General features: G+C 73.2%; 106 protein-coding genes and 1 tRNA gene (2 of these 107 only partly in view). 70 read left to right on the top strand and 37 right to left on the bottom strand.

The features are described 5' to 3' along the window. Positions 1 to 20: the 3' portion of a glycosyltransferase gene (locus WBQ80_RS05095; RefSeq protein ID WP_336572885.1), read on the top strand. The gene continues 3,154 nt to the left of window position 1, outside the view; 20 of the gene's 3,174 nt are visible here — the last part of the coding sequence; the start codon falls outside the window, past its left edge; it ends in the stop codon at positions 18 to 20. After that, positions 4 to 1,446 (top strand): DUF5719 family protein, encoded by a 1,443-nt coding sequence (locus WBQ80_RS05090; RefSeq protein ID WP_336572886.1) that lies wholly within the window; start codon positions 4 to 6, stop codon positions 1,444 to 1,446. Before WBQ80_RS05095 ends, WBQ80_RS05090 begins: the two co-directional genes overlap by 17 nt. 16 nt (positions 1,447 to 1,462) lie before the next feature. Here the strand turns inward: WBQ80_RS05090 and WBQ80_RS05085 are convergent, their stop codons facing one another. After that, a complete protein-coding gene (locus tag WBQ80_RS05085; RefSeq protein ID WP_336572887.1) occupies positions 1,463 to 1,903 on the bottom strand; it encodes a hypothetical protein in 441 nt (146 codons plus the stop codon). Positions 1,904 to 1,948: 45 nt separating this feature from the next. Here WBQ80_RS05085 and WBQ80_RS05080 point away from each other — a divergent pair, with 45 nt between their 5' ends. The 3 genes from WBQ80_RS05080 to ahcY all read left to right on the top strand — a co-directional run bounded on the left by WBQ80_RS05080 (position 1,949) and on the right by ahcY (position 5,148). After that, positions 1,949 to 2,164: a DUF3499 family protein gene (locus WBQ80_RS05080; RefSeq protein WP_067946745.1), complete on the top strand. Its 216-nt coding sequence runs from the start codon at positions 1,949 to 1,951 to the stop codon at positions 2,162 to 2,164. Further along, positions 2,161 to 3,597, top strand: a complete 1,437-nt coding sequence (locus WBQ80_RS05075; protein ID WP_337282476.1) for a phosphomannomutase/phosphoglucomutase — start codon at positions 2,161 to 2,163, stop codon at positions 3,595 to 3,597. The genes WBQ80_RS05080 and WBQ80_RS05075 overlap by 4 nt, the downstream gene beginning before the upstream one ends. Before the next feature lie 63 nt (positions 3,598 to 3,660). Next, entirely contained in the window at positions 3,661 to 5,148 is a 1,488-nt protein-coding gene (gene ahcY, locus WBQ80_RS05070) for an adenosylhomocysteinase (RefSeq protein ID WP_336572889.1), read from the top strand. Positions 5,149 to 5,238: 90 nt separating this feature from the next. Here the strand turns inward: ahcY and WBQ80_RS05065 are convergent, their stop codons facing one another. Continuing rightward, a complete protein-coding gene (locus WBQ80_RS05065; protein ID WP_336572890.1) occupies positions 5,239 to 6,081 on the bottom strand; it encodes an RDD family protein in 843 nt (280 codons plus the stop codon). A 17-nt stretch (positions 6,082 to 6,098) separates the two neighbouring features. Here WBQ80_RS05065 and WBQ80_RS05060 point away from each other — a divergent pair, with 17 nt between their 5' ends. Beyond that, complete coding sequence (locus tag WBQ80_RS05060; protein WP_336572891.1) at positions 6,099 to 7,094, top strand: stage II sporulation protein M; 996 nt, start codon at positions 6,099 to 6,101, stop codon at positions 7,092 to 7,094. Positions 7,095 to 7,109: 15 nt separating this feature from the next. On the opposite strand, the gene WBQ80_RS05055 is transcribed toward WBQ80_RS05060, so the two are convergent. From WBQ80_RS05055 to WBQ80_RS05035, 5 genes are read right to left on the bottom strand one after another with little or no spacing between them, the layout of a single operon-like run. Further along, the gene (locus WBQ80_RS05055; RefSeq protein ID WP_336572892.1) at positions 7,110 to 8,444 is read right to left on the bottom strand and encodes a DUF58 domain-containing protein; all 1,335 of its coding nucleotides are present in this window, start codon (positions 8,442 to 8,444) and stop codon (positions 7,110 to 7,112) included. 2 nt (positions 8,445 to 8,446) lie between these two features. Continuing rightward, positions 8,447 to 9,418, bottom strand: a complete 972-nt coding sequence (locus WBQ80_RS05050; RefSeq protein WP_336572893.1) for an AAA family ATPase — start codon at positions 9,416 to 9,418, stop codon at positions 8,447 to 8,449. Next, positions 9,415 to 10,671, bottom strand: coding sequence for a DUF4350 domain-containing protein (locus tag WBQ80_RS05045; protein WP_336572894.1), 1,257 nt, complete (start codon positions 10,669 to 10,671; stop codon positions 9,415 to 9,417). Before WBQ80_RS05045 ends, WBQ80_RS05050 begins: the two co-directional genes overlap by 4 nt. Beyond that, positions 10,668 to 11,348, bottom strand: a complete 681-nt coding sequence (locus WBQ80_RS05040; protein WP_336572895.1) for a DUF4129 domain-containing protein — start codon at positions 11,346 to 11,348, stop codon at positions 10,668 to 10,670. The genes WBQ80_RS05045 and WBQ80_RS05040 overlap by 4 nt, the downstream gene beginning before the upstream one ends. Further along, on the bottom strand, positions 11,339 to 12,685 hold the full coding sequence (locus WBQ80_RS05035) for a hypothetical protein (protein ID WP_336572896.1): 1,347 nt from the start codon (positions 12,683 to 12,685) through the stop codon (positions 11,339 to 11,341). Before WBQ80_RS05035 ends, WBQ80_RS05040 begins: the two co-directional genes overlap by 10 nt. Positions 12,686 to 12,819: 134 nt before the next feature. Between WBQ80_RS05035 and mtrA the strand changes: the two genes are divergently transcribed. The 6 genes from mtrA (at position 12,820) to secA (ending at position 21,447) form a co-directional block, all read left to right on the top strand. Further along, positions 12,820 to 13,500: an MtrAB system response regulator MtrA gene (gene mtrA, locus WBQ80_RS05030; protein ID WP_336572897.1), complete on the top strand. Its 681-nt coding sequence runs from the start codon at positions 12,820 to 12,822 to the stop codon at positions 13,498 to 13,500. A 10-nt stretch (positions 13,501 to 13,510) separates the two neighbouring features. After that, the gene (gene mtrB / locus WBQ80_RS05025) at positions 13,511 to 15,178 is read left to right on the top strand and encodes an MtrAB system histidine kinase MtrB (protein ID WP_336572898.1); all 1,668 of its coding nucleotides are present in this window, start codon (positions 13,511 to 13,513) and stop codon (positions 15,176 to 15,178) included. Next, positions 15,171 to 16,859: an LpqB family beta-propeller domain-containing protein gene (locus WBQ80_RS05020; protein WP_336572899.1), complete on the top strand. Its 1,689-nt coding sequence runs from the start codon at positions 15,171 to 15,173 to the stop codon at positions 16,857 to 16,859. The genes mtrB and WBQ80_RS05020 overlap by 8 nt, the downstream gene beginning before the upstream one ends. Positions 16,860 to 16,957: 98 nt before the next feature. Next, positions 16,958 to 17,827 carry a ComF family protein gene (locus WBQ80_RS05015; RefSeq protein WP_336572900.1) on the top strand — a complete coding sequence of 290 codons (870 nt, stop codon included), beginning with the start codon at positions 16,958 to 16,960 and terminating at the stop codon, positions 17,825 to 17,827. Beyond that, positions 17,763 to 18,473 carry a ribosome hibernation-promoting factor, HPF/YfiA family gene (hpf, locus tag WBQ80_RS05010; RefSeq protein ID WP_336572901.1) on the top strand — a complete coding sequence of 237 codons (711 nt, stop codon included), beginning with the start codon at positions 17,763 to 17,765 and terminating at the stop codon, positions 18,471 to 18,473. Before WBQ80_RS05015 ends, hpf begins: the two co-directional genes overlap by 65 nt. A gap of 175 nt (positions 18,474 to 18,648) precedes the next feature. Continuing rightward, positions 18,649 to 21,447 (top strand): preprotein translocase subunit SecA, encoded by a 2,799-nt coding sequence (secA, locus tag WBQ80_RS05005; RefSeq protein WP_336572902.1) that lies wholly within the window; start codon positions 18,649 to 18,651, stop codon positions 21,445 to 21,447. 115 nt (positions 21,448 to 21,562) lie between these two features. Here the strand turns inward: secA and WBQ80_RS05000 are convergent, their stop codons facing one another. Continuing rightward, positions 21,563 to 22,015 carry an Rv3235 family protein gene (locus tag WBQ80_RS05000; RefSeq protein ID WP_336572903.1) on the bottom strand — a complete coding sequence of 151 codons (453 nt, stop codon included), beginning with the start codon at positions 22,013 to 22,015 and terminating at the stop codon, positions 21,563 to 21,565. A gap of 177 nt (positions 22,016 to 22,192) precedes the next feature. On the opposite strand from WBQ80_RS05000, the gene WBQ80_RS04995 reads away from it, so the two are divergent. Next, a complete protein-coding gene (locus WBQ80_RS04995; protein WP_336572904.1) occupies positions 22,193 to 22,801 on the top strand; it encodes a hypothetical protein in 609 nt (202 codons plus the stop codon). Positions 22,802 to 22,808: 7 nt separating this feature from the next. Here WBQ80_RS04995 and WBQ80_RS04990 read toward each other — a convergent pair whose 3' ends face one another. After that, on the bottom strand, positions 22,809 to 23,102 hold the full coding sequence (locus WBQ80_RS04990; RefSeq protein ID WP_336572905.1) for a helix-turn-helix domain-containing protein: 294 nt from the start codon (positions 23,100 to 23,102) through the stop codon (positions 22,809 to 22,811). Positions 23,103 to 23,210: 108 nt separating this feature from the next. On the opposite strand from WBQ80_RS04990, the gene WBQ80_RS04985 reads away from it, so the two are divergent. From WBQ80_RS04985 to WBQ80_RS04975, 3 genes are read left to right on the top strand one after another with little or no spacing between them, the layout of a single operon-like run. After that, complete coding sequence (locus WBQ80_RS04985) at positions 23,211 to 23,846, top strand: hypothetical protein (RefSeq protein ID WP_336572906.1); 636 nt, start codon at positions 23,211 to 23,213, stop codon at positions 23,844 to 23,846. Next, positions 23,846 to 25,102: a nucleotide-binding protein gene (locus tag WBQ80_RS04980; RefSeq protein ID WP_337282475.1), complete on the top strand. Its 1,257-nt coding sequence runs from the start codon at positions 23,846 to 23,848 to the stop codon at positions 25,100 to 25,102. The genes WBQ80_RS04985 and WBQ80_RS04980 overlap by 1 nt, the downstream gene beginning before the upstream one ends. 32 nt (positions 25,103 to 25,134) lie before the next feature. Then, positions 25,135 to 26,628 carry a sensor histidine kinase gene (locus WBQ80_RS04975; RefSeq protein ID WP_336573489.1) on the top strand — a complete coding sequence of 498 codons (1,494 nt, stop codon included), beginning with the start codon at positions 25,135 to 25,137 and terminating at the stop codon, positions 26,626 to 26,628. 156 nt (positions 26,629 to 26,784) lie between these two features. On the opposite strand, the gene WBQ80_RS04970 is transcribed toward WBQ80_RS04975, so the two are convergent. Beyond that, a complete protein-coding gene (locus WBQ80_RS04970) occupies positions 26,785 to 27,033 on the bottom strand; it encodes a WhiB family transcriptional regulator (protein WP_055859573.1) in 249 nt (82 codons plus the stop codon). Positions 27,034 to 27,233: 200 nt separating this feature from the next. Here WBQ80_RS04970 and WBQ80_RS04965 point away from each other — a divergent pair, with 200 nt between their 5' ends. Continuing rightward, a complete protein-coding gene (locus WBQ80_RS04965; protein ID WP_336573490.1) occupies positions 27,234 to 27,704 on the top strand; it encodes a hypothetical protein in 471 nt (156 codons plus the stop codon). Between the two features lie 61 nt (positions 27,705 to 27,765). Here the strand turns inward: WBQ80_RS04965 and bcp are convergent, their stop codons facing one another. The 3 genes from bcp to aroA form a co-directional block, all read right to left on the bottom strand. Further along, complete coding sequence (bcp, locus tag WBQ80_RS04960; protein WP_336573491.1) at positions 27,766 to 28,242, bottom strand: thioredoxin-dependent thiol peroxidase; 477 nt, start codon at positions 28,240 to 28,242, stop codon at positions 27,766 to 27,768. A 62-nt stretch (positions 28,243 to 28,304) separates the two neighbouring features. Beyond that, a complete protein-coding gene (rsgA, locus tag WBQ80_RS04955; RefSeq protein ID WP_336573492.1) occupies positions 28,305 to 29,348 on the bottom strand; it encodes a ribosome small subunit-dependent GTPase A in 1,044 nt (347 codons plus the stop codon). Continuing rightward, positions 29,345 to 30,715, bottom strand: a complete 1,371-nt coding sequence (gene aroA, locus WBQ80_RS04950; RefSeq protein ID WP_336573493.1) for a 3-phosphoshikimate 1-carboxyvinyltransferase — start codon at positions 30,713 to 30,715, stop codon at positions 29,345 to 29,347. The genes rsgA and aroA overlap by 4 nt, the downstream gene beginning before the upstream one ends. A 110-nt stretch (positions 30,716 to 30,825) precedes the next feature. Here aroA and WBQ80_RS04945 point away from each other — a divergent pair, with 110 nt between their 5' ends. From WBQ80_RS04945 to WBQ80_RS04935, 3 genes are all read left to right on the top strand, one after another. Beyond that, on the top strand, positions 30,826 to 31,473 hold the full coding sequence (locus tag WBQ80_RS04945; protein ID WP_336573494.1) for a sigma-70 family RNA polymerase sigma factor: 648 nt from the start codon (positions 30,826 to 30,828) through the stop codon (positions 31,471 to 31,473). Continuing rightward, the gene (locus tag WBQ80_RS04940; RefSeq protein WP_336573495.1) at positions 31,470 to 31,727 is read left to right on the top strand and encodes a zf-HC2 domain-containing protein; all 258 of its coding nucleotides are present in this window, start codon (positions 31,470 to 31,472) and stop codon (positions 31,725 to 31,727) included. Before WBQ80_RS04945 ends, WBQ80_RS04940 begins: the two co-directional genes overlap by 4 nt. An 85-nt stretch (positions 31,728 to 31,812) precedes the next feature. Further along, complete coding sequence (locus tag WBQ80_RS04935) at positions 31,813 to 34,212, top strand: MMPL family transporter (RefSeq protein ID WP_336573496.1); 2,400 nt, start codon at positions 31,813 to 31,815, stop codon at positions 34,210 to 34,212. A gap of 127 nt (positions 34,213 to 34,339) precedes the next feature. Here the strand turns inward: WBQ80_RS04935 and WBQ80_RS04930 are convergent, their stop codons facing one another. After that, positions 34,340 to 38,263, bottom strand: a complete 3,924-nt coding sequence (locus tag WBQ80_RS04930; RefSeq protein ID WP_442893183.1) for a multifunctional oxoglutarate decarboxylase/oxoglutarate dehydrogenase thiamine pyrophosphate-binding subunit/dihydrolipoyllysine-residue succinyltransferase subunit — start codon at positions 38,261 to 38,263, stop codon at positions 34,340 to 34,342. A 173-nt stretch (positions 38,264 to 38,436) separates the two neighbouring features. Here WBQ80_RS04930 and WBQ80_RS04925 point away from each other — a divergent pair, with 173 nt between their 5' ends. The 4 genes from WBQ80_RS04925 (at position 38,437) to WBQ80_RS04910 (ending at position 42,916) form a co-directional block, all read left to right on the top strand. Beyond that, on the top strand, positions 38,437 to 39,876 hold the full coding sequence (locus tag WBQ80_RS04925; RefSeq protein WP_336573511.1) for a GuaB1 family IMP dehydrogenase-related protein: 1,440 nt from the start codon (positions 38,437 to 38,439) through the stop codon (positions 39,874 to 39,876). A 162-nt stretch (positions 39,877 to 40,038) separates the two neighbouring features. After that, positions 40,039 to 41,370 carry a hemolysin family protein gene (locus tag WBQ80_RS04920; RefSeq protein WP_336573512.1) on the top strand — a complete coding sequence of 444 codons (1,332 nt, stop codon included), beginning with the start codon at positions 40,039 to 40,041 and terminating at the stop codon, positions 41,368 to 41,370. Further along, positions 41,367 to 42,404 (top strand): hemolysin family protein, encoded by a 1,038-nt coding sequence (locus WBQ80_RS04915; protein WP_336573513.1) that lies wholly within the window; start codon positions 41,367 to 41,369, stop codon positions 42,402 to 42,404. The genes WBQ80_RS04920 and WBQ80_RS04915 overlap by 4 nt, the downstream gene beginning before the upstream one ends. Positions 42,405 to 42,493: 89 nt before the next feature. After that, positions 42,494 to 42,916, top strand: coding sequence for a VOC family protein (locus WBQ80_RS04910; protein ID WP_336573514.1), 423 nt, complete (start codon positions 42,494 to 42,496; stop codon positions 42,914 to 42,916). 12 nt (positions 42,917 to 42,928) lie between these two features. Here WBQ80_RS04910 and WBQ80_RS04905 read toward each other — a convergent pair whose 3' ends face one another. Next, positions 42,929 to 44,083: an NADH:flavin oxidoreductase/NADH oxidase gene (locus WBQ80_RS04905; protein WP_336573515.1), complete on the bottom strand. Its 1,155-nt coding sequence runs from the start codon at positions 44,081 to 44,083 to the stop codon at positions 42,929 to 42,931. A 24-nt stretch (positions 44,084 to 44,107) separates the two neighbouring features. Here WBQ80_RS04905 and WBQ80_RS04900 point away from each other — a divergent pair, with 24 nt between their 5' ends. The 4 genes from WBQ80_RS04900 (at position 44,108) to WBQ80_RS04885 (ending at position 47,973) form a co-directional block, all read left to right on the top strand. Further along, positions 44,108 to 44,959, top strand: a complete 852-nt coding sequence (locus WBQ80_RS04900; protein WP_336573516.1) for an ADP-dependent NAD(P)H-hydrate dehydratase — start codon at positions 44,108 to 44,110, stop codon at positions 44,957 to 44,959. 16 nt (positions 44,960 to 44,975) lie between these two features. Beyond that, complete coding sequence (locus WBQ80_RS04895) at positions 44,976 to 46,253, top strand: hypothetical protein (protein ID WP_336573517.1); 1,278 nt, start codon at positions 44,976 to 44,978, stop codon at positions 46,251 to 46,253. Between the two features lie 31 nt (positions 46,254 to 46,284). Next, positions 46,285 to 46,593, top strand: a complete 309-nt coding sequence (locus tag WBQ80_RS04890; protein WP_336573522.1) for a thiamine-binding protein — start codon at positions 46,285 to 46,287, stop codon at positions 46,591 to 46,593. 177 nt (positions 46,594 to 46,770) lie between these two features. Next, positions 46,771 to 47,973, top strand: coding sequence for an MFS transporter (locus tag WBQ80_RS04885; protein WP_336573523.1), 1,203 nt, complete (start codon positions 46,771 to 46,773; stop codon positions 47,971 to 47,973). A 7-nt stretch (positions 47,974 to 47,980) separates the two neighbouring features. Here the strand turns inward: WBQ80_RS04885 and WBQ80_RS04880 are convergent, their stop codons facing one another. The 6 genes from WBQ80_RS04880 to WBQ80_RS04855 form a co-directional block, all read right to left on the bottom strand. Beyond that, positions 47,981 to 48,634: a response regulator transcription factor gene (locus WBQ80_RS04880; RefSeq protein ID WP_336573518.1), complete on the bottom strand. Its 654-nt coding sequence runs from the start codon at positions 48,632 to 48,634 to the stop codon at positions 47,981 to 47,983. Positions 48,635 to 48,651: 17 nt separating this feature from the next. Then, positions 48,652 to 49,941 (bottom strand): hypothetical protein, encoded by a 1,290-nt coding sequence (locus WBQ80_RS04875; RefSeq protein ID WP_336573519.1) that lies wholly within the window; start codon positions 49,939 to 49,941, stop codon positions 48,652 to 48,654. Further along, positions 49,938 to 51,095 carry a sensor histidine kinase gene (locus WBQ80_RS04870; protein WP_337282474.1) on the bottom strand — a complete coding sequence of 386 codons (1,158 nt, stop codon included), beginning with the start codon at positions 51,093 to 51,095 and terminating at the stop codon, positions 49,938 to 49,940. Before WBQ80_RS04870 ends, WBQ80_RS04875 begins: the two co-directional genes overlap by 4 nt. A gap of 119 nt (positions 51,096 to 51,214) precedes the next feature. Beyond that, the gene (gene metX / locus WBQ80_RS04865) at positions 51,215 to 52,423 is read right to left on the bottom strand and encodes a homoserine O-acetyltransferase MetX (RefSeq protein ID WP_336570578.1); all 1,209 of its coding nucleotides are present in this window, start codon (positions 52,421 to 52,423) and stop codon (positions 51,215 to 51,217) included. Between the two features lie 130 nt (positions 52,424 to 52,553). Continuing rightward, positions 52,554 to 53,915 carry a bifunctional o-acetylhomoserine/o-acetylserine sulfhydrylase gene (locus tag WBQ80_RS04860; protein ID WP_336570579.1) on the bottom strand — a complete coding sequence of 454 codons (1,362 nt, stop codon included), beginning with the start codon at positions 53,913 to 53,915 and terminating at the stop codon, positions 52,554 to 52,556. 57 nt (positions 53,916 to 53,972) lie between these two features. Then, positions 53,973 to 55,178, bottom strand: a complete 1,206-nt coding sequence (locus WBQ80_RS04855) for an acyltransferase family protein (protein WP_336570580.1) — start codon at positions 55,176 to 55,178, stop codon at positions 53,973 to 53,975. Positions 55,179 to 55,247: 69 nt separating this feature from the next. Here WBQ80_RS04855 and WBQ80_RS04850 point away from each other — a divergent pair, with 69 nt between their 5' ends. The 11 genes from WBQ80_RS04850 to WBQ80_RS04800 all read left to right on the top strand — a co-directional run bounded on the left by WBQ80_RS04850 (position 55,248) and on the right by WBQ80_RS04800 (position 65,475). Then, positions 55,248 to 56,033, top strand: coding sequence for an SDR family oxidoreductase (locus WBQ80_RS04850; protein ID WP_336570581.1), 786 nt, complete (start codon positions 55,248 to 55,250; stop codon positions 56,031 to 56,033). Beyond that, on the top strand, positions 56,030 to 56,797 hold the full coding sequence (locus tag WBQ80_RS04845) for a potassium channel family protein (RefSeq protein ID WP_336570582.1): 768 nt from the start codon (positions 56,030 to 56,032) through the stop codon (positions 56,795 to 56,797). Before WBQ80_RS04850 ends, WBQ80_RS04845 begins: the two co-directional genes overlap by 4 nt. A gap of 38 nt (positions 56,798 to 56,835) precedes the next feature. Continuing rightward, complete coding sequence (locus WBQ80_RS04840; RefSeq protein ID WP_336570583.1) at positions 56,836 to 57,570, top strand: peptidase S51; 735 nt, start codon at positions 56,836 to 56,838, stop codon at positions 57,568 to 57,570. Further along, complete coding sequence (locus WBQ80_RS04835) at positions 57,570 to 58,262, top strand: uracil-DNA glycosylase (protein WP_336570584.1); 693 nt, start codon at positions 57,570 to 57,572, stop codon at positions 58,260 to 58,262. Before WBQ80_RS04840 ends, WBQ80_RS04835 begins: the two co-directional genes overlap by 1 nt. A gap of 55 nt (positions 58,263 to 58,317) precedes the next feature. Further along, a complete protein-coding gene (locus tag WBQ80_RS04830; protein ID WP_336570585.1) occupies positions 58,318 to 58,896 on the top strand; it encodes a GNAT family N-acetyltransferase in 579 nt (192 codons plus the stop codon). Between the two features lie 44 nt (positions 58,897 to 58,940). Beyond that, on the top strand, positions 58,941 to 60,365 hold the full coding sequence (locus tag WBQ80_RS04825) for an amidase (protein WP_336570706.1): 1,425 nt from the start codon (positions 58,941 to 58,943) through the stop codon (positions 60,363 to 60,365). A gap of 44 nt (positions 60,366 to 60,409) precedes the next feature. Beyond that, positions 60,410 to 61,387, top strand: coding sequence for a siderophore-interacting protein (locus tag WBQ80_RS04820; RefSeq protein WP_336570586.1), 978 nt, complete (start codon positions 60,410 to 60,412; stop codon positions 61,385 to 61,387). A gap of 7 nt (positions 61,388 to 61,394) precedes the next feature. Then, entirely contained in the window at positions 61,395 to 62,471 is a 1,077-nt protein-coding gene (locus WBQ80_RS04815; protein ID WP_336570587.1) for a FecCD family ABC transporter permease, read from the top strand. Next, positions 62,465 to 63,553 carry a FecCD family ABC transporter permease gene (locus WBQ80_RS04810; protein WP_336570588.1) on the top strand — a complete coding sequence of 363 codons (1,089 nt, stop codon included), beginning with the start codon at positions 62,465 to 62,467 and terminating at the stop codon, positions 63,551 to 63,553. The genes WBQ80_RS04815 and WBQ80_RS04810 overlap by 7 nt, the downstream gene beginning before the upstream one ends. After that, positions 63,550 to 64,362: an ABC transporter ATP-binding protein gene (locus WBQ80_RS04805; protein ID WP_336570589.1), complete on the top strand. Its 813-nt coding sequence runs from the start codon at positions 63,550 to 63,552 to the stop codon at positions 64,360 to 64,362. The genes WBQ80_RS04810 and WBQ80_RS04805 overlap by 4 nt, the downstream gene beginning before the upstream one ends. A gap of 84 nt (positions 64,363 to 64,446) precedes the next feature. Next, entirely contained in the window at positions 64,447 to 65,475 is a 1,029-nt protein-coding gene (locus tag WBQ80_RS04800; RefSeq protein ID WP_336570590.1) for an ABC transporter substrate-binding protein, read from the top strand. A gap of 10 nt (positions 65,476 to 65,485) precedes the next feature. Here WBQ80_RS04800 and WBQ80_RS04795 read toward each other — a convergent pair whose 3' ends face one another. The 8 genes from WBQ80_RS04795 to WBQ80_RS04760 form a co-directional block, all read right to left on the bottom strand. Continuing rightward, a complete protein-coding gene (locus WBQ80_RS04795) occupies positions 65,486 to 65,956 on the bottom strand; it encodes a hypothetical protein (protein ID WP_336570591.1) in 471 nt (156 codons plus the stop codon). Continuing rightward, positions 65,953 to 67,407, bottom strand: a complete 1,455-nt coding sequence (locus WBQ80_RS04790) for a dihydrolipoyl dehydrogenase family protein (RefSeq protein ID WP_336570592.1) — start codon at positions 67,405 to 67,407, stop codon at positions 65,953 to 65,955. Before WBQ80_RS04790 ends, WBQ80_RS04795 begins: the two co-directional genes overlap by 4 nt. Before the next feature lie 93 nt (positions 67,408 to 67,500). Beyond that, complete coding sequence (locus WBQ80_RS04785) at positions 67,501 to 68,355, bottom strand: arginase family protein (protein ID WP_336570707.1); 855 nt, start codon at positions 68,353 to 68,355, stop codon at positions 67,501 to 67,503. A gap of 62 nt (positions 68,356 to 68,417) precedes the next feature. Further along, positions 68,418 to 69,029: a J domain-containing protein gene (locus tag WBQ80_RS04780; RefSeq protein ID WP_336570593.1), complete on the bottom strand. Its 612-nt coding sequence runs from the start codon at positions 69,027 to 69,029 to the stop codon at positions 68,418 to 68,420. Between the two features lie 88 nt (positions 69,030 to 69,117). Continuing rightward, positions 69,118 to 69,864, bottom strand: coding sequence for a PspA/IM30 family protein (locus tag WBQ80_RS04775; protein WP_336570594.1), 747 nt, complete (start codon positions 69,862 to 69,864; stop codon positions 69,118 to 69,120). 52 nt (positions 69,865 to 69,916) lie between these two features. Further along, positions 69,917 to 71,941, bottom strand: coding sequence for a TPM domain-containing protein (locus WBQ80_RS04770; protein WP_336570595.1), 2,025 nt, complete (start codon positions 71,939 to 71,941; stop codon positions 69,917 to 69,919). A gap of 193 nt (positions 71,942 to 72,134) precedes the next feature. After that, positions 72,135 to 72,207: transfer RNA gene (locus WBQ80_RS04765), tRNA-Arg, on the bottom strand. 68 nt (positions 72,208 to 72,275) lie between these two features. Further along, a complete protein-coding gene (locus tag WBQ80_RS04760) occupies positions 72,276 to 72,881 on the bottom strand; it encodes an iron ABC transporter ATP-binding protein (RefSeq protein WP_336570596.1) in 606 nt (201 codons plus the stop codon). 39 nt (positions 72,882 to 72,920) lie between these two features. On the opposite strand from WBQ80_RS04760, the gene WBQ80_RS04755 reads away from it, so the two are divergent. The 9 genes from WBQ80_RS04755 to WBQ80_RS04715 all read left to right on the top strand — a co-directional run bounded on the left by WBQ80_RS04755 (position 72,921) and on the right by WBQ80_RS04715 (position 84,364). Further along, positions 72,921 to 74,594: an arginine--tRNA ligase gene (locus tag WBQ80_RS04755; RefSeq protein WP_336570597.1), complete on the top strand. Its 1,674-nt coding sequence runs from the start codon at positions 72,921 to 72,923 to the stop codon at positions 74,592 to 74,594. 11 nt (positions 74,595 to 74,605) lie between these two features. Then, entirely contained in the window at positions 74,606 to 75,412 is an 807-nt protein-coding gene (locus WBQ80_RS04750) for an LmeA family phospholipid-binding protein (RefSeq protein ID WP_336570598.1), read from the top strand. 191 nt (positions 75,413 to 75,603) lie between these two features. Beyond that, positions 75,604 to 77,019, top strand: a complete 1,416-nt coding sequence (gene lysA, locus WBQ80_RS04745; protein ID WP_336570599.1) for a diaminopimelate decarboxylase — start codon at positions 75,604 to 75,606, stop codon at positions 77,017 to 77,019. Beyond that, entirely contained in the window at positions 77,016 to 78,326 is a 1,311-nt protein-coding gene (locus WBQ80_RS04740) for a homoserine dehydrogenase (RefSeq protein WP_336570600.1), read from the top strand. Before lysA ends, WBQ80_RS04740 begins: the two co-directional genes overlap by 4 nt. Continuing rightward, positions 78,323 to 79,417 carry a threonine synthase gene (gene thrC / locus WBQ80_RS04735; protein ID WP_336570601.1) on the top strand — a complete coding sequence of 365 codons (1,095 nt, stop codon included), beginning with the start codon at positions 78,323 to 78,325 and terminating at the stop codon, positions 79,415 to 79,417. The genes WBQ80_RS04740 and thrC overlap by 4 nt, the downstream gene beginning before the upstream one ends. Further along, positions 79,414 to 80,379, top strand: coding sequence for a homoserine kinase (gene thrB, locus WBQ80_RS04730; protein ID WP_336570602.1), 966 nt, complete (start codon positions 79,414 to 79,416; stop codon positions 80,377 to 80,379). Before thrC ends, thrB begins: the two co-directional genes overlap by 4 nt. A gap of 306 nt (positions 80,380 to 80,685) precedes the next feature. Continuing rightward, positions 80,686 to 82,794 (top strand): transcription termination factor Rho, encoded by a 2,109-nt coding sequence (gene rho, locus WBQ80_RS04725; protein WP_442892662.1) that lies wholly within the window; start codon positions 80,686 to 80,688, stop codon positions 82,792 to 82,794. A 2-nt stretch (positions 82,795 to 82,796) separates the two neighbouring features. Beyond that, positions 82,797 to 83,873 carry a peptide chain release factor 1 gene (gene prfA / locus WBQ80_RS04720; RefSeq protein WP_336570604.1) on the top strand — a complete coding sequence of 359 codons (1,077 nt, stop codon included), beginning with the start codon at positions 82,797 to 82,799 and terminating at the stop codon, positions 83,871 to 83,873. Continuing rightward, on the top strand, positions 83,870 to 84,364 hold the full coding sequence (locus tag WBQ80_RS04715; protein ID WP_336570605.1) for a GNAT family N-acetyltransferase: 495 nt from the start codon (positions 83,870 to 83,872) through the stop codon (positions 84,362 to 84,364). The genes prfA and WBQ80_RS04715 overlap by 4 nt, the downstream gene beginning before the upstream one ends. 25 nt (positions 84,365 to 84,389) lie before the next feature. Here the strand turns inward: WBQ80_RS04715 and epsC are convergent, their stop codons facing one another. Together epsC and cysK are read right to left on the bottom strand one after the other, a co-directional pair. Then, complete coding sequence (gene epsC / locus WBQ80_RS04710; RefSeq protein ID WP_336570606.1) at positions 84,390 to 84,983, bottom strand: serine O-acetyltransferase EpsC; 594 nt, start codon at positions 84,981 to 84,983, stop codon at positions 84,390 to 84,392. A 30-nt stretch (positions 84,984 to 85,013) separates the two neighbouring features. Then, positions 85,014 to 85,949 carry a cysteine synthase A gene (gene cysK / locus WBQ80_RS04705; RefSeq protein WP_336570607.1) on the bottom strand — a complete coding sequence of 312 codons (936 nt, stop codon included), beginning with the start codon at positions 85,947 to 85,949 and terminating at the stop codon, positions 85,014 to 85,016. 87 nt (positions 85,950 to 86,036) lie between these two features. Here cysK and prmC point away from each other — a divergent pair, with 87 nt between their 5' ends. Continuing rightward, positions 86,037 to 86,921 (top strand): peptide chain release factor N(5)-glutamine methyltransferase, encoded by an 885-nt coding sequence (gene prmC / locus WBQ80_RS04700; protein ID WP_336570608.1) that lies wholly within the window; start codon positions 86,037 to 86,039, stop codon positions 86,919 to 86,921. Between the two features lie 24 nt (positions 86,922 to 86,945). Here the strand turns inward: prmC and WBQ80_RS04695 are convergent, their stop codons facing one another. Continuing rightward, positions 86,946 to 87,878: a TetR/AcrR family transcriptional regulator gene (locus WBQ80_RS04695; RefSeq protein WP_336570609.1), complete on the bottom strand. Its 933-nt coding sequence runs from the start codon at positions 87,876 to 87,878 to the stop codon at positions 86,946 to 86,948. Between the two features lie 107 nt (positions 87,879 to 87,985). Between WBQ80_RS04695 and WBQ80_RS04690 the strand changes: the two genes are divergently transcribed. From WBQ80_RS04690 to WBQ80_RS04620, 15 genes are all read left to right on the top strand, one after another. Continuing rightward, positions 87,986 to 88,900, top strand: a complete 915-nt coding sequence (locus WBQ80_RS04690; RefSeq protein WP_336570610.1) for an ATP-binding cassette domain-containing protein — start codon at positions 87,986 to 87,988, stop codon at positions 88,898 to 88,900. A 5-nt stretch (positions 88,901 to 88,905) separates the two neighbouring features. Then, entirely contained in the window at positions 88,906 to 89,724 is an 819-nt protein-coding gene (locus WBQ80_RS04685; protein ID WP_336570611.1) for an ABC transporter permease, read from the top strand. Between the two features lie 100 nt (positions 89,725 to 89,824). Then, on the top strand, positions 89,825 to 90,694 hold the full coding sequence (locus WBQ80_RS04680; protein WP_442892660.1) for an L-threonylcarbamoyladenylate synthase: 870 nt from the start codon (positions 89,825 to 89,827) through the stop codon (positions 90,692 to 90,694). Beyond that, on the top strand, positions 90,691 to 92,019 hold the full coding sequence (locus WBQ80_RS04675; RefSeq protein WP_336570613.1) for an MraY family glycosyltransferase: 1,329 nt from the start codon (positions 90,691 to 90,693) through the stop codon (positions 92,017 to 92,019). The genes WBQ80_RS04680 and WBQ80_RS04675 overlap by 4 nt, the downstream gene beginning before the upstream one ends. Beyond that, complete coding sequence (locus tag WBQ80_RS04670; RefSeq protein WP_336570614.1) at positions 92,016 to 92,495, top strand: hypothetical protein; 480 nt, start codon at positions 92,016 to 92,018, stop codon at positions 92,493 to 92,495. Before WBQ80_RS04675 ends, WBQ80_RS04670 begins: the two co-directional genes overlap by 4 nt. 234 nt (positions 92,496 to 92,729) lie before the next feature. Continuing rightward, a complete protein-coding gene (gene atpB / locus WBQ80_RS04665) occupies positions 92,730 to 93,527 on the top strand; it encodes a F0F1 ATP synthase subunit A (RefSeq protein WP_336570615.1) in 798 nt (265 codons plus the stop codon). A gap of 43 nt (positions 93,528 to 93,570) precedes the next feature. After that, positions 93,571 to 93,807, top strand: a complete 237-nt coding sequence (gene atpE / locus WBQ80_RS04660; RefSeq protein ID WP_336570616.1) for an ATP synthase F0 subunit C — start codon at positions 93,571 to 93,573, stop codon at positions 93,805 to 93,807. 28 nt (positions 93,808 to 93,835) lie between these two features. Further along, positions 93,836 to 94,399, top strand: a complete 564-nt coding sequence (locus WBQ80_RS04655; protein WP_336570617.1) for a F0F1 ATP synthase subunit B — start codon at positions 93,836 to 93,838, stop codon at positions 94,397 to 94,399. A gap of 3 nt (positions 94,400 to 94,402) precedes the next feature. Continuing rightward, entirely contained in the window at positions 94,403 to 95,194 is a 792-nt protein-coding gene (locus WBQ80_RS04650; protein WP_336570618.1) for a F0F1 ATP synthase subunit delta, read from the top strand. A 97-nt stretch (positions 95,195 to 95,291) separates the two neighbouring features. Next, positions 95,292 to 96,929 (top strand): F0F1 ATP synthase subunit alpha, encoded by a 1,638-nt coding sequence (atpA, locus tag WBQ80_RS04645; RefSeq protein ID WP_336570619.1) that lies wholly within the window; start codon positions 95,292 to 95,294, stop codon positions 96,927 to 96,929. Between the two features lie 79 nt (positions 96,930 to 97,008). After that, positions 97,009 to 97,917 carry a F0F1 ATP synthase subunit gamma gene (locus WBQ80_RS04640; RefSeq protein ID WP_337282473.1) on the top strand — a complete coding sequence of 303 codons (909 nt, stop codon included), beginning with the start codon at positions 97,009 to 97,011 and terminating at the stop codon, positions 97,915 to 97,917. 27 nt (positions 97,918 to 97,944) lie between these two features. After that, positions 97,945 to 99,402, top strand: a complete 1,458-nt coding sequence (gene atpD / locus WBQ80_RS04635) for a F0F1 ATP synthase subunit beta (protein ID WP_336570621.1) — start codon at positions 97,945 to 97,947, stop codon at positions 99,400 to 99,402. A gap of 2 nt (positions 99,403 to 99,404) precedes the next feature. Then, the gene (locus WBQ80_RS04630) at positions 99,405 to 99,665 is read left to right on the top strand and encodes a F0F1 ATP synthase subunit epsilon (protein ID WP_336570622.1); all 261 of its coding nucleotides are present in this window, start codon (positions 99,405 to 99,407) and stop codon (positions 99,663 to 99,665) included. 10 nt (positions 99,666 to 99,675) lie between these two features. Next, positions 99,676 to 100,248, top strand: coding sequence for an AAA family ATPase (locus WBQ80_RS04625; protein WP_336570623.1), 573 nt, complete (start codon positions 99,676 to 99,678; stop codon positions 100,246 to 100,248). Further along, positions 100,248 to 101,006: a YaaA family protein gene (locus tag WBQ80_RS04620; RefSeq protein WP_336570624.1), complete on the top strand. Its 759-nt coding sequence runs from the start codon at positions 100,248 to 100,250 to the stop codon at positions 101,004 to 101,006. Before WBQ80_RS04625 ends, WBQ80_RS04620 begins: the two co-directional genes overlap by 1 nt. A gap of 32 nt (positions 101,007 to 101,038) precedes the next feature. On the opposite strand, the gene WBQ80_RS04615 is transcribed toward WBQ80_RS04620, so the two are convergent. Next, complete coding sequence (locus WBQ80_RS04615) at positions 101,039 to 101,638, bottom strand: DNA-3-methyladenine glycosylase I (RefSeq protein WP_336570625.1); 600 nt, start codon at positions 101,636 to 101,638, stop codon at positions 101,039 to 101,041. Further along, positions 101,635 to 102,126: a methylated-DNA--[protein]-cysteine S-methyltransferase gene (locus tag WBQ80_RS04610; RefSeq protein WP_336570626.1), complete on the bottom strand. Its 492-nt coding sequence runs from the start codon at positions 102,124 to 102,126 to the stop codon at positions 101,635 to 101,637. Before WBQ80_RS04610 ends, WBQ80_RS04615 begins: the two co-directional genes overlap by 4 nt. Before the next feature lie 198 nt (positions 102,127 to 102,324). Here WBQ80_RS04610 and WBQ80_RS04605 point away from each other — a divergent pair, with 198 nt between their 5' ends. Then, positions 102,325 to 103,548, top strand: a complete 1,224-nt coding sequence (locus WBQ80_RS04605) for a DUF4192 family protein (RefSeq protein WP_336570627.1) — start codon at positions 102,325 to 102,327, stop codon at positions 103,546 to 103,548. On the opposite strand, the gene WBQ80_RS04600 is transcribed toward WBQ80_RS04605, so the two are convergent. Genes WBQ80_RS04600 through WBQ80_RS04590 form a run of 3 tightly spaced genes read right to left on the bottom strand, consistent with a single transcriptional unit; the run spans position 103,535 to position 106,968 of the window. Next, on the bottom strand, positions 103,535 to 104,986 hold the full coding sequence (locus WBQ80_RS04600) for an NAD(P)/FAD-dependent oxidoreductase (protein WP_336570628.1): 1,452 nt from the start codon (positions 104,984 to 104,986) through the stop codon (positions 103,535 to 103,537). The genes WBQ80_RS04605 and WBQ80_RS04600 overlap by 14 nt on opposite strands. After that, positions 104,986 to 106,458, bottom strand: coding sequence for an aspartate aminotransferase family protein (locus tag WBQ80_RS04595; RefSeq protein WP_336570629.1), 1,473 nt, complete (start codon positions 106,456 to 106,458; stop codon positions 104,986 to 104,988). The genes WBQ80_RS04600 and WBQ80_RS04595 overlap by 1 nt, the downstream gene beginning before the upstream one ends. 27 nt (positions 106,459 to 106,485) lie before the next feature. Next, on the bottom strand, positions 106,486 to 106,968 hold the full coding sequence (locus tag WBQ80_RS04590) for an Lrp/AsnC family transcriptional regulator (protein WP_336570630.1): 483 nt from the start codon (positions 106,966 to 106,968) through the stop codon (positions 106,486 to 106,488). 195 nt (positions 106,969 to 107,163) lie between these two features. On the opposite strand from WBQ80_RS04590, the gene WBQ80_RS04585 reads away from it, so the two are divergent. From WBQ80_RS04585 to WBQ80_RS04565, 5 genes are all read left to right on the top strand, one after another. Continuing rightward, positions 107,164 to 108,594: a gamma-aminobutyraldehyde dehydrogenase gene (locus WBQ80_RS04585; protein WP_442892663.1), complete on the top strand. Its 1,431-nt coding sequence runs from the start codon at positions 107,164 to 107,166 to the stop codon at positions 108,592 to 108,594. A gap of 33 nt (positions 108,595 to 108,627) precedes the next feature. Next, positions 108,628 to 109,743, top strand: coding sequence for an FHA domain-containing protein (locus WBQ80_RS04580; RefSeq protein ID WP_336570631.1), 1,116 nt, complete (start codon positions 108,628 to 108,630; stop codon positions 109,741 to 109,743). A gap of 25 nt (positions 109,744 to 109,768) precedes the next feature. Next, on the top strand, positions 109,769 to 110,578 hold the full coding sequence (locus tag WBQ80_RS04575; protein ID WP_336570632.1) for a PP2C family protein-serine/threonine phosphatase: 810 nt from the start codon (positions 109,769 to 109,771) through the stop codon (positions 110,576 to 110,578). A gap of 102 nt (positions 110,579 to 110,680) precedes the next feature. Continuing rightward, positions 110,681 to 112,102 carry a serine/threonine-protein kinase gene (locus WBQ80_RS04570; RefSeq protein ID WP_336570633.1) on the top strand — a complete coding sequence of 474 codons (1,422 nt, stop codon included), beginning with the start codon at positions 110,681 to 110,683 and terminating at the stop codon, positions 112,100 to 112,102. Further along, on the top strand, positions 112,099 to 112,984 hold the 5' end (the start) of the coding sequence (locus WBQ80_RS04565; RefSeq protein WP_336570634.1) for an Ig-like domain-containing protein. 4,997 nt of this gene lie beyond the right edge of the window; 886 of the gene's 5,883 nt are visible here — the first part of the coding sequence; it begins with the start codon at positions 112,099 to 112,101; its stop codon lies off the right edge, out of view. The genes WBQ80_RS04570 and WBQ80_RS04565 overlap by 4 nt, the downstream gene beginning before the upstream one ends.

Genomic DNA, 112,984 nt, shown 5'->3' with positions numbered 1-112,984 from the left:
CCGATGCGCGTGAATCGTAAGGCGCTCCTGCGGGGGACCGGCCGCGCGGCCGCCGTCCTCGCCGTCGCCGGCGCGGCCGCCGCGGCCGTGTTCGGCGCCACGCAGCTGGCCCTGCCGACGCTCGCGGTCGAGCCTCCCTCCGCGCTCGTGCAGCCGGCCGAGAGCAGCCAGCTGCGGGTGTGCCCGGGTCCGCTGCTCGAGCTCGCCGGCGATGCGTCGGATGCCACGGCCGCGTCGTCCTTCGGCACGGCGGCCGTCGCGATCGCCGCCGACCCCGCCGACGCCGTGGTCGAGCAGGCGCCCATCGAGGCGCCGGACAACGCGGGAGCGGGCGCCGACGGCGGTCCGCTGGCCATCTCCGCGGAGCCCGGCAGCGTCGAGGGGGGCATGCTGGCCGGCGCGCAGGCGCAGCAGGCCGCGGCGGAGTCGGTGTCCGGCCTCGCCGCCGCCGCGTGCGCGGAACCCGCCGCCGAGTCCTGGCTCGTGGCGGGTGCGACCGACGTGGGCCGGTCCGGGCTCGTGCTGCTCGCGAACCCGGGCCTCGTCGCCTCGAACGTCGACGTGCGGGTGTTCGGCGAGACGGGGCCGATCGACGCACCCGGGGCGCTCGGCATCGTCGTCCCGCCGGGCACGCAGCGCGTCGTGTCGCTCGCGGGCCTGGCGCCGAACGTGCGCTCGACCGTGGTCCACGTCACGAGCACGGGCGCGCCCGTCGCCGCGGCGCTCCAGCACTCGGTCGTCCTCGGCCTCGATGCCGCGGGCGTCGAGCTGTCGACCCCGACCGCCCTCCCGGCCGACCGTCAGGTCATCCCGGGGTTCACGGTCGCCGACGGTCGCGGCGTCGACCCGCAGGAGGACCATGCCGAGGGCGACGACCACCCGGCGGTCCGGCTCTACGCGCCCGGCGGCGGCGAGGTCGCCGCGGTCGTGCGAGTGCTCGGCGAGGACGGGTCGGAGACGGGGCGCGTGGACGTGACCCTGGTCGACGGCCAGGTCAGCGACGTGCCGCTCGGCGCCCTGACCGCGGGCCGCCACACCCTCGTCGTCGAGGCGGACGCGCCCGTCGTCGCCGCGGCACGCGCGACGGTGCTCGGGACCGGCGACGAGGCGACCCAGGCCGACCTCGCGTGGCATCCCGCGACCGGGCCGCTGCTCGAGCGAGCGGCCGTCGCGGTCCCGCAGGCGCCCGGGCCGGTGCTGCACCTCGCGAATCCCGGAGAGGAGGCGACGACGGCGACGGTCGTCGCCGGGACCGACGAGCGCGAGCTGACGCTCGAGGGCGGCGCCGCGGCATCCGTCGACCTGCAGCCGGGGGAGCGAGTCGTGCTCGAGGACGTGCAGGGGCTGCACGCCGGCCTGACCTTCGGCGAGCCGCAGGCCATCGCCGCCATGCCCGTCGCCCCGCCCGGCCCGCTCGACGCGCCCGTCCGCGTCTACCCCGGATGAGCGGCGCGCGCCCCGTTCAGAGGTGCCGGTAGCGCCCGGGCGCGAGCTCCCACGGGTCGCGGCCGAGGAAGTCGGCGACGGCGCGGAAGACGCAGCTCTCGACGAGGAGCTTCTCGTCCTTCTCCTCGCCCTCCTGGATGCGGAGGAACCGGACGATCGGCAGCCGGAAGAAGACGATGCGGCGCTCGTCGTGGTGGACGCGCCACCGATCGACGTGGTCGTCGTGGATCGCCTCGGCGGGGGCGTCGGCGACCTGGAAGACGACGCCCTCGAGGTCGGGCCAGAGCCCGCGCAGGTAGGCCGCGGTCGAGGCGACCGTGACGTCGAACTCCTCGATGCGCGTGCGCAGCGGCTCGAGGTGGGGCCCGGTGACCGCCGAGCGCATGCCGCGGCCGTGCCGATCGCGTGAGAGCCGGCGCGCCGAGGCGGCCGAGGCGACACGGCGGGAACGGGGCATGGGATCCACTGTAGCGGCGCCGCCGGTCGCTACGCTGGGGTGGCCATGAGACGTTGTTCGCGCACCGCATGCGCCGCCGAGGCGGTCGCGACGCTCACCTACGACTACGCCGACTCGATGGCCGTGCTCGGCCCGCTCGCCTTCACGCGCGAGCCCCACTCGTACGACCTCTGCGCGCGCCACGCCGAGCGCACGTCGGCGCCCAGGGGCTGGCAGATCATTCGGCACGTGACCCTCGGTGAGGTAGGGTTCACCGCATGAATCCCCCCGTATCCTCGGGCGCTCGAGCGCGCCTGAACGCGAGCGTGAAGGCCTACGACGTGCGCGGGATCGTCGGCGATTCGATGACCGACGACGTGGTCGAGGCGCTCGGCGCGGCCTTCGTCGACGAGGTCGGCGCCGACGGCGGGCGCATCGTCGTCGGGCACGACATGCGCGACTCGTCGCCGTCGTTCGCGGCGGCCTTCGCGCGCGGCGCGACCGCGCGCGGGGCCGACGTCGTCGCGATCGGGCTCTGCTCGACGGACGAGACCTACTTCGCGTCCGGATCGCTCGACGCGCCGGCCGCGATGTTCACGGCGAGCCACAACCCGGCCGCGTACAACGGTGTCAAGTTCTCGCGTGCGGGGGCGCAGGGCATCTCGCTCGAGACCGGCCTCGCCGCCATCCGCGACCGCGCCGGCGACTACCTCGACGCCGGCGCCGTCCCCCCGGTGGCGCGACCCGGGACCGTCCGCGAGGCCGACGTGCTCGCCGACTACGCCGCGCACCTGCGCTCGCTCGTCGACCTCTCCGGCGTCCGGCCGCTCAAGGTCGTCGTCGATGCCGGCAACGGCATGGGCGGGCTCACGGTCCCGGCCGTCCTGGGCGGGGCCGCGGGACTGCCGCCGCTGCCGCTCGACGTCGTGCCGCTCTACTTCGAGCTCGACGGCACCTTCCCGAACCACGAGGCGAACCCGCTCGATCCGGCCAACCTCGTCGACCTGCAGCGCGCGGTCGTCGAGCACGGCGCCGACCTCGGACTCGCGTTCGACGGCGACGCCGACCGCTGCTTCGTCGTCGACGAGCGCGGCGAGGCCGTCGACCCCTCGGCCGTCGCGGCGATCGTCGCGCTCCGCGAGATCGCGCGCGTGCGGGCGCTCGGCGAGGAGCAGCCCACCGTGATCCACAACCTCATCACCTCGCGGTTCGTGCCCGAGGCGATCGAGGCGGCCGGGGGCATCGCCGTCCGCACGCGCGTCGGGCACTCGCTCATCAAGGACCGCATGGCCGACACCGGCGCGGTCTTCGGCGGCGAGCACTCGGCGCACTACTACTTCCGCGACTTCTGGGGCGCCGACAACGGCATGCTCGCCGCGATGCACCTGCTCGCCGAGTACGGCGGGCACTCCGGCCCGCTGTCCGCGTTCGCCGCGCGCTTCACGCCGTACGCGCTCTCGGGCGAGGTCAACTCGACCGTCGATGACGTCCCCGCGGCGTACGCGCGCATCGTCGAGGCGTTCACGGGGCGCGCCGACTTCGACGAGCTCGACGGCCTCACGGTCACGGGCGTCACCGCCGAGGACGAGCCGTTCTGGTGGTTCAACGTCCGGCCCTCGAACACCGAGCCGCTCCTGCGGCTCAACGTCGAGGGCGAGGACGCGGCGACGATGTCGGCCGTCCGCGACGAGGTGCTCTCGCTCATCCGCGCCTGACCTTCGTCCGGCGGACCCGGGCGGGCGGATGCCGCCCCGCGGGCGTGCTGCGAGAATGGACGCATGACGCTCGCCACCTCCACCGCGACATCCGCCCTGCCGTTCAAGGTCGCCGACCTCTCGCTCGCCGAGTCGGGCCGCCACCAGCTGCGCCTCGCCGAGAACGAGATGCCCGGGCTCATGGCGCTGCGCGAGGAGTTCGGGCCGTCGCAGCCGCTCGCGGGCGCGCGCATCGCCGGGAGCCTGCACATGACCGTGCAGACCGCCGTGCTCATCGAGACGCTCACGGCCCTCGGCGCGCAGGTGCGCTGGGCGAGCTGCAACATCTTCTCGACGCAGGACGAGGCGGCCGCCGCGATCGTCGTCGGCCCCGACGGCACCGCCGACGACCCGAAGGGCGTGCCCGTCTTCGCCTGGAAGGGCGAGTCGCTCGAGGAGTACTGGTGGTGCACCGACCGCATCTTCGACTGGTCGGCCGAGGCCGGGGTCGCGGGCGCCGACTGGATCGGCCCCAACATGATCCTCGACGACGGCGGCGACGCCACGCTGCTCGTGCACCGCGGACGCGAGTTCGAGGCGGCCGGCTCGGTGCCTGCGGCGGCGGATGACGCGAGCGCCGAGTACCGCGTCGTGCTCGACACGCTGCGCCGCTCGCTCGAGGCGACCCCCGACCGCTGGACGCGCATCGCCGCCGAGCTCCGCGGCGTCACCGAGGAGACGACCACGGGCGTCCACCGCCTCTACGAGCTCCACGCCGCGGGTGAGCTGCTCTTCCCGGCGATCAACGTCAACGACTCGGTCACGAAGTCCAAGTTCGACAACAAGTACGGCATCCGGCACTCGCTGCCCGACGGGCTCAACCGCGCGACCGACGCGCTCATCGGGGGCAAGGTCGCGTTCGTCGCCGGCTACGGCGACGTGGGCAAGGGCGCCGCCGAGGCGCTGCGCGGGCAGGGCGCGCGCGTCGTCGTCTCGGAGATCGACCCGATCAACGCCCTGCAGGCGGCGATGGACGGCTACCAGGTGGCGCGGCTCGAGACGGTGATCGACCAGGTCGACATCCTCGTCACCGGCACGGGCAACAAGGACGTCGTGCGCCTCGAGCACCTCCTCGCGCTCAAGCACCTCGCGATCGTCGCGAACGTCGGCCACTTCGACAACGAGATCGACATGGCCGCGCTCGAGTCGCTCGAGGGCGCGGAGAAGGTCGAGATCAAGCCGCAGGTGCACGAATGGCGGCTGCCGAACGGCCGGAGCGTGCTCGTGCTCTCCGAGGGACGGCTCATGAACCTCGGCAACGCGACCGGGCACCCGTCGTTCGTGATGTCGAACTCGTTCGCCAACCAGGTGCTGGCCCAGATCGAGCTCTGGACCCGGCCCGACGACTACCCGGTCGGCGTGTACGTGCTGCCCAAGCACCTCGACGAGAAGGTGGCGCGGCTGCACCTCGACGCGCTCGGCGTCGAGCTCACGGTCCTCACGCCCGAGCAGGCCGCGTACATCGGGGTGCCCGTCGAGGGCCCGTACAAGGTCGACCACTACCGCTACTGAGCGAGCGCACCGGATGCCGCGGGCGCCCGCCGCGCGACGCGGCATCCGTGCACCGGCGCGGCCCCGACGATCGGGGCGGCGGCGCTCCGGCTAGCGCTCGGGGAAGCCGACCGGGCGCGACTCGAGCAGGGGGCCGAGCGCGTCGATGCGCCGTTGCGCGAGCGCGAGCGCAGTGAGGTCGCGCTCGCGACGGAGCGCGGCCACGCCCGCGAGGAAGAGCTCGGGCTCGACCGCGGGCACGGGGGAGACGTGGGGCGCGACCTCGGCGGCCAGCGCGTGCGCCACGCGCCCACGGCTCGCCGGCGCCAGGTGCGGCGCGTTCCGGAGGAACGCGGCGACCCGTCGCGCCACCGGATCGGGAAGCCGGCCGACGTCGGCCGTCGCGGCCCATCCGGCGAGGGGAGCGGGCACGCCGAACACGAGGGGCTCGTAGCGCGGCACCCGCTCGACCTGTCCGTGCGTGCCCGCGAGGATGTCGCCGAGCCGCTTCGAATCGGGATTGAGGAACCCGACGAGCACCGCGAGGCCGCCGAAGGTGAGCCAGATCTCGAGGACGCCCACGAGCGCGCGGATGAGGGCATGACGGAAGCCGATCGCGCCGCCGTCGTCGCGCACGACGCGGATGCCCAGCGCGAGCTTGCCGAGCGAGCGCCCGCGCGAGGCGGTCTCGACGGCCGTCGGCAGCACCACCAGCAGCGTCACGATGACGCCCACGCCCACCGCACGCGCCGCGGCCTCGTCGAGCTCGAGGTTCACGATCGCGAGCAGCGCGCCGAGGCCGAAGGCGACCGTGACGAGCACGTCGATGGCCGCGCCGCCCGCGCGCATCACGGCGCTCGCCGGGCGCACGTCGAGCGCGACGGCCTCGCCGGTGAGGACCGATCCGTCGGCGATGCGGACCGCCGGCCGGGCGGGGGCGGCGGGCTCGGGCATGGCTAGTATTCAAGCAGATGGACCTCGACGCGCTCGCCTCAGCCCGCCACGACGACTGGCAGCGGCTCGATGCGCTCACCCGTGCCGGCCGGCTCGACGGCGAGGCCGCCGACGAGCTCATCGAGCGCTACCAGGCCGCGGCATCCGACCTGTCGCTCGTGCAGGCGACCGCCGGGTCTACCGCACTCGGCGACCGGCTGTCGATCTCGCTGGCGCGCGCGCGGCTGCGGTTCACCGGCGCGCCCGAGAACCCGCTGCGGCAGCTGTCGCGGTTCGCGTTCGTGCACCTGCCCGCCGCGCTGTACCGGGTCCGCTGGCTCACGCTCGCCGTCGCCGTCGCCACGGCGGCGGTGGCGGCGCTCTACGCGGCCTGGGCGCTGTCCGATCCGCGTGCGCTCGCGACGCTCGGCACCGACGAGGAGCTGCGGCAGATCGCCGAGGAGGGCTTCGTCGCCTACTACTCCGAGAACCCGGCCGCGTCGTTCGCCGGCGCGGTCTGGACCAACAACGCCTGGATCGCCGCGCAGTGCGTCGCCTTCGGCATCACGGGCGTGTGGGTGCCCTGGGTGATGCTGCAGAACGCGCAGAACCTCGGCGTCACGGCCGCCGTCATGTTCGCGTACGACGAGGCCGACACGTTCTTCCTCTACATCGCGCCGCACGGCCTGCTCGAACTCACGTGCGTGTTCGTCGCCGCGGCCGCGGGCCTCCGGATCTTCTGGTCCTGGGTCGCCCCCGGGGCGCGGACCCGCGGGCAAGCGCTCGCCGAGGACGCGCGAGCGCTGTTCACGATCGCGGTGGGGCTCGTGTTCTTCCTGTTCGTCGCCGGGCTGGTCGAGGGCTTCGTGACGCCCGCGCCCTGGCCGTGGCCCGTCAAGATCGGCATCGGGGCGCTCGCGCTGGCGTGGCTGCTCGCCTGGATGCTCGTGCTCGGCCGGCGCGCGGCACGCGCGGGCGAGACCGGCGACCTGTCGGCGTTCGACGCGGGCGCCCGCCGCGCCGTCGCCGGCTGAGCGACGGGACCGCGCTCAGAGCTGCCCGGCGGCCTTGAGGGCGAGGTAGTGGTCGGCGAGTGCGGGCGGCAGCTCGTGCGGCGACGCGCTCACGCTCGAGGCGCCGAGACGCGAGATCGCGGCGGAGACCCGGCTCGCGTCGAGCCGTGTCCGCTCCGCCGCTGCCGCCCCGTACACGTCGGCGAGCTCGTCGCGGCGACCGACCGCGGCCGCGAGTCCGGGATCGACGACGGATGCCACCACGACCCGGTGGCGTGCGGTGAGCTGCGGCAGCGTGGCGAGCAGGTCCCGCGAGCTCCCCGGCGAGTCGGCCGCGGTGAGGAGCACCACGAGCGCGCGCCGGCTCGTGACGCGTCGCACCTGGGCGGGCAGGCCGGCCCAGTCGGCCTCGATCAGCTCCGCGTCGATGCCCGCCATGGCGTCCACCAGGCGTGCGAGGAGCTCCGGTCCGCTCGCGCCGTGCACGCGACCGCGCAGTCGCCGGTCCCAGGCGAGGAAGTCCACGCGGTCGCCCGCGTGCGTCGCGAGCGCCGCGAGCAGCAGCGAGGCCTCGAACGCGGTGTCGAGCCGCGGCTCGTCCGCGATCCGGGCCGCGGCGGTCCGCGACGTGTCGGCGACGATCACGATCCGGCGGTCGCGCTCGGGGCGCCACGTGCGCACCATGAGCCGCATCGACCCGGGCTGCTCGGGATCGGAGCGTCGCGCCGTCGCACGCCAGTCGATGGAGCGCACGTCGTCGCCGCGGACGTACTCGCGCAGCGAGTCGAACTCGGTCCCCTGGCCGCGGATGAGCAGCGGCGTGCGCCCCTCGAGCTCGCGCAGCCGGGTGAGCCGCGACGGCAGGTGCGCGCGCGAGTGGAACGGCGGGAGCACGCGCAGGCGGCCCGGAGCCGCGAGCGTGACCTGCCGAGCCCAGAGCCGCATCGGGCCGTGCGAGCGGATCGTGACGGCCTCGGTGCGTCGGTCGCCGCGCCGCGTCGGGGTCAGCTGCTGCACGACGCGGCGGCCCTCGCCCGGCGGCACGTCCACGCCCGCCCGATTGCGGCCCCGCACGCCGGCCGACGGGGGCCAGCCGTCGCGCACGGTGGCGCGCAGCATCCGCCGGCCGAGGTTGCGCACGACGACCACGGACTCGGCCGTCTCGCCGAGCCGCAGCCGGTCGGGAAGGTCGCGGGCGATCGCGACGCGTCGCGGCGACGCGGCGAGCGACAGGTCGACGACGCCCAGCCCGACGGCGAGGACGAGCCATCCCGCCAGCGTCGCCCACGCCGCGCCCGTCTCGGCGCCGAGCAGCACGACGGGCACGACGCCGAGGGCGACGAGGAACGTGAAGCGGCCGGTGACGGTCATCGCTACAGCGGCACCTGCACCTGCTGCACGATGCCGCGGAGCACCTGGTCCACGGCGACGCCCTCGAGCTCCGCCTCGGGCCGGAGCTGCACGCGGTGGCGCCACACGGGCAGCAGCATCGCCTGCACGTGGTCGGGCGTCACCTTCTCGAAGCCCGTGAGCCACGCCCAGGCCTTCGCCGCGGCGAGCAGCCCGGTGGCCGCGCGCGGGCTCACGCCGAGGCGCATCGACGGGCTGCGCCGGGTCGCCCGGGCGAGGTCGACGACGTACGCGAGCACGTCGTCGCCGACGCCCACGCGACCGGCCGCCGCACGCGCCGCGGTGAGCTCGGCCGGCCCGAGCACCGCGTCGACGCCGGCGGCGGCGAGGTCGTGCGGGTCGAACCCGTCGGCGTGACGGCGGAGCACGGACACCTCGGCGTCGCGCTCGGGCACGTCGAGGACGAGCTTCATCAGGAACCGGTCGAGCTGGGCCTCGGGCAGGGCGTACGTGCCCTCGTACTCGATGGGATTCTGCGTCGCCGCGACGAGGAACGGCACCGGCAGCGGCCGGGTGACGCCGTCGACCGAGACCTGACGCTCCTCCATCGCCTCGAGCAGCGCCGACTGCGTCTTCGGCGGCGTCCGGTTGATCTCGTCGGCGAGCAGCAGGTTGGTGAACACCGGGCCCTCCCGGAACGCGAACTCGCCGGAGCGCGGGTCGTACGCGAGCGACCCCGTGATGTCGCCGGGCATGAGGTCGGGGGTGAACTGCACGCGACGCGTCTCGAGGTGGAGCGTCCGGCTCAGGGTGCGCACGAGCAGCGTCTTCGCGACGCCGGGCACGCCCTCGAGCAGCACGTGCCCGTCGGCGAGCAGGGCGATGATGAGGCCGGTCACGGCGCCGTCCTGGCCGACGACGGCCTTGCCCACCTCGGTGCGCACGCGGTCGAGGGCCGCGCGCAGGTGCGCGTCGTCGTGGAGCGGGTCGGTCATGGTCGCCTTCCTGTCGGTTCGGGAGCGTCGGTGGGGTCGGGGCGGAGCGCGCCGCGGACGTGGCGCTCGAGGTCGTCGAGCTCGCGCGCGAGGGCGACCAGCGCGCGGTCGCCGTCGGGCGCCTCGTCGACGAGCACCCGGCGGACGGATGCCGCGTCGCGGCCGGCCGCGTCGGCGGCGCCCGTCACCACGAGGTCGACGTGCGCCGAACGCGGGAGCCGCAGCAGGTCCTGCAGGCGGCGGATCGTGCCGATGCGGAGCTGGTCGAGGGCGCGGACGCGTGCGGACGAGCGCGCGTAGAGGCGCGCCCGCCCCTCGCCGGTCTCGCCCGCGGGGACCTGCACCGGGAGGTCCTCGACGACGAGGGGGCCGAACCGGCGGCCCCGCTGCACGCCCGCCGCGACGACGACGAGCAGCGCGAGCACGAGCACCGGGCTGACCCAGCCGGGCATCAGCTCGCCGAGGGTGGGCGCGGCCGCGGCATCCGAGTCGGCGGGCCCCGGGAGGTACCAGGCGACCTCGTCGGATGCGCCGAGGAGCCCGATCGCGAGCGCCGCGTTGCCCGACTCGTCGATGCGCTCGTTGACGAAGGGCGCGGTCGAGCCGACGAGCGCGACCTCGGCGCCGTCGGGCGAGGTGCCCGTCACGACGGCGAACGCCTCGCCGTCGGCGAAGCAGCCGGTGAACCCGGATGCCGCGGCGCCGTCGTCGACGGTCAGGAGTCCCTGCCCGTCGGACAGCTCGCCGGCGCGTCCGGCGGCGGGGAGGTCGCACGCGACGTCGTCGACCGCACCGTCGGCCGCGCCCGCCAGGCGGACGCCCGGGGCGAGGACCTCGAGTGCGGCGAAGTCCGGGCGCGCGACGACCATCCGGTCCGCGGCGACGGCGAGCTCGGCGAGGCGCTCGCGGTCGAGCAGGCCGAGGTCGTCGTGGAGGAGCACGGTCGCGCCGCCGCGGGCGGCCTCCACGGCACCGTCGAGCGTGCGCACCTCGACGACCTCGACGCCCCGGGCGGCGAGGACCTGCGCGAGCGCGCGCGCCCCGCCTGGAGCGGCGTTGTCGGCGCCCATCGGCGTGCCGGCCGGTCGCGCGACGCCCTGGACGTACGCGAGCACGAGCGCGCCGAGCAGGAGCGCCGCGGCGATCGCGATCCAGGGCCGGCGCCGGCGCGCCAGCTCCCGCAGCCCGGGCGTGAGGGCGCGATCGGCGGTGTCCGGTGCGACGGCCGAGCCCGCCGCGGCGGGGGCGGTCACGCGTCGCCCCCGACCAGCGGTGCGACGAGCTCGTCGCCCCGGCCGGCGGGCCGCGACGCCGTGAGCTCGGCCTCGAGCGAGGTCACGCGGCGGTACTGGGCCTCGGTCCCCGGACGGCCGAGGTAGCGGACCGCGTCGAAGTCCGCGGCGGCGGCCTCGAGCTCGGCGGCACGCTCCGGGAAGGGCCGCGACGCGGCATCCGCCATGCCGTGCGCCGTGGTGCCGGGATGCACGCGCACGAGCTCGCGCTCGACGAGCGAGCGCACGATGGCGCGGAAGCGCTCCTCGACGGCGAGGGTCCAGTCGCCGGCGGACGCGGCGGCCTGGGCCGCGCGGCGCAGGGCGGCCGCGTCGCGCAGGTCGCCGTCGTCGAACAGCGGCACGGACGCGCCCGCGCGGCGCCGGAGGCGGGGGAGTCCGGACACCAGGAGCGCGACCGCGACGAGGACGGCGACGACGAGCACCGCGATGAGGGCCAGCGCGGGGGTCGGCAGGCCGGTCGCGCCTTCGAAGAGGCTCGCGATCCAGTCGCGCACCGCCTGGGCGAAGAGGTCGAACGCCGTGGGCTCGGCCGCGCGGTACTCGGGCTTCGCGAGCTCGTCGAGCACCCACCGGCGCGCCTCCGGCGCGTCGGGGTCCAGCGGCGGCTCCGACCGCAGCAGCGCGGTCAGGACCACGTCGGGGAGGCGCCCGTCGACGTGCCGGCGGGGGTCGCGGGCACGGTGGCGTAGGGGTCGCCGACGGCGTGTCCGGCGTCGCGGGCCTCGACATGGCGCTCGAGCTCGAGGTCGAGCCCCTCGGTGCGCATCCGCAGGTCGATGTAGATCACGGCGATGAGCGCCGCCTGCACGACCGAGGTGATGGCGCCGATCAGGATCGACAGCACGAGCGTGGCGATCGTGGTGCCGACGGTGATCGCCAGGTAGGTCTCGCCCGCGGCCGGGTCGAGCACCATGGCGAGGACGGTGCCGAGGAGCGAGACCGGCTGCACGACCACCTGCGCGGCGACCGAGAGGATGAGGCCGACGAGGAGGATCACGCCGAACGTGCGCCAGAAGGCCCCGTTCGTGAGCGCCCACGAGCGGCGGATCGACGCCGCGATCCCCGCCCGTTCAAGCACGATGACGCTCGGCACGAGCGCGAGCTTGGTGCCGAGCCACGCCCCCAGCACGATGAGCCCGAGCACGGCCACGAAGGCGAGGACCGCCGCCGTGATCGCGGCCTCGGGCGAGATGAACGCCGCGGCCACGACGCCGCCGAACACGACGACGAGCACCACCAGGACGACCGCGCCCACGAGGAGGGTCCAGCCGATGAGCGGTCCGATGCGCCGCGCCGCACGGCGCCACAGCTGCCCGAACGAGAGCTTCTCGCCGAGGGTGCCGCTCGCGACCTCGATGACCATCACGCCCTGCAGGAACGCCGATGCCACCACCGACACCGCGATGGGCACGAGCGAGAGCAGGATCACCCAGCCGACCGCGCCGGACAGGATCGCGTCCAGGTCGGCCGTGCTCGCCGTCTCGACGCGCGAGAAGATCCAGAAGAAGAGGGGGACGAACACGACCGCCGTCGCGACGGCCGACACGAGCTGCACGACGAGGCCCGTGCCGAAGACGGGCGCGGGGTTGCGCCGCAGGGTCCGGAACGGCGCCCACAGCAGGGTGCCGAACGACATCGGCCGCAGGGGGAGCAGGCCGGGCTTCGGCGGCGGCGTCCACCCCGCCGGGCCGGGCTGCCAGCCGGACGCGGCGCCGGAGCCGGGCACCGGGGCGCCGTATCCCGTCGGGGGTCCGTACGGCGCGGGCACCTCTGGGACGGGGGCGGCGCCGTACGCCGGGGGCAGCGGCGGCGCGACCGGGGGCACGGGCGGCGGCCCGGACGGCGCCCCGGACGGCGCGACCGGCGTCGAGGGTCCCGGTTGCGCCGACTCGTGCCGGCCGTGCGGGGCGGCCGCGGCATCCGTCGCGTCGTCGGCGCCGCCCGCGGGCGGCTTCCAGTCGTGGTCGGGCACGTGCGGCGCTCCTTCTCCGGGGATGCCCCAATGCTGCCACAGGCACCCGCCCGGCCGGTCCCGCGCGGCGAGCGACTACGCTGGATCCCACTGGTTCCCTGCCGGCGTGCGCCGGCAACGACGGAGATCAACGGATGACGCCACGCGTACTCGTCGTCGACGACGACACGGCCCTCGCCGAGATGATCGGCATCGTGCTGCGCACCGAGGGGTTCGACCCGTCGTTCTGCGCCGACGGGGCGGGCGCGGTCGCCGCGTTCCGCGAGACGAAGCCCGACCTGGTCCTGCTCGACCTCATGCTTCCCGGCATCGACGGCATCGAGGTGTGCGGGCGCATCCGCGCGGAGTCCGGGACCCCGATCATCATGCTCACGGCCAAGAGCGACACCGCCGACGTCGTGAAGGGCCTCGAGTCCGGCGCCGACGACTACATGGTCAAGCCCTTCAACCCGAAGGAGCTCGTGGCCCGCATCCGCACGCGCCTCCGCCCGGCGCCCGAGTCGACCGTCGAGACGATCTCGATCGGCGACCTCGTCATCGACGCGGCCGGTCACGAGGTGCGTCGCGGCGACGAGCGCATCAACCTCACGCCGCTCGAGTTCGACCTGCTCCTGACCCTCGCGTCGAAGCCGCAGCAGGTCTTCACGCGCGAGATGCTGCTCGAGCAGGTCTGGGGCTACCACTACAAGGCCGACACGCGGCTCGTCAACGTGCACGTGCAGCGGCTGCGCGCCAAGGTCGAGCACGATCCCGACAACCCGCGCATCGTCATGACCGTGCGCGGCGTGGGCTACCGCGCCGGCGCGACGACCTGAGACGGGCGCGATGACCGCGACGGCGAACCCGGCGGCGCGCAGCCTCGGCTGGGTCCGCGCGCAGTCGCATCGCATCGGCACGCTGTGGCGGCGCTCGCTGCAGTTCCGGACCGTGCTCATCACGCTCGGCCTGTCGACCCTGGCGATCTTCGTGATCGGGTTCACGATCTCGTTCACGGTCGCCTCGAACCTCTTCCAGGACCAGGTGGAACGCGTGCTCGACTCGACGGCGACCGCGACCGCGGCCGCGCAGCGCTACCTCGAGTCGTCGGACGCTGCGGACCGCGCGTCGGTCCAGGCGGTCACGAACTCCGCGCTCCAGACCGTGACGGGCGTCTCGGGGAGCGACGCCATCGCGCTCTTCCGCGCGCCCGGCACGTCCCCCGCGCCGATCGCGCCGCCCGACTTCCTCAGCCCCGACCTCGGCGGGCGCATCACGCCCGAACTGCAGGAGCGCGTGCAGGAGAACCCGACCGGGCAGTACTGGCAGTCGATCGAGCTCGTCAACGGCCGGGGCGAACCGGTGCCCGGCATCATGGTCGGCTCGCAGCTCGAGATCCCCGGTGCCGGCTTCTACGAGCTCTACATCGGCTACGACCTCGCGGATGCCGCGCAGACGCTGTCGTTCATGCAGGCCACGGGCGCCGTCGGCGCGGTGGCCCTCATCGCGCTGCTGTCGGCGATCACGCTCGTGGTCGTGCGCTGGGTGATCGAGCCGATCCAGGCGGTCGCCGCGACGAGCCGGCGGCTCGCCGCGGGGGACCTCGGCGTGCGGCTGCCGGTGCGGGGCGAGGACGAGATCGCGACGCTCGCGGCCTCCTTCAACGGCATGGCCGACACGCTGCAGTCCCGCATCCGGGAGCTCGCCGAGCTCTCGGTGATGCAGCAGCGGTTCGTGTCCGACGTGTCGCACGAGCTCCGCACGCCGCTCACGACGATCCGGCTCGCGGGCGACGTGCTCGACGGCCAGCGCGACGACTTCCGGCCCGCGACCGCCCGCACCGTCGAGCTGCTGCGCACGCAGACCGAGCGATTCGAGAACCTCCTCGCCGACCTGCTCGAGATCAGCCGCTACGACGCCGGCTCGGTCGAGCTCGAGGCCGAGCCCACGAACCTCGTGCACCTCGCGGGCGAGACGATCGAGTCGATGCACCAGCTCGCCGTCGAGCACGGCAGCGAGCTGCGGCTCGAGGCCCCGGGCGGGCACCTCGACGCCGACGTCGACCCGCGTCGCATCCGCCGCATCGTGCGCAACCTGGTCGGCAACGCGATCGAGCACGGCGAGGGACGGCCGATCGTGGTCTCCGTCGACAGCAACGAGACCGCCATCTCGCTGGCGGTTCGCGACTACGGGATGGGAATGAGCGAGGAGGACGCCGCCCGCGTGTTCGACCGGTTCTGGCGGGCGGACCCGAGCCGGCGCCGCAGCATCGGCGGCACGGGCCTCGGCCTCGCGATCTCCCTCGAGGACGCGGTCGCGCACGGCGGCATGATCGAGGTGTGGTCGCGGGAGGGGAGGGGCACCGTATTCCGGCTGACGGTCCCGCGCCGCCGCGGCGTGGCGCCCGTGGTGCCCGCGCTGCCGCTCGAGCCCGACGATCCCGAGGCGACCGGGCCCGCCGCGCCCGCGACGCGGTCGAGCGACACCGCCGCCGTCCGGGAGGTGCACGATGCGTGACCTCGCCCGCCGGGCGACCGCCCTCGTGACGGTCGCGCTCGCCGCCGCGCTCGCCGGCTGCGCCTCCATCCCGACCAGCGGCGGCGTCAACGCCGGCGTCGCGCGGCCGGCGGACGAGCCGGTCGACCTCGACGTCCTCGTCCGCCAGCCGCAGGGCGGCGAGACGCAGCAGCAGATCCTCGAGGGGTTCATCGAGGCGGCCGCGAGTCCGCGCGGCAACTACGAGGTGGCCCGCGAGTACCTGACGCCCGACTTCGCCGGCGAGTGGGCGGCCGACGCCGGCACGACGATCGACGTGCTCGCCGACCGTGCGTTCACCCAGCTCGGCGAGAACGCCATCCGCGTGCAGGTCGTGCCGTCGGGCAGCCTCGTGTCGAACGGCCAGTACGTCGAGTCCGCCTCGACCGCGCCGGTCCAGCTCCAGTACGAGTTCGCGCAGGTCGACGGCGAGTGGCGGATCTCCGCCGCGCCCGAGGGCCTGCTCGTCGACGAGACCACCTTCCAGATCGTCTACCGGGACTACACGCTCGCGTTCTTCGATCCGCAGTACCGGTTCGTGGTGCCCGACGTGCGGTGGTTCGCCGGCCGCGAGTCCGCGCAGACGAGCATCGTGCGCGCCCTCCTCGAGGGTCCCGCCGAATGGTTGCAGCCGGCCGTCGTCTCGGCGATCCCCGACGACGTGACCCTCGACCCCGCCACGGTCCCCGTCACGGACGGGGTCGCGGAGGTGTCCCTCGCCGGTGCCGCGTTCGACAACCTGCAGACCGTGCAGCGCATGCAGTACCAGCTCGAGCAGAGCCTCGCGGGCGTCCGGAACGTGCGCACCGTCGAGCTGACCCTGAACGGCGCGCCGCTCGAGGCGCCCGAACTCGCCGACGAGCCCCAGCGCACGCAGCGGATCGACCCGCGCCCGCTCGTCTACGACGGCGAGACGTTCGGCTTCCTCGCCGGGAGCGGCGACGAGATCACGCCCGTGCCGGGCATCTCCGAGCAGGTCGCCGCGCTCGGCCCGACCGGCGCGGCGCTCGGCCCCGGCGACGAGGCGGCCGCGGTCCGCACGCCCGACGGCGTGCTGCTGGTGCGCGTGGACGAGGAGCCCGTGCTCCTCGACCCGCGCGACGGGCTCGTCGTCCCGGCGCTCGACGTCGACGACGTCGTGTGGTCGGTGCCGGCCGACGCGCCGGACGCGCTCGCCTGGTACTCGGTGGACGGCACCGCGTCCGAGCAGATCCCGGTCCCGTGGAGCGCGTCCCGCATCGCGGCGATCGAGCTGTCCCGCGACGGCACCCGTCTCGCCGCCCTGCTCGCCGACGGCGGGCGCACGCGCGTCGTCATGGCCTCCGTCCAGCGCGACGACGAGGGCCTCCCGGTCGCGCTCGGCCCGGTGGTGCTCGAGCTCGCGGGCGCAGTGGGCGAGCCGCTCGACGTCGCCTGGCTCGACTCGGGCTCGGTGGGCGTGCTCACGGCGTCGTCGTCCGGCGCGCGGGTCGGGCTGCAGGAGGTGGGTGCCCCGGACACCGTGAGCGAGGGGCCCGACGGCGCCGTGCAGCTCGACGGCGCCAACAGCCAGCGCGACCTGCGGGTGCTCACGTCCGACGGCGACCTCGCCACCCGGGCCGGCGTCGGCTGGCAGGTCCAGGACCGCGACGTGCGGTTCATCGCCACGCAGCAGTCCGGCTGAGTCCCGACCCGTCCTCCCCGGCCCCGACCCGGGGCGTGGCCGGCGCATGCCGGGGCGCCCGCAGTCGGGCGCGCCGGGCCGCGCGGCAGGATGACGCCGTGCACGACCTCGCCCGCCGGACCCGCGCCGCCGTGCTCGACGCCCTCGCCCTCGTGCTCCCGGTCGAGTGCGCGGGCTGCGGGGCGCCCGACCGATCCGTGTGCGACGCCTGCCTCCTGCGGCTGGCGCCCGCCCCCGTCCGGGTCGTGCGCGACGGCGGCGCGGCGGGGGAGCCGCTCGAGGCGTGGGCGGGCCTCGAGTACGCGGACGTCGCGGCGAGCGTCATCCGCTCGATGAAGGACGCCCAGCGCACGGATGCCGCGGCCGCCCTCGCGCCCGCGCTGCGAGCCGCCCTCGCGGCGGCGTGCGCCGCCGCGGACGGACGACCGGGCCCGGTGCCGCTCGAGATCGCGGTCGTGCCGTCCACGCGGGCCGCGCGCCGCGAGCGGGGCTACGATCCGGTCCTCCTGCTCCTCGGCCGTGCGGGCTTCCGTGCGGCGCGCGTGCTGCGGGCCCGCGACGGGCGGGTCGACCAGGCGCAGCTCGGGCGCGACGCGCGACGCGCCAACGCGGCCGGGTCCATGGCGCCGCTCGGGCGGCTCGACGGGCGCGCGTTCGTGCTCGTCGACGACGTCGTGACCACGGGATCCACCCTCGCCGAGGCGGTCCGCGCGATCCGCTCGGAGGGCGGTACGGTGCACGCCGTGGCGGTCCTCGCGCACACCCCGCGACGGATCCCGGAGAGGTCCCTGCCAGTTGGCGGACGTCCCGTGACATCGGGCACCGACCGGGCTACGGTGTCAGGACAGGCGTGGTCGAACCACCCTTCCAACCCGGGTGACACGCCGGTGGATGGAGGTCGTCATGGAACTGAACATCGTCGGACGCAACCTGGAAGTGACCGATCGATTCCGCGCCTACGCGGCTGAGAAGGCCGAGAAGGTGTCCAATCTCTCGGACCGTGCGATCTCGCTCGACGTCAAGGTGAGCAGGCACAACGAGAAGAACGGCAACTCCGGGCTGGACCGCGTCGAGCTCACCCTCGTCGGCAAGGGGCCCGTCGTCCGGGCCGAGGCGGACGGGTCCGACAAGTACGCGGCGTTCGACGTCGCGCTCGGCCGACTGCTCGAGCGCGTCCGGCGGGCCAAGGACCGCCGCAAGGTCCACCGTGGCGGCAGCCGCCGCCCGACCTCGCTGCGCGAGGCCACCGAGGTCGGATTCGCCGACGTCGGCGTGCAGGCCGCCGACGTCGAGGTGCTCGAACGCGTGCGCACCGGCGAGATCCCCATCGTGCGCGAGTCCGGCGACGCCACGGCCGAGGAGGCGCCGTACTCGCCCGTCGTGATCCGGCGCAAGGTCTTCAACGCGACCCCGATGACGGTCGACGACGCCCTGTACCACATGGAGCTCGTCGGACACGACTTCTACCTCTTCATCGACGCCGAGACGCAACGTCCGAGCGTCGTGTACCGCCGCAAGGGCTGGGACTACGGCCTGATCGGCCTCGACGAGCACGGCAGCGTCGACGCCACCGCCGAGTCGGGACGGGCCGACCTCGCGCGAACCGGTTCCTGAGCGGCATCCGTCCACACGTCGGCCCGGTCCCCGCAGCTCGTGCGGGGGCCGGGCCGACGCCCAGTCCGCTGCCCAGTAGCATGGCTATGATGACCGTCTGCACAGGCGGATCCTCCGGCGTGCGCGGGTGCCCCACCCCGCCGTCGCACGCCTGACGACAACGGGAGAGCAGTTCGTGGCTTCGATTCTGGAAAAGGTCCTCCGCGTCGGCGAAGGTCGCACCATCAAGCGGCTCGAGAACTACGCCGCCGCGATCAACGCCCTCGAAGACGACTTCCGGGCCCTGAGCGATGACGAGCTCAAGCACGAGACGGTCGAGCTCCGAGAGCGCTACGGCAACGGCGAGTCGCTCGACGACCTCCTGCCCGAGGCGTTCGCCGCCGTCCGCGAGGCGAGCCGTCGCACGCTGGGCCTCCGCCACTTCGACGTGCAGCTCATGGGCGGCGCAGCGCTCCACCTCGGCAACATCGCCGAGATGAAGACCGGCGAGGGCAAGACGCTCGTCGCGACGACGGCCGCCTACCTCAATGCGCTCACGAGCCGCGGCGTGCACATCGTCACCGTCAACGACTTCCTCGCGAGCTACCAGTCCGAGCTCATGGGGCGCGTGTTCCGGGCCCTCGGCATGACGACCGGCTGCATCGTGGCCGGCCAGACCCCCGCCGTCCGCCGCGAGCAGTACGCCGCCGACATCACCTACGGCACGAACAACGAGTTCGGCTTCGACTACCTCCGCGACAACATGGCGTGGCAGGCGGCCGACATGGTCCAGCGCGGGCACTACTTCGCCATCGTCGACGAGGTCGACTCGATCCTCATCGACGAGGCCCGCACGCCGCTCATCATCTCGGGACCCGCCTCGGGCGAGGCCAACCGCTGGTTCACCGAGTTCGCGCGCCTGGCGCAGCGGCTCGTGCCCGGCGAGGACTTCGAGGTCGACGAGAAGAAGCGCACCGTGGGCGTGCTCGAGCCCGGCATCGAGAAGGTCGAGGACTACCTCGGCATCGACAACCTCTACGAGTCGGCGAACACCCCGCTCATCTCCTTCCTCAACAACTCGATCAAGGCCCGCGCGCTGTTCAAGCGCGACAAGGACTACGTCGTCATGAACGGCGAGGTCCTCATCGTCGACGAGCACACCGGCCGCATCCTCGTCGGGCGCCGCTACAACGAGGGCATCCACCAGGCGATCGAGGCCAAGGAGGGCGTCCAGGTCAAGGCCGAGAACCAGACCCTCGCGACGGTCACGCTCCAGAACTACTTCCGCCTCTACGAGAAGCTGTCGGGCATGACCGGCACCGCCGAGACCGAGGCGGCGGAGTTCATGTCCACCTACAAGCTCGGCGTCGTGCCGATCCCGACGAACAAGCCCATGGTCCGCATCGACCAGCCCGACCTCGTGTACAAGAACGAGGAGGCGAAGTTCGCGCAGGTCGTGGAGGACATCGTGGAGCGCCACAAGAACGGCCAGCCCGTCCTCGTCGGCACCACGAGCGTCGAGAAGAGCGAGTACCTCTCCCGCCTCCTCGCCAAGAAGGGCGTGCGGCACGAGGTCCTGAACGCGAAGAACCACGCGCGCGAGGCGGCGATCGTCGCGCAGGCCGGCCGTCTCGGCGCCGTGACGGTCGCGACGAACATGGCCGGCCGCGGCACCGACATCATGCTCGGCGGCAACGCCGAGTTCATGGCCGTGCAGCGCATGCACGAGCGCGGGCTCAGCCCCGTCGACACGCCCGAGGAGTACGAGGCGGCATGGGACGCCGTGTTCGAGCAGACCAAGGCCGAGGTCGAGCGCGAGGCCGGGAAGGTCCTCGCCGCGGGCGGACTGTACGTCCTCGGCACCGAGCGCCACGAATCCCGGCGCATCGACAACCAGCTGCGCGGTCGCTCGGGCCGACAGGGCGACCCCGGCGAGAGCCGCTTCTACCTCTCGCTCACCGACGACCTGATGCGCCTGTTCAACGCCGGCGCCGCCGAGAGCCTCATGTCGCGCGGCGTGCCCGACGACGTGGCCATCGAGTCGAAGGTCGTCACGCGCGCCATCCGCTCGGCGCAGTCGCAGGTCGAGGCGCGCAACGCCGAGATCCGCAAGAACGTGCTGAAGTACGACGACGTCCTCAACCGCCAGCGCGAGGCGATCTACTCCGACCGCCGCCACATCCTCGAGGGCGACGACCTGCACGACCGCGTGCAGTCCTTCCTCGAGGAGGTCATCGACGAGGTGCTCGACGAGCACACGGCCGACGCCAACCCCGACGAGTGGGACTTCGACGCACTGTGGGCCGAGCTGAAGACGCTCTACCCGATCGGCATCACGATCGACGAGGTCGTGGCCGAGGCCGGCGAGAAGGGCCGGGTCAACCGCGACTTCGTGCGTCGCGAGATCCTGTCCGACGCCAAGCTGGCGTACCAGCGCCGCGAGGAGCAGCTGGGCAGCCCGGCGATGCGCGAGCTCGAGCGCCGCGTGGTGCTCTCGGTCATCGACCGCCGCTGGCGCGACCACCTGTACGAGATGGACTACCTGAAGGACGGCATCGGCCTGCGCGCCATGGCGCAGCGCGACCCGCTGGTCGAGTACCAGCGCGAGGGCTACGCGATGTTCCAGCAGATGATGGGCCAGATCCGCGAGGAGACCATCGGCTTCCTGTTCAACCTCGAGGTCGAGGTCGCCCAGCAGGGCGCCGCTCCGCGCATCGAGGCGAAGGGCCTGCAGCGGCCCGCCGCGCCGGAGGACAAGCTCAGCTATTCGGCACCGAGCGACTCGGGCGGCGTCGAGGTGCGCAACCAGCGCGGCCAGATCCAGCAGGCCGCGACGCAGCGCGCACGTCGTGCCGTCGCCGCGCAGCAGCACCCCCAGCAGCCGGCCCAGCCCGCCGCGCGCGGCGCGTTCGGCCAGCGGACGGACGCCGATGGCGGGGCGCCGGCGCCCATGAACCGCCAGGAGCGCCGCGCGCAGGACCGCAAGGGCCGCTAGCCGCGTCGTCCACGATCGAACGGCCCGGGCACATCGCCCGGGCCGTTCGTGCATCGTGTGGCGTTCCGGGCGGGCGTCCGTCGCGGGGATGCCACCGCCGCGCCGCGGGCGGCTCTCAGAGGACGCTGATGACGCTGGCACGCCACCGCTGGTCGAGCCCCTCGAGGCGGATGGCGACGGCCCGCGATCGCGCTCGCTGGTGGACCATCACGACGGCCTCCACGATGCCGTCGGCCGGTTCGCCCATGATGACGCGGCCGACCGAGAACGCCGGTCGCTGCGGCACGAGCCCCTTCGCCCGGCGGGCGCGCGCGGCGAGGACGACGCGCTTCGAGAGGTTGCGGTACACGTCGTCGGTGACCCACCGGGCGAGCTGTTCGAGGTCGCGCGCGCCCGCGAGGACCTCGATCACGCAGTGCGTGAGGTTGCGCAGCAGCGGCTCGGGGTCGACGAGTTCGGCCCGGCCCGAACGCTGCCGCGCGAACTCGTCGTCGTCGAGATGGAGGCGTCGTGCGACGGCCCCCTCGACGACGGGGATCGTGGGCGCGCTGGACGGGCGAGCGGTCATGGGTGCTCCAGTAGGGTGGGGCCCGTCAGCCGGCATGCGTCGACGCGGTGCCCCCTGTTCGGGGGTGGTGCTCGGGTACTGACTGAACGGTATTGGCGGGCGCGCACGGGTGTCAAGGAATTCCGGCGCCTGTGGAGAAGCGGGCGATCCCGGCCCGTCGGAGGGTAGCGTCGGCGCATGCGCTGGGACCTGCTGTTCGACGACCTCGAGTCGCAGCTCGACCGCGAGCAGCGTGACGAGGAGCGGGCGCTGGCGCTCGAATCCGAGCGGCTCCGGCTCGCCCGCCTCGCCCTCCGCGACCGCCTCATGGCGATGGCCGCGGCCGACGACGATCGCGCCGGGGTCCGGATCGAGCTCGCCGGTGGGACGACCCTGCGGCTGCGCCCCACCACCTTCGGCCGCGACTGGCTGAGCGGGACGATCGTGGGCGCAGGCGAGCGCGGCGGACCGGGCGCGACGGCCCAGTGCGTGGTCCCCATGGCGGCGATCGCCGCCGTCTCGGCCGGTCGCCGACAGGTCGACGACAGCCTCGACCGCGTTCCGGACTCCTCGACCCGCGTGGCCGAGCGCATCGGGCTCGCCTTCGTCCTGCGCGACCTCGGCCGGCGGCGCCTCCCGGTGGAGACCGAGGCGCTCGACGGTCGGCACCACGGCACGATCGACCGCGTCGGACTCGACCACCTCGACCTCGCGATGCACGACCCGGGCACTCCGCGACGCGAGCGCGACGTCCGCGGTTACCGGATCATCCCGTTCGCGCGCCTCGTCGCGGTGACGATCCGCTGACGGCGGCTCATTCCACGGCGCGGGGGCCGGTCGACCGCACGCCCGACAGCTCGATCACGTTCGAGAACTCGCCCTGGTGCCAGGCCGAGCGACGGCGGGTCGCCTCGTACTGGTCGCCGATCCACAGCTCGAGCTGCGTGCGCTCGATGCGCCACGGCCCGCGCTCGCCGACCCGGATCGCGGGCAGTTCGCCGGACAGGATCAGCTCGTGGACGGTCTCGACGTCGACGGCGAGCACCTCGGCCGCGTCGGCGACCGTGAGGAAGCGGCCGATCGACTCGCCCGGACCGTTCTGGATCATCAGTCGATTATCGACCTCGCCGTCGGGCGCGGCCCTCCGTGTGGATAACTTCACGGTGTCCTCTCGGCAACGCGCGACGATGGTCCCCGTCGCACGAGAGGAGTCGGGATGTCGGTGCGCAACGGACGACGCGAGCGAGGGGCCGTACGGCTCGATCCGCGCCTGCTCATCGGGCTCGCCCTGGTCGCGGGGTCGACGGCGGGCGTGTGGGGGCTCGTCGAGGCGCTCGACGACACCCGCGAGGTGCTCGTGGCGCCCGAGACGCTCACGCCGGGCACCCGCGTCGACGCGGCGTCGCTGCGCGTCGAAGCCGTCCGGCTCGGCGGCCTGGCCGACGGCTACCTCGCGCCCGGCGACGTGCCCGACGGCGGGCTCGTCGTCGTGCGCACGGTGCACGAGGGCGAGATCCTGCCCGCGGCATCCGTCGCCGACCGCGAGAGCGCCGAGCTCGCGGTGGTCGTGGTCGTGAGCGCGCGCCCGCTGCCCGGCGAGGTCGCGCCCGGCGCCCTGGTCGACGTGTGGACCGCGGCCGAGGTCGAACGCGGCGTGTTCGAACCGCCCGCGGTGCTCGTGCCCGGCGCCGAGGTCGCCGCGGTGACCTCGCCCGACGGCATGATGGCCGCGTCCGGCGGCCCGACCGTCGAACTGCTCATCCCGCGCGAGAAGACCGCGGCGCTGCTCGAGGCCCTCGCCGCAGGCGACGCCGTCGACCTGGTGCCGGCCCGGACCGCGGGCGGCGACTGATGGCCCGACTGGCGCTGGCCCTCGATCCGTCCGTCGAGGACCGCATCCTCGCCGACCTCGTCGAAGCCGGCCACACCATCGTGGCGAGGCTCGTCGGATGGCGCGACGTGCTCGACTGCCTCGACGTGCTCGGTCCCGACGTGGTCGTCGTCGGCGCCGGGCGCACGACGCTCACGCCCGAGCTGCTCGCCGCGTGCGACGAGCGCGGCATCCGGTGCATCGCGCTCGCGGACTCCGACCACGACCGCGCGCAGGCGAATCGGATCGGCCTGCACGAGGTGCTCGACGCCCGGGCGGCCGTGGCCGAGCTCGAGGCGCTCGTCGCCGGCGGCGTCTCCGTCCCCTCGCGCCTCGGCGAGACCGGCGCTCGAGGGCGCGGCGGAGGCGCTGCTCCCGAGGTCGTGGCGGTCTGGGGGCCCGGCGGCGCGCCCGGGCGCACGACGATCGCCGTGAACGTCGCCGCGGAGCTCGCCGCGTCCGGTCACCGGGTGGCCCTGGTCGACGCCGATCCGTACGGAGGAGCGGTGGCTCCGAGCCTGGGACTGCTCGACGAGGCGCCGGGATTCGCCTCCGCGTGCCGCCTGGCCGGAAGCGCAGCGCTCGATCGCGCCGAGCTCGAGCGGATCTCCCAGCGCTACTCGTCGCCGCGCGCGCCGTTCGAGGTCTTCACCGGGCTCGTCGGCCCGAGCCGGTGGCCCGAGCTCTCCCACGAGCGCGTGGCCGCGGCGCTCGAGGTGATGCGCGGGCGGTTCGAGTACGTCGTCGTCGACACGGGATTCAGCCTCGAACGCGACGAGGAGCTCATGAGCGACCAATACGCGCCGCGCCGCAACGCCGCCACGTTCGCCGCGCTCTCGGCCGCCGACCGCGTGCTCGCGGTCGGCCTCGCCGATCCGGTCGGGCTCTCGCGGCTGCTCCGCGGCCATGCCGAACTGCTCGATCTCGTCGAGGCCGAGCGCATCGACGTCGTGGTCAACCGCGTCCGCACGAGCGCGCTCGGGCTCGACGCCCACGCGCAGGTCCGGCAGACGCTCCGGCGGTTCGCGGGCCTCGACGAGGCGACGCTGCTCCCGCACGACGGCCGGGCGACGGATGCCGCGATCCTGACCGCCCGCACGCTCCGCGACGCCGCGCCCCGCTCGCCGCTGCGCGCGGCCCTGCGCGCCTACGTCGACGACCGGCTGCTCCTCGAACCGGAGCCGGCGTCGCGCCGGCGGCCGCGCCTCGCGGTGCGACGGCGCGCGGCGGTGGCCTGAGCCCTCCGCCGGCGCTGGGTACGCTTGGGTCTGTGTCGACCCTCAGTGACCTCGTCCTCGCCCAAGGGCGCAGCAGCCAGGCCGACGTGGACTGGCTGCACATGCTCGTCGGAGACCTCCAGCTGCTCGCGGACCTCGCCTTCGCCGACATCGTGCTCTGGGTGCCGTCGGGCGACGACGACTTCGTCGCCGTGGCGCACTCGCGTCCGTCGAGCGCGGCGACCCTCTTCTACCGCGACTTCGTCGGCCAGGCGATCCGCGCGGAGTGGCGCGGGCTGGTGTCCCAAGCGTTCACGTCGGGCGCGATCGTGGACTCGTCGGCGCCCGACTGGTACGAGGAGATGCCGACGCGCGTCCGCTCCGTCCCCGTGATGCGGCGGCTCTCGGTCACCGGCACCGAGCTCGCGCCGGAACCCGTGGCGGTCATCACGCGGCACACGAACCTCGGGTCCACCCGCACCCCGAGCCGCCAGGAGCTCACATTCAACGACTGCGCGGCGGAGCTCTTCCAGATGATCGCGTCGGGCGACTTCCCGGACCTGGGCGCCCCCACCGGTCCGCGCCGGGGCGCGCCCCGCGCGTCGGACGGGCTCATCCGCCTCGACGTCGACGGCATCACGACCTTCGCGAGCCCGAACGCCCTCTCGGCGTTCAACCGCATGGGCTTCGACGACGAGCTCGAGGGGCAGTCGCTCGCCGAGGTCGCGTCGCGGCTGCTGAGCGGCCGGCTCGACGTCGACGAGTCGCTGCCGCTCGTGGTGACCGGCCGTGCGCCGTGGCGCACCGACGTGGAGTCGCGCGGGGTGACGGTGTCGCTGCGGGCCATCCCGATCCGGCGGCGCGGCGAGCGCACCGGTGCGATCGTCCTCACGCGCGACGTGACCGAGCTCCGCCACCAGGAGCAGGAGCTCATCACCAAGGACGCCACGATCCGTGAGATCCACCACCGCGTGAAGAACAACCTGCAGACGGTCGCGTCCCTGTTGCGCATCCAGGCCCGGCGGACCCACTCCGACGAGGCGCGCGACGCGCTCACCCAGGCGATGCGGCGGGTCGGCGCGATCGCGGTCGTGCACGACACGCTCTCCGAGGGGCTCAGCCAGAACGTCGACTTCGACGAGGTGTTCGATCGCGCGCTCCTCCTCGTGGCCGAGGTCGCCGCCGCGCACAACACGACCGCGCACCCCAAGAAGTCGGGCACGTTCGGCGTGCTGCCCAGCGCCTACGCGACGCCGCTCGCCCTCGCGTTGACCGAGCTCGTGACGAACGCCGTCGAGCACGGCCTCGCCGGGCAGGAGGGTGACGTCGAGGTCATCGCGAGCCGCTCCGAGACCATGCTCATCGTGCAGGTGCGCGACACCGGCTCGGGCCTGCCCGAGGGCAAGGTCGGCGAGGGGCTCGGCACGCAGATCGTCCGCACGTTGATCCAGGGCGAGCTCGGCGGAACCATCGACTGGCACACGGTCGTCGGCAGCGGGACCGAGGTCACGATCGAGGTGCCGTTGCGCTGGATCACGAAACCCTGACCTCGGGCTCGGGACGGCATCGCCCCGGACACGCGAACGGCACCCGCGCGATGCGGGTGCCGTCCGGTTCGGGTGCTTGCGGGGAGTGCGAGCCCGGGGCCTGCCGCTCGTGGGTGGATCCGGGGACAGCGGCGGCCGACTCGCGACGCGCGGGCGTCAGCCGGCGCGACGGGCGCGAGCGGCGCGGCGCTTCAGGGCGCGGCGCTCGTCTTCGCTGAGGCCGCCCCACACGCCCGAGTCCTGACCGGTCTCGAGGGCGTACTGGAGGCAGATCTCGGTGACGGTGCATCGGGCGCAGACCGCCTTGGCCTTCTCGATCTGGTCGACGGCCGGTCCGGTGTTCCCGACGGGGAAGAACAGCTCCGGGTCCGCGGTCAGGCAGGCGGCTTTGTCGCGCCAATCCATTCAGATGCTCCTTGCTTGTCGATCCACAGCAGGCGCACGCGTGCGCTGCCGGGAACCGGCGGCTGCTGCGGTGGGGGAAGCCGAATCTCGGGAAGTAGGATCGTGGGAGATCGGCTCACGTCCCTGTGAGCATCAATTCGGCCTCATAAATGGTCGCATAGCGCGGGAAGTGAATCAAGAGTGCACTTTCGGAGAACCCTGTGAATGACCGGGACGCCGGCCGAGACGCGACCGCATCCCCGCCGGGTGGAGTCCGAGCCGCGCTGCTGACCGTCACCGTGCTGCTCTTCGCCGAGGCGGCCGCCCTCGCGGGCGTCGTGGTGTGGATCCTGGTCGACGTGCTGGTGCTCCAGCCGTCGTCGTTCGCGACGGCCATCGCCCTCATCGTGATCACCGCGCTCGGGGCGGTGTGGGTCGCGGCCATCGCGATCGCCTCGGCCCGCCGGGCCCACTGGTCGAGGGCCGGTGCGATCGTCTGGCAGGTGCTGCAGCTGTCGATCGCGGTCGGGGCGTTCCAGGGGCTGTTCGCGCGCCCCGACATCGGGTGGGCGCTGCTGATCCCCGCGGTCACCGTCATCGCCCTGCTGCTCTGGCCCCCGGTGCGCGACGCGTACGCGCGCGATGCGGACCGGCTCGACGCGGACGCGAGCGGCACCGACGCGACGCCCTGAGACCCGCGACGACGCACGGGACGGCCGCCGCGAGTGCGACGACCGCCCCGAGCCATCGCGATCAGCCGTCGAGGCCGAGGTCCTTGCGGATGCGGGCCACGTGCCCCGTCGCCTTCACGTTGTACATGGGCTTCTCGATCCGGCCGGCCTCGTCGATGACGAAGGTCGAGCGGATGGCGCCCGTGACCGTCTTGCCGTAGAGCGACTTCTCGCCCCACGCGCCGTAGGCCTGCTGCACGGCGAGGTCGGTGTCCGAGAGCAGGGGGAAGTTCAGGCCGTCGCGCTCGGCGAACTGCTTGAGCGTGGCCACGTCATCCTTCGAGACGCCCACGACGCGCACGCCGGCGGCCGCGAACGAGTTGAGGTGGTCGCGGAAGTCGCAGGCCTCGGTGGTGCACCCGGGCGTCATGGCGGCGGGGTAGAAGTAGAGCACGACCTTCTGCCCGCGCAGGGACGAGAGCGTGACGGGAGTGCCGTCCTGGTCGGGCAGGGTGAAGTCGGGGGCGAGGTCGCCGGGGGCGAGTCGAGCGTCGGTCATGCCCCAATCGTAGGCAGACGAGCGGATGCCGCGGTGCGCGCCCCCGCGCCGTCCGTCGACCCTCAGGCGAACGTCGCGAGCAGGCGCTGCAGCGAGTCGAGGCGGACGCGCCCGGACGCGCCGAGTCCGCCCGCCTCGACGGCCTCGATGATCGCGCAGTCGGGGGAGTCCGGCAGGTGCGTGCACCCGCGCGGGCACTCCTCGGCGACGCGCGCGAGGTCGGCGAACGCGCCCAGGATGTTCGCGGGGTCGACGTGGCCCAGGCCGAACGAGCGCACGCCGGGCGTGTCGATCACCCAGCCGGTGCGCCCGGCGTGCTCGAGCCGGAGCGACACCGTCGACGAGGACGTGTGCCGGCCGCGCCCGGTGACGACGTTGACGCGGCCCGTGGCGCGGTTGGCCGCGGGCACGAGCGCGTTCACGAGCGTCGACTTGCCGACGCCGGAGTGCCCAACGAAGACGGTGCGGTGCCCGACGAGCCGGTCGGCGATCTCGTCGATCGGCATCGCGTCGGAGCGACTGCGGATCACGGGGAGGTCCAGCCCCGCGAAGTTCGCGAGGAACGGCCCGGGATCGGCGAGGTCGGTCTTGGTGATGCACACGATCGGGGCGATGCCCGCGTCGTACGCGGCGACGAGGTAGCGGTCCACGAGGCGGACGCGCGGCTCGGGGTCGGCCGCGGCGATCACGATGAGCATCTGGTCGGCGTTCGCGACGATGACGCGCTCGACCGCGTCGGTGTCGTCGGCGCTCCGGCGCAGGAGCGTCGTGCGCTCCTGCACGCGCACGATGCGCGCGAGCGTGCCCTCCTCGCCCGTCGTGTCGCCGACGAGGTCGACGCGGTCGCCGGTGACGACGGACTTGCGCCGCAGCTCGCTCGCCCGGGCCGCGGTGATCTCGCGCTCGCTCGGCTCGCCGTCGTCGACGAGGACGGTGTAGCGCCCGCGGTCGACGCCGAGCACGATCCCGGTCTCGGCGTCCGCGTGCTCGGGCCGCGTCTTCGTGCGCGGGCGGCTGCCGCGGCGGCTGGGGCGGACCCGGGCGTCGGACTCGTCGTACTGGTCGTACTCACGCTCGTCCTCGTCGTCGGTGTCCCACCAGCTCATCCGAGCATCTGCTCCCAGAGCTCGGGGAACTGGGGCAGCGTCTTCGACGTCGACCCGATGTCGTCGACGACGACGCCGTCGATCGCGAGTCCGACGATCGCGCCCGTGGTCGCCATCCGGTGATCCGCGTAGGCCTTCCAGTCGCCGCCGTGCAGCGGCGCGGGCTCGACCCGGAGTCCGTCGTCGAGTTCGGTCACGCGACCGCCGAGGCCGTTGAGCTCGGCCGCGAGGGCCGCGAGGCGGTCGGTCTCGTGGTGCCGGATGTGCCCGATGCCCGTGAACGTGCTCGGCTCGTCGGCGAGCGCCGCGAGGGCCACGAGGTTGGGCACGAGCTCGCCCGCCTCCGCGAGGTCGAGGTCGACCCCGCGGATGCCGCGGCCGCCGCCGTCGCCGCGTTCGGGCGCGCGCACGGTGAGCCGGTCGCCGTCGCGCTCGACGCGAGCGCCGAACCGCGGGAGGAGGTCGGCCAGCTGCGCGCCCACCTGCGTGGTCTCGGCGGGCCACCCGGCGATGGTGACGGATCCGCCCGCGACGACGGCCGCCACGAGGAACGGCGCCGCGTTCGACAGGTCGGGCTCGATGTCGACGTCCCGCGCCGCGATCGGGCCGGGCGCGACGACCCATCGCCCGACCGAGGGCTGCTCGACCGCGACCCCGCGCACGGCGAGGGTCTCGATCGTCATCTCGATGTGCGGCAGGCTCGGCAGCCGCTCGCCCGTGTGCGTGAGGTCGAGGCCCCGCTCGAATCGCGCCGCGGACAGCAGCAGGCCGGAGACGAACTGGCTCGATGCGGACGCGTCGATCGCGAGCTCGCCGCCCTCGACCCGGCCGAACCCGTGCACCGTGAAGGGCAGCGCGCCGCGGCCGTCGTCGTCGACGTCGACGCCGATGCCCCGGAGACCGTCGATGACGCCTCGCATGGGCCGGCGCCGGGCGCCCTCGTCGCCGTCGAAGGTCGTCGGTCCGAGCGCGAGCGCCGCCACGGGCGGGAGGAATCGCATGACCGTGCCGGCGAGGCCGCAGTCGATCGTGGTCGACCCGACGAGCTCGTCGGCGGGCGTGACGCGCAGGTCGTCGCCGAACCAGCCGGCGCCCGGCATCCGCTCGAACCCGACCCCGAGCTGGCGCAGGCCCTCGACCATGAGCTCGCTGTCGCGCGACCAGAGCGGGGCGCGGAGCGTGGACGGGCCGTCGGCGAGTGCGGCGAGCACGAGCTCGCGGTTCGTGAGCGACTTGGACCCCGGCAGCGACAGCCTCGCCGCGAGGGGGCCGGATGCCACGGGCGCACGCCATCCGCCGCTCGACTCGAGCTGGCGGTTGTCGCCGTACGGGTCGAACTCGGGCGCGGAATACCTCGAAAGCTGCATCGGTTACCAACAGTAGCGCTCGGCGGAACGGGAAGGAGTTGGTGCGCGTGACGATGACGGTGCTCGACCGCCCCGTGGTCTCGGAGTCCCACGATCTAGGATGGCCCGTGATGACCGCCGACGACACTGCGAACCCGGCCGACACCGATCGGCCCGACGACGAGACGCGCGACCTGGGCGCGCTGTTCGAGGAGCAGGCGCTGCCGTTCATCGACCAGCTCTACGCCGCCGCGCTGCGCATGACCAAGAACCCGGCCGACGCGCAGGACCTCGTGCAGGAGACGTTCGTGAAGGCGTACGCGGCCTTCGGGTCGTTCACGCAGGGAACCAACCTCAAGGCGTGGCTGTACCGCATCCTCACGAACACCTTCATCAACACGTACCGCAAGAAGCAGCGGGAGCCCTACCAGGGCACCATCGACGACCTCGAGGACTGGCAGCTCGGCGGCGCCGAGTCGACCACCGCGTCCTCGAGCCGCTCGGCCGAGGCGGAGGCGATCGACCACCTGCCCGACTCGGCCGTGAAGGACGCGCTCCAGGCCCTCCCCGAGGACTTCCGCCTGGCCGTGTACTTCGCCGACGTCGAGGGGTTCTCCTACCAGGAGATCGCCGACATGATGAACACCCCCATCGGGACCGTGATGAGCCGCCTGCACCGTGGCCGGCGTCTGCTCCGCGAGTCCCTCGCCGAATACGCGACCGAGCAGGGCATCGCCGTCGCGCCGGCGACCACCCGATCCCGGAGGAGCACGAAATGACCGACTGCGGCTGCGACAAGGCCAAGGCCGAACTCGAGGAGTACCTGCACAACGAGCTGTGCAGCGAGGATGCGGCCGACATCCGCGAGCACATCGAGCACTGCGACGACTGCCGCGGCGAGCTCCGCGTGGGCGTCGCCATCACCGAGGTCGTGCAGCGGGCGTGCCGCGAGACGGCGCCCGAGGAGCTCCGCCTCGTGGTCATGACGCGCATCCGCGACATCCAGTCGGGACACGGTATCCTCGTCGACTGATCCGCCGCCCCGGCGTCGGCGGTCCGCGCAGTCCGAACTTTCGATGGACGCGCGCGGCGTCGTCCGTTCCGTAGCGTCGACGACGATGAACGAGACTGCCGCCCCCGCCGAGCGATCCGGACGCGTGCCCACGTGGCTCCGGGTCCTGATCCCCACCGTCCTGATCCTGATCTGGTTCGCGCTGTTCGGCGCGGGCGGTGCCGCCTTCGGCACGATCAGCGACGTGCAGCAGAACGACCAGGCGTCGTTCCTGCCGGCCTCCGCCGAGGCCACCGAGGTCAACGAGCTGCAGGACGGCTTCCGCGACTCCGAGAACGTCCCCGCGATCGTGATCGTCGCGAGCGACGACGGCTCCCGGCTGAGCGACTCGCAGCTCTCCGACGTCGAGGCGCTCCGCGACGACGTGCTCGACGTCGAGGGCGTCGTCGCCGACGAGAGCTCGCCGGTCATCGCCTCGGAGGACGGCGAGGCGGCGCAGTTCGTCGCCTCCATCGCGCCCGGCGAGGGCGAGGAGGGCTCGGGCGCCACCATCGAGGAGATGCGGGCGCTCCTCGAGGAGTCCCCGGTCGAGGGCACCACGGCGGCCGTGACCGGCCCGGCGGGCTTCACCGCCGACCTCGCCGAGGCGTTCTCCGGCATCGACGGCCTGCTGCTGCTCGTGGCGCTCGCGGCCGTGCTCGTCATCCTCGTGGTCGTCTACCGCTCCCCGCTGCTGCCGATCATCGTGCTGTTCACGAGCCTCACCGCGCTCACCGCGTCGGTCTTCACCGTCGTGCAGCTCGCGAAGGCCGACCTGCTCCTCCTCTCGGGCCAGACGCAGGGCATCCTGTTCATCCTGGTCATCGGCGCCGCGACCGACTACGCGCTGCTCTACATCGCCCGCTACCGTGAGGCGCTCGCCCAGCACGACCGCAAGTGGGACGCCACGTGGGCCGCCCTCAAGGGCTCGTGGGAGCCCATCGCGGCCTCGGCCGGCACCGTGATCGTCGGCCTCCTGATCCTGCTCGCGAGCGAGCTGAACTCCAACAAGATCCTCGGGCCGGTCGCGGCCATCGGCATCCTGTTCGCGCTGCTCGCCGCGCTGACCCTCCTCCCCGCGCTCCTGCTGTGGGCCGGCCGCGTGGCGTTCTGGCCGCGCCGCATCCCGCGACCGGATGCCGCAGCCGGGGCCGACGCGGCGCTCGGCCGTCACGCCGCGCCGGGCGACGACCGCGCCGGCGGCGAGCGGGGGCTCTGGGGCGCGGTCGGCCGCCTCGTGTCTCGGCGTCCCCGCACCGTGTGGATCCTGTCGACGCTCGTGCTCGCCGTCATGGCGCTCGGCCTCGTCCGACTCGACGCCGACGGCGTCCCGTCGAGCGAGTTCATCCTCGGCGAGTCGCAGGCCCGCGACGGGCAGGAGCTCGTGAGCGAGCATTTCCCGGGCGGCTCCGGCACGCCGGCCGTCATCATCGGGCCGGAGGAGGACCTCCAGGAGATCGCCGACGTCGCGCTGGGCACCGCGGGCGTGGCCTCCGTCGCCGTGGTCTCGGCGGACTCGCCGGCCGGCACCGCCCCGGTGACCGAGGACGGCGTCCAGGCCTTCGGCCCGCCCGGCACGCCCGCGCCGGAGCCGACCGTGGTGGACGGCGACGTGCTCATCGAGGCGACCCTCGAGGACCCGTCCGACTCGGCCGGGGCCGAGGCGACCGTGGTCGACCTGCGGGAGGGGCTCGACGAGGTGGGCGAGGGCGTGCTCGTCGGCGGCCCGACCGCCGTCGCGCTCGACACCAACCGGGCCGCGATCGACGACCAGCGCCTGATCATCCCGCTCGTGCTGCTCGCGATCCTCGTGATCCTCATGCTGCTGCTGCGCGCCGTCGTGGCGCCGCTGATCCTCATCGCGAGCGTCGTGCTGTCGTTCGCCGCCGCCCTGGGCGTGTCGGCCCTCGTGTTCGAGTTCGTGTTCGGGTTCCCGGGGGCCGACCCCTCGGTGCCGCTCTTCGGCTTCGTGTTCCTCGTCGCGCTCGGCGTCGACTACAACATCTTCCTGATGACCCGCGTGCGCGAGGAGTCCCTGCGCCACGGGACCCGCGAGGGGATCCTGCGCGGCCTGCGGCTCACGGGCGGCGTGATCACGTCGGCCGGCCTCGTGCTCGCGGCCACGTTCGCGGCACTCGGCGTGCTGCCCATCCTGTTCCTCGCGCAGATCTCGTTCATCGTCGCGTTCGGCGTGCTGCTCGACACGTTCCTCGTGCGCACGCTGCTCGTGCCCGCCGCGTCCTACGACATCGGTCGCGCGATCTGGTGGCCGAGCCGCCTGGCTCGCGAGGAGCGGCCGCACGGCCTGCACGCCGCGCCGGCCGAGCCCGACGGCGACGACGACGCGACCGGGATGGGGAGCGGGGGCGGCGCGACGACGCTCGGCGCCGACGACACGACGTCCTCGGAGGGGGACGCCCCGGCGGACGCCGGACGAACGGAGCGGGACCCGGTGCAGGCCGGCTGAGAGACCGCCGGCCGCGGCACTGCCCACGAATTGCGCCGCGGCCGGCTTCCCGGCGGCTCGCGGGTCGACGGAACGAACGAGCGGATGCCTCCTCGGAGGCATCCGCTCGTGTCGTCGGTCGAACGCGTCAGAGCGTGAGGGCTCGCTTGACCAGGTCGGCCTGCTCGGCCGCGTGGCGCTTGGCCGAACCCGTCGCGGGCGATGCGGCGGCCGGACGCGCGACCACACGCACCTCGCGCGGACCGAGCTTGTTCGTCTCGATGATGAAGAACGGCCACGCGCCCTGGTTCTCGGGCTCGTCCTGCGCCCACACGAGCTCGGCGTTCGGGTACGAGTCGGCGACCGCCTTGAGCTCGCGCGCCGGGAGCGGGTAGTACTGCTCGAGCCGGACGAGTGCGACCTCGGGATCGGGATTGCGCTCGAGCTCGGCGAGCAGGTCGTAGTAGAGCTTGCCGGCCATGAACACGACCCGCTTGACCGCCGCCTTGTCGCTGATGCGGACGTCGTCGATCACCGGCTCGAAGCGGCCCTGCGTGAAGTCCGCCACCTCGCTCGTCGCGCCGCGCAGACGGAGCATCGCCTTCGGGGTGAAGACGACGAGCGGTCGGCGCGGGCGCGCGTACGCCTGGCGGCGCAGCAGGTGGAAGTACGACGCGGGAGTCGAGGGGCGCGCGACGGTCATGTTGTTCTCGGCGCACATCTGCAGGTACCGCTCGATGCGGGCGCTCGAGTGGTCGGGGCCCTGGCCCTCGTACCCGTGGGGGAGCAGCAGCACGACGCTCGAGCGCTGGCCCCACTTCTGCTCGGCCGAGGAGATGAACTCGTCGATGACGGTCTGGGCGCCGTTGGCGAAGTCGCCGAACTGGGCCTCCCACATGACGAGGGCGTCGGCGCGCTCGACCGAGTAGCCGTACTCGAACGCCATGGCGGCGTACTCGGACAGCAGCGAGTCGTAGATCCAGAAGCGCGCCTGCTGGTCGCCGAGGTTCTGCAGCGGCAGCCACTCCTGGCCGTTCGCACGGTCGTGGAGCACGGCGTGGCGCTGCACGAACGTGCCGCGACGGGCGTCCTGTCCGACGAGGCGCACGGGCGTGCCCTCCAGCAGGAGCGACCCGAGGCTGAGCAGCTCGCCGAAGCCCCAGTCGATCTTGCCGTTGCGGCTCATGTCGACGCGCTTGGCCAGCAGCTGCTGGATCTTCGGGTGCACCGTGAAGCCGTTGGGCTTGTTGGCGAACGCGTCGCCGACCGCGTGCACGACCTCGAGCGAGACGCCCGTGGTCTCGGGCTCGCCCACGGCGGGCTCGGGCTGCAGGTCGTCGGCGCCCACGATCGGGATCGCGCCGGTCTGCGCGGCGTGCGTCTCCGCGAAGGCCCGCTCGAGGCGGTCCTGGAAGTCGCGGTGGGCGTTCTCGTACTCCTCCTCGGTGATGTCGCCGCGTCCGACGAGCGCCTCGGTGTAGAGCTTGCGCACCGAGCGCTTCGCCTCGATGAGGTTGTACATGAGCGGCTGGGTCATCGACGGGTCGTCGCCCTCGTTGTGGCCGCGGCGGCGGTAGCAGACGAGGTCGATCACGACGTCGCGCTTGAACTCCTGGCGGTACCGGAAGGCGAGCTCCGCGACGCGGACGACGGCCTCGGGGTCGTCGCCGTTGACGTGGAAGACGGGGGCCTGGATGGCCTTCGCGACATCGGTGGAGTAGATCGACGACCGGGCGTCGCCGGGGACCGTGGTGAAGCCGACCTGGTTGTTCACGACGACGTGGATGGTGCCGCCGGTGCGGTACGCGCGAAGCTGCGACATCTGCAGGGTCTCGAACACGACGCCCTGGCCGGCCATGGCGGCGTCGCCGTGCACGAGGATCGGCAGGATCGAGAACGAGCCGACGGGCTTGCGGTCCTGCTTGGCGCGGACGATGCCCTCGAGGACGCCGTTGACGGCCTCGAGGTGCGAGGGGTTCGCCGCGAGCGACACGGGGATCTGCTTGCCGTCGTCGGCGGTGAAGGTGCCCTCGGTGCCGAGGTGGTACTTCACGTCGCCCGAGCCGGAGAAGCCCTTCGTGTCCTGGGTGCCCTCGAACTCGCGGAACACCTGGCCGTAGGTCTTGCCGGCGATGTTGGTGAGCACGTTGAGGCGGCCGCGGTGCGCCATGCCGATGGCGACCTCGTCGAGACCCTCCTTGGCCGCGCCCTGCAGCACCTCGTCGAGGAGCGCGATGACGGACTCGCCGCCCTCCAGGCTGAAGCGCTTCTGGCCGACGTACTTCGTCTGCAGGAACGTCTCGAACGCCTCGGCCTCGTTGAGCTTGCTGAGGATCCGCATCTGCTCGTCGTGGGTCGGCTTCTCGTACTTGCGCTCGACCTGCTGCTGGATCCAGCGGCGCTGCACCGGGTCCTGGATGTGCATGTACTCGATGCCGATCGTGCGGCAGTACGAGTCGCGCAGCACGCCGAGGATGTCGCGCAGGAGCGCGGTGCGCTTGTCGCCGAACCCGCCCGTGACGAACTCGCGGTCGAGGTCCCAGAAGGTCAGGCCGTGGCTCTCGATGTCGAGGTCGGGGTGCGAGCGCTGCACGTACTCGAGCGGGTCGATGTCGGCCATCATGTGGCCGCGGACGCGGAAGGAGTTGATGAGCTCCTGCACGCGCGCGGTCTTGTCGATCGCGCTCGCGACGTCGACGGAGATGTCCTCGTTCCACTTGATGGGCTCGTAGGGCAGGCGGAGCGCGGCGAAGAGGTCCTGGTAGAAGTTGCGCTCGCCGATGAGCAGCTCGTGCACCTTCTTCAGGAACTCGCCCGACCCGGCGCCCTGGATGACGCGGTGGTCGTAGGTCGAGGTGAGGGTGATCGTCTTGCCGATCGCGAGGTTCGCGAGCGTCTTCTCGCTCGCGCCCTGGAACTCGGCCGGGTACTCGAGGGCGCCGGCGCCGATGATGCAGCCCTGGCCCTTCATCAGGCGCGGCACGGAGTGCACGGTGCCGATGCCGCCCGGGTTCGTGAGCGAGATCGTGGCGCCCTTGAAGTCGTCGGCGGTGAGCTTGTTGGTACGGGCGCGACGGACGAGGTCCTCGTAGGCGCCGAGGTACTCGTTGAAGGTCATGGTCTCGGCGCGCTTGATGGCCGGGACGAGGAGCGACCGGGTGCCGTCGGGCTTCGGCAGGTCGATGGCGATGCCGAGGCCGATGTGGGCGGGACGTACGAGGGCCGGCTTGCCGTCGACCTCGGAGTAGAAGACGTTCTGGCTCGGGAACTCCTTCAGCGCCTGGATGAGCGCCCACCCGATCAGGTGCGTGAACGAGATCTTGCCGCCGCGCGTGCGCCGCAGGTGGTTGTTGATCACGATGCGGTTGTCGATCATGAGCTTCGCCGGGACCGTGCGCACGCTCGTCGCGGTCGGCACGGACAGCGATGCGTCCATGTTCGCCGCAAGGGTCTTCGGCAGGCCCTTGAGCGGCACGACCTCGTCCTCGCGCTCGCCGCCGTCGTGCTGCTGCGGGCCGGTGACGGGCACGTCGGCGGGGACGGGCGCGGTGCGCGGCGCCACCGAGGTCGTGCGGGCCTCGGGGGCCTGCCCGACGACGGCGTTCGGCGCGGTGTGGTTGCCGGATGCCGCGGCGGGCTCGGTCGGCTCGTCCGCGGGCTGCGCGGCGGGCGCCTGCGCGTCGGCCTGCGGCGCTGCCGCCTCGGACCGCGGCTGGTCGGGCGCGGCGGGCGCCTCGGCGGCGGGCGCCTCGGCGGCGGGTGCCTCGGGCGCGGCCGGAGCGGCGGGCGCCTCGGCGGCGGGTGCCTGGGGCGCGGCCGGAGCGTCGGCCTGCTCGCCGGCGGCCTGGTAGAGCGCCGCCTCGTCGGGCATGGTGGGCGTCGCGGCGGGCGCGGCCTGCTGCCCGTTCGCCTTGACCTTGCGGTACTGCTCGAGCACGGGCCGCCAGGTGTCGTCGACCGAATCCGGGTCGGCGAGGAAGCGCTCGTACATCTCGTCCACGAGCCATTGGTTGGCCCCGAACTCCGCCGCAGTGGTCCCTTCGGACCCCGACCCGGTCAATTGGCTCGACACAGCCTCTCGCCCACTCTCTCCATTGATGCTCACCTGGTGGCGCGGTGCGCGCAGCACGTCGCGGAACGCCCCATCAAGCCTAAACCCCTTCCGAGGGACAGCGGCACGCCCTTGCGCACTCGTCGGAGACCGTTCCCGGGCGGCATTCGAGCTGCCCCCAATACGCTGGGGGCATGCAGTTCTATCGCACGACGCCGCGGCACGACCTCACGTACTCCGACGTCTTCCTCGTGCCGAGCCGATCCGGCGTGACGAGCCGGCTCGACGTGTCGCTCGCCCCCGACGACGGGTCGGGCGCGAGCATCCCGATCGTGTCGGCGAACATGAACTCCGTCACCGGTCCGCGGCTCGCGGCCACCCTCGCGCGCCGCGGCGGCATCGGCGTGCTGCCCCAGGACCTGCCGCTCCAGGAGCTCGACGAGGCGATCCGCTGGGTGAAGTCCCGGCCGTCCCGGTTCGACGTGCCGCACGCGTTCTCCGCCGACCAGTCGGTGGCCGACGCCCTCGAGGTGCTGCCGCCCGTCGAGGGCCACGGCATCGTGCTGCACGACGGCGACGGCCGCTACGCCGGCACCATCCCGGCGGCGCGCCTCGCGACGGCGCTGCCCGACGCGCGGCTCGGCGACCTCGTCCACGGGGCGATCCCGTCGCTCGACGCCGAGGACGTCGATACGCCGCGCCGGGCGTTCGACCTCATGGTCGACGCCGGCATCGACTTCGCGCCGGTCCTCGAGCACGGGCGCGTGATCGGCACGCTGAGCCGGCGCAGCGCCCTCCGCGGCACGGTGTCCGAGCCGAACACCGATGCCTCGGGCCGGCTCCGCGTCGCCGCCGCGATCGGCATCAACGGCGACGTCGAGGCGAAGGCGCGCGCGCTCGCGGCCGCGGGCGTGGACATGCTCGTCGTCGACACCGCGCACGGCCACCAGGAGGGCATGATCCGCGCCGTCCGGGCCGTGAGGGCCGCGGGCCTCGGCATCCCCATCGTCGCGGGCAACATCGTCACGGCCGATGCCGTCGCCGACCTCGTGGAGGCGGGCGCCGACGTCCTCAAGGTGGGCGTCGGTCCCGGCGCCATGTGCACGACCCGCATGATGACCGCCGTCGGGCGCCCGCAGTTCTCGGCGGTGCTCGAGACCTCCGAGGCCGCGCGCGAGGCCGGTGCGGCGGTGTGGGCCGACGGGGGAGTGCGGTACCCGCGCGACGTCGCGCTCGCGCTCGCCGCCGGGGCGGCCTCCGTCATGATCGGCTCGTGGTTCGCGGGCACCATCGAGGCGCCCGGGACGCTGCGGCGCGACCTCGACGGGCGCGTGTACAAGGAGAGCTGGGGCATGGCCTCGACCAAGGCGGTCAAGGAGCGCTTCGGGCGCCTGTCGGCGTACGAGCTCGCGCGAAAGGAGCTGTTCGCCGAGGGCATCTCGTCGTCGGCGATCTACCTCGACCCGCTCCGGCCGTCGCTCGAGGACCTGCTCGACATGATCACCTCGGGCGTGCGCAGCTCCTTCACCTACGCGGGAGCCCGCTCGGTGCCGGAGTTCCGCGAGCGCGCGCTCGTCGGGATCCAGTCGGCCGCCGGCTACGAGGAGGGCAAGGCGCTTCCGGTCAGCTGGTAGCCGCCGGGCCCGGCGCCACGTGAGCGGATGCCGCGCCCGCATCCGGTGCGCCGGCCGGCCTCGCGGCATCCGTCGATATACTGGGCGGCACAATGGACGACCCTCCTTCTGCGAATTCCCCCGGCCATAGACCCTCGCCCGTGACCGAACGGGGAGGTGCGGATGTCTGAGTGGATCCTCCTCGGCATCGGACTCCTCCTCACGATCGGCACGGGCCTGTTCGTTGCGAGCGAGTTCGCGCTCGTCAACCTCGATCGAGCCGACCTCGAGGCGCGTCGCGAGAAGGGCGAGTCCCGGCTCGGCCTCACGATCGACGCGCTCAAGATCACGTCGACGCACCTGTCGAGCGCGCAGCTCGGCATCACGCTCACCACGCTCCTGACCGGCTACACGATGGAGCCCGCGATCTCGTCGCTGCTCGCGGGACCGCTCCGCTCCGTCGGACTGCCCGAGGGGCTCATCCGGCCGGTCGGCGCGATCACCGCGGTGATCGTCGCGACCCTGCTGTCGATGATCATCGGCGAGCTGGTGCCGAAGAACTTCGCCCTCGCGCTGCCCCGGCGGACCGCCAAGGTCGTCATGCCGTTCCAGACCGCGTTCACCTGGCTGTTCCGGCCGGCCATCGCGCTGCTCAACGGCAGCGCCAACCGCCTCCTCCTCGCGATGGGCATCGAGCCCAAGGAGGAGCTCTCCGGCGCCCGCTCCGCCGAGGAGCTCTCGAGCCTCGTCCGCCGCTCGGCGAGCGCAGGCCTGCTCGAGCAGGACACCGCGACGCTCCTCGGGCGCACGCTCCGGTTCTCCGAGCACGACGCGTCCGACGTGATGACGCCGCGACCGCGGGTCGCCGCCGTGCAGCGGCTCGAGCCGGCCGAGGCCGTCATCGAGCTCGCCCGGCAGACGGGCTTCTCGCGCTTCCCGGTCTACGACGAGAACCTGGACGACATCGTGGGGCTCGTGCACGTGAAGCAGGCGGTCGCGGTGCCACGCGAGAAGCGCGACCAGGTCCCCGCGTCGGCCCTGCAGTCCGAGGCGCTGCGCGTGCCGGAGACCATGAAGCTCGACCTCCTGCTCGGCGAGCTCCGCGGCCGCGGCTACCAGATGGCCGTCGTCGTCGACGAGTACGGCGGCACCGCGGGCGTCGCCACGCTGGAGGACCTCGTGGAGGAGCTCGTGGGCGAGGTCGCGGACGAGCACGACCGCACGCGCGCGGGCGTGGTGCGCCGCGGCGAGTTCGTGAGCTTCCCCGGGATGCTCCGACCCGACGAGCTGCTCGATCGCACGGGCATCCAGGTGCCCGAGGACGGCGCGTACGAGACCGTCGCGGGGTACGTCATGAGCGTGCTCGGCCGACTTCCGGCCGTGGGCGACGAGGTCGAGGTCGAGGGCGGGCGATTCCGCGTGCAGCGCCTCGACGGACGCCGGATCGACCGGATCCAGTTCACCCCGGCGACCGCCCGCACGCACGCCGATGCCGTCGCGGAGGTCGAGCGATGAGCGACTGGGCCGGCCTCGCGTGGCTGTTCGTCCTCCTGGCGGGCAACGCCTTCTTCGTCGGCGCCGAGTTCGCGGTGATCTCCGCACGCCGCTCGCAGATCGAGCCGCTCGCCGAGAAGGGCAAGCGGAGCGCCAGGACCGCACTGTGGGCCATGGAGCACGCGACGCTCATGCTCGCCATGAGCCAGCTCGGCATCACGATCTGCTCCCTGCTGATCCTCACCGTGTCCGAGCCGGCGATCCACCACCTGCTCGAGTACCCGCTCGAGCTCACGGGGTGGCCCCCCGAGGTCGTGTCGACGGTGGCCTTCGTGATCGCCCTGCTGGTGGTGTCGTACCTCCACGTCGTGCTCGGCGAGATGGTGCCGAAGAACCTCTCGTTCTCGCTGCCCGATCGCGCGGTGCTCGTGCTCGCGCCGCCGCTCGTGTTCGTGGCGCGCGTGTTCCGCCCGGTCATCGTCGTGCTGAACGCCATCGCGAACGGCGTGCTCCGGCTGTTCGGCGTCGAGCCGAAGAACGAGGCGACCTCGACGTACACGCTCGAGGAGGTGCAGACGATCGTCGACCAGTCCCGCCGCGAAGGCGTGCTCGACGACGCGAGCGGCACGTTGAGCGCGGCGTTCGAGTTCACGACCAAGCGCGTCCACGACGTGGCGGTCCCGATGGCCGAGCTCGTCTGCCTCCCCGCGGATGCCACGCCCGCCGACGTCGAGCGCGCGGTCGCGCGCCGCGGCTTCTCGCGGTACGTGCTCGCGGCCGACGACGGCGAGCCCGAGGGCTACGTGCACCTGAAGGACGTCATCGACCTCGACGACGACGAGTTCGACGATCCCATCCCGGCCAAGCGCGTCCGGCGCCTGGTCTCGATCTTCGACGGCACCGACCTCGAGGATGCGCTCGCGACCATGCGGCGCCTCGGCACCCACGTCGCCCGCGCCTTCGACGGCGACGGGGCCACGACGGGCGTGATCTTCCTCGAGGACATCATCGAGGAGCTCGTCGGCGAAGTCCAGGACGCCACGCGTCGAGGCTAGGCGCGTGCGCCCGCGCCCCCCGCACGGGTGGCGCGGGCGGACCCGCCCGGGCGTAGACTGCGCGCCGTCAAGGAAGCTGAGGTGCACTCATGTTCGAGAACTCCATCGCGATGGCCACACTGGCGGCGTCGGACCTGGACCGCTCGAGGCGGTTCTGGCGGGACGTGTTCGGGCTCGAGCCCGGTCGCTCCGACATGGGCGGCGACGTCTACCTCGTGGGCGGCGTTCCGGTCATCGTCTACGAGTCGCAGTTCGCCGGCACGAACCGCGCGACCGGCCTGTCGATCCTGACCGATGACCTCGACCGCGACATGGCGGCCCTCCGCGAGAAGGGCGTCGTCTTCCACGACTACGACCTGCCGGAGCTCAAGACCGAGAACGGCGTCGTTCAGATGGAGGGGGAGCGCGGCGCGTGGTTCGACGACAGCGAGGGCAACATCATCGCCCTCGCGCAGCCGACGGCGGTCACCATGGACGAGGCGCGCAGCATGCTCGCCGCGGCGAAGGCGTGACCGCGGTCCGCGTCACCACTCGCCGTCGTTGAGGTCGGGCCGCGCCCGCACGTACTGCGGCGGCCACAACGAGGTGTCGGCACCGAGCTCGTGCGCGGCCCGCAGGGCGAAGTGCGGGTCGCGCATCATCGCCTTGCCGAACATCACCGCATCGACGGCGCCGGATGCCACGAGCGCCTCCGCCTGGGTCGGCGTCGTGATCCGGCCCACGGCCGACACCGAGACGCCCGCGCGGTCGCCGACGAACTCGGCGTGCGCCGCCTGGTACGCCGGTCCCACGGGGATCCGGACGTCACGCATCAGTCCGCCGGTGGAGATGTCGAAGAAGTCCGCGCCGAGCTCCGCCGCCCACCCGGCGGTGATGGAGGTCTGCTCCTCGTCCCATCCGCCCGGCGCCCAGTCGGTCGCGGAGAAGCGCACGAACAGCGGCATCCGCTCGCCGATCTCGTCGCGCACCGCCCGGACGATCTCGAGCAGCAGCCGGGCGCGGTTCTCGAGCGAGCCGCCCCAGCGATCATCGCGCCGATTCGACAGCGGCGAGAGGAACTGGTGCACGAGGTAGCCGTGCGCCGCGTGCACCTCGACGAGGTCGAAGCCCGCGGCGACGGCGCGGCGCGCGGCCGCCCGGAAGTCGTCGATCACCGCGAGGATGCCGGCCTCGTCGAGCGCCACGGGCTCGCGGAGCCCGTCGAACGCGACGGCGGACGGCGCGACCGTGGTCCAGCCGCCCTCCTCGATCGGCTGGGAGCCGGGCAGGCGGCGGAACTCCGGCCACACCGAGGCCTTGCGGCCCGCGTGCGCGAGCTGGATGCCCGACGCCGCCCCCTGCGACCGGAGGAACGCGGTGACGCGCGACCACGCCTCGGCCTGGGCGTCGTTCCACAGGCCCGTGTCGTGATCGGAGATGCGGCCCTCGGGACCGACCGCGGTCGCCTCGGCCATGACGAGTCCCGCGCCGCCCGCGGCCATCGCGCCGAGGTGCACGAGGTGCCAGTCATGGGGCACGCCGTCGCGCTCGGTCACCGAGTACTGGCAGAGCGGCGGCACCCACACGCGGTTGCGGATCTCGAGCCCGCGGATGGCGATCGGGCGGAAGAGCGCCGGCGTGCTCGGCGCCGCGTCGGACGGGGCGGCAGGGGCATTCGGCGCGGGGATGGTCGAGGGCATGCCCATCAACCTATCGTTGGGGACATGGGAACCGGCACCTGGCGCGAATGGGGCGCACGCGACGCATCCGAGTGGCTGAGCGAGCCCGCGGCCGACGACGACAAGTACCGCCGCGGCGTGCTCGGCGTCATCACCGGTTCCCCGGACTACCCGGGCGCCGCGGTGCTCGGCGTCGAGGCGGCGCACCGGACCGGCGTCGGGATGGTGCGCTTCACCGGGCCGCGCGCGGTGCGCCAGGCCGTGATCGCGGCCCGACCGGAGACCGTCGGCGTCGGCGGGCGCGTGCAGGCGTGGCTGCTCGGGTCCGGAATGGACTCCTCGCACCGCTCGTTCCTGCTGGCGGGCGAGCTGCAGCACGCCCTCGCGTCGGGCGAGCCGATCGTGCTCGACGCGGGCGGGCTCGACCTCGTCGGGTCCCACACCGCCCCGACCGTCATCACCCCGCACACGCGCGAGCTCGCGAACCTGCTGAACGACCGCGACGTCCTGACATCGGCCGAGGAGGTCGACGCGGATCCCGCGGCGTGGGCCGAGCGAGCGGCCCGCGAACTCAAGGTCGCCGTGCTGCTCAAGGGCGCCGTCACGCACGTCGCCGACCCGGACGGCACCCGGCTCACGGTCACCGCGGCGACCCACTGGCTCGCGAGCGCCGGCACGGGCGACGTGCTCGGCGGCATCCTCGGAGCGCTCGCCGCGACGCACCACGAGCGGCTCTCCTCCGACGCGACGGCGATCACGCGCCTCGCCGCGACCGCGGCGTACATCCACGCCGAGGCCGCGCGCCGGGCCAGCGAGGCGTGGGACGGCGGTCCCGTGACGGCGCTCGACGTCGCCCAGGCGATCCCGCCCGTGATCGGCGCACTCCTGCGGCGCTGACCCGGGGTCGGATCGAGTGACCGGGAGGACGATCGCCGAGGCGGTGAGCGACGCGCGCGCCCGCGGCATCCGGGACCTGCTGGGCGGCCGCGCCGCGCTGTGGGGCGCGTTCGCCGCCGTGCACGCGCTGCTCGCCTGGCTGAACCTCGTGGCGCCCGGCTACCCCATGGGGGATGTCACGGGCGTGTACCGGGTCTGGGCCGAGACGGCCCAGCACGGCTGGCTGCGGATGGGAATCGACACGCCCTGGGTGTACCCCATCCTCGCGTTCGCGCCCATGACGGCCGCGCTGGCGTTCGGCTCGGAGTGGTACGGGCAGGCCTGGCTCGGCATGGTGGCGCTGCTCGACGCGCTCGCGTTCTCGGTCCTGCTGGGTCGCGGCACGCTGTCGCGGCGCCGGCGCGCGGCGGCGTGGTGGTGGGTGGTCTTCCTCGCCCTGCTCGGGCCGATCGCCCTCGGCCGCATCGACGCGGTGACGGTGCCGTTCGCGGTCGTGGGACTCCTGTGGGCGGCGGGCCGGCCGCGCGTCGCGGCCACCCTGCTGACCCTCGGCGCGTGGATCAAGGTGTGGCCCGCGGCGCTCGTCGCGAGCCTCGTCGTCGCACTGCGGCGACGGTCCGATGTAGCGATGACCGCGGTCGCGCTGTCGGTGGGCATCCTCGGGGTGAGCCTCATCGCCGGCTCGGGCCTGAACGCGTTCGGCTTCGTCGCCCAGCAGGCGGGACGCGGTCTGCAGGTCGAGGCGCCGCTCGCGGTGCCGTGGCTGTGGTGGATCGTCGCCGGGTCGGACGAGGCGACGATCGCCTACGACCGCGGCATCCTGACGTTCCAGGTCGAGGGGCCCGGGGCGGACGTCGCGGCCGCGCTCACGACCCCGCTCCTGGCGATCGGGGTGGCGGCGGTGCTCGCCGTCGGCGTCCGGGCGGCGATGCGCGGGGCGCCCGCGGTGGCGCTCCTGCCGCCGCTCGCGCTCGCCTTCACGACCGTGCTCATGCTCGCGAACAAGGTGGGATCGCCGCAGTTCGTCACGTGGCTCGCCGCGCCCGTGATCCTGGGGATCGTGATGGGCGGAGGCCGGTTCCTCACCCCGGCGGCGCTGACGGCGTCGATCGCGCTGCTCACGCACGTCATCTACCCCTACTGGTACGGGTGGCTGCTCATCGCGAACGCCGGCTTCGTGCTGCTGCTCACGCTGAAGGTCGTGCTGCTGCTCGTGCTGTTCGCCTGGGCGGTGCTCCGCGTGTGGCAGGCTGGGTCCGCGCGCCGGCCGACGCGGGTCGACGCCGCCGCCTGAGCGGCGGCGGGGCGCAGGAGGGGAGCACGGCATGCTGGTCGCATTCTCGGTCGCGCCGAGCGGAACCGGTCGGAAGGACGCCTCCGTGCACGACGCGGTCGCCGCCGCCGTGCGGATCGTCCGCGAGTCCGGACTGCCCAACCGCACGACCTCGATGTTCACCGAGATCGAGGGGGAGTGGGACGAGGTGTTCGCCGTCGTCAAGGCCGCCGCCGAGGCGGTCGGCGACTACGGCTCGCGCGTCTCGCTCGTCCTCAAGGCCGACATCCGGCCCGGATGGTCGAACGAGCTCGAGCGCAAGGTCGACCGCCTCGAGGCGGCCATCGAGAACGACGGATGACGCGCGGAGCCTGATCCGCGATGTGCGGGCGGCCTCCGCCCGGAGGTCGCGCCGGCTCCGACGCTCGATTGTCGAATCGATTCGATCCGTGGCAGAATCGTGCGGGTGACCCAGGACCCGCACGGGCCGACGACGCTGTCGCCGGCCCGCATCCGTCTGGCGCTCGTCGCGCTCGCGATGGGCGGCTTCGGCATCGGCGCAACCGAGTTCGTCGCCATGGGCCTGCTGCCCGACATGGCGGTCGACCTCCTCCCCGGCCTGGCCGCCACGTCCACCGAGGCCGCCAACGCCGCCGCAGGCTGGATCATCTCGGCGTACGCGCTCGGCGTGGTCGTGGGTGCGCCCACCATCGCCGCGGCCGCGGCGCGATGGCCGCGCAAGCAGCTGCTGCTCGCGCTGCTCGCGGCCTTCACGGCCGGCACCGTGGCCTCCGCGCTGCTCCCGACGTTCGAGCTCGTCGTCGCCGCGCGCTTCGTGGCCGCGCTGCCGCACGGGGCGTACTTCGGCATCGCGTCCCTCGTCGCCGCGAACCTGATGGGTCCCGGCAAGCGCGGCCGCGGCGTCGCCCTGGTGCTCTCCGGGCTCACCATCGCGAACGTGGTCGGCGTCCCCGCCATCACCTGGCTCGGGCAGGTCGCCGGATGGCGCATCGCCTACCTGGCGGTCGCCGCCATCTTCGCCGCGACCTTCGTCGCGGTGCTCGCCGCAGTGCCCTGGCAGCCCGGCGACCCGGCCGCGACGATCGGCCGCGAGCTGCGCATCTTCACACGGGCGCAGGCGTGGTTCGCGCTCGGCATCGGCGCGGTCGGCTTCGGCGGACTGTTCGCGGTGTACAGCTACGTCGCCCCGCTCGTCACCGACGTGACCGGGCTGGATGCCGCCCTCGTCCCGCTCGTGCTCATCGTGATCGGCCTCGGCATGACCATCGGCAACTTCGTCGGCGGCCGGCTGGCCGACTGGAGCGTACGACGCTCGATGTACCTCGGCTTCGCGGTCATGGCCGCGTCGCTCCTGCTCCTCGCGCTCACGGCGACCGATCCCGTCGGGCTCGTGATCGGCGTGTTCCTCGTCGGCGGGGCGGCGTCCGCGCTGTCCCCGGCGATCCAGACCCGGCTCATGGACATCGCGCGCGACAGCCAGTCGATCGCGGCGGCGCTCAACCACTCGGCACTGAACATCGGCAACAGCCTGGGCGCGATCCTCGGCGGCATGGTCATCGCCGCGGGATACGGGTACGTGGCGCCGGTGTGGGTCGGGCTCGCCCTCACGCTCGCCGGGGCGGTGCTCGCCCTCGCCTCGTTCGGGCTCGACCGGGTCCGCTCGCGCCGCGGCATCGCCATGCCGTCGGTGACCGGTGCGATCCCCGCGATCGGCGACTGACGAGGCGCTACTCGGACTGCAGCAGGATGCCGTCGGCGATCGCGCGCTTGCGCAGCGCCACCTTGGTGCCCACGTCGTAGCCGGCCAGGCGGTACTTCTCGCGGATGCGCTTGAGGTAGCTCTTGGCCGTCTCCTCCGAGATGCCGAGCTGGAACGCGACCGCCTTGACGGGCTGCCCGGCGCCGTAGAGCGCCATCACGCGGCGCTCCTGGGCGCTGAGGCGCGGCGCGGAGCCGTCGCCGTCGAGCGCCTCGATGAGCTCGGTCGAGATGTACGTCTCGCCGGACTGCGCGGCGCGGATCGCCTCGACGATCGTCTCGACCGGCTCGGACTTCACGAGGTAGCCCAGCGCACCGGCGCCGAGGGCCTCGCGCACCACGGCCGGCTCGGAGTAGGTGCTCATGAGCATGGTCGCGACGTTCGCGGACTTCAGGGTCGACAGCTTGATCGAGATCGGGATGTTGTCGCGCAGGTCGAGGTCGAGCAGCACCACGTCGACCGGGAACGCCGGGTGGGCGAGCAGCTCGGACCACGAGGGCACGGCCGCGACCAGGTCGATGTCGGATGCCGCGCCCCGGATCCACTCGGTGAGCGCACCCAGCAGCATGCGATGGTCGTCGACGATCGCCAGCCGGATCGGACTGGTGTCGGGTTCGGGCACGTCAGGCTCCCCTCGGTTCATGCGACACCGGACGGCGTCGCGGTTGCTGCACGGCCCGTGGGGTCGATCCGGCAGTCGATGTCGATGCGGAAGCCCTCGGGCCCCGCCAGCACATCGTGTCCTCCGACATTATCGAGTGCCTCCCACGTCGCCTCGTCGACCCTCCGGGCGGTGACGCCCGAGACGTCCAGGCGGATGGCGACCCCGGTCCCGTCGAACCGGCGTCCGTCCTCGGGATCGGCGTCCTCCGCGTCGCGTTCGCGGCAGGTCACGAGCACGCGGAGCGGCGGGGCCGACGGGGGCGTGCGCCGCTGGCCCGCGATGAGCCACAGGGCGAGCAGGAGTCCGTCGCGCTGCGCCTGGCCGAGCAGGCCCGCGAGGCCCGCCGGGTCGTCGACCGTGACGCGGCGGCTGAGGTAGGCCGACTCCGTGACGGCGTGGCGCAGCCACGTGTCGGTCCGCCCCTCGATGAGACGCACGCGCAGGCGCGCCGCGAGCTGGCCGGCTCGTTCGGCCGCGGCCGGCGGGAGCGGCAGCGCGATCCGGCCCGCGCCGACGTCGTCGAGGAGGGCCTCGGCGTCGTAGTCCAGCTCGGCGAGCTCCTCGGAGGCCCGCATGCCCACGGCCGAGCGCGGCGTCGAGACCGTGCTCTGCACGAGCGTGAGGTCGAGCTCGCGCCCGACGAGCCGCCGGAACCCGCGGACCGCGATGGCCACGAGTGCGACCGGCACCACCGCCGAGGCGGCGATCGCGACGCCGACCACGGTCCGGGTGCCCGCCTCGGGCGCCTGCAGGAGGGCCTGGACGAGGAGCACGGCCGCGATCGCGATCGCCGCGGCGAGCGGGCCCCGCGTCTCGCGGAGCGCGACCACGGGCATGAGCAGCGCCGCGGCCGCCGGGGCCGCGGTGGGCGTGATGCCGAGCTCGAGCGTGCCGGCCGTGGCCGCCACGTCGAGCCAGATCGGCACCGCGAGCGCCACGAGCAGGGCGGCGAACACCCAGTCGGGCACCCGGCTGAGGCCGCGCGTGGCGACGACCGCCCCGACGCTGACGAGGCCGAGCGCGATCCACGCCGGGCCGGGCTCCCGCCCGGGCGGGAAGATCTCGGCGAGTCCCCATGCGTGCAGGAGATGGGCGAGCACGATCGCGATGCAGGCGACCGTCACGCCGGCGGCGAGCCGTCGTCCGCCGTGTGCGCTGCGGATGTCCTCGGCCGCGCGGGCCGAGCGCGTGGGCCGCCGGAACTGCACCTCGTGCGTGGTGTCGCGCGGGACGTCGTACGGGAGGCTCCGCTGGAAACGGCTCACGGCTTCGGCACCTCCAGCATGACGGTCGTGCCGGAGCCCGGCGAGCTGAAGACGCGCGCGCGACCGCCCACCGCGTGCAGGCGCCCGACGACCGATTCCGCGAATCCGAGGCGGGCCGGGTCGACCGAGGCCGGTTCGAAGCCCGCGCCCTGATCGGTCACCATGGCGCGGACCGTCCGGTCGTCGTCGGTGATGGTGACGTCCGCCTCGCGCACGCCGGAATGCCGGCGCACGTTCTCGAGGCATTCGCCGAGCGCGCCGAGCAGCGCGTCGAGCGCATCGCGCGGCAGCACCAGCTGGCCGGCACCGTGCCAGTTGACGTCGAGTCCCATGCGGGCGAACCGCTGACGGACGGAGTCGAAGGTCGTGCCGAGCACGTCGGCGGGGGAATCGGGCGAGAAGGCCGTGCTCGACCCGTTGTCGAGCGGCGCGCCGAGCCGGAGCTGCTTGAGCAGCCGCGCGTCGTCGCCGGCCTGCTGGCGGAGGGCGCTCTCGCCGACGCCGACGCCGGAGTGCGCGAGCAGGCTGAGCGTCGCGAGGACGGTGTCGTGCAGGACGCGCGCGTCCTGCCGCTGCTGGGCCTCGGATTCGCTCGCGAGCCGTTCGGCCCGGTGGGCCCGGCCGACCTCGTCGATCCGCTCGGCGGCGCGGTCGATCGCGCGGGCGAGCCACAGCCCAGTGGCGGTCGAGGCCGCCCAGCCGGCGATGGAGGCGACGAGCACCGTGCCGAGGTCGGCGCCGGCGAACCACGAGGCGACGACGGCGGTCACGACGGCGAGGCCCGACAGCGCCACGAGCGCGACGCCGTTCGGCCGCACGATCGACGGGATGGCGATCGCCGCGGCCGTGAGCGCGCCCGTGACGGCCATCGCGGTCTCTGCAGCCGGATCGATCGTCGGGTCGAGGCCGATGACGAGCAGGAGCGCGACCGAGACGACGATGGTCCCGAGGATCGGCAGCGTGGCACCGCGCGCCGTGGCGAGGAGCACCAGGCCGATCAGGGCCAGGTCGAGCAGGATCGCGAGCGCGAACCGGTCGGGATCGAGCGCGCCCGGCACGACGAGGCACGCGAACGCGAGGACCGCCCCGGTGAGGCTCCCGGCGCGTGCGAGCCGACGCAGCAGCCGGTCACGTTCCTTGTCGATCCGACGCATGCCACCCCTCTCGCGGCTCGCGGTGCGGCATTCGGGTGCCGTCACCCTCGAAGATAGCCCAGAGCGGCCCCCGTACGTGGGTCATTGGGCCCGATCCGGGGCCGGCGGTCCGGTCGGCGTCACGCCGCGAGGAGCCTGCCGATCGCCCGGCCGACCGCGTCGTCCTCGATGAGGAACGCGTCGTGGCCGTAGTCGGAGCGCAGCACGACCGGCTCGTCGCCGTGCACCGCGCGGCGCAGGCCGCGCGCGATCTCGCGCTGGCCCTCGAGCGAGAAGTAGCGGTCGCTGTCGATGCCGAGCACGAGGGCGAGCGCGTCGATCCGGTCGAGCGCGGCCCCCACGCCGCCCCGCCCGCGCCCGATGTCGTGCGAGTTCATCGCCTCGGTGAGCACGAGGTAGCTGTTCGCGTCGAACCGGCGCGTGAAGCGGTTGCCGTGGAAGTCGAGGTACGACTCGACCGCGAACCTGCCGCCGCGGCCCAGAGGGTCGAGTGCGGACTGCCAGCTCCGCTCGAACCGCTGGTTGAGCTCGACGGGGGTGCGGTAGTTCAGCATGGCCATCCGACGGGCGAGCGCCAGGCCGCGAGTGGGGCCGTCGCCGTCGGGCGCGTCGTAGTAGGCCCCGCCGCGGAAGTGCGGATCGCTGCGCACGGCCTCCAGCTGGACGGAGTTGAGCGCGATCTGGTCGGCGGTGGCCGCCGCCGGCGCGGCGAGCACGGCGATCCGCTCGACCGCGTCGGGCGCGATGAGGGCCCACTCGAGCACGTGCATCGCGCCCATCGAGCCGCCGACGACCGCGGCGAACCGGTCGATGCCGAGTTCGCGAGCGAACGCGACCTGCGCTGCGACCTGGTCGCGGATGGTCACGAACGGGAACCGGGCGCCCCACTCGATGCCGTCGGGCGCCAGCGAGGCCGGTCCGGTCGATCCCTGGCATCCGCCCACCACGTTGGGGGCGACGACGAACCAGCGGTCGGTGTCGATCGCCCGGCCCGGACCCACGACCCCGGGCCACCAGCCGGCGCTCGGATGCCCCGGCCCGGCCGGGCCCACCACGTGGCTGTCGCCGGTGAGGGCGTGCAGGACGAGGATCGCGTTGTCGCGCGCGGGGGAGAGGGCGCCCCACGTCTCGTAGGCGATGCGGACGTCGGGCAGGACCTGGCCCGACTCGAGCGCGAGGTCGCCGATCCGCGCGAAGCGGCGGTCGCCGACCGGGTCGCCGGCGCGCCAGGCGCCCGTCGCGGGGGCCCGGCCGGCGAGCTGGTGGGCGGCGCGGGCCTCGGGCACGATGCTCGCGGGCACCGTCTCCGAGGTCGTCTGCCAGTCCATGCGTCGATTCTCCCCGACCCGCGAGGCGGTCGCCCCAGTGTTACGCGCACCCGGCGGTGGTGGTCGGCGCGCCATACGGCGGATGCCGCGTCCCGTGGGGACGCGGCATCCGGAACCTCGCTGCCGTGCGCTACACGCGAGCGGCCTCGGTGGCCCGGCGTGCGGCCGCGAGGCCCGCCTCGAGGTCGGCCTTGAGGTCGTCGACGTTCTCGATGCCGACCGAGAGCCGCACGAGGCCGGGCGTGACGCCGGTCGTGAGCTGCTGCTCGGGGGTCAGCTGCGAGTGCGTGGTCGACGCGGGGTGGATCACGAGCGAGCGCACGTCGCCGATGTTCGCGAGGTGGCTGAACAGCGACAGGTTGTCGACGAGGGCGCGGCCGGCGTCGACGCCTCCCTTGAGCTCGAAGGACAGCACCGCGCCGACGCCCTTCGGGGCGTACTTGTTCGCGGCCGCGTACCACGGGCTGGACGGGAGCCCCGAGTAGTTCACGTGGGCGATGTCCGGGTGGTCGTCCAGCCACTCGGCGATCTCCTGCGCGTTCTGCACGTGGCGCTCGACCCGGAGCGAGAGCGTCTCGATGCCCTGGATGAGCTGCCACGCGCTCGCCGGCGCGATCGAGGAGCCGAGGTCGCGCAGCAGCTGCACGCGCGCCTTGATGACGTAGGCGAGCGCGTCGCCGACCGCGGCGGTGTAGCTCGCGCCGTGGTACGAGGGGTCGGGCTCGGTGAGGCCCGGGAACTTCTCGACGTTCTTCGACCACTCGAACCGGCCGCCGTCGACGATGACGCCGCCGATGACGGTGCCGTGGCCGCCGAGGAACTTCGTGGCCGAGTGGATCACGATGTCGGCGCCGTGCTCGAACGGGCGGATGAGGTACGGCGTCGCGATCGTGTTGTCGACGATGAGCGGGATCCCGGCCTCGTGCGCGATGCCGGAGACGAGCTCGATGTCGAGCACGTTGATCTTCGGGTTGCCGATCGTCTCGGCGAAGAAGAGCTTCGTGTTCGGGCGGACCGCGCGGCGCCACTCGTCGGCGTCGTCCTGGTTCTCGACGAACGTGGTCTCGATGCCGAGCTTGGCGAGCGTGTACTTGAAGAGGTTGTAGGTGCCGCCGTAGATCGACGACGACGAGACGATGTGGTCGCCGGCCTGTGCGATGTTCAGCACGGCGAACGTCTCGGCCGCCTGGCCCGACGCGACGAGCAGGGCGCCCGAGCCGCCCTCGAGCGCGGCGAGGCGCTCCTCGACCACGGCCTGCGTGGGGTTCATGATGCGCGTGTAGATGTTGCCGAACTCGGCCAGGGCGAACAGGTTCTGCGCGTGTTCGGCGGAGTCGAAGACGTACGACGTCGTCTGGTAGATCGGCGTGGCCCGCGCCTTGGTCACCGGGTCGGGTGCGGCGCCCGAGTGCACCTGCTTCGTCTCGAAGCGCCAGTCGGCCTGCTCTGCCATGGGGGACTCCTTCGCGTTCGCGGTGCGGCATCGCCGCAACCGGAGCCCACGTTACGAGCGGTCGATCAGGCGATCAACGGATGCCGCAACACGGCGTCACGCGCCGCGTTCGCCGTCGCGCGGGTCGCCGGCAGGCGGCGTGGCGTCGGGGGCGGTCGCGTCCTCCGCGGCGGCGCGCGGCGCGGAGGGCGCAGGGGGGAGCGCCTCGGGCGGGAGGACGAGCGTTCCGGTCGCGGTCGCCGGCTCGGGGCGGAACAGCCACCGGGCGCGCGGCTCGACGAGCGGGCGGAACACGCGCCGCACGGGCCTCAGCGACAGCACGACCGAGACGCCGATGCAGAAGACGATCATCGCCGGCAGCATCCACCACGGCTGCCGACCCTCGAGGACGGTCGTCTCGCGGAGCGGGAAGAGCACGAACGAGTGCAGCAGGTAGATGTACATGGTGGCGCTGCCGAACGCGGTGAACCACGTCGTCCGGCGCGGCATGAGCACCAGGAACGCGACGGCGAGCAGCATCGCGAGCAGCAGGAGGAACAGCCGGATGGCGCCCGACCACGGCTCGTCGTAGCCGATCGCCTCGTACGACTCGTCGTAGAGCATGAAGCGCCGCAGCCGCAGGTCGCGCCAGGTCTCGATCGCGATCGGCAGCACCACGAGGAGCGCGGCGAACAGCACGATCGCGCCGGCCCGCCAGCGCCACGCGACCGCGGTCGGCAGGTCGAGCCAGCGGTCGGTGATGCGCCACTGCCGCAGCTTCCAGCCGAACACGAAGAAGGGGAACATGCCGAAGGTCCGCGTGAGCGCGAGCGTCGAGTCGACCTCGACGGCATAGCCCGCGCCGATCGAGATCGCGATCGCGATGAGCAGCGGGTACCTCAGGAGCACGAGGAACGGCAGGACGATCCGCCAGACGGCCAGCGCGATGAGGAACCACAGGGTCCACGACGCGGTCGTGTAGTCGAGCACGAAGTCGCCACCGAGCAGGAACCGCACCACGGTCCAGATGGTCTCGAAGATGAAGTACGGGAAGACGATGTCGGTGAGCACCTGGCGCATCGCGCGTGCGTTCGGCGGTCCCGACTTCGCGAAGTACCCGGACACCGTCACGAAGACGGCGACGTGGAACGAGTAGATGAACAGGTAGACGCTGTACGCCGCGTCGTCCTCGCCGATCAGGGGCAGGATGCCGTGGCCGATGACCACGAGCGTGATCGCGATCCACCGCGCGTTGTCCCACAGCGGAACCCGCCGCTTGCGTTGTGGCGGCCTCGGGGAGCGGGTCGACGGCGTCGGCTGCATCCGCCCATTCTCGCGCACCACACGCGCCGCGCACGCGGGGGGACGCGCCGTCCGGTGCAGAATGGCCGCATGGACGGCATGCGAGCGGTGGTCACCGGGGCGAGTTCGGGCATCGGCGCGGCCACGGTCCGGATGCTCCGAGCGGCCGGATGGCACGTCGTCGCGGTCGCACGACGCGAGGACCGGCTGCGCGAGCTCGCCGACGAGACCGGCTGCGAGGTCGTCGTCGCCGACGTGACGAGCGATGCGGATGTCGCGGCGCTGCGCGCGCACCTGGAGGGCGGCGGCATCCATGCGCTGGTCAACAACGCCGGCGGCGCGAAGGGGCTCGCCTCCGTCGAGGAGTCCGACCTCGAGGACTGGCGCTGGATGCTGGAGGTGAACGTGCTCGGCGTGAAGCGCGTCACGAGCGCGCTGCTGCCGCTGCTGCGGCGGGGCGCCGAGCAGCGCGGCGTCGCGGACCTCGTCGTCGTCACGTCGATCGCCGGGCACGTCGCCTACGCCGGGGGAGGCGGATACAACGCCGCGAAGTCCGCCGCGCACGCGATGACGGAGGTGCTGCGGCTCGAGCTGAACGGCGAGCCCATCCGGGTCGTGGAGGTCGCGCCGGGCATGGTGAAGACCGACGAGTTCGCGCTCGTCCGCTTCGGCGGCGATCGCGAGCGCGCCGAGGCGGTGTACGAGGGCGTGCCCGATCCGCTGACGGCCGAGGACGTTGCATCCGTCATCGTCGACGCCATGTCGAAGCCGCCGCACGTCGACCTCGACCTCATCGTCGTGAAGCCGGTCGCGCAGGCGGCGCCGCACCGGCTCGCGAAGGGGCCGCTCGCGGTCCGCGGGGGATCGGCGCGATGACCGTCGGCCGGGTCGAGCGCAGGAAGCGCTGGATCGACGCGACGGGTCGGTGGCTCGCGCTGCTCGGGATCGCCTTCGTGGTGGCCTACACGACCTGGGTGCTCGTCCCGGATGTGGCCGACGCCGCCGTCGCGGTGTTCAACGTCGTCTTCGTCGTCACCTGGACCGCGTTCCTCGTGGACGCCGTGATGCGCATCGTGCTCACACCGCGTGGGCAGCGGTGGCGCTACGCCTGGCGGCATCCGATCGAGATGCTCTCCGTGCTCCTGCCGGTGTTCCGCGCGCTGCGCGTGGTCTCGCTGCTCGGCTACCTCCCGGTGCTGCAGCGCCGGACGACCGAGGCCGTGCGCGCGCGCTTCGTGCTCACGGCCATCATCTACGCGACCGTCTACGTCTTCTTCATCTCGCTGGCGGTGCTGCAGGCCGAGCGGGACGCGCCGGGCGCGAACATCACGAACTTCGGCGACTCGCTCTGGTGGGCCGTCGTCACGCTCGCCACCGTGGGGTACGGCGACACCTACCCGGTCACCACGCTCGGCCGGGTGTGGGCGGTGTTCCTGATGGCGGGGGGCGTCGCGATCGTCGGCGTCGCATCGGCGACCATCATCTCGGTGCTGAACGAGCGCCTGGCCGGGCTCAGGCGGGGGAACTCGGGCGGCCACGCCGACGTGATCTCCCCGCGTGCCGGCCTCGGCGAGCTCGGGCCGGGCGACGGGCCCACGGCCGGCCCGGCCGACCCGCCCCCGACCGCGCAGGGCCGCTAGCCTGACGGGATGACCTCCGACGCGAAGCAGTCCGGCCGATGAGCGTGCACCTCGTCGGCGGCGGGTGGGCCCCGGACCATGCCGCCGCCGTGTACGGCCCCTTCCTGACCGAGGCGGCCGAGGCCGCCGCGCACGACGGCGCGGAGCGCCCGAGGGTGGCCGTGCTCGTCGTCGCCCCGCCCGAGTCGGGCACGGCCGAGCGCGCCCGGTGGATCGCCGCACTCGAGTCCGCCGCCCCCGTGGACGCGCCCGTCGACGCGGTCGTCACGATCGTCGGCGAGAACGGCGAGTTCGCCCCGTCGGCGCTCGCCGGCGCCCACGGCGTCCTCGTCGGCGGCGGCCTCACCCCCGCCTACCGGCGGGCGGTCGAGCCCGTCGCGGGCGAACTGCGCCGGCTCGTGGCATCCGGGCTGCCCTACCTGGGGTTCTCGGCGGGTGCGGCCATCGCCGCCGACACGGCGCTCCTCGGCGGCTGGCGCATCGGCGGCGTGCCGGTCGCCCCCGAGGAGGCCGGGGAGGACCTCGACGAGGTCACCGCGGAAGCCGGCATCGGCCTCGTCGACCTGACCATCGACTGCCACGCGGCGCAGTGGGGCACGCTCACGCGCCTCATCGCCGCGACCGAGGCGGGCCTCGTCGACGGGGGCATCGCGATCGACGAGGACACGCTCTTCTCGATCGGCGCCGCCGGGCTGCGCGTCGCCGGCGCAGGCAGCGTCTGGAGCGTCACCGCCGGCGAGGACGCCGTGCTCGTCCGGAGCATCACCGGCTGATGGGCCGGAGCCTTCGCGAACTCGCCGAGGCGGGCCTCATCGACGAGAGCTGGGCCGACGCGCTCGCACCGGTCGCCGGCGACATCGCGCGGATGGGCGACTTCCTGCGGGCCGAGGTCGCGGCCGGTCGCTCCTACCTGCCGGCGGGCGACCTGGTGCTCCGCGCGTTCCGGCAGCCGGTCGGCGACATCCGGGTGCTCATCGTCGGCCAGGACCCGTACCCGACGCCGGGCCATCCGATCGGGCTGTCGTTCGCGGTCGAGCGGCACGTCCGCCCGATCCCGCGCAGCCTCGCCAACATCTACCGCGAACTCGCCGACGACGTCGGGTGCGCGCTGCCCGACCACGGCGACCTCGGTGCCTGGAACCGCCGCGGCGTCATGCTGTTGAACCGGGTGCTCACGGTGCGGCCCGGCGAGTCCGGATCCCACCGCGGCAAGGGGTGGGAGCGCGTCACCGACCACGCGATCCGCACGCTCGTCGCGCGCGGCGCGCCGCTCGTCGCCATCCTCTGGGGACGCGATGCGCAGTCGCTCGCGCCGCTGCTCGCCGACACGCCCCGCATCGCATCGGCCCACCCGAGCCCCCTCTCGGCGAGCCGAGGGTTCTTCGGGTCGCGGCCGTTCAGCCGCGCGAACGCGCTCCTCGAGGCGCGCGGCGGGCAGCCGGTCGACTGGTCGCTCGGCGACTGATCCCAGGCCGCCCGCTCGTCATCCGTTCGCAACACGGCGCGCGTAGCATGGCGTGATGCTCGAGGAGGAATACCAGGAGCGCCGGGTGCTGCCGCGGCACCTGCGGCGGCCCGAGGCCGAGGAGGCCCCGTTCGCCTACGACATCCGGCCGGCGCGGCCCGCCGACCTGCCCGCGATCCGCGAGATCTACAACTACTACGTCGCGAACTCCACGGTCACGTTCGACGAGGACGCGATGTCCCTCCGCGAGTGGAAGCAGAAGTTCACCATGCTCCAGAAGCTCGGCATGCCGTTCCTGGTGGCCGAGTCGCCCTCGGGCCAGCTGCTCGGGTACGCCCTCGTCTCGCCGTGGAAGCCGAAGCGCGCCTACCGGTACACGGTCGAGGACTCGATCTACCTCGGGCCGGCGGCCTCGGGCAAGGGGCTCGGCCGTGCGCTGCTCGGCGAGCTCATCCAGGCGTCGAAGGCCGCAGGCCTGAAGGAGATCCTCGCGGTCATCGCCGACCAGGGCGCCGAGGCGTCGATCGCGCTCCACGAGCGGTTCGGCTTCACCGAGGTCGGGCGGATGGGGCGGGTCGGGTTCAAGTTCGATCGCTGGCTCGGCACGGTGCTGCTGCAGAAGTCGTTGAAGTAGGCCGGCGGATGCCGCGTGCGTAGGCTCGTGGCGTGGCGGACCCCATCGACGACCTGCACGAGTACACGGCGCTCGAGCTGCACCAGCTCCTGCAGCGCGGTGAGGTGACCCCGGTCGAGGCGGCCGCCCACTACCTCGCGCGGATCGAACGGCTCGATCCCGTCGTCGGCGCCTTCGCCGTCGTCACGCCGGAGCTCGCCCTCGAACGCGCCCGCACCGTGGAGCGCGAGGTGCCGCGGGCCGCCCCGCTCTGGGGCATGCCGCTCGCCGACAAGGACCTCCACCCGCGTGCGGGCGTGCCGACGGCCTTCGGCTCGCGCGCCCACGCCGGGCACGTGCCGGACGAGTCCGACGACCTCGTCGACGCCGTGGACGCGGCGGGGGCGGTGAGCCTCGGCAAGTCCGCCACGCCCGAGTTCGGGCTGCCCTCGTACACCGAGCCCGTGGGCGGGCGCCCGGCCAGGAACCCGTGGGACCTCGCGCTCGGCGCCGGGGGATCGAGCGGCGGCGCGGCGGCCGCGGTCGCCGCAGGCCTGCTGCCGTTCGCGCCGGGCAGCGACGGCGGCGGATCGATCCGCATCCCCGCCGCGTCGTGCGGTCTCGTCGGCGTCAAGCCGTCGCGGGGCCGCGTGCCGTCGGGGTCCGGGCTCGACCGCCTCGCGGGCCTCGGCGTGGTGGGCCCGATCGCGCGCACCGTCGCCGACGCGGCGCTCCTGCTCGACGGCATGGTGGCGCCGCGCGGCTACCCGCCGCGGCATCCGTTCGCGGTCCGCGCGCCGGGCGACGACGGGCCGTACCTCGGCGCGGCGATCCGCGGCGAGGGCCGCTTCCAGGTCGCCGTCATGACGGAGTCGCCGTGGGACGACTTCGCCGAGATCCGCCTCGACCCGACGGCGCGGGCCGCCCTCGAGGCGGGGGTCGCGCTGCTCGACGCACTGGGACACGGGGTCGAGGAGCTCGCGGCGGCCCCCGAGCCCGGGTACCCGGCGGCGTTCCGGACCATCTGGCAGGCGGGCGCAGCCACGATCGACGTCCCCGGAGCGCGGCGGGAGCGGCTCGAGCCGCTGACCGCCTGGCTCATGGATCGCGGCCGCCGGCTCACGGCGGCCGAGCTCGCGGCGGCGCTGTCCTGGCTTGCGGGGTTCGAGCGGCGGACCATCGCGAGGTTCGCCCCGTTCGACGCCGTAATGACGCCCGCGCTCGCGCTCGAGCCCCGGCCGGTCGGATGGTACGACCCCGACGACGGCGAGGAGAACTTCGCGCAGCAGGTGCGCTTCACCCCGTACACCTCGTTCGTCAACGTCGCCGGGCTCCCGGCGCTCACGCTGCCCGTGCACGAGACCGAGGCGGGGCTGCCCATGGGCGTGCAGCTCATCGGGCGGCCGGGCGGCGAGGCGACGCTGTTCGCGCTCGGCGCGCAGCTGGAACGGCGCGCTCGGCGCGGCCGACGCCGGCCTCCCGTGTGGTGACGGCGGGTTGCGGATCGCCACGACCCGTGTGCGAGACTTAGGTAATGCTTACCTCACTTGCCGCGACGACCGAGGCCGCCTCGCGCCCCCGCCCCGCCTACCGCGGCTTCCGCGCCGCCGTGTCGCGCGTCGAGCGACTCACGCCGCACTTCACGCGCGTGACGTTCGCCGGTGAGGAGCTCGCCGGATTCGGCACCGCGGGCCTCGACCAGCGCGTCAAGGTGGTCCTGCCCCTGCCGGGGGCTGGGTTCGCGGCATTCCCCGACGCCGCCGAGGACTGGTACGGCGAGTGGCGCCGACTGCCCGCCGAGCGGCGGAACCCCTTCCGCACCTACACGATCCGCGCCGTCCGCCCCGAGCTCCGCGAGGTCGACGTGGACTTCGTCGCGCACGGCGACACCGGCCCGGGATCGACGTGGGCGGGTCGCGCCCGCCCGGGCGACGAGATCATCCTCATCGGACCCGATGAGCTGAGCGAGGGCCGCACCATCGGCATCGACTGGCGGCCGGGCGACGTCGACACCGTGCTGCTCGCCGGCGACGAGACCGCGGCCCCCGCCATCTGCGCCATCCTCGAGTCGCTGCCCGACGACGCGTCCGGCGCCGCGATCATCGAGGTGCCGTCCGCCGACGACATGCTTCCCGTGCGGGCCCCCTCGGGCGTCGAGGTCCGCTGGCTGCCGCGCGTGCACGAGCAGGCCCACGGCGAGCGCCTGGTCCCCGCGGTCCGCGACTGGGTCGCCCGCACCTGCTGGCTGCGCGACTGCGCCGACCCGGCCTCGGCGGCCGCCGCGGTGTCGCAGCGGACGCTCGCCGAACTCGAGGCGGCCGCCGACGCCGACGGCATCCTGTGGGACGTGCCCGAGGGGACCAGCCTCGACGGAGACTGCTACGCCTGGATCGCCGGCGAGGCGGCCGTGGTCAAGACCCTGCGCCGCTTCCTCGTGCAGGAGGCGGGACTCGACCGCCGCCAGGTCGCGTTCATGGGCTACTGGCGTCGCGGCCGGGCCGAGCTCGACTGACACGCCGATGGACCAGCGGACGGCGGTCGACGCCCGATCGCGCCCCGCGCCGGGCGCGGTCGCGACCCGACCCCCGGAGCGCCGGGGCGCGCGCCCGCCGTTCGGTGCGGTGCTCGCGGCAGCCGCCGCCCTGCTCGGCCTCGCGGTGCTCGCGAGCCTCGCCGTCGGGTCGCGGGCCGTTCCCCTCGACGTCGTCTGGAGCGCCCTCGCGGCGCCGGTCGACGGCGACGCCGACCAGATCGTCGTGCGCGAGCTCCGGCTGCCGCGCGCCGTCATCGGGGTCCTGGCCGGGGCCGCGTTCGGCGCGGTCGCCGCCGTCCTGCAGGGGGCGACGCGCAATCCGCTCGCCGATCCCGGGCTGCTCGGGCTGAACGCCGGCGCCTCGCTCGCGGTGGTCGCGGCGATCACCTTCCTCGGCGTCGCGACGCCCCTCGGCTTCGTCTGGTTCGCGTTCGGCGGCGCCGCGGCCGCTGCCGCCGTCGTGTTCGCGATCGGAACGGCGGGGGGCGGGGCGTCCCCGGCGAAGCTCGCGCTGACGGGCGCTGCGGTCATGGCCGCCGCGACACCGCTCATCACGCTCGTCCTCATCCGCGACCTCGCGACGCTCAACCAGTACCGCTTCTGGTCGGTCGGCTCGCTCGCCGGTCGCGGGCTCGACACCGCGGCCGCGCTCTGGCCGTTCCTCGTCGCCGGCCTCGCGCTCGCCGCCTGGCTCGCGCCGCGGCTCAACCTGCTCGCACTCGGCGACGACGTCGCGCGCGGCCTGGGCGTGCGGCTGGGCGTGACGCGCACGGTGACCGCGGTCGCGGTGATCGTGCTCGCCGGCACGGCGACCTCGCTCGCGGGCCCGATCGCACTGCTCGGCCTCGCGGTCGCGCACGCGGCCGGCGCGTTCGCGGGCGGCGACTTCCGGCGCCGCATCGCGCTCGCCGCCGTGCTCGGCGCGACGGTGCTCGTGATCGCGGACGTGGTCGGCCGGGTGGTCGCACCGCCCGCCGAGCTGGAGGCGGGCATCGTCGCCGCGGTCGTGGGCGCGCCCGTGCTCATCGCGCTCGTGCGCCGACGAGGAGGAGGCGCGTGGTGATCGCCGCCGGTCCCGCCCGCAGGACGGCGCCGACGACGAGCGGCCGCACGCAGGACGTCGCGCACGCGGTCGCGGCCGCACACGTCGCGGCCCGGCGCCGTGCCCTGCTCGTCGCGTCCGGCGCCGCGATCGTCGTGCTCGCCGCCTCGACGGCGGCCCTCGTGCTCGGCGCGGCGGGCGTGGCGCTGCCCGACCTCGTCGCGGCGCTCGCCGGCCGGGGCGATGCCACGACGAACCTCGTCGTGTTCCGCCTCCGGCTGCCACGGGTCGTCGCCGCGGTCATCGCGGGGGTGGGCCTCGGCCTGGGCGGGGCGCTGTTCCAGTCCACCCTGCGCAATCCGCTCGCGAGCCCCGACATCCTCGGCGTCACGGGCGGCGCGAGCCTCGCCGCCGTCGCGGCGATGCTCGTGCTCGGCGTGACCGGGCCCGCGGTCTCGCTGGCCGCGCTCGCCGGCGCGCTGGCCGTCGCCGCGATCATCTGGGCGCTCGCCTGGCGCGACGGGCTCACCGGCATCCGGTTCGTGCTCGTCGGCATCGGCGTCGCCTCGATCGTGTCGGGCCTCCTCGGATGGCTCATCACGCGAGCGGAGGTTCGCGAGGCCCCCGCGGCGCTCGTCTGGATGGTCGGCGGCGTCTCGAGCATCGGCTGGGACGAACTCGCCGTCGCCGGCGCCGCCCTCGCGGTCGTCGTCGTGCTCGTGGCCCTGCACGCCCACCGGATGCCGCTGCTCGCGCTCGACGACGACACCGCCCGCGGGCTCGGCGTCGACGTCACGCGCGCGAGGCTCGTCGCGATCCTCCTCGGCGTGGCCGCCGTGGCGGTGGCGACCGCGCTCACCGGCCCGATCGCGTTCGTGGCGCTCGTCGCCGCGCCGGTCGCGCGGGCCCTCGTGGGCAACGGGCGCGCGGCGCTCGCGGCATCCGCCCTGGTGGGCGCCGCGATCGTGCTCGTCGCCGACCTGGTCGCGCAGCATGCGCTCGGCGACGTCGCCGTGCCGGTCGGCATCGTCACGGGTCTCATCGGGGCCCCGTACCTGCTGTGGCTGATCGCCCGCGGCAATCGGAAGGGAGCAGGCGGATGACGCACGTCGCCGCGCACGGACTGCGGGCCGAGTCGCTCCGGCTCGGCTACGACGGTCGCACGGTCGTCGACGGCCTCGACCTCGAGGTCCCCGACGCGCGGATCACCGCGATCGTGGGTCCCAACGGCAGCGGCAAGTCGACGCTGCTGCGGGGTCTCGCGCGGCTCATCGCCCCCTCGGCGGGTCGCGTGACGCTCGACGGGCGCGACATCCGCTCGTTCGGCGCACGGGAGTTCGCACGCCGCGTCGCCGTGCTGCCGCAGCAGCCGGTCGCGCCCGACGGCGTGCTCGTGTCGGAGCTGGTGTCGCGCGGGCGCCATCCGCACCGGGGCTGGTTCGGCGGCCGCTCGTCGGAGGACGACCGCGTTGTCGCCGAGGCCCTCGAGGCGACCGGCACCGCCGACCTCGCCTCGCGACCCGTCTCCGAGCTGTCCGGCGGCCAGCGTCAGCGCGTCTGGATCGCGATGGTGCTCGCGCAGCGGGCCGGCGTCGTCCTGCTCGACGAGCCGACGAGCTTCCTGGACGCGGCGCACCAGCTCGAGCTGCTCGATCTGCTCACCGAGTCGAACCGGCAGGACGGCACGACCGTCGTGATGGTGCTGCACGAGCTCAACCTCGCCGCGCGGTACGCCGACCACATGGTGGTCGTGGACGGGGGGCGGATCCGGGCCGCCGGGCGACCGGCCGAGGTCATGACCGCGGAGACGGTCGCCGAGGCGTTCGGGCTGGAGTGCCTCGTCGCCGAGGACCCGGTCGCAGGGTCGCCCCTCGTCGTGCCCATCGGGCGGTACCACCGCGGCGCGGCGTGACCGCCGACGCGCCCCGGGGTTCGGTTAGGTTAGGCTAAGCTAAATCGACCCGATCCATGATCCGTTCCCCTCGAAAGGCTGTACATGCACGCGCGCCGATCGTTCGCCGCCCTCGCGGCGACCGCCGCCACCACCCTCGCCCTCGCCGGTTGCGCCGGCACCGCCGGTTCCCAGGAGGCGAGCGGCGGCACGCCCGGGGCATCCGACGGCGGCTTCCCCGTCACGATCGAGCACGCGTTCGGCGAGACCGAGATCGGCGCGGCACCCGAGCGAGTCGCCACGTGGGGCTGGGGGAGCACCGAGGCGGCGCTCGCGCTCGGCGTCGTGCCCGTCGCGATCGCGCAGCAGACCTACGGGGCGAACGAGGACGGGGTGCTGCCCTGGGTCGCCGAGGAGCTCGACGAGCTCGGTGCCCAGGTCCCCGCGATCCTGACCGACGACGGCGAGGCGCCGCCGTACGAGGAGCTCATCGAGGCCGCGCCGGACGTCATCCTCGCCCCGTACTCGGGCATCACCGAGGAGCAGTACGAGCTGCTGAGCGAGATCGCGCCCACCGTGGCCTACCCGGACGCGGCGTGGACGACGCCCTGGCGCGAGGTCGTCACGACCGTCGGCACGGCCCTCGGCCTCGAGGATGAGGCGCAGGGCGTGCTCGACGACCTCGACGCCGAGCTCGCGGCGAAGGCGGAGGAGCACCCCGAACTCGCCGGCCTGTCCGTCGCCGCGGTGTGGGACACCGCCGGCACGTTCTACGTCTACACGCCCGAGGACTCGCGCGTGGAGTTCCTCTCCGCGCTCGGCCTCGAGGACGCCCCCTCGGTCGCCGAGCTGCAGAACGGCGACTCGCCGTTCTTCTACACGCTGAGCTACGAGCAGCTCGACCAGCTCGACTCCGACCTGCTGCTGAGCTACCACGACACGCCGGCCGAGGCCGACGCGTTCCTCGACTCGGCGCCGATCTCGGCGATCCCCGCGGTCTCGCGAGGCCAGGTCGCGCAGGTGGTCGGCACCGAGCTCATCGCCGCGGTCTCGCCGCCCACGGCGCTCTCGCTCACGTACGGCCTCGACGAGCTCGTCGACGCCCTCTCGGCGGCCGCCCGGCCCGCGGGCTGAGCCCCGCCCCTCAGGCCGCGGACGCCGCGTCGCGGCCCGGGTGCGCCGAGCGCCCGGGCCGTCGGCGCACGTAGCCCCCGGCCTCGAGCCCGGCCGCGATCTCGAACCGGTTGGCGAGCGGGTCGCGGCCCGACAGCCAGTAGAGGATCGGGAAGAGCATGCCGTACGTGCGCCACTGCTCGCGGTGCACCGCCTCGTGGCCGAGGACCGTCTCCGAGTCGTTCGTGGACGTCAGGTAGCAGCCGCCCACGCACGAGCCGCCGCGACCGAAGGTCCACTTCGGCATGCCGCGGAACACGATGAGACCCCGCCGCCGCTCGATCCTGCCGCGACTCCAGAGGAACCCCCAGGCGAAGCCGACCGCGGTGGCCCACCAGTATCCGGCGCGGCTGACGGGGGAGTCGGTCAGGCGGACCCGGATCAGGCGGTTCCGCGGCGCGCCCGGCGGCGTCGCGGCATCCGCACCCGCGCCCGCGCTCATTCGCCCGCCTCGGGTCGGCCCATCGCCTCGAGCAGCCGCAGCCACACCTCGCTGAGCGTCGGGAAGCCGGGCACCGCGTGCCAGAGCCGCTCGACCGGCACCTCGCCGACGATCGCGATCGTCGCCGCGTGCACGAGCTCAGCGGTGTCCTGACCGACGAAGGTCGCGCCCACGATCACGCCCCGTTCGTCGTCGATCACGAGCCGTGCGCGCCCGTCGTACCCGTCGGCGAGGATGCCGGCGCCGCTCACGCTCGAGAACGGCACCTCGGCGAGGCGGACCGCGATGCCGGCCTCCTCGGCCCGTCGAGCCGTCATCCCGACCGAGGCGACCTCGGGATCGCCGAACACGATGCTCGGCACCGCCACGTGGTCGGCGGTCGCCGCGTGGACCCCGAAGCGCGCGTCGTCGACCGCGCGGCCGAGCGCGCGTGCGCCGATCACGTCGCCGGCGGCGCGCGCCTGGTACTTGCCCTGGTGGGTGAAGAGGGCGCGATGGTTGACGTCGCCCACCGCGTAGAGCCACGGCGCACCGCCGTCGCCGGTGCCCGACGCCCCGACCGCCGCGAGGGTGTCGTCCACCTCGATCCAGGCTCCGGGCTCGAGCCCGACGGTCTCGACGCCGATCCCCGTCGTCCGGGGCATGCGCCCGGTGGCGACGAGGACCTCGTCGGCCACGACCGCCTCGCCGCCCTCGAGGCCGATCACCACGGCGCCGTCGCCGTCGCGCTCGACGCGCTCGGGCGTCACCCCGAGCCGGACGATCGCGCCCCCCGCCCGCAGGCCGGCGACGACCGCGTCGCCCGCGAAGGGTTCCATGCCGCCGAGCATCCCGGTCCGCGCGAGCACCGTGACCTCGGAGCCGAACCCCGAGTACGCCGAGGCCATCTCGGCTGCGACGACTCCGCCTCCGATGATCGCGAGCCGGCGCGGCGCGCTGCGGGCGCTCGTCGCGTCGCGGCTGGTCCAGGGCCGCGCCTCCGCGAGCCCCGCGACGTCCGGCAGCCTCGGCGTCGAGCCCGTGCACACGGCGACCGCATGCCGGGCGATGAGTGCGACGTCGTCGCCGTCGGGCAGCGTCACGAGCACCCGGCGCTCGCCGTCGAGCCGCCCGTGCCCGCGCACCAGCTCGACGCCGATGCTCTCGACCCACCCGACGCCGCCGTGGTCGTCCCAGTCCGAGACCCAGTAGTCGCGTCGTGCGAGCACCGCCGGCACGTCGAGCTCGCCCGAGACGGCGGCCGCCGCGCCGGGGACCCGCCGGGCCGCCCGCAGGGCGCTGGCGCTGCGCAGCAGCGCCTTCGAGGGCACGCAGGCCCAGTACGAGCACTCGCCGCCGACGAGCTCGTGCTCGACGATGACGACCTCCAGCCCGGCGGCACGCGCGCGGTCGGCGACGTTCTCGCCGACCGCTCCGGCCCCCAGCACCACGACGTCGAACTCGCGGTCCATTCCGACTCCCTCCGGTGGCCCCGCAGTGCGCCGGGCTGGCCTTGACCCAGCCTAGGCATCGAGCGGGCGCGGGGGCACCCGATGCCGGTGGTTTCAGCGTGCTGCGGATGCCGCGCCCGAGGCGAGTGCGCCGACGATGCGGAGGATGGTCGGGAGGTCGTCGAGCGCGACGTCGGGGGACGCGGGCGTGAATCCCGCGATCGAGGCGCCGGCGAGCGGGAGCTCGTCGACGACGGCCTTGAGCAGCGCGACGAGCTTGGTCGGGCCGACCCCGAACGGCAGCGGGTACGACAGCCCGGCGATGGCCGCCGGGTCGAGCACGTCGAGGTCGACGTGCACGTACACCCGGCTCGCCCCGGTCGCACGGATCGCCGCGACGACGGCGGCGGGATCGGCGAGCCCCGCGACGTCGATCGTCGTCACGCCGTGCTCGTCGAGGTACGCCTGCTCGCCGTCGTCGACCGCGCGCAGCCCGCCCAGCACGAGCCGCGACGGCGGGACGCGCGTCGCCTCGTCGAGCGCGAGCCCGTCGGCGCCCTCGCCCGCGATCGCGCGGAGCACCATGCCGTTGAACGCGCCCGAGGGGCTCGTCTCGGGCGTGTTGAGGTCGGGGTGGGCGTCGAGCCACAACACGGCCAGCTCGCCCGGATGGGCCGCCGACGCCGCCGCGACCGGAGCGAGCGCGATGCCGCAGTCCCCGCCGATCGCGATGGGCGTGCCCGCGGCGGCGGCGAGCGCCTCGGCGGTCCGCTCGCGCACGCGCCGGACGGCGCTGTACCGCTGCACGCCCGTGCCCAGGGCGTCGCCCGCCTCGACGGGTACATCGACGAGCACGGTGGAGGCGGAGGGCAGGTCGCCGTGGATCGCGTGCGCGCCATCGGCATGGCTCATCGCACGGGACGACACGGAGCCCTGCCACTCGGGGATGACGAGGAAGGCGGCCGGCATGCTCCAAGTATGTTCCGCGCGCCACCGGATCGCCACGACGACGGCTCCGGCGGTCAGCGGGCTCATTGGTCGGGGAATCGGACGAGCCGCCCCTGCACCGCGAGCCCGAAGCACGCGACGATCATGAAGCCGAGTCCCAGCAGCCCGCCGACGGTGGTCGCGGCGATGACCGCGACCGCGCTCAGCGCGAGCAGCACGAGCGTGACGCGCCACACCCACCGGCGCCCCGTGAGCGCCGTCGCGAGAGCGAACGCGACGAGCAGCCCGAGCCGCACCCACAGGTCGGCGGGCGTGACGATCGGCCCGGTCCCCGTCGACAGGATCGCCCCGGCGACGAGCAGCGCCGCCCAGGCCGCGAACAGCCACCACCCGAACGGCCGGACGTACTCCACCCGGGGAGCCGACGCATCCGCGGGCGGCCGGTCGACGACGATGCGCGCGGATGCCGCGGCACGGCGCGGCGCCGCGAGCAGCACGTCGTGCGCGCGCGTGACCTCGATGAACCGGTCGCTCGCGGCCCGCACCTCCTCGGCGGGTCGCCCGGTGTAGCGATCGGGGTGCAGCTCGCGCGCGAGCCGGCGATACGCGCGGTCGATCTCGGCGGAATCGGCATCGCGGTCGACGCCGAGCGCGGCCGCGGCCTCATCGGGCGTCATGGCGCCGGGGGCCGGCATCTCGGCTCCTTCCCACGGCGGGGTGGGGACGGGCGGGGCGAGGGGTGGGCGGATGCCGCGCGGCGTTCGCCCGCGGCATCCGCCCCGCTCAGCTGGAGGCGATCTGGCCCTGGGGAGCGGACCCGCCCCCGGACTTCAGCGCGGCGAGCCGGGCCTCGACCTCGGTGAGCTCGCCGAGGTCGTCGAGCTCGTTGAACTGCGAGTCGATGCTCGAGGCCGCGATCTCCGCCTGGCCGCGGGCCTTCGCCTCCTCGCGGCGGATCTTGTCCTCGAAGCGCCCGAGCTCGCTCGTGGGGTCGAGGATGTCGATCGACTTGACGGCGGCGTGCACCTGCTGCTGCGCCTCCGCCGTCTTGGCACGGGCGACGAGCTCCGAGCGCTTGTTCTGCAGCTCCACGAGCTTCTGCTTCATGCCGTTCAGGCCGTTCTTGAGCTTGTCGACGACCTCGGTCTGCGCCGCGATCTGCGGCTCGGCCGCGCGGGCCTCGTTCTCCGACGAGATCTGCCGGCTCAGGGCGACCTTGGCGAGGTTGTCGAACTTGTCGGCCCCCGCGGCGTCGCCGGCGGCCCGGAGCTCGTCCGCCTTGCGGCTCGCGGCCACCGCCTTGTCGCCCCACTCGCGCGCGGCATCGAGGTCCTCGCGGTGGTCGTCCTCGAGGAGGCGCAGGTTGCCGATGGTCTCGGCGATGGCCGCCTCGGCGTCCGAGATGGAGTTCGAGAAGTCGCGCACCATCTGGTCGAGCATGACCTGCGGGTCCTCCGCCTGGTCGATGAGCGCGTTCACGTTGGCTCGCAGGAGCTGCGAGATCCGTCCGAAGATGGACTGCTTGGTCATCGTGACTTCCTTCCGGTTGGTGGTCGTGGGGTGGTGCGCGGACGTCGATCGGTCAGAACCGGCCTCCGCTGCCGCGCCGGGCCCGGGTGGCGGACCCGCCGAAGCTCCCGGGGGAGCGGCCGCCGCCGAAGCCGCCGTCGAATCCGCCGGAGCTGCGACCGCCGCCGCCGAACATGCCGCCTCCTCCGCCGCCGCCCATCATCGAGTCGATGAGGATGCCGCCGAGGACGGCACCGAAGAGATCGCCGCCTCCGGCGCCGCGCGTCGGCTGACCGCCGAACATGCCGCCGGGCATCCCGCCGCCGAACCCGCTGACGTCCTGCTGGGCGAGCGACATCGCATGGCCCGCGAGCTGCTCGGCGCGCTGCGCGGTCGCGAGTGCCCCTGCGGGGTCGGAGGCGGCGAGCGCCTGGGCTTCGACGACGAGGCGCCCGGCCTCCGCGAGCCGCGTCCTGGCTTCGGAGCCGATCGCGCCGCGGCGTGCGACGAGGTAGTCCTCCGCCGCCTGCACCTGGGTGCGCGCCGCGAGGAGCGATCGGTCGAGCTCGGCGCGCGTCCGCTGCGCCTGCGCCTGCGCATCGCGCACGCCCTGCACGGCACGGTCGATCTCGGCGTTCACGCGGTCGATCCGGGCGGTGAGGTCGAGCGGCGAACGCCCCGCCCGGCCGAGCTCGGCGCGGATCGCCGACGCCTCGGCCTCGACCCGGTCGGCGAGCGACGCGAGGCCCGCGTCCTGCATCCCGCGTGCGGTGCGGACGTCGGCGTCGAGGTCGTCGACGCCCGCGGCCACCGCACGATCGGTCTCGGCGAGGTCGGTGGCGATCCGCTCGATCGCAGCGGCGAGCAGTCGCGCCTGGTCGGTGGCCTCCTCGGCGGCGCGGATGTCGACGGCGGCCGCACCGGTCTCGCCGCGAGCCAGCGCGGCGCGCGCCTCGTCGATGGAGTCGCGCGCGAAGGCGACGCGCGCGCGCGCCTGCTCCGGGTTGTCGGCGACCGTGGCGAGGGCGGATGCCGCGTACTGGGCGCCGAGCGCCTGCAGGCGCTGCGCGGCCGGGGCGATCCCGTCCTCGGCGGCCCGGGCGGCCGCCTCCACGCGCGCGAGGGCCTGCGGCGCGTTCTGCTCGAGGTCGCGCAGCGCGTCGAAGCGCTCGGCCTCGGCGTCGAGGATCGACTCGGCCTCGGCGGTGAGCGAGAGGATCGTGCCGTACCACTCGCGCTGCTGCGCCTCGCTGTCGGGCTCGTGGTCGTCGAGTCGCTGCTGCAGTCCGAACGCCTCGGCGACGCGCCCCTTGGCGCCCTCGAGCGCCGTCCGGAATCCGGCGGTCGCCTCCTCGCCGAAGCCGGCCGTGGCGAAGCCGAGCTCCTCCTCGCTCGTCTTCAGCGAGTCGTCGGCCTGCACGAGTGCGCTCGCGGCCCGGCGGCGCAGCTCGTCGAGGGGCACGGCCGGCTCTGCGGGTTCGGCGCCCGGTCCGCCGCCGGGGACTCCCGGCGCGTCGCCCCGCCGACCGCGGCGGCGGGCGAGGACGACGGCGATCACGGCGATCACGGCGACGCCGGCGAGCAGGATCCAGATGAACCCGCCGCCGAACCCGCCACCACCGCCGCCGTCGCCGAGGGCCTCCGCCGCGGCGATCGCGGCGCCCGCCCAGTCCTCGTCGCGGAGCTCGGGCTCGACGCGCTCGATGCTGATCCGGTCGGTGTCGTCCTGCGAGAGCGAGGCGTCGGGCGCGGCCGAGAAGTAGTAGGAGCGGCCCTCGACGGCCACGGCGAGCAGGTAGTCCTCGGTGCCCATGTTGTTCGCGTTCGCGGTGTCGACCGCCCACGACGCGGCATCCTCGGGGTTGGTGAACTCGTCGACGTAGGCCACGAAGAGCTGCCGCCCGGTGTCGTCGGCGGTGCGGTCGATCGCGGCCTCGACCTCGGCCTCCTCGCCCGGCGTCAGCGCGCCGGCGGTGTCGACCACGGGGCTCCCGCCGAACGAGACGGGGTCCTCGGCGAGGGCCGGCGCGGCGGGCGCGACCACCAGGAGTCCGGCCAGCGCGGCGACCGCGATCGAACTCCATCGAACCGACCGCATCTGCCAGCGCCTTCCCCTCGGAGCGGATGTCTGGAGTCTATGGGGGCGTGGTCGGGAGCGTCCACGGATTGGCGGCGGACGTTCAGGTGACGTCCAGCGACCCGGCGGCAGGCGGGGCCGTGGGGGGAGCTCCGCCCGGAGACGGAGCGAGCCGGGCCCTCAGCTCGCTGAGTGGACCCGGCTCTTCACGACGTGCCCCCGGAGGGATTCGAACCCCCGACCTACGGTACCGGAAACCGGCGCTCTATCCCCTGAGCTACGGAGGCGCACAGCCATTCACACTACCACCTGGCGCAGGCTCCGGATGACGCGCGCACGGCGCCGGCGACGCCCGTCAGCGCCCGGCGAGGTTGGCGCGGACGGCCGAGACGAGCTGCTCGGCGTCGCCCGGCTCGAAGAACTCCCGCGACTCCAGCACGATCCAGTACCCGCCCGCGAACACCTGCGCCCGGCCGAGCCCGCCGGACTGGCTGAAGAAGCCCTCGACATCGGGCGGCGTGCCGTACGTGGGCACCGCGGTGCTGTCGACGGCGGCGCGACCGACCTGTGCGGCGTAGGCGTTGTCGGGGAGCGTGGCCACGCCGAGCTCGATGAGGTCGCCGCTCGTCTGGTTGCTCCATCCGCAGACCGTGCCCCGGGCCTCCGCGACCGCGGACACGGCGTCCGACTCCGGCTCGTAGCCGGGCGCATCGCCGAAGTTCGGGTTGAACTCGTACATCTGGTCGAGCGTGATGAGGTCGGCGCACGCGGCCTCGAACGGCAGCGGCTCCTCGGTGGGCTCGGGCGTGGGCGCTGCCGTGTCGGTGGGCGCCGCGGTCCCGGATGCCGCGGGCGGCTCGGTGGCGTCCGGCCCGGCGTCGGGCGTGGTGCACCCGGCGAGCGCGAGCACGACGGCCAGGGCCAGCGCGGGGCGGAGGAGCGGGGCGTTCGGGCGCGGCATGCGGGAAACCCTACCAACGCCGACGGGTAGGATCTTCGAGTGACTCCCGCCGATCTCTCGCGTCTCCTGTTCGACCTCGTCTCCGGGCTGGTCGAGCGACGACGCGCCGCCGGCGAGGAGGTCTCGCTCGAGATCGGGCCCGAGGCCGTGACGCTCGAGCGCCCGAAGCTCCGCGAGCACGGCGACTGGGCGTCGAGCATCGCGCTGCGCATCGCGAAGCCGCTCGGGTCGAACCCGCGCGAGCTCGCCGGCGAGCTCGCGGCGGGCCTCGCCGCCGTCGACGGCATCGCGAGCGCCGAGGTCGCCGGACCCGGCTTCATCAACATCCGGCTCGACGCGGCAGCGGCGGGCTCGCTGGCGAAGGCCATCGTCGAGGCCGGCGCCGCCTACGGGCGGGGCGACTCGCTCGCCGGGCGTGTGATCAACCTCGAGTTCGTGTCGGCGAACCCGACCGGGCCGCTGCACATCGGCCACACGCGGTGGGCGGCGCTCGGCGACTCGATCGGCCGGGTGCTCCGCGCCGCGGGAGCGAAGGTCGCCCACGAGTACTACATCAACGACGCCGGCAACCAGATGGACAACTTCGGCGCCTCGGTCCTGGCCGCGGCCAAGGGGGAGCCGACGCCCGAGAACGGCTACCCGGGGCAGTACGTGGCCGACCTCGCCGCCCGCGTGCTCGAGCGCGAGCCGCACCTGCTCGAGCTCGACGACGAGGTCGCGCTGCACACGGCGCGCGAGATCGCGTACGAGCTCCAGCTCGGCGAGATCCGCGACTCCCTCGAGCGCTTCAACGTGCACTTCGACGTCTGGACCAGCGAGCGCGCGCTCCACGCGAAGGACGACGACGGGGTCTCGGCGATCGACGCCGCCGTCGAGCGGCTCCGCGCCCAGGGGCACGTGTACGACGAGGACGGCGCCGTGTGGGTGCGCACCACCGACTTCGGCGACGACAAGGACCGCGTCATCCGTCGCGCCAACGGCGTCTACACCTACTTCGCGGCCGACGCGGCCTATTACCTCGACAAGGGCGACCGGGGCTTCGAGCACAAGATCTACCTGCTCGGGGCCGACCACCACGGCTACGTCCACCGGCTCAAGGCGCTCGCGGGCGCTGCGGGCGACGACCCCGAGCGCGACATCGAGGTCCTCATCGGCCAGCTCGTGAGCATCAACGGCGCCAAGCTGTCCAAGCGCGCGGGCAACATCATCGAGCTCGACGACCTGCAGGCCTGGCTCGGCACCGACGCGCTGCGCTACACGCTGGCACGGTACCCGGCCGACTCGCCGCTCGCCATCGACCCCGAGGTGCTCCAGCGCCGCGGCAACGACAACCCCGTCTTCTCCGTCCAGTACGTGCACGCCCGCACGACCCAGCTGGCCCGCAACGTCGCCGAGGCCGGGGTCGACCGCACGGCCTTCGCGCCCGAGCTGCTCGACCACGAGACCGAGTCGGCGCTGCTCGGCGCGCTGCAGGAGTTCCCGCGCATCGTCGCCCAGGCGGCCCAGCTGCGCGAGCCCCACCGCGTCGCGCGCTACCTCGAGGAGCTCGCGGGGCTGTACCACCGCTGGTACGACAACTGCCGCGTGCTGCCCCTCGGCGACGAGCCGGTGACCGACCTGCACCGCACGCGCCTCTGGCTGAACGACGCGACGGGACAGGTCATCCGCAACGGCCTCGACCTCCTCGGCGTGTCGGCGCCCGAGCGCATGTAACCTGCCGACCCATGGCCGCATCCGACGCCGAGACCGTCCGCCTCGACCCCGTCGCGCGCGACGACGGGCCCCGGCGGCGCACGTCGGGTGCGACGCGCGCGGCGATCGTGATCGGCGCGATCGTGGTGATCCTCGCCGGGGTGGTCCTGCTGGTCGAGACGGTCGGCCGGGGCATCGCCGAGCGGGCGGTCGCCGACTCGATCGAGCGCGACCTCCCCGAGGGGGTCGAGGGCGAGGTCGACGTGCAGATCCTCGGATTCTCCGCGCTCTGGCAGGTGATCACCGGACGGATGGACGAGATGGTCGCGACGGCGCCCGAACTGCAGGTGCAGGGCGTCCCGGTCGACGTGACGGTCACCGCCCGCGGCGTGCCGCTCGCCGAGGGCGGCAGCGTCGAGCGCGCCGAGGTCGTCGCGAGCGTCGACGAGGCCGCGATCGACCTCATCGCGGAGTCGCAGGGCATCGCCGGCGGCGTGGACCTCGGCGACGGCACGGTCTCCTACTCCGACGAGGCCGAGTTCCTCGGCGTGCCGGTCGCGTTCTCGGTGAGCGCCGAGCCCGAGGCCGCGGGCGACCGGGTGCTGCTCACCCCCGTCGCCGCGGAGCTGCGGGCGGGCGGCACCACGCTCGACGCCTCGGGGCTGGTCGAGCGGATCGTCGGCGGCGAGCCGTTCCCCGTCTGCGTCGCCGACCGCCTCCCCGAGGGCGTCGAGGTCGCCGGGATCGAGGTCACGCCGGACGGCGCGACGGTCCGGCTCGAGGCCTCCGACCTCCCCGTCGCCGAGGAGACGCTCGCGACGACCGGCACCTGCGGCTGATCGCCCTCCGCGACCGGCGAGGCGGGCTCCGCGTCGCAGTGCGTCGCGGATTCGGCCCGCGCGCCGCCCGTCGGTAGACTCGCGGGAAACGCCGCCCCACAAGGGCGGCCTGCACCGAGGCTTCAGGAACCGATCCGGGTTCGCTCGCCGACCGAGTGATCGTCGTTCCCAACGTCCCCCGTGAGGTTCCCGTGGCATCCAGCGCATCCGCATCCGTACGTCCGCCCGCGCCCGCCGATCCCGATGCGCTCGCGCCGCATGTGTGGCCCGAGGGCGCGCATCGCGACGACGAGGGCCGCCTCGTCGTCGGGGGCGTCGACGCCCGCGCGCTCGCCGATCGCTTCGGCACGCCGCTCTACGTCGTCGACGAGTCGGTCGCGCGTGCCCGCGCGGCGCGTACGCGCACGGCCCTCCAGCGCGCCGCGGCATCCGTCGGCACGGCCGCCGTCGTCTACTACGCCGGCAAGGCGTTCCTGTCCGGTGCGATGGTCCGCTGGATGACGCAGGAGGGCCTGTCGGTCGACGTCTCGACGGGTGGCGAGCTCGCGGTCGCGCTCGCCGCGGGCGCCGACCCGGGCCGCATCGGATTCCACGGCAACAACAAGTCGACCGCCGAGATCGAGCGCGCGGTCGCCGCGGGGGTCGGCACGATCGTCATCGACAGCGAGATCGAGGTCGAACGGGTGGCGGCTGCGGCGGCCCGCGCGGACCGCGTCCAGCGGGTGCGCCTCCGCGTCAACTCGGGCGTGCACGCGTCGACGCACGAGTTCCTCGCGACCGCGCACGAGGACCAGAAGTTCGGGATCCCGCTGCAGGATGCGGCGCGCGTCGCGGGTGCCATCCGCTCGCACGACTCGCTCGACTTCGTCGGGCTGCACTGCCACATCGGCTCGCAGATCTTCGACGCCGCCGGCTTCGCCGAGTCCGCCGAGCGCCTGCTCGCGGTGCACGCCGAGCTCGCGGCGGTGGCCCCCGTGGCCGAGCTCAACCTCGGCGGCGGCTTCGGCATCGCCTACGTCGAGGCCGACGATCCGCAGCCCATCGAGGCGATCGCCGACCGCATCGCCGCCGCGGTGGCCGCGGCCTGCCGGCGGCTCGGCGTGCCCGTGCCCGCGCTCGCGTTCGAGCCCGGGCGCAGCATCATCGGCCCGGCCGGGGTCACGCTCTACACGGTCGGCACGGTCAAGGCCGTCCCGACCGACGACGGATGGCGCCACTACGTGTCGGTCGACGGCGGGATGAGCGACAACATCCGCACCGCGCTCTACGGCGCGCAGTACACCGTGCGGCTCGCGTCGCGGTCGTCGCAGGAACGGGCCGCGCTCGTGCGCGTCGTCGGCAAGCACTGCGAGTCCGGCGACATCGTCGTCGACCACGACTGGCTGCCGCACGACGTCGCGCCGGGCGACCTGGTCGCCGTCGCCGCGACGGGCGCCTACTGCTGGTCCCTGGCGTCCAACTACAACCACGTGCCCCGGCCGCCCGTCGTGGCCGTGGCCGACGGCTCGGCGCGCGTCATCGTGCGCGGCGAGACGATCGACGACCTGCTCGCCCGCGACGCCGGGCTCGCCGACCACGACGATGACCGACACGGAGTCACCGCATGATCGAATACCGTTCCATCCGGGTCGCGCTGCTCGGCGCCGGCTCGGTGGGCTCCCAGGTGGCGCGCCTGCTGCTCGAGCAGCGCGACGAGCTCGCCGGCCGGATCGGGGCCCGCCTCGAGCTCGCCGGCATCGCCGTCCGCGACGTCGACGCTCCGCGCGACGCCGACCTGCCCCGCGAGCTGTTCACGACCGACGCCGAGTCGCTCATCGTCGGCGCCGACATCGTCATCGAGCTCATGGGCGGCCTCGAGCCGGCGCGCACGCTCGTCCTCAAGGCGATCGCCTCGGGCGCCGACGTCGTCACCGGAAACAAGGCGCTGCTCGCCACGCACGGACCGGAGCTCTTCGCCGCCGCCCAGCAGGTCGGCGCGCAGCTCTCGTACGAGGCGGCGGTCGGCGGGGCCATCCCCATCATCCGACCGCTCCGCGACAGCCTGGCGGGCGACCGCATCGACCGCATCCTGGGCATCGTCAACGGCACGACGAACTTCATCCTCGACCGCATGGACACCACGGGCGCCTCGCTCGAGGACGCCCTCGCGACCGCGACCGAGCTCGGCTACGCCGAGGCCGACCCGACCGCCGACATCGGCGGCTACGACGCGGCCCAGAAGGCGGCGATCCTGGCGAGCCTCGCCTTCCACACGGCCATGCCGATCGAGGCCGTGCACCGCGAGGGCATCACCGGCGTGACCGCCGCCCAGGTGGAGTCGGCCGCGCGCGCGGGCTACGTCGTCAAGCTGCTCGCGATCTGCGAGCGGGTCGCCGACCCCGAGACGGGGAAGGAGGGCGTCTCCGCCCGCGTCCACCCCGCGATGGTGCATCGCACGCACCCGCTCGCCGCCGTCCACGGAGCGAACAACGCGGTGTTCGTCGAGGCCGCCGCGGCGGGGCCGCTCATGTTCTACGGCGCCGGAGCCGGCGGGGTGCAGACGGCGTCGGCCGTGCTCGGCGACCTCGTCGCGATCGCGCGCCGCCACGTGCTCGGCGGTCCCGGCACGGCCGAGTCGACCCACGCCGAGCTCCCCGTGCTCGACATCGGCCGCATCACGACGCGGTACTCGATCACGCTCGAGGCCGCAGACCAGCCGGGCGTGCTCGCCACGATCGCCCACGTGTTCGCCGACCACGGGGTCTCGGTCGGCGAGCTGCAGCAGACCATCGGCGATGAGACGGGCCGGGCTACGCTGGTCATCGGCACCCACGAGGCGCGTGAGTCCGCGCTCGCCGAGACGGTGCGTGCGCTCGCCGACAGCCCGGTCGTGACCTCCGTCGCATCCGTCATCCGAGTCGAAGGAGCAGAGTGAACCAGCAGGCAACGAAGGCGACGTCGCGCCAATGGCGCGGGGTCATCCGCGAGTACGCCGACCGGCTCGACGTGACCGAGGCCACGCCCGTCGTCACGCTCGGCGAGGGCGGCACGCCGCTGCTGCCCGCCCCCGCGCTCTCGCGCCGCACGGGCGCGGACGTCTGGGTGAAGTTCGAGGGCATGAACCCGACGGGCTCCTTCAAGGACCGCGGCATGACCATGGCGGTGACCAAGGCCGTCGAGCGCGGCGCCGAGGTCGTGATCTGCGCCTCGACCGGCAACACGTCGGCCTCGGCCGCGGCCTACGCGACGCATGCCGGCATCCGGGCCGCGGTGCTCGTGCCCGAGGGCAAGATCGCGATGGGCAAGCTCAGCCAGGCCATCGCGCACGACGCGCACCTCATCCAGATCCAGGGCAACTTCGACGACTGCCTCGACATCGCGCGCGACCTGGCCGACCACTATCCGGTCCACCTCGTCAACTCGGTCAACAACGACCGCATCGAGGGGCAGAAGACCGCCGCGTTCGAGGTCGTCGAGGTGCTGGGCGACGCGCCCGACTTCCACTTCATCCCCGTGGGCAACGCCGGCAACTACACCGCGTACACGCGCGGGTACCGCGAGGACATCGAGGCGGGCAACGCGACGCGGCTCCCGCGCATGTTCGGCTTCCAGGCCGCGGGCTCGGCGCCCCTCGTGCGCGGCGAGCCGGTGAAGCACCCGGAGACGATCGCGAGCGCCATCCGCATCGGCAACCCCGCGTCGTGGCACCTCGCCCTCGAGGCCCGCGACCTGACCGACGGCTACTTCGGCGCCATCGAGGACGACCGGATCCTCGAGGCGCAGCGCATCCTGTCGGCCGAGGTGGGCGTGTTCGTCGAGCCCGCCTCGGCGATCAGCGTCGCCGGACTGCTCGAGCGCGCCGCCGCGGGTCAGATCCCGCCGGGCGCGCGCGCGGTGCTCACGGTCACGGGCCACGGACTGAAGGACCCGCAGTGGGCGCTCCGCCTGCCCGACGGTTCGGACGTCCAGCCGACCGTGGTCCCGGCCGACACCGCGCACGTGGCGCAGGTGCTGGGGCTCGCATGAGCGCCGCGTCGACCGCTGCGTCCCGCACCCGCACGGAAGGTCTCGAAGGCCGTCGCGTGCACGTCAAGGTGCCCGCGACGTCCGCGAACCTCGGACCGGGCTTCGACACGCTGGGCCTCGCGCTCGCGCAGTACGACGAGCTCGAGGTCGAGGCGGGCGGCGAGGGCCTCCGCATCGAGGTCCACGGGGTCGGCGCCGGCGAGGTGCCGCTCGACGAGTCGCACCTCGTCGTCCGCGCCCTCGCGCACACGCTCGCGCACTACGGCCGCGAGCTTCCGCCATTGCGGCTGGTCGCGCACAACTCGATCCCGCACGGGCGCGGGCTAGGTTCGTCCGGCGCGGCCATCGTCGCGGGCGTGATGGCGGCGAAGGGGCTCCTCGCCCCCGAGGTCGAGATCTCGCCCGACGAGCTGCTCGAGCTCGCGACCGAGCTCGAGGGGCACCCCGACAACGTCGCGCCGGCGCTGTTCGGCGGTCTCACGATCGCCTGGGTCACGCCCGACGGGCCGCGCCACAAGAAGCTCATGGTGCACCGGGGCGTGTCGCCGCTCGTGCTCGTTCCGGAGCACGAGATGTCGACCGCCCTCGCCCGGAGCCTGCAGCCGGAGTCGGTGCCGCACGAGGACGCCGTCTTCAACGTGTCGCGTTCGGCGCTGCTCGTCGCGGCGCTCATCCAGAGCCCCGAGCTGCTGCTCGCGGCGACCGAGGACAAGCTGCACCAGCGCTATCGCGCCGAGGCCATGCCCGAGACGGATCGACTCATCCGCGTGCTCCGCGAGGCCGGCCATCCCGCTGTCGTCTCGGGGGCGGGCCCGTCGATCCTCGTCCTCGCGAGCGACCCGAGCGAGCGAGCGGACGCCGCCCGTATCGTCGAGGAGTCGGCCGAGACCGCATGGCAGGCACTGCCGCTCGCCGTCGACTTCCTCGGCGCGACGGTGACCCCGTCCGACGCCGACGAGTGATCCTCGGCGCGGGGTCCGGGTCCCGCGACACGACGGCGTGGCGCGTGGTCCGGAGCCCATCCGGCCGGTGCTAGACTGATCGCGCACCCGGCAGACGCTGCAAGCTCGCGTTCCCGCCGCATCGTGCAATTCCCGGCATTTCATGCTTTCGCAACGCGCAGTCTGCGCCCCGTGCGCACGACTCCGTCGTGCCGCGATCAGCTCTCCTCGGCCAACCCAGCACCTGGCGAGGGGAAAGGACGAATCCCAGTGACCAACGGAACCGACCACGCCGAGGGCGTGGCGACCCGCACCCGCCTGACCGCCATGAAGGTCGCCGAGCTCCAGGAGCTCGCCGCCTCGCTCGGCATCGCGGGCGCCTCGAAGCGCCGAAAAGGAGAACTCGTGGACCTGATCTCCGCCCACCACGACGCCGACTCCGCCGACCCCGCCGACGCCGACGTCGTCACGGTCGACGCCCCGGCCGCCGACGGGCCCGCCCTGCCCGGCCTCGAGGAGCCGGCGACCGCCGACGCGCCCGCGCCGGACGTCGCCGCACCCGAGGCGCCCGCGCCCGCCGGCGACGGCGACTCGGCCCCCGGCCGCGAGCCCGCCGCCTCGGAGCCCGCCGCCGCGGCCTCCGTCATCGACGCACCCCGCACCGAGGCGGCCCCCGCCCGACGCGGTCGCCAGCCGCGACGCGCGACGAGCGCGACCGCGGCGGGTGCGCACGCCAACGCCGGGCTCACCGGTGTCGAGCTCGTCCCCGGCGAGCGCACCGCCGAGGCCGGCGAGGGCGACGACGCCCGCGAGGCGGCGCGCGCCGCCGTGCGCGAGGAGCTCGCCGCCGCGACGGGAGGTGCCGCCGACGCCGGCCGCGCCGCTGCCGACGCCGCGGCCGAGGGCGAGCAGCCCGAGAAGGAGCCGCGTCAGGGACGCGGCCGCAACCGCGGCCGCCGCGGCGGCGACCGCGATCGCGGAGAGCGCGGCGACGGCCAGAAGCCCGAGCAGAAGGGCGACGAGCGCCAGGCGGGGAACGGCCAGGAGGTGCGCACGCAGGACGCCCGCAAGGATGAGTCCGCCGACGACCGGCAGCCCGACTCCGACCGCGGTCCCAAGGACCAGGGCGGTCGTGGCCAGCAGTCGCGCGGCGACCAGCAGCAGGGCGAGGGCGAGGGCGGCCGTCGCAACCGCTACCGAGACCGCAAGCGCCGGGGCCAGGCCGGCGGCGACGAGGTCGAGCCCGAGATCCTCGACGACGACGTCCTCATCCCCATCGCGGGCATCCTCGACGTGCTCGACAACTACGCGTTCGTGCGCACGACCGGGTACCTTCCCGGCCCGAGCGACGTCTACGTCTCGCTCGGCCAGGTGAAGAAGTACCACCTCCGCAAGGGCGACGCCGTCGTCGGCGCGATCAAGCAGCCGCGCGAGGGCGAGGGGAACAGCCGCCAGAAGTACAACGCGCTCGTCAAGGTCGACTCCGTCAACGGTCAGACCGCCGACGAGGCCGCCGCGCGCGTCGACTTCCAGAAGCTGACGCCCCTGTACCCGCAGGACCGCCTGCGCCTGGAGACCGAGCCCACCAAGCTCACCCAGCGCATCATCGACCTCGTCGCCCCGATCGGCAAGGGCCAGCGCGGCCTCATCGTCGCGCCGCCCAAGGCCGGCAAGACGATCGTGCTGCAGCAGATCGCGAACGCCATCGCGACCAACAATCCCGAGGTCCACCTCATGGTCGTGCTCGTCGACGAGCGCCCCGAAGAGGTCACCGACATGGAGCGCACGGTCAAGGGCGAGGTCATCGCCTCGACCTTCGACCGTCCGGCGGAGGACCACACGACCGTCGCCGAGCTCGCCATCGAGCGCGCCAAGCGGCTCGTCGAGCTCGGCCACGACGTGGTCGTGCTGCTCGACTCGATCACGCGCCTCGGCCGTGCGTACAACCTCGCGGCACCCGCCTCCGGGCGCGTGCTGTCGGGTGGCGTCGACGCCTCGGCGCTCTACCCGCCGAAGCGATTCTTCGGCGCGGCGCGCAACATCGAGAACGGCGGCTCGCTCACCATCCTCGCCACGGCGCTCGTCGAGACCGGGTCGAAGATGGACGAGGTGATCTTCGAGGAGTTCAAGGGCACGGGCAACTCCGAGCTGCGCCTCTCGCGCCAGCTCGCCGACAAGCGCATCTTCCCGGCCGTCGACGTCAACGCGTCGTCGACGCGTCGCGAGGAGATGCTGCTCTCGCCCGACGAGGTCAAGATCACCTGGAAGCTCCGTCGCGCCCTCGCGGGCCTCGAGCCGCAGCAGGCCCTCGAGGCCGTGCTCGGCCGCCTGCGCGAGACCCAGTCGAACACCGAGTTCCTGCTGCTCATGCAGAAGTCGGCTCCGGTCGGCGGGAACGGCAACGGCCACGGGCACGACGCCGACCACCACCGCTGAGCATGTTCGAGTCCGTCCGGGCCCTGATCGCCGAGCACGGCGAGCTCCAGGAGGAGCTCGCCGACCCGGCGCTGCACGCCGACGCCGCGCGCGCCAAGCGCGTGAACCGGCGCTACGCCGAGCTCAGCCGCATCGTCGCCGCGCACGACGCCTGGCATCAGGCGCAGAACGACCTCGAGGCCGCTCGCGAGCTCGCCAAGGAGGACGCCGCGTTCGCCGAGGAGGTCCCGGCGCTCGAGGAGCAGCTCGCCGAGGCCCAGGAGCGGCTGCGCCGGCTGCTCATCCCGCGCGACCCCGACGACGGCCGGGACGTGATCATGGAGATCAAGGGCGGCGAGGGCGGGGCGGAGAGCGCCCTGTTCGCCGCCGACCTCCTGCGCATGTACATCCAGTACGCCCAGTCGAAGGGCTGGAAGACCGAGCTGCTCGAGTCCGACGAGTCCGACCTGGGCGGGTACAAGAACGTGCAGGTCGCGATCAAGTCGAACGCGACCGACCCCGCTCAGGGCGTGTGGGCCCACCTCAAGTACGAGGGCGGCGTGCACCGGGTCCAGCGCGTGCCGGTCACCGAGACCCAGGGGCGCATCCACACCTCGACGACGGGCGTGCTCGTCTTCCCCGAGGTCGACGAGCCCGAGGAGGTCGAGATCAATCAGAACGACCTCAAGATCGACGTGTACCGCTCGTCCGGTCCCGGCGGGCAGTCGGTCAACACGACCGACTCCGCGGTGCGCATCACGCACGTGCCCACGGGCATCGTCGTGGCCATGCAGAACGAGAAGTCGCAGCTGCAGAACCGCGAGGCGGCGATGCGCGTGCTGCGCGCCCGACTCCTCGCCCGCCAGCAGGAGGAACTCGCGGCCGCGGCATCCGATGCCCGCAAGTCGCAGATCCGCACGATGGACCGCTCCGAGCGGATCCGCACGTACAACTTCCCCGAGAACCGCATCGCCGACCACCGCACCGGGTACAAGGCCTACAACCTCGACCAGGTGATGAACGGCGCGCTCGATCCGATCATCGAGTCGGCCGTGCAGGCCGACGAGGAGGCCCGGCTCGCCGATCTCGGCGACCAGTGACCGTCGTCGTCGTCCGGCCGTTCCGTGACGAGGACTGGCCTGCGGTCCACCGGATCATCGACGAGGTCGTGCGCGACGGCGAGACCTACGCGTACCCGGACGACCTCACCTCGGAGTCGGCTCGCGCGCTCTGGGTCGAACGGCCGCCGGGCCTCACGGTCGTCGCCGAGCGAGACGGCCGCATCCTGGGCTCGGCCAAGATGGGCCCCAACCGGCCCGGGCGCGGCGACCACGTCGGCACGGCCTCGTTCATGGTCGCCTCCGAGGCGCGCGGCGCCGGCGTCGGCCGCATCCTCGGCGAATGGGTCGTCGACTGGCATCGCCGCACCGGATTCGAGGGCATCCAGTTCAACGCGGTCGTCGCATCGAACGGGGTCGCGGTCGGGCTGTGGCGCTCGCTCGGGTTCGAGATCATCGGCACGGTGCCGGACGCGTTCCGCTCACGTCGGCACGGCCGCGTCGGCCTCCACGTGATGTTCCTCGCGCTCTAGCGGCCCGGCTCGCGCGCGGCGGTGCTCAGATGTGGAAGTCGATGTGCCAGTCGTGCACGCCGCGCGCGGCATCCGCGGTGGCCGGCGACAGCGGCTTGGCGATGGCGGGGATGCCGACGAGCAGCGAGTTCGGGGGCGCACCCTTGGTGACGACGGCGTTCGCGCCGATCGCGCTCCACGCGCCGATGTCGATGTCGCCGAGCACCTTCGCTCCCGCCCCGACGGTGACGCCGTCGCCCAGGGTCGGATGCCGCTTGCTGCCCTTCGGGGCCCCGCGCGGCGCCTTCCCGCCGAGCGTCACCCCGTGGTAGAGCATCACGTCGTCGCCGACGACCGCGGTCTCGCCGATCACCACGCCCATGCCGTGGTCGATGAAGAACCGACGGCCGATCGTCGCGCCCGGGTGGATCTCGACCCCCGTGAGGAATCGGGTGAGCTGCGAGATCAGTCGCGCGGGAAGCCGGAGGACCGGCACCTGCCACATCCGGTGCGCGAGTCGGTAGGACCAGATCGCGTGCAGGCCGGAGTAGGCGAGCACGATCTCGAGCCGGCTGCGTGCCGCGGGGTCGTGGGAACGCGCGGTCGAGATGTCGTCCCTGAGGGTGCCGAGGATTCCCACCGGCTCAGTCAAGCAGATGCCGTGGGCGGATCAGTCGAGCAGGCCCTCGTACAGCACGGTCGACAGGTACCGCTCGCCGTAGCTCGCGAGGATCACGACGATGGTCTTGCCGGCGTTCTCGGGGCGCTTCGCGAGCTGGGTCGCGGCGTACACGGTGGCGCCCGACGAGATGCCGCCGAGGATGCCCTCCTCGACGCCGAGGCGGCGGGCGGTCGCGACGGCCTGGTCGATGTCCACGTCGATGATCTCGTCGTACACCTCGCGGTCGAGGATCGACGGCACGAAGTTCGCGCCGATGCCCTGGATCTTGTGCGGGCCGGGCTGGCCGCCGTTGAGGATGGGCGACTCGAGCGGCTCGACGCCCACGATCCTCACCTCGGGCTTGCGCTCCTTCAGCACCTGGCCGACGCCCGAGAGGGTGCCGCCCGTGCCGATGCCGGAGACGAAGATGTCGACGCCGCCGTCGGTGTCGTTCCAGACCTCCTCGGCCGTCGTGCGGCGGTGGATCTCGACGTTCGCCTGGTTGTCGAACTGCCGGGCGAGCACGGCGCCGGGGGTCTCGGCCGCGATCTGCTCGGCGCGAGCGACCGCGCCCTTCATGCCCTCGGAGCCCGGAGTGAGGACGAGCTCGGCGCCGTACGCGCGCAGCAGCGCGCGGCGCTCCTTGCTCATGGTCTCGGGCATCGCGATCACCACCCGGTAGCCGCGTGCGGCGCCGATCATGGCGAGCGCGATGCCGGTGTTGCCGCTCGTGCCCTCGACGATCGTGCCGCCGGGCTTCAGCTCGCCGGACGCCTCGGCCGCGTCGACGATGCCGATGCCCAGGCGGTCCTTCACGCTCGCGGAGGGGTTGTAGAACTCGAGCTTGCCGAGCACGGTGGCGTCGGCCCCGTCCGTCACGCGGTTGAGCTTCACGAGCGGCGTGCGCCCGAAGACCTCGGTGATGTTCTCGTAGACCTGAGCCATGGTGTTCCCTCTCGTGACGGCGGCGGCGTGCCGCGAACCAGCCTACGGCGGCGGGCCGGGCCGGGGGAGTGGGTTACATTCCTTTGCGTGAATGCCTCCGCGCCGTCCTCCGGTCCCCATCCGCTCCGCGAGGCGCGGACCGAGGCGATCGCCGCGCTCGCAGCGGCCGGCGTGCCGGACCCGGAGGTGGACGCCGACCTGCTGATCGGCCACGTGCTCGGGCTCTCCCGGGGCGGGGTGCACGCGAAACTGGTGGTCGGGCACGAGATCACGGCGACGGATGCCGCGGCGCTCGCGTCCCTCGTCGAGCGCCGGGCCCGCCGCGAGCCGCTCCAGCACCTCACGGGTCGCGCGCCGTTCCGGTCGTTCGAGCTCGCGGTCGGACCGGGCGTGTTCGTCCCGAGGCCCGAGACCGAGCTGCTCGCACAGCTCGCGATCGACGCCCTCCGGGCCGCCGCCGAGCCCGAGCCCGTCGCGCTCGACCTGGGGGCGGGCAGCGGCGCGATCGCGCTCGCCATGGCGACCGAGGTCCCGCATGCCCGCGTGTTCGCGGTCGAGAACTCGCCGGAGGCGTTCCCGTGGACGCAGCGCAACGTCGACGAGGCGGGCGCGCCGAACCTGTCGCTCGTCTTCGGCGACCTCGCGGACGCGCTGGCCGAGCTCGACGGCACCGCGGCGGTCGTCGCCTCGAACCCGCCGTACATCCCGCAGGACGCGATCCCGCGCGATCCGGAGGTGCGGCTGCACGATCCGGCGCGGGCGCTCTACGGCGGCCCCGACGGGCTCGACGTCGTCCGCGTCCTGTCGCGCCGGGCGCTCGCGCTGCTGCATCCGGGCGGGGCGCTGCTCATCGAGCACGGCGAGACGCAGTCGGCCGAGATCGCCGCGATCCTGTCGGCCGACGGATGGCACGCGATCGCGCATCACCGCGACCTGACCGGTCGCGACCGGGTCACGACGGCCCGGCGCTAGTCGGAGGACCGGCCCCCCGCACCCTCACCCGGGGTGCCTCGCGGATCGCTCGCGCGCCTCGCGGACCGCCTGCCGCTCGAGCCGGCGCGCGTCGCGGAGGCGCTTCTCGGCCTCCCGGACCGCCTTCCGCGCCTCGCGGACGCGCTTGTCGGCGGCCACCTCGGGGCTCTCGGCGGGCGCGGGCGGCGGGGTCGGGGGCGCTCCGCCGGCGCGCTCGGCGATGTGCACGGCGACGCCGTCGAGCACGCGTTCGAGCCCGAAGGCGAACGGGTCCTCCTCGCCCGCGAAGACCCCGGCGTCGACGGCGAGCCGCACGGCGGGGAACTCCTCCGCGGTGACGAACGCGTCGAGGACGGCGGACCGGCCGTCGTCGATCGCCTGCGGGTCGATTCCGGCGGCGTCGGCGGCGACCTCGTACGAGCGCTCGATCAGGCTCTGCCAGCGGAGCTGCCCCGTCACGAGGAGGATCACGGCGACGCGTTCGCCCTGGTCGAGCGGCGTGCGCGAGAGCGCGTCGAGCATCGCGTCCATCCACGCGAGGTTGTTCGGCGTCACGGGCGTGCCCTCGATGGGGATGTCGAGGAGCCAGGGGTGCCGGCGGTGCATGTCGAGCTGGGCGCGGCCGATGGTGCGCAGCCGACCCCGCCAGTCCGACGGGTCGACGTCCGGATCGGGCTCCGGCGGCAGGCCGATGCCCTGCTCCTGCATGAGCACCAGCAGGTCGTCCTTCGCGGTCACGTACCGGTAGAGCGACATGGTCGTGTAGCCGAGCGACTGCGCGACGCGGCTCATCGAGACGGCGCCGAGTCCCTCGGCGTCGGCGATCTCGACGGCCGCGTCCACGATGCGCTCGATGCTCATCTCGCGTTTGGGCCCGCGCTGCGGGTTCGCCGCGACGCCCCAGGCGAGGGCGATCCCGCGCGGCAGGTCGGGCTCGGCGGGGGGCTGCGCGGACATCCGGCTCCAATCGTCGGCGGAGGCTTGCGGCCAGTCTAGAACTGTGTATTACTTAAACTGTTGTGCACGACATAAACAGTTTACCTCCCACACGGAAAGGCGCAGTCATGACCCTCGCCATCGACGCGCGCGGGATCGCCAAGCGGTTCCGCTCCACCGAGGTCCTCCGCGACCTCGACCTCGCCGTCGAGGCCGGCACCGTCTTCGGCCTGCTCGGACCGAACGGCTCCGGCAAGACGACCACCATCAACATCCTCACCACGCTCGTCCGCCCCGATGCCGGGACCGCCGTCGTGGCGGGCGCCGACGTCCGCACCGACCCCGACGCCGTCCGAGCGCGCATCAGCCTCACTGGCCAGTCGGCGGCCGTCGACGAGGTGCTCACGGCGCGCGAGAACCTCCTCATGCTCGCGCGACTGTCCGGCCTCGGTCGTCGCGAGGCCGCCTCGCGCTGCGCCGAGCTGCTCGAGCGCTTCGACCTCGCGGATGCCGCGGGGCGGCGCGTGGGCACCTACTCGGGCGGCATGCGGCGACGGCTCGACCTCGCGCTCAGCCTCGTGGTGCCGACGCCCGTCGTCTTCCTCGACGAGCCGACGACGGGGCTCGACGCCCGAAGCCGCCAGGAGCTGTGGTGCATCATCCGGGAGGTGGCCGACGCCGGAGCCACGGTGTTCCTCACGACGCAGTACCTCGAGGAGGCCGACCGGCTCGCCGACCGGATCGCCGTCCTCGACGGGGGCCGCATCGCCGCGGAGGGCACCCCCTCCGACCTGAAGGCCCAGGTGGGCGGCGCCGTCGTCGAGCTCCGCGGCGCGGACGACGCGCTCCTCGCGGAACTGCCCACCGACGACAGCGTCCACGGGCTCCGTGCCGCCGTCGACGCGCTCGACCGGCACCCCGCGTCGGCCGTCCCGGGAGCCCACGTCGCCATCCGGAGGCCGAGCCTCGACGACGTCTTCCTCGCCATCACCGCGGACCCGGCCGAAACGGACGGCGCGTCACTCATCGGAGCGAAGGGCTGACCACCATGATCACGACCATCGTCCCGCGACCCGCCGTCGACTTCCCGGGCGCCGAACGCTCGCGCCCGGCGGGCCTGACCGCCGAGGCGGCCTTCATCGGCCGCAGCATCACCCACTCGCTCCGCGACACCGAGGCCCTGATCATGGCGGTCGTGCTGCCGACGCTGCTCATGCTCCTGTTCACCTCCGTGTTCGGCGGCGCCCTCGACCCCTCGGGCGACTACGTCGACTACGTCGTGCCCGGGATCATCCTGCTCTGCGCCGGCTTCGGGTCGAGCTCGACCGCGCTCTACGTCTCCCGTGACATGACGACGGGCATCATCGACCGCTTCCGCACCATGCCGCTCCGCGCGAGCGCCGTGCTCACCGGGCACGTGGTGGCCAGCGTGCTCCGCAACCTCGTGGCCACGGGGGTCGTGATCGGCGTCGCGCTCCTCGTCGGCTTCCGGCCGACCGCGTCCGCGTGGGACTGGCTCGCCGCGGTCGCGCTCATCGCCCTGTACATCCTCGCGATCACGACGCTGTTCGCGGCGATCGGGCTCGCGGCCTCGAGCCCGGACGCGGCGAACGCGTACGGGTTCATCCTGCTGTTCCTGCCGTACCTCTCGAGTGCGTTCGTGCCGCTCGAGACGCTGCCGGCGTGGCTGGCGTGGTTCGCCGAGCACCAGCCCATCACGCCGGTCATCGAGGCCATCCGCAGCCTGCTCATGGGCACCCCGATGGGCGACGCGGCATGGTGGGCGGTCGGATGGTGCGTCGTCGTGGTCGCCGTCGCGGCCGTCTGGGGAACGTGGCTGTTCCGTCGTCGGGCAAGCCGCCGCTGACCGCGACGACGCCGGACGGCGGATGCCGCGGGGCGCGGCGCCCCGCGGCATCCGTCATGCCCAGCGGCCGGGCGGGCGCGACCTCTAGAATCGTCGGGCCATGACTTCCATCCACGACTGCTCGGTCGAGTCCGAGCTTCTCGCCGGCATGCGCCTCGCCCGCCGAGCCATCGGCAGCGGCGAGCTCGTCGTCATCCCCACCGACACCGTCTACGGCCTCGCGGCCGACGCGTTCAGCGCTGCCGCCGTGCAGCGACTCCTCGACGCGAAGGGGCGGGAGCGCACGTCGCCGCCGCCCGTGCTCATCCCGGGCATCCCGACGCTCGACGCGCTCGCCGTCGAGATCCCCGACGCCGTCCGCACGCTGGTCGCCGAGTTCTGGCCCGGCGGGCTGACGGTGATCCTGCACGCGCAGCCGTCGCTGCAGTGGGACCTGGGCGAGACCCGCGGCACCGTGGCGCTGCGCATGCCCGCGAACCGCATCGCGCTGGAGCTGCTGTCCGAGACGGGCCCGCTCGCGGTCTCGTCCGCGAACCTGTCCGGCATGCCCTCCGCGAGCACCGCGCAGGCCGCCCACGAGATGCTCGGCGATCGCGTGGCCGTCTACCTCGACGGCGGCGAGGCCGGCACCGGGTACGAGGCGATCGGCGAGCGCCCCGGCGACACCTCCTCCACCATCGTCGACGCGACCGGCCTCGCAGCCGACGGCTCGGGCGAGCTGCGCATCGTCCGCGCGGGCGTGATCTCGCGCGAGCGAATCATCGAGGTCGTGGGGGAGGACCTCCTCGCGCCGGAGCGCGATGCCGACGCGCCCGATGCGGCAGCGCCGTCCGCAGCCGACGAGCCGTCCGAGGCGGCCGACGCGGTCGCCGCCGAGCCGGCCGACGGCGGCGCGCCCGCGGCATCCGTCGACGCGCCCGTCGCACCCCCGTCGGCCGCCGCCGACCGAACGGACGCCGCCGCCTCATGACCCTGTTCGTCGCCCTCGCGCTCGTCGCGGCGATCGTGACGTTCGCCGGCTCGATCGTGGTCTGGAAGCTGAGCCTGAAGTACCGGCTCTACCCGAAGATCCGCGAGCGCGACGTGCACACCCGACCGACGCCGCGCCTGGGCGGCATCGCGATGTTCGTCGGCATCCTCGCGGCCATCGGCGCCGCGGCGTGGGTGTCGACGCTCGGCATCGACCGGTTCGCGAACGTGTCGATCATCTTCCAGGACCGCTGGCAGGTCCTCGCGGTCCTCGTCGCGGCGGCCCTCATCGTGGGCATGGGCGTGGCGGACGACATCTGGGACCTCGACTGGATGACCAAGCTCGCCGGGCAGTTCCTCGCCGCGGGCCTCATCGCCTGGCAGGGCGTCTCGATCGTCTCGCTGCCGATCGGCCTCGGGCCGGACGGCGGGCTGATCGTGGGCTCGTCGTGGATGAGCGCGGTCATCACGGTGTTCACCATCGTGCTCGTGATGAACGCCATCAACTTCATCGACGGCCTCGACGGGCTCGTCGCGGGCGTCGCCCTGATCTCCAGCGGGGTCTTCTACCTCTACTCGTACCTGCTGGTGCAGCAGACCTCCCCGACCAACTACTTCAACCTCGCGTCGCTGCTCGCCGTGGTGGTCGTCGGGGCGTGCCTCGGCTTCCTGCCGCTGAACTGGCACCCGGCGAAGCTCTTCATGGGCGACGCCGGCGCGCTGCTCATCGGGCTGCTCATGGCGACGTCGGCGATCGCGGTGACCGGGCAGATCGACCCGGGCACGATCAGCACGCAGGGCCAGCTGCTCTTCCCGGCGTTCATCCCGATCATCATCCCGTTCGCGGTGCTGATCATCCCGCTGCTCGACTTCGGGCTCGCCGTCATCCGTCGCCTCCGGGCGGGCAAGTCGCCGTTCGCGGCCGACCGCAAGCACCTGCACCACCGTCTGCTCGACATGGGGCACTCCCACCTCCACGCCGTCCTGATCTTCTACGGCTGGACTGCGGTCGCCTCGCTCGGCTGCCTTCTGGCGTTCGTGCTGCCCGTGTACTTCCGCATCGACCCGATCTGGGCGTTCGCGTTCATCGGCGTGGGCTTCGTGATCCTCGCCGCCGTGACACTCGCGCCGCTGGGCCGCCGCAAGCGGCAGACCGTGGCGGCCGAGGCGGATGTCGCGAACGCGCCCTACGCGCCCGGGCTCGACGAGCTCGGCGCGGGCGACCACCCGATCCCCGGGCCCCCCGAGACCGTGGGCACCCCGGCCACGCCCCCCGTCCCCGCCACGCCCGAGCCGTCGGGCGAGAACCGCACAGGAGCCCGATGAGCGCCGCACCCCGAGATCCCGCCGACCGCACCCCGACCTCCAACCCGGTGCTGCGCCGGGCGCTGCTCTGGAGCGGCGTGCTCGCGGCCGTGATCGCCGTGGTGGGCGGTGCGCTCGGGTACGTGCTCGCGGGCACCGAGGGCCTCGTCAGCGCCCTGCTCGGCACGCTCATCGCCGTCGTCTTCATGGGCATCACCGCGGCGAGCATCCTGCTCGCGAACCGGTTCGCCGGCTCGGACGTGTTCGTGGGTGCCTTCTTCGGCATCGTGCTCGGCGGCTGGCTGCTGAAGTTCATCGTCTTCATCGTGCTGGTCGTGCTGCTGCGCGGCGCCGAATGGCTCGACCCGGTGGTGCTCTTCCTCGCGATCGTCGCGGGCGTGATCGGGTCGCTCGTGGTCGACGTCCTCGTCGTCGCGAAGTCGCGCCTGCCCTACGCGAGCGACACGCGGCTCCCGCCCGCGCCGACCGACGAGTAGGCGGTTCGGCGCGTCGGATGCCGTATCGCGCATGCTTCCGGCGTCCGGGCCGGTCGCCGCGCACTTCTACGCGGTGTAGCGATTCGGCAGCGGCGAGAAGTCTTGCTAGAGTGGGGGCGATCCCCCACGGTCCCGCCCTGCTCAGGCACGGGTATCCGTCCGTGTCCGATGTTCGTCGTCGCGAGAGCCCTGCTCCACGCCCCGAAACAGGAGATAGCGCTGCTAGCTAACGCTGTGAACCTGCTGGTTCAACTCGAAGCCGAAGAAGGCGAGTTCCACGCGCCGTCGATCACGGAATTCTTCCCCGATGTGGTGCTCTTCGAAGGCACCTGGTTCGCGATCAACCGGATCATGCTGGTCCGATTCGTCGCCGTCGTCGCACTGCTCCTGGTCTTCTGGCTCGGGACCCGGCGCATGCGACTCGTCCCCGGGCGGTTCCAGAGCCTCGTCGAGATGGGTCTCGACTTCGTCCGCGTGAACATCGCCGAGGACCTCCTCGGCAAGAAGGACGGCAAGCGGTTCCTGCCGATCCTCACCACGATGTTCTTCATGATCCTGTTCATGAACCTGACGGGCATCATCCCCGGGCTCAACATCGCCGGAACGTCGGTCATCGGCGTGCCCCTCGTGCTCGCGATCGTGTCGTACGTCACGTTCATCTACGCCGGCATCAAGAAGAGCCCCAAGAACTTCTTCAAGAACTCCCTCTTCCCCTCGGGCGTGCCCATCTTCGTCCTGCCGATCGTCGCGCTCATCGAGTTGATCTCGACGTTCATCCTCCGGCCCGTCACGCTGACGCTCCGACTCCTGATGAACATGATCGTCGGCCACCTCCTGCTCGTCCTGTTCTTCTCGGCGACGCAGTTCTTCCTCTTCACGCTGGGCGGCGCGTGGACGGTGCTCGCGGCGGGCAGCCTGGCCTTCGGCCTCGCCTTCACGCTGTTCGAGCTCCTCGTCGCAGTCCTCCAGGCCTACGTCTTCACGCTCCTCACCGCCGTGTACATCCAGCTCGCGGTGGCCGAGGAGCACTGAGCCGGGCATACGCCCAGAACATCCCCAAGAAAGGAAACACAACGTGGACGCAACCACCGTTCTCGCGGAGATCACCGGCAGCATCGCGACGGTCGGCTACGGCCTCGCGGCGATCGGCCCGGCCATCGGCGTGGGCATCGTCGTCGGCAAGACCATCGAGGGCGTCGCCCGCCAGCCCGAGCTGGCCGGCCGCCTGCAGGTCCTGATGTGGATCGGCATCGCCTTCACCGAGGCGCTCGCGTTCGTCGGTATCGCCACCGGCTTCATCTTCGGCTTCTGATCGGGCCGCGCACACCGAGGAGGCAATCGTGCTTCATGCAGTCGTGAGTGCTGCTACCGAGGGGGAGTCGCCCAACCCGCTCCTTCCGGCCGAATACGACATCGTCTGGTCGGCGGTCGTCTTCGCAGTGCTGCTGCTCTTCTTCTGGCGCTACGTGCTGCCCCGACTCCAGAAGCTGCTCGATGAGCGTGCCGAGGCGATCGAGGGCAACATCGCGAAGGCCGACGAGGCGCAGCGCAAGGCCGAGGCGGCGCTCGAGGAGTACACCGCCCAGCTCGCCGACGCGCGCGCCGAGGCGGGCCGGATCCGCGAGACCGCTCGCGAGGACGGCAAGAAGATCGTCGCCGAGGCCCGGCAGCAGGCGTCGACCGAGGCCGCTCGAATCACCTCGAGCGCTCAGGCGCAGATCGAGGCCGAGCGCCAGTCGGCCCTCGTGTCGCTGCGTTCCGAGGTCGGCACCATCGCGATCGACCTCGCCTCGGGCGTCGTCGGCGAGTCCCTGAGCGACGACCAGAAGGCCAAGGCCGTGGTCGACCGCTTCCTCGCCGAGCTCGAGGCGTCGGAGCAGGCCGCCGCGGCGGGGAAGAAGTAGTCCATGGGCAGCGCCACGAGAGGTGCCCTGGCCGGCACGCGAGCCCAGCTCGCCGACGTCGGCCGGGCCGAGCTCCCGGTCGCGAGCGATCTCCTCGCCGCGAGCCGGGTGATCGGCGCGACGCCGCACCTGCGGACCGCCCTCACCGACAACGAGGCCGGCGTCGCCGAGAAGCGCGCGCTGATCGAGCGGGTCTTCGGCGGCAAGGTCTCCCCGACCGCCGTCACCCTGCTCGTGAACGCGTCCTCGCAGCGTTGGTCGTCGGGGGCCGACTTCCTGTCCGGCCTCGAGGAGCTCGGCCTGCGGGTCGCCGCGGACGCCGCCGGCGACACCGACGTCGACGCCGAGCTGTACTCGTTCCAGCGTCTCGTCGCACGGGACGCGCAGCTCGAGCTCGCGCTCGGCTCGAAGCTGGGCTCGACCGACGCGAAGGTCGCGCTCGTCGACCGGCTGCTCGGGCCGGCCGCGTCGCCCGCGACCACGCTGATCGTGCGTCACCTGGTGCAGTCGCCCCGCGGGCGGCGCATCGGCGAGATGCTGCGGAACGTCGCCGGCGTCGTCGCGGACCAGCGCGGCTTCGACGTCGCGACCGTGACGTCCGCCGTGCCGCTCACCGACGACCAGCTCGCCCGCCTCGAGCGCACGCTCGGGGCCCAGGCGGGCCGCCGCATCCGCTTCGACTCGGTCGTCGACCCCACGGTCGTCGGCGGCGTTCGGGTGCAGGTCGGCGACGACGTCATCGACGGCAGCGTCGCCAGCCGCCTCAACGACCTGAGGCAGAAGCTTGCCGGCTGACGCCGGAGAACACCGACCGGCGTCCCGCGCCGCGACACACCAGTAGCTGTACCGCTGGTACAGAACAGGGCCTGGCCCTTCAGAAAAGGAAATGGCAATGGCAGAACTCTCCATCAGCCCCGACGAGATCCGTTCGGCTCTCTCGGAGTTCGCCCGTGAGTACGAGCCGGGCGCGGCGCAGAAGACCGAGGTCGGCTACGTGACCGACGCGGCCGACGGCATCGCCCACGTCGAGGGCCTGCCCTCGGTCATGGCGAACGAGCTCATCCGCTTCGCCGACGGCACGCTCGGCCTCGCGCTGAACCTCGAAGAGGACGAGATCGGCGTCGTCGTGCTCGGTGAGTTCACCGGCATCGAGGAGGGCATGGAGGTGACCCGCACGGGCGAGGTGCTCTCGGTGCCCGTGGGCGAGGACTACCTCGGCCGTGTCGTCGACCCGCTCGGCAACCCCATCGACGGCCTCGGCGAGATCGCCTCGGAGGGTCGTCGCGCGCTCGAGCTCCAGGCGCCCGGCGTCATGCAGCGCAAGTCGGTGCACGAGCCGCTGCAGACCGGAATCAAGGCGATCGACGCGATGATCCCCGTCGGCCGTGGCCAGCGCCAGCTCATCATCGGCGACCGCCAGACCGGCAAGACGGCGATCGCGATCGACACGATCATCAACCAGAAGGCCAACTGGGAGTCGGGCGACCCGACCAAGCAGGTCCGCTGCATCTACGTCGCGATCGGCCAGAAGGGCTCGACGATCGCCTCGGTGAAGGGCGCCCTCGAGGACGCCGGCGCGATGGAGTACACGACCATCGTCGCGGCCCCGGCCTCCGACCCTGCGGGCTTCAAGTACCTCGCGCCCTACACCGGCTCGGCCATCGGCCAGCACTGGATGTACGCGGGCAAGCACGTCCTGATCATCTTCGACGACCTGTCGAAGCAGGCCGAGGCCTACCGCGCCGTGTCGCTGCTGCTGCGCCGTCCGCCGGGCCGTGAGGCGTACCCCGGCGACGTCTTCTACCTGCACTCGCGGCTCCTCGAGCGCTGCGCGAAGCTCTCCGACGAGCTCGGCGCAGGATCGATGACGGGCCTGCCCATCATCGAGACCAAGGCGAACGACGTCTCGGCGTACATCCCGACCAACGTGATCTCGATCACCGACGGCCAGATCTTCCTGCAGTCCGACCTGTTCAACTCGAACCAGCGCCCGGCGGTCGACGTCGGCATCTCGGTCTCCCGAGTCGGCGGCGACGCCCAGGTCAAGTCGATCAAGAAGGTCTCCGGCACGCTCAAGCTCGAGCTCGCCCAGTACCGCGCGCTCGAGGCGTTCGCGATGTTCGCGTCCGATCTCGACGCGGCGAGCCGTCGTCAGCTCGAGCGCGGCGCGCGCCTGACCGAGCTGCTGAAGCAGCCGCAGTACTCGCCGTACCCCGTCGAGGAGCAGGTCGTCTCGATCTGGGCCGGCACCAACGGCAAGCTCGACGAGGTCCCGGTCGAGGACATCCTGCGCTTCGAGCGCGAGTTCCTCGACTACCTGGGCCGCAACACGTCGGTGCTCTCGGACCTCCGGGAGACCAACGTGCTCTCCGACGAGACCGTCGCCGCCCTCGAATCCGAGGTCGACAAGTTCAAGCTCGAGTTCCAGACGGGGGAGGGCAAGCCGCTCGCCTCGGTGGGCAGCGAGCAGTTCGAGGCGATCGCCGAGGACGAGGTCGTCCAGGAGAAGATCGTCAAGGGTCGTCGCTAGTCGATTCCTTCGTTCGCCGGTCCCTCGACGGCGGCGCCGCCGAGGGACCGGGAACAGGAAGTCAGGACACAGGAGAAACATGGGAGCGCAGCTTCGGGTCTACCGCCAGAAGATCAAGTCGGCGCAGACGACCAAGAAGATCACGCGAGCGATGGAGCTCATCTCCGCCTCGCGGATCCAGAAGGCGCAGGCGCGCGTCGCCGCGTCGACGCCGTACTCCGACGCGATTACCCGCGCGGTCTCGGCAGTGGCGAGCTACTCGAACGTCTCGCACGTGCTCACCACCGAGCCGGAGCGGATCGACCGTGCCGCGATCGTCATCTTCAGCTCGGATCGCGGCCTCGCCGGCGCCTTCAACTCGCAGGTGCTGCGCGAGGCGGAGGAGCTCGCCGAGCTGCTCCGCAGCCAGGGCAAGGAGGTCGTGTACTTCCTCATCGGCCGCAAGTCCGTCGGGTACTTCAGCTTCCGTCGCCGCGACTTCGAGCGCAGCTGGATCGGCGGAACCGACAACCCCGAGTTCGCGACGGCGCAGGAGATCGCCGAGGCCGTGCTCGAGGCGTTCCTCCGCGACTCGGCCGACGGCGGCGTGGACGAGATCCACATCGTCTACAACCGGTTCGTCAGCCGCATCACGCAGGTGCCCGTCGTGACGCGCCTGCTTCCGCTCGAGGTCGTCGAGGCCGAGGAAGAGGCGGCGCCGAGCGGCAAGGCCGAGGTCTTCCCGCTCTACGAGTTCGAGCCGGACGCCGCGACGGTGCTCGACGGGCTGCTCCCGGTCTACATCGAGAGCCGCATCTTCAACGCGATGCTCCAGTCCGCTGCGGCCAAGCACGCGGCGACGCAGAAGGCGATGAAGTCGGCCACCGACAACGCCGACAAGCTCATCACGGACTACACCCGGCTCGCGAACGAGGCGCGGCAGTCCGAGATCACGCAGCAGATCGCAGAAATCGTGGGTGGAGCCGACGCGCTCTCCTCCTCCAAGTAGCCGAGATTCATCCAGAAGGAAGAGAACATGACTGACACCGCAACCGCGCCGGTCCAGGACCGGACCGGCGCCGTCGGCCGCATCGCCCGCGTCACCGGCCCGGTCGTCGACATCGAGTTCCCGCACGACTCGATCCCCGAGATCTACAACGCCCTCACCACGACGATCACGATCGGCGAGGACTCCACCGACATCACGCTCGAGGTCGCTCAGCACCTCGGTGACGACCTGGTGCGCGCCATCGCGCTGAAGCCCACCGACGGTCTCGTCCGCGGCCAGGAGGTCCACGACACCGGCGAGGCGATCTCGGTGCCCGTCGGCGACGTCACCAAGGGCAAGGTCTTCAACGTCATCGGCGAAGTGCTGAACGGCGAGCCCGGCGAGCAGATCGAGGTCACCGAGCGGTGGCCCATCCACCGCAAGCCGCCGAGCTTCGACCAGCTCGAGTCCAAGACGCAGCTGTTCGAGACCGGCATCAAGGTCATCGACCTGCTCACCCCGTACGTGCTGGGTGGCAAGATCGGCCTCTTCGGCGGTGCGGGCGTCGGCAAGACGGTCCTCATCCAGGAGATGATCCAGCGCGTCGCACAGGACCACGGCGGCGTCTCGGTGTTCGCCGGAGTCGGCGAGCGCACGCGAGAGGGCAACGACCTCATCCACGAGATGGAGGAGGCGGGCGTCTTCGACAAGACGGCCCTCGTCTTCGGTCAGATGGACGAGCCGCCCGGGACGCGCCTGCGCGTCGCACTCTCGGCGCTGACCATGGCGGAGTACTTCCGCGACGTTCAGAAGCAGGACGTGCTGCTGTTCATCGACAACATCTTCCGCTTCACGCAGGCGGGCTCCGAGGTGTCGACGCTGCTCGGCCGCATGCCCTCCGCGGTGGGTTACCAGCCGAACCTGGCCGACGAGATGGGCATCCTGCAGGAGCGCATCACGTCGACCCGCGGCCACTCGATCACCTCGCTGCAGGCGATCTACGTGCCGGCCGACGACTACACCGACCCGGCGCCCGCGACGACGTTCGCGCACCTCGACGCGACCACCGAGCTCTCCCGCGAGATCGCGTCGAAGGGCCTCTACCCCGCGGTCGACCCGCTGACGTCGACCTCGCGCATCCTCGACCCGCGTTACCTGGGCGAGGACCACTACCGGGTGGCGACGACGGTCAAGCAGATCCTCCAGAAGAACAAGGAGCTGCAGGAGATCATCGCGATCCTCGGTGTCGACGAGCTCTCCGAGGAGGACAAGATCACGGTGTCGCGTGCGCGCCGGATCCAGCAGTTCCTCTCGCAGAACACCTACATGGCCAAGAAGTTCACGGGCGTCGAGGGATCGACCGTTCCGCTGAAGGACACGATCGAGTCGTTCGACGCGATCGCGCGCGGCGACTTCGACCACGTCGCCGAGCAGGCCTTCTTCAACGTCGGTCCGATCACCGACGTCGAGGAGAAGTGGGCGAAGATCCAGAAGGAGAACGGCTGATCATGGCCGCCCTCAACGTGAGCGTCGTCTCGGCCGACCAGGAAGTCTGGTCGGGCGAGGCGGCCATGGTGGTGGCGCGCACCGTCGAAGGCGAGATCGGCATCCTGCCGGGTCACGAGCCGATGCTCGCGATCCTCGCCGGCGGCGAGGTGCGCGTCACCCTGCCCGGCGGTGAGAAGATCACCGCCAACGCGGAGGACGGGTTCCTCTCCGTGCAGTCCGACGCCGTGCAGGTCGTGGCCTCGCACGCCGCGCTCGCCTGAGAGGCGACGGATGCCGGGGGAGCAGCCGTTCGACCGCCAGTTCGGTGACCTCAGCGTCACCCAGCTCATCGTGATGGCCGGGCTGCCGGGTGCGGGCAAGTCGACGATCGGCGAGATCGTCGGCGCCCGCCTCGGCGCCACGGTCGTCTCCGTCGACCCGATCGAGTCCGCGATCCTGAAGGCGGGCATCGACGCCGACCAGCCGACCGGACTGGCGGCCTACCTCGTCGCCGAGCAGATCGCCGAGAAGGAGCTCGAGTCGGGCCGCACGGTGATCGTCGACGCCGTGAACGCTGCGGAGTCCGCTCGCCTGCAGTGGCGCGACCTCGCCGAGCGCAGCGACGTCCGACTCCGGGTGATCGAGGTCGTCTGCTCCGACGAGGCGTTGCACCGTGCTCGGCTCGAGAAGCGCGAACGCAACCTCCCGCATCTCGACGAGACCACGTGGCGGGCGGTCGAGCAGAGCCTCGAGGGGTACGCGCCCTGGACGGGACCCTCCTCGGCGCTCCCGCGGGTCACCATCGACAGCGCGCAGCCGCTGGGCGTGAACGTCGACGCGGCCCTCGCCTTCATCGCGGCGTAGTGCTCGTCCTGCTTCCGCCCTCCGAGACCAAGCGCGACGGAGGCACCTCCGCGCCGCTCGAGCTCGGCGAACTCTCGTTCCCGGAACTCGCCGAGCCGCGTGCGACCGTCGTCGCGGCCGTGCGGTCGCTCGCGGACGACCCGGATGCCATGATGCGGGCACTCAAGCTCGGGCCACGCCAGGCCGGCGAGGTGCAGCGCAACCGGTCGCTGCTCGCATCGCCGACCATGGCTGCGGTCGACCGATACACGGGCGTCCTCTTCGACGCGCTCGATGCACCGAGCCTCGACGCGGCGGCGCGCGGTTGGGCCGCCGCCCACCTCTCGGTGCACTCGGCCCTGTTCGGGCTCGTGGGGGCGCTCGACGCGATTCCGGCCTACCGGCTCTCGCACGACTCGCGTCTGCCTGGTCTCCGCCTGAAGACGGTCTGGCGTGGTGCGGTCTCGCAGCGGCTGGACGACCAGGAGGGCCTGATCATCGACCTCCGTTCAGAGGGGTACGCCGACCTCGGTCCGGCCCCGTCACGCGAGGACTCGGTCTACGTGCGCGTCGTCTCGGCCGATGGGCAGGGTCGCCGGCGCGCGCTGAACCACTTCAACAAGCGGGCGAAGGGCCTGTTCGCTCGCGCGCTCCTCGAGGATCGGCCGGACCTCGGGGACCGCGACGACCTGACGGATTGGGCCCGAGGCGCGGGCTTCGCGCTCGTCCCGCGGCCCGCCGACCCCGCACGGCCGGGCGAGCTGGAACTCGTGGCCTGACCGCCTGACGGGCGATGGGCGGCCCGGTGCGGTCACTCCGCGACCGCACTCGCCGTCGGGGAGCGGAAGCAGCCGACCACGTGATCGTCGACCATGCCCGTCGCCTGCATGAGCGCGTACATGGTCGTCGGCCCCACGAATCGGAACCCCTCGGAGCGGAGCGCGCGGCTCATCGCCGTCGACTCGGCGGTCACGGCCGGCACCTCGGCGAACGACCTCGGTGGGAGGTCCCGACGAGGCGGGGCGAACGACCAGAGGAAGCGGTCGAGTGGCTCGTGGAGCGCGAGGGTGGCCCGGGCGTTCGAGATGGTCGCCTCGATCTTGCCCCGATGGCGGATGATCCGCGGGTCCTGCAGGAGACGTTCGACGTCGGCCTCGCCCATCTCGGCGACGCGAGCCGGATCGAAGCCGTGGAACACCTCGCGGAATGCGGGGCGCCGGCGCAGGATGGTGATCCACGACAGTCCCGCCTGGAACCCCTCGAGGCACAGCTTCTCGTAGAGCCGGTCCGGGTCGTCCTGGGGCACGCCCCATTCCTCGTCGTGGTAGCGCCGGTACTCGGCGTCGGCGGCGCCCCAGGAGCATCGCCGGAGGCCGTCGTCGCCCAGCACCGCGTCGGGCGCAGCCGTCACGCGGCGAACCCGATGCGCTCGTGTGCCAGCAGCCAGACCTTGGTCGGCACGCCCTCGCCGCCCGAGTAGCCGGTGATGCGGCCGTCGGAGGCGAGCACGCGGTGGCATCCCACGATGATCGGCACGGGGTTCGCGCCGACGGCGCCGCCGATGGCGCGTGCGGAGCCCGGCCGCCCGACCGCGACGGCGAGGGCGCCGTACGAGGTCGCCTCGCCCCATCCGAGGCGGCCGAGCTCGGCCCAGACGGCCTGCTGGAACGGCGTGCCGACGAGGCGCACGGGGATCTCGAAGTCGGTGCGGGCGCCGGCGAAGTACTCGACGAGCTGCTCGCGAGCGGTCTCGAGCAGGGCGCTCGGGCGCTCGGGCTCGTCGTCGTGGGGCAGCGCGCCGTCTCGTTCCATGGTGAGCGAGGTGACGTGGGTGTCGTCGGCCTGCAGTTCGATGCGCCCGACGGGGCTGTCGAAGCGGAGGAGGTACGGGGTGTCCATGAGTCGAGGCTAGCCGCGGCATCCGTCATCGACTGGCGGGAATCGGACACTGCGCGAAGGGAGCACGCCGCGCGCGGCCGGGGAGGAGCGGTCGGGTGCGGGCGAGCACTCCTCCTCCCCAGGCGACGTCCCACGGCGGCTGCCCGCTTCGGCGCGGGCGGGCCGCGGGACCGCGGTCCGTGGGTGGACGCTGGACGCATGACGACGATCATCCGCGCCGAAGCGGCGCACGACTTCCTCGCCCTCGTCCCCGCGCTCGTCGGGTACCGCCCGTCGAGTTCGGTCCTGTGCGTGGCGTTCACGGGCAATCGCACCGGCGGCGTCCTCAGGCACGACCTGCCGGTCGACCCCGAGGGGAGTGAGGCGATCGTCTCGGCCGTCGTCGGCACCATGTGCCGGCTGGCCGCGGTCGACGCGGTCGTTCCGATCGTCTACACCGACGGGCGGTTCGACGGCGGAGCCATGCCGCACCGGGCGCTGCTCGAGGCGCTCGTGAGGCGGGCCGAGGACGCGGGCTTCCTCGTCCGCGACGCGCTCTGCGTCGCCGCCGACGCGTGGGGGTCGCTCCTCGACGACGAGCTGCCCCCGGGCGGCCGGTCGCTGGAGCTGGTCGAGCGGAGCGAGGTCGCGTCCGGCGCGGAGGCGCTCGGGCGGCCGGTCGCGTCCCCGACGGACCTCGTGCGACTGCCCGACCCCGACCCCGTCCTCGCGCGCGAGATCGAGCGCCTCCTCGGGGCGCTGGGCGACCGGGACGCGGACGCGGTCGATCGGTCTCACGGTCACGAGCCACGGCCGGACGTCCTCGACGAGCTGGAGCGGGAACTGGGCGACGGGCTCGACCCCGTCGTCGCCGCCGAGCACCTGGCCCGGAGCGTCGACCGGTCGCCCGAGCGGCTCGCCTGGCTGGTGCACCTGCTCGGTCGCCCCCTCTTCCGCGACGCCATGCTGCTGCAGGTCGCCTTCGGCGCGGTGGTCGGCGAACTGGCGCTGGACTCGGCGGAGGAGGCCGCGGAGCGGGCGCGCGACTGCGGACTGACCCTCGATGAGTCGATGCGCCACGAGCTCAGCGCATCCGAGGCGGAGTCGGTCGACGGCTTCCTCACCCGGCTGCTGCTCGGCCAGGCGACCGCGCGACCCGACCACGAGCGGATCTGCCGCGCACTGGACACGCTCGTCATCGCGATCGCCAATTCGCCGCGCCGTCATCGGGCCGGCGCGCTGTGCGTCGCGTCGTGGCTCTCGTGGGCCCTCGGGCGGGGCTCGGCGGCGGGCGCCCTCGTCGACCTGGCGCTCGACGGCGACCCCGAGCACGGGATGTCGCAGATCCTGGCTCGCTTCTACAGCGCGGGCACGCTCCCCGAGTGGGCCTTCCAGCCGCCGACGGCGGGATCCCCGCTGGAGGGAGGGATCAGTGCCCCGTGAACGGCCCGATCATCCGCGCCACGAGCGAGGGGCGGCGCGTCAGGCGCTCCTCCGCGTCGGCGATCGACATCCCCGTGATCCCGAGGTTGGCGAGCACCCAGCGGATCGGCTCGGGTTCCCACAGGGGCGAACGATGGTTCGCCCACGGGAGCTCGGTCGATTCCGTCGTCCGGCCGAGCACCAGGTCGGCCAGTGTGCGTCCGGCGAGGTTCGTGGTCGACAGGCCGTCGCCGACGTACCCGCCGGCGAATCCGACGCCGGTGCGCGGGTTGTAGCTCACGGTCGCGTGCCAATCGCGCGCGATCCCGAGCGGGCCGCCCCAGCGGTGGGTGACCGCGGCGTCCCCGACCGCCGGGAAGAGCTCGCCGAGCGCACGCCGCAAGTGGGCGAAGACAGCGTCCGACCGCTCGAAGCCGGGGTCGAGGCGGCTCCCGAAGTGGTAGTGCGCCCCCCGGCCGCCGAACGCGAATCGGTTGTCGGCCGTACGCTGCCCGTAGACGAGGAGGTGACGGTAGTCGCTGAAGGTCTGGCCGTGTGCGATCCCGATCTCGTCCCACACCGCGTCCGACAGGGGCTCGGTCGCGATCATCAGCGAGTAGATCGGCAGGATGCGCCGACGAACGCGGGGGAGTCCGGGACCGTACCCCTCCGTGGCGACGATGACGTGCCGCGCCGTGACCGTCCCCTCGGCGCCGCTGCCGTCGAGTGCGCGGAACCGGACGCGACCGGCCGCGAAGTCGACCACCTCGGTGCGCTCGAACAGCGCCACGCCCCGAGCCTCCACGACCCGGGCGAGGCCCCGGACCAGCTTCGCCGGGTGGACGCGCGCGGTGGCCGGATCGAACACCGCCGCGGGCGCGGCGCCGTCCAGCCCGACCGCGCCGAAGCGACGCGAGACGTCGTCCGCACCCCAGTACTCGAAGGCGTCGACGCCGAACGCCCCGGCCTCCGCGACGTCCGCCCGGGCGGCCGCGCGCTGCACGTCGTCGCGGGCGAACAGCACGGTGCCGCCCTGGTCGAAGTCGCAGTCGATGCCCTCGGCCCCGACCACGCGCCCGACCTCGTCGACGGTGTCGATCATGGCTCGGCGCATGGCGACGGCCGCCTCGCGGCCGTGCAGGCGTTCGAGCGAGGCCGCCGAACGCGGGAACAGCGCAGAACACCAGCCGCCGTTCCGACCCGACGCGCCGAACCCCGCGATCTCGCGCTCGAGCACGGCGATCCTGAGTCCGGGGTCGGCCGCGACGAGCGCGTACGCCGTCCACAGCGCGGTGAGGCCGCCGCCGATCAGGCAGACGTCGAAGCGCGCGTCCGCCCGGAGGGCCGTGCGCGGACGGAGGTCGTCCAGTCCGCGCACGGCCAGGTCGTCGAGCCAGAAGCTCGCTTCCCGGTACGTCGCCTGCGTGGCACCCGTGGGCTCGGAACGCCGCGCCGGCATCAGACGCGCGCGGGCACCAGCAGGTGCTCCCCGCCGTGACGGTGATCCTTGAACTCGGCCGCACGGCTCGACGCCTCGGTGAGCACGCCCCGCAGGATCTGCTCGATCTCGCGGAACTCGGGGACGCCGATGGTGAGCGGCGGCGCGAGCTGGATGACGGGGTCGCCGCGGTCGTCGGCGCGGCAGTACAGGCCCGCGTCGAACAGCGCCTTCGAGAGGAAGCCGCGCAGGAGCTGCTCCGACTCCTCGTCGTTGAAGGTCTCGCGAGTCGCCTTGTCCTTCACGAGCTCGATGCCGAAGAAGTACCCGTCGCCGCGCACGTCGCCGACGATCGGCAGGTCGAGGAGCTTCTCCAGCTCGGCTCGGAACAGCGGCGAGTTCTCGCGGACGCGCTCGTTGAGCCGCTCCTCCTCGAAGATGTCGAGGTTGGCGAGCGCCACGGCGGCCGAGACCGGGTGACCGCCGAAGGTGTAGCCGTGGTAGAACGACGTGGTCCCGGTCTTGAACGGCTCGTAGATCCGCTCCGAGACGATCGTCGCGCCGATGGGCGAGTAGCCGGAGGTCATGCCCTTGGCGCACGTGATCATGTCGGGCACGTAGCCGTAGGCGTCGCACGCGAACATGTGGCCGATGCGGCCGAACGCGCAGATGACCTCGTCGGAGACGAGCAGCACGTCGTACTGGTCGCAGATCTCGCGCACGCGCTGGAAGTAGCCGGGAGGCGGCGGGAAGCAGCCGCCCGAGTTCTGGACCGGCTCCAGGAAGACGGCGGCCACGGTCTCGGGCCCCTCGAACAGGATCATCTCCTCGATCCGGTTCGCGGCCCAGATGCCGAAGGCCTCGGGGTCGTCGGCGGGAGCCCCGACGTCCGCGGCGCGGTAGAAGTTCGTGTTCGGCACGCGGAACCCGCCCGGGGTGAGCGGCTCGAACATGGCCTTCATCGCCGGGATGCCGGTGATCGCGAGGGCGCCCTGCGGCGTGCCGTGGTAGGCCACGGCCCGCGAGATCACCTTGTGCTTGGTCGGCTGGCCCTTGAGCTTCCAGTAGTACTTCGCGAGCTTGAACGCCGTCTCGACCGCCTCGCCTCCGCCGGTGGAGAAGAACACCCGGTTCAGGTCGCCCGGGGCGTACTCGGCGAGCCGGTCGGCGAGCTCGATCGCGGCGGGGTGCGCGTACGACCAGATCGGGAAGAAGGCGAGCTCCTCGGCCTGCTTCGCCGCCACCTCGGCCAGGCGGCGTCGCCCGTGCCCCGCGTTCACGACGAACAGCCCGGAGAGGCCGTCGAAGTACTTCCGCCCGTGGATGTCGTAGATGTGGTGCCCCTCACCGCGCGTGATGATGGGCACGCCGTGCTCCTCCATCGTGGACTGGCGCGCGAAGTGCATCCAGAGGTGGTCCTTCGCCTTCTGCTGCAGCGCGGCGTCGTCGAAGCCGGCCGTGCCGAGGCCCGGTACTGCATCGAGGGTGGTCATCGGGATCTCCTTCCGGGCGGCCCGCGATCAGCGGGTGCCCCAGTTGTAGAACTGCTTCTGCAGCTTGAGGTAGACGAACGTCTCGGTGGTCTGGACGCCGTCGAGGTTGCGGATGCGCGAGTTCAGCAGCGTGATCAACTGGTCGTCGTTCTCGCACACGACCTCGGCCATGAGGTCGAAGCTGCCCGCCGTGAGCACCACGTAGTCGATCTCGGGGATGTCCGCGAGCGCCTCCGCGAGCGCCCGCGTGTCGCCGGTGGCGCGGATGCCGATCATCGCCTGCCGCGTGAAGCCGAGCTGCATCGGGTCGGTCACCGCGACGATCTGCATGACGCCCGCCTCGGTGAGGCGCTGCACGCGCTGGCGCACGGCGGCCTCCGACAGGCCGACCGCCTTGCCGATGTCGGCGTAGGAGCGGCGGCCGTCGGCCTGGAGCTGCTCGATGATCGCCTTGGAGACGTCGTCGAGTTGCACCGGGCGAGGGTTGAGCGCGCGATTGCCGTTCGACATGCGTCCGATCATGACAGTCGGGCGCACCGATCACAAGCGATTCCGTCGATCAGTGCCCGAATCGCAACGGATTCCATCGTGAACGCCCTTCCGCTCGCGGCGCCCGCATGGCACCATGGTCGGCATCGCGAGCGACCGCGCACGCGCCCGCCGGGGCCCGAGCGCGCCATCCGCCCCAGCCCACCGGAGGACCCCGTGCCCGAGACCCTGCGCAACTTCATCGGCAACGAGTACGTCGATGCCCGAGGCGACGACGCGCTCGACCTCGTCGACCCCGCGACCGAGGAGGTGTACGGACGCGCGCCGATCTCGAACGCGGCCGACATCGACGCGGCCTACGCCGCCGCCGCGGGCGCGTTCGACACCTGGGGGCGGACGACCCCGGCCGAGCGCCAGCTCGCGCTGTTCCGGCTCGCCGAGGCCATGGAGACTCGCGCCGACGAGTTCGCCGACCTCGAATCGCAGGACACCGGCAAGCCCAGGGCCACGCTGGTCGCCGACGAGATCATGCAGTCCGTCGACCAGCTCCGCTTCTTCGCCGGCGCCGCTCGGAACCTCGAGGGCCGGTCCGCCGGGGAGTACCTCGCCGGCCACACCTCGTTCGTGCGCCGCGAGCCGATCGGCGTCATCGGTCAGGTCGCGCCGTGGAACTACCCCCTCAACATGGCCGTCTGGAAGGTGGCCCCCGCGATCGCGGCGGGCAACACCGTCGTGCTGAAGCCGTCGGACACGACTCCGCTCGCCACGCTGAAGCTCGCCGAGGTCGCGGCCGAGTTCCTGCCCGCGGGCGTGCTCAACGTCGTCACCGGAGACCGGGGCACCGGCGCCGCCCTGCTGCAGCACCCGACGCCCGAGATGGTGGCCATCACCGGCTCGGTGCGCGCGGGCATGGAGGTCGCCCGCGCCGCGGCATCCGACCTGAAGCGCGTGCACCTCGAGCTGGGCGGCAAGGCGCCCGCGATCGTGTTCGACGACGTCGACCTCGAGCATGCGGCCGACGGCATCGTCGCCGCCGCCTACTTCAACGCCGGCCAGGACTGCACGGCCGCGACCCGGGTGCTCGTGCACGAGTCGGTGCACGACGAGCTGGTCACCGTCCTCGCCGAGCGGGCCCGGACGAACGCGCGGACCGGCGGACCCCGAGAGGACGGCGTGTTCTACGGCCCGCTCAACAACCCGACCCAGCTCGCCAACGTCTCGGGCGTCATCGAGCGACTCCCGGACCACGCCGACATCGCGACCGGCGGACGCCGGCAGGGCGAACGCGGCTACTTCTGGGAGGCGACCGTCGTCACGGGCCTCCGCCAGGAGGACGAGGCCGTCCAGCGCGAGATCTTCGGACCGGTCCTCACCGTGCAGTCGTTCCGCGAGGAGCGCGAGGCGATCGCGATGGCCAACGGCGTCGACTACGCGCTCGCCGCATCGGTGTGGACCCGCGACCACGGCCGCGCGATGCGATTCGCCAGGGACCTCGACTTCGGGTGCGTCTGGATCAACACCCACATCCCGTTCGTCTCCGACATGCCGCACGGCGGGTTCAAGCACTCCGGATACGGCAAGGACCTCTCGCAGTACGGGTTCGAGGACTACACGCGCGTCAAGCACGTGATGAGCTTCCTCGGCTGACCGACGGCGCCGCGGGGTGGGAGACTGGTCGGCATGGTCGACGGGGCAGTGCGCAGCAGGCTCGACCCCGAGGCGCCCCAATGGGACGTCGTGGTCGGCGCGCGCTTCATCGCCGCCCTGGCGGCGCCGGCGCCCGACCGCGTGACGAGCGCGGTCGCCGACCTCGCCGGGGACGACGACGTCGAGGTCGAGGACCTCGTCGCCCGCATCCCCATGGGGGACGCGGGCATCGAGGACCTCGCGCTCGTCTGGTGGGCGCGCGGAGGCGACCCGATCACGGCACTGGTCCGCGGCCGGGCGGTCGTCGACCTCGCGTCGCCCGGCGGATCGCGTCGCCTCGACGCGCGGGGGATCACGCCCTGGCACCTCGCGGAGTTCTCGGCCGTCACGCGCCTGCGGATCGCCGCCGCGGGCTCGCCGCTCGAGGCCGTGCGGCACGCCGCCGTTGCCGGCGAGGCGGTGCCGTCGCGACGCGCGTCGTTCCGAGCCGCCGCCGTCGAATGGGCCTGGCGCGAGCTGCCCGACCGCGCGGACCCGTACGCGCTCGACGCCGACACCGTGCTCGCGCGCCGACCGCCGCTCGACGGGGCGGCCGAACCCGACACCGTGCGATCGATGCGGCACGCGCCGCCGACCGCGCCCATGCCGATCCTCGACGACGCCGACACCGTGCGCTCCGCCCCCCGGTCCGGGTCGACGAGCACGGTGCGCGTCCCGCGGCCCGAGCTCGTCATCGAGGACGACACCATCGCCGCGCGCGACGCCGACGACCCGGGCGACACCCTCGAGCTGCCGATCCCCGCCAGCGCCTTCCGCGTCGTCGGCGGCCCGGCGGGCGTCATCGACCGCCCCGTCGTGTTCGGCCGCAGCCCCAGTGCGCCGCGGATGCCGGACGGAGCGGTCGAGCTCGTGCGCGTCGACTCGCCGGCGGAGGTCGTCTCGGCGACCCACCTCGAGCTCCGGCGCGAGGGCGGCCGGGTCGTCGCCACCGACCTCCGTTCCACCAACGGGACCATCGTCACCTCGGCCGCGGGCGTCCGGCGGCTGCGACCGGGGGAGTCGGTCGTGGTCACGGCGGGCACGACGCTCCAGCTCGGAGGGGATACGATCGTCGAGATCCTCCCCGACCTCGGAGGCATCGACGCATGACCTCCACCGGACAGGGGCGGACCAGGTGACGCAGATCGGCAACGGCAACAGCCGCCACCGGGTCGCGCTGCCGGACGGCACCGAGGTCACGCTCTCGTGGGCCGCGGCCACCGACACGGGCCTGCGCCGCGCGGTCAACGAGGACAGCTTCGTCGCACAGGCGCCGCTCTTCGCCGTGGCCGACGGGATGGGCGGTCACGCCGCGGGCGACTTCGCGAGCGCCGCGGTCGTCACCCGGCTCGCCGAGCACGGCGGCAAGGCCGCCATCGGCACGTCCGACATCGACGCCGCGCTGCAGCTCGCCGTCCAGGACATGGGCCGCGGCGCGGGCGTCACCGACGAGGGCAGCGGCACGACGGTCACGGGCATCGCGCTCGGCGTCATCGGCGACCAGCCGGCCTGGATCGTGTTCAACATCGGCGACTCCCGCGTCTACCGGCTCGTCGGAGGGGTCCTCGAGCAGCTGACCGTCGACCACTCGATCGTGCAGGAGCTCGTCGACGCCGGCCAGATCTCGCGCGAGGAGGCCGACACCCATCCGCACTCGAACGTGATCACGCGGGCCGTCGGCTTCCACGAGGCCCCCATCCCCGACTACCGCGCCATCGCGCTCGAGGAGGGGATGCGACTGCTCGTCTGCTCCGACGGCCTGACCAAGGAGCTCACCTCCTACGGGATCCGGCACTTCCTGATCTCCGGGCGGCGGCCCGAGCAGGCCGTCCGCCAGCTCGTCGAAGCGGCCGTCGGCAACGGCGGACGCGACAACATCACGGTCGTCGTGGTCGACGTGCTGCGGGTGGAGCGGCCCGCGCGGGGCGAGCCGGACCCGTCCTGACCCACCGCGCCACGTGCGATCCGCGGACCTACAATGGGGCGATGCACCGGGCGCGAGCCGCGCACCGGAGATGCTGCCGGTGCCGAGCCCGCAGGGAGGAACGTGACGAGGCGACTGCCGTCCACGCCGCCGAACCTCCCCGGGTTCTCCTTCATCCGGGTGCTCGGAGCCGGCGGCTTCGCCGACGTGTTCCTGTACGAACAGAACATGCCGCGCCGCCTCGTCGCCGTGAAGGTCCTGCTCGCCGAGGTCGTGAACGACGAGGTGCGGCGCATGTTCCAGGCCGAGGCGAACCTCATGGCCCAGCTCTCGAGCCACCCGTCGATCCTCACCGTCTACCAGGCGAGCGTCGCCGCCGACGGCCGGCCATACCTCGTCATGGAGTACTGCTCGGCGACGCTCGGGCAGCGGTACCGGGCGGTGCAGCTGCCGATCGCCGAGGTGCTCTCGATCGGCGTGCGCATCGCGAGCGCCATCGAGACGGCGCACCGCCAGGGGGTGCTCCACCGCGACATCAAGCCCTCGAACATCCTCACCACCGCCTACGGGCACCCGGTGCTCGCCGACTTCGGCATCGCGGCCACCCTCGGCCAGGCCGAGGCGAGCGACGCGGTCGGGCTCTCCATCCCGTGGTCGGCGCCCGAGGTGCTGCTCGACGACGTCTCGGGCACGGTGGCCAGCGAGGTGTGGTCGCTCGGCGCGACCGTGTACTCGCTGCTCGCCGGGCGCAGTCCGTTCGAGGTGCCCGGCGGCGACAACGGCACGATGGCGCTCGTGAGCCGCATCGAACGTGCGAGGCTCGCGCCGACGGGCCGACCCGACGTTCCCCGCAGCCTCGAGGCGGTGCTCGCGCGGTCGATGTCCAAGCGGCCCGCCGACCGCCAGGCCGGCGCGCTCGAGTTCATCCGCGACCTGCAGGCCGTCGAGGAGGAGCTCAGCCTTCCGCAGACCCCGCTCGAGGTCGCGATGGACGACTGGGCGATCGCCACCGCCGTCGACCTCGACGAGCGCACCCGGCTGGGCGCCGGCAGTTCCGCGGATGCCGCGGCGTCGCGTTCGCGCCGGCGCCGGTCGTCCGCGGCGCGCCTCGGCGCGGCGAGCGCCGACTCCCGCTCGCGGGGCGCCGTCGACGGCGTCGGAGCGAACGGCCGCAGGAGCACGGCCCCGCCCACGCCCCGTCGCCTCATGTGGGGCGTCGGCGTCGCCGCTGCGGTGTTCGTCGGACTCGTGGCCGCGGGGTTGCTGACGGTCGCCCGCGGCGCGGCCACTATCCCGGTCGTCACCGACGTCCGCGCCGAGGTCGTCGGCGGGAACGTGGTGTTCACGTGGGACGACCCGGGACTCCGGCAGGGCGACACCTACGTCGTGAGCGTGGGGGGCGACGATCGCCCGCCCCAGCGCGAGTCCGTGGCCGCCGTCCCCGCCGAGGGCGACGGGCCCGTGTGCGTGAGCGTCGCGGTGACGCGTGACGGTCGGACCGGCGCGCCGAGCGTCGAACGCTGCCTGGAAGCGGACGCGCCGTGATCGACGCCGCCGAGCTCTGGCGCACCCGCCGGGCGCCCCTGCTCACCGCCGGCGCGGTGGGCGTCGTCGTCGCGGTGGTCGCCGGCGTGGCGGTCGCGTCGGGGGGCTACACCGCCCAGCGGGTCGACCTCGGCGACGCCGCGGTGTGGGTCGCGAACGAGGCCTACGAGTCGGTCGGTCGCGCCAACACGGCCGTCCACGAGCTCAACGCCGTCGTCGAGGCGGGCGGCACGCGCCCCGAGGTCGTGCAGGGCGGGTCCACGGTGCTCGTCCTCGACCGCGACCGCGCGAGCGTCGGCATCGTCGACCCGGCGACCGCGACGGTCGCCGACACGGTCGCCGTGCCGCCGACCGGCACGGAGGTCGCGCTCGCGGGCGACCGGGTCGTCATCACGGCCGACGGCGACCTGTGGGTCCAGCCCGTCGAGGAGTTCGGACGCTTCCTCAGCGAGCGCGAGCCGGCGTTCGAGTTCGGCGCGGAGTCCGTGGTGTCCGTCGACGAGTCCGGCCGCGTGTTCGGGTTCACGCCCTCGACCGGGGAGATCACGCTGGTCGGCGCCGACGCACCCGACGCCGTCGTCGAGGAGTGGCAGCTCGACGGGATCGACCGCGACGGCGACGTGCAGGTGACGTCGGTGGGCGGCCGCTGGGCGGTGCTCGACGCGGGCGCGCGCCGGCTCCACCTCGAGGGCCGGACGGTCGACCTCGCGGGACTCGTGTCCGGCGCCGACGGAGCGGTGCTGCAGCGGCCCTCGCTCGCGGGCGACGGAGTGCTGATCGCCACCCGCGAACGCCTCGTCGAGGTCGGCTTCGACGGCGGCGCGCCGACCGTGCTCGTCGACGGCCGGCGGGGCGTTCCCGCAGCGCCGATCCTCCACGGCG

Source organism: Agromyces sp. CCNWLW213 (genome assembly GCF_037199545.1).
Classification (GTDB): Bacteria; Actinomycetota; Actinomycetes; order Actinomycetales; family Microbacteriaceae; genus Agromyces.
The sequence above is the reverse complement of the archived record's forward strand: the minus strand, read 5'-3'. Positions and strand labels throughout refer to the sequence as shown.

Coding starts and splice junctions, on each gene's coding strand:
- WBQ80_RS05090 (WP_336572886.1), top strand. CDS start 4: ATGCGCGTGAATCGTAAGGCGCTCCTGCGGGGGACCGGCCGCGCGGCC.
- WBQ80_RS05085 (WP_336572887.1), bottom strand. CDS start 1,903: ATGCCCCGTTCCCGCCGTGTCGCCTCGGCCGCCTCGGCGCGCCGGCTC.
- WBQ80_RS05080 (WP_067946745.1), top strand. CDS start 1,949: ATGAGACGTTGTTCGCGCACCGCATGCGCCGCCGAGGCGGTCGCGACG.
- WBQ80_RS05075 (WP_337282476.1), top strand. CDS start 2,161: ATGAATCCCCCCGTATCCTCGGGCGCTCGAGCGCGCCTGAACGCGAGC.
- ahcY (WP_336572889.1), top strand. CDS start 3,661: ATGACGCTCGCCACCTCCACCGCGACATCCGCCCTGCCGTTCAAGGTC.
- WBQ80_RS05065 (WP_336572890.1), bottom strand. CDS start 6,081: ATGCCCGAGCCCGCCGCCCCCGCCCGGCCGGCGGTCCGCATCGCCGAC.
- WBQ80_RS05060 (WP_336572891.1), top strand. CDS start 6,099: ATGGACCTCGACGCGCTCGCCTCAGCCCGCCACGACGACTGGCAGCGG.
- WBQ80_RS05055 (WP_336572892.1), bottom strand. CDS start 8,444: ATGACCGTCACCGGCCGCTTCACGTTCCTCGTCGCCCTCGGCGTCGTG.
- WBQ80_RS05050 (WP_336572893.1), bottom strand. CDS start 9,418: ATGACCGACCCGCTCCACGACGACGCGCACCTGCGCGCGGCCCTCGAC.
- mtrA (WP_336572897.1), top strand. CDS start 12,820: ATGACGCCACGCGTACTCGTCGTCGACGACGACACGGCCCTCGCCGAG.
- mtrB (WP_336572898.1), top strand. CDS start 13,511: ATGACCGCGACGGCGAACCCGGCGGCGCGCAGCCTCGGCTGGGTCCGC.
- WBQ80_RS05020 (WP_336572899.1), top strand. CDS start 15,171: ATGCGTGACCTCGCCCGCCGGGCGACCGCCCTCGTGACGGTCGCGCTC.
- hpf (WP_336572901.1), top strand. CDS start 17,763: ATGGAACTGAACATCGTCGGACGCAACCTGGAAGTGACCGATCGATTC.
- WBQ80_RS05000 (WP_336572903.1), bottom strand. CDS start 22,015: ATGACCGCTCGCCCGTCCAGCGCGCCCACGATCCCCGTCGTCGAGGGG.
- WBQ80_RS04995 (WP_336572904.1), top strand. CDS start 22,193: ATGCGCTGGGACCTGCTGTTCGACGACCTCGAGTCGCAGCTCGACCGC.
- WBQ80_RS04990 (WP_336572905.1), bottom strand. CDS start 23,102: ATGATCCAGAACGGTCCGGGCGAGTCGATCGGCCGCTTCCTCACGGTC.
- WBQ80_RS04985 (WP_336572906.1), top strand. CDS start 23,211: ATGTCGGTGCGCAACGGACGACGCGAGCGAGGGGCCGTACGGCTCGAT.
- WBQ80_RS04980 (WP_337282475.1), top strand. CDS start 23,846: ATGGCCCGACTGGCGCTGGCCCTCGATCCGTCCGTCGAGGACCGCATC.
- WBQ80_RS04970 (WP_055859573.1), bottom strand. CDS start 27,033: ATGGATTGGCGCGACAAAGCCGCCTGCCTGACCGCGGACCCGGAGCTG.
- bcp (WP_336573491.1), bottom strand. CDS start 28,242: ATGACCGACGCTCGACTCGCCCCCGGCGACCTCGCCCCCGACTTCACC.
- rsgA (WP_336573492.1), bottom strand. CDS start 29,348: ATGAGCTGGTGGGACACCGACGACGAGGACGAGCGTGAGTACGACCAG.
- aroA (WP_336573493.1), bottom strand. CDS start 30,715: ATGCAGCTTTCGAGGTATTCCGCGCCCGAGTTCGACCCGTACGGCGAC.
- WBQ80_RS04945 (WP_336573494.1), top strand. CDS start 30,826: ATGACCGCCGACGACACTGCGAACCCGGCCGACACCGATCGGCCCGAC.
- WBQ80_RS04940 (WP_336573495.1), top strand. CDS start 31,470: ATGACCGACTGCGGCTGCGACAAGGCCAAGGCCGAACTCGAGGAGTAC.
- WBQ80_RS04935 (WP_336573496.1), top strand. CDS start 31,813: ATGAACGAGACTGCCGCCCCCGCCGAGCGATCCGGACGCGTGCCCACG.
- WBQ80_RS04925 (WP_336573511.1), top strand. CDS start 38,437: ATGCAGTTCTATCGCACGACGCCGCGGCACGACCTCACGTACTCCGAC.
- WBQ80_RS04920 (WP_336573512.1), top strand. CDS start 40,039: ATGTCTGAGTGGATCCTCCTCGGCATCGGACTCCTCCTCACGATCGGC.
- WBQ80_RS04915 (WP_336573513.1), top strand. CDS start 41,367: ATGAGCGACTGGGCCGGCCTCGCGTGGCTGTTCGTCCTCCTGGCGGGC.
- WBQ80_RS04910 (WP_336573514.1), top strand. CDS start 42,494: ATGTTCGAGAACTCCATCGCGATGGCCACACTGGCGGCGTCGGACCTG.
- WBQ80_RS04905 (WP_336573515.1), bottom strand. CDS start 44,083: ATGCCCTCGACCATCCCCGCGCCGAATGCCCCTGCCGCCCCGTCCGAC.
- WBQ80_RS04900 (WP_336573516.1), top strand. CDS start 44,108: ATGGGAACCGGCACCTGGCGCGAATGGGGCGCACGCGACGCATCCGAG.
- WBQ80_RS04890 (WP_336573522.1), top strand. CDS start 46,285: ATGCTGGTCGCATTCTCGGTCGCGCCGAGCGGAACCGGTCGGAAGGAC.
- WBQ80_RS04885 (WP_336573523.1), top strand. CDS start 46,771: ATGGGCGGCTTCGGCATCGGCGCAACCGAGTTCGTCGCCATGGGCCTG.
- WBQ80_RS04870 (WP_337282474.1), bottom strand. CDS start 51,095: ATGCGTCGGATCGACAAGGAACGTGACCGGCTGCTGCGTCGGCTCGCA.
- metX (WP_336570578.1), bottom strand. CDS start 52,423: ATGGACTGGCAGACGACCTCGGAGACGGTGCCCGCGAGCATCGTGCCC.
- WBQ80_RS04855 (WP_336570580.1), bottom strand. CDS start 55,178: ATGCAGCCGACGCCGTCGACCCGCTCCCCGAGGCCGCCACAACGCAAG.
- WBQ80_RS04850 (WP_336570581.1), top strand. CDS start 55,248: ATGGACGGCATGCGAGCGGTGGTCACCGGGGCGAGTTCGGGCATCGGC.
- WBQ80_RS04845 (WP_336570582.1), top strand. CDS start 56,030: ATGACCGTCGGCCGGGTCGAGCGCAGGAAGCGCTGGATCGACGCGACG.
- WBQ80_RS04840 (WP_336570583.1), top strand. CDS start 56,836: ATGAGCGTGCACCTCGTCGGCGGCGGGTGGGCCCCGGACCATGCCGCC.
- WBQ80_RS04835 (WP_336570584.1), top strand. CDS start 57,570: ATGGGCCGGAGCCTTCGCGAACTCGCCGAGGCGGGCCTCATCGACGAG.
- WBQ80_RS04830 (WP_336570585.1), top strand. CDS start 58,318: ATGCTCGAGGAGGAATACCAGGAGCGCCGGGTGCTGCCGCGGCACCTG.
- WBQ80_RS04820 (WP_336570586.1), top strand. CDS start 60,410: ATGCTTACCTCACTTGCCGCGACGACCGAGGCCGCCTCGCGCCCCCGC.
- WBQ80_RS04815 (WP_336570587.1), top strand. CDS start 61,395: ATGGACCAGCGGACGGCGGTCGACGCCCGATCGCGCCCCGCGCCGGGC.
- WBQ80_RS04805 (WP_336570589.1), top strand. CDS start 63,550: ATGACGCACGTCGCCGCGCACGGACTGCGGGCCGAGTCGCTCCGGCTC.
- WBQ80_RS04800 (WP_336570590.1), top strand. CDS start 64,447: ATGCACGCGCGCCGATCGTTCGCCGCCCTCGCGGCGACCGCCGCCACC.
- WBQ80_RS04795 (WP_336570591.1), bottom strand. CDS start 65,956: ATGAGCGCGGGCGCGGGTGCGGATGCCGCGACGCCGCCGGGCGCGCCG.
- WBQ80_RS04790 (WP_336570592.1), bottom strand. CDS start 67,407: ATGGACCGCGAGTTCGACGTCGTGGTGCTGGGGGCCGGAGCGGTCGGC.
- WBQ80_RS04785 (WP_336570707.1), bottom strand. CDS start 68,355: ATGCCGGCCGCCTTCCTCGTCATCCCCGAGTGGCAGGGCTCCGTGTCG.
- WBQ80_RS04780 (WP_336570593.1), bottom strand. CDS start 69,029: ATGCCGGCCCCCGGCGCCATGACGCCCGATGAGGCCGCGGCCGCGCTC.
- WBQ80_RS04775 (WP_336570594.1), bottom strand. CDS start 69,864: ATGACCAAGCAGTCCATCTTCGGACGGATCTCGCAGCTCCTGCGAGCC.
- WBQ80_RS04770 (WP_336570595.1), bottom strand. CDS start 71,941: ATGCGGTCGGTTCGATGGAGTTCGATCGCGGTCGCCGCGCTGGCCGGA.
- WBQ80_RS04760 (WP_336570596.1), bottom strand. CDS start 72,881: ATGCCGCGCCCGAACGCCCCGCTCCTCCGCCCCGCGCTGGCCCTGGCC.
- WBQ80_RS04750 (WP_336570598.1), top strand. CDS start 74,606: ATGGCCGCATCCGACGCCGAGACCGTCCGCCTCGACCCCGTCGCGCGC.
- WBQ80_RS04740 (WP_336570600.1), top strand. CDS start 77,016: ATGATCGAATACCGTTCCATCCGGGTCGCGCTGCTCGGCGCCGGCTCG.
- thrB (WP_336570602.1), top strand. CDS start 79,414: ATGAGCGCCGCGTCGACCGCTGCGTCCCGCACCCGCACGGAAGGTCTC.
- rho (WP_442892662.1), top strand. CDS start 80,686: ATGAAGGTCGCCGAGCTCCAGGAGCTCGCCGCCTCGCTCGGCATCGCG.
- prfA (WP_336570604.1), top strand. CDS start 82,797: ATGTTCGAGTCCGTCCGGGCCCTGATCGCCGAGCACGGCGAGCTCCAG.
- cysK (WP_336570607.1), bottom strand. CDS start 85,949: ATGGCTCAGGTCTACGAGAACATCACCGAGGTCTTCGGGCGCACGCCG.
- WBQ80_RS04695 (WP_336570609.1), bottom strand. CDS start 87,878: ATGTCCGCGCAGCCCCCCGCCGAGCCCGACCTGCCGCGCGGGATCGCC.
- WBQ80_RS04690 (WP_336570610.1), top strand. CDS start 87,986: ATGACCCTCGCCATCGACGCGCGCGGGATCGCCAAGCGGTTCCGCTCC.
- WBQ80_RS04685 (WP_336570611.1), top strand. CDS start 88,906: ATGATCACGACCATCGTCCCGCGACCCGCCGTCGACTTCCCGGGCGCC.
- WBQ80_RS04680 (WP_442892660.1), top strand. CDS start 89,825: ATGACTTCCATCCACGACTGCTCGGTCGAGTCCGAGCTTCTCGCCGGC.
- WBQ80_RS04675 (WP_336570613.1), top strand. CDS start 90,691: ATGACCCTGTTCGTCGCCCTCGCGCTCGTCGCGGCGATCGTGACGTTC.
- WBQ80_RS04670 (WP_336570614.1), top strand. CDS start 92,016: ATGAGCGCCGCACCCCGAGATCCCGCCGACCGCACCCCGACCTCCAAC.
- WBQ80_RS04650 (WP_336570618.1), top strand. CDS start 94,403: ATGGGCAGCGCCACGAGAGGTGCCCTGGCCGGCACGCGAGCCCAGCTC.
- atpA (WP_336570619.1), top strand. CDS start 95,292: ATGGCAGAACTCTCCATCAGCCCCGACGAGATCCGTTCGGCTCTCTCG.
- WBQ80_RS04640 (WP_337282473.1), top strand. CDS start 97,009: ATGGGAGCGCAGCTTCGGGTCTACCGCCAGAAGATCAAGTCGGCGCAG.
- atpD (WP_336570621.1), top strand. CDS start 97,945: ATGACTGACACCGCAACCGCGCCGGTCCAGGACCGGACCGGCGCCGTC.
- WBQ80_RS04630 (WP_336570622.1), top strand. CDS start 99,405: ATGGCCGCCCTCAACGTGAGCGTCGTCTCGGCCGACCAGGAAGTCTGG.
- WBQ80_RS04625 (WP_336570623.1), top strand. CDS start 99,676: ATGCCGGGGGAGCAGCCGTTCGACCGCCAGTTCGGTGACCTCAGCGTC.
- WBQ80_RS04610 (WP_336570626.1), bottom strand. CDS start 102,126: ATGGACACCCCGTACCTCCTCCGCTTCGACAGCCCCGTCGGGCGCATC.
- WBQ80_RS04605 (WP_336570627.1), top strand. CDS start 102,325: ATGACGACGATCATCCGCGCCGAAGCGGCGCACGACTTCCTCGCCCTC.
- WBQ80_RS04600 (WP_336570628.1), bottom strand. CDS start 104,986: ATGCCGGCGCGGCGTTCCGAGCCCACGGGTGCCACGCAGGCGACGTAC.
- WBQ80_RS04595 (WP_336570629.1), bottom strand. CDS start 106,458: ATGACCACCCTCGATGCAGTACCGGGCCTCGGCACGGCCGGCTTCGAC.
- WBQ80_RS04590 (WP_336570630.1), bottom strand. CDS start 106,968: ATGTCGAACGGCAATCGCGCGCTCAACCCTCGCCCGGTGCAACTCGAC.
- WBQ80_RS04580 (WP_336570631.1), top strand. CDS start 108,628: ATGGTCGACGGGGCAGTGCGCAGCAGGCTCGACCCCGAGGCGCCCCAA.